Source organism: Caballeronia sp. ATUFL_F1_KS39 (genome assembly GCF_023630985.1).
Lineage (GTDB): Bacteria > Pseudomonadota > Gammaproteobacteria > Burkholderiales > Burkholderiaceae > Caballeronia > Caballeronia zhejiangensis.
The window spans coordinates 1-112,008 of record NZ_JALQDZ010000001.1 but is presented as its reverse complement, the minus strand read 5'-3'; the positions used below and the strand labels follow the sequence as shown (position 1 = coordinate 112,008).

Below are 112,008 nucleotides of genomic sequence, written 5' to 3'. Positions count from 1 at the left end.
TTGTCCGCTTGCAGCGACGCGCGCTGCACGGCGATCGTCTCGGCGAACGCGGAATCGGCCGCGGCGAACGTCAGCCAGAGCGTCAGCGCAGTCCAGATGACGGCCGCGAGCCGAAGCGGAAAAAAGCGTTTGATCGTCACCGTTTCTGAAAGCGCGCGTAGAAGAATCCGTCGTGGTCCGCGAGAGTCTCCGCGTCCCGATGCGGGCTCGCGAGATTTGTACTGTCCGGTGAACCTTGCGCCGCGACCGCGCTTGCGCGCGCCGCTGTCGGCAACAATTGGCCCGGCGCGTCCAATCGTACCGCATCTTCATGTGCGGTTCCAAACCAGCGGGCCTGCTCTTCGCCCTCCTCGGGAAAGATGGAGCACGTCACGTAGAGCAACTCGCCGCCCTTCGCGACGAGCGGCCACAGCGCGCTCACGATGCGCCTTTGCTCGGCGACGAGCGCATCGATATCCGATGCGCGCCGCAGCCAGCGGATATCCGGATGACGCCGCACGATGCCCGACGCCGAGCACGGCACGTCCGCGAGAATGCGGTCGAAGGGCGCGCCGTCGAACCATTGCGCGGGATCGCCCGCGTCGCCGATCTTGATTTGCGCGTCGAGTTTCAGACGCTGCAAGTTTTGTCCGATGCGGCCAGAACGCTCGGCGTCGCTTTCGAGCGCGATCAGATCGACGGTCGCGAGTTCGAGAATGTGGCCCGTCTTGCCGCCCGGCGCGGCGCAGGCATCGAGCACGCGCATGCCGTCCTTCACGCCGAGCAGTTGCGCGGCGAGCTGCGCGCCGGCGTCCTGCACCGACACGACGCCTTCGTCGAACCCGGGAATGCGATCGACGGGCATCGGCGTTCTCAGGCGCACCGCGTGCAGGCCGGCGGCGTCGGCTTCGATACGCGCGTCGCGGAGGCGCGCGAGATAGTCGTCGACGCTCGCGTGCCGCGCGTTCACGCGAAGCGTGAGTGGACCTTGCGCGTTGCCCGCTTCGAGGATGCGCTCCCAGGCATCCGGCTGGCCGCGCTTCACCGCGTCGATCCACCATTGCGGATAGTTCCAGCGCGCGACTTCGCTTGTGCGCGTTTCGTCGATCAGCGTGTCGCGCTCACGCAGAAAATTGCGCAGCACCGCGTTCACCAGGCCCTTCGCAAACGCGAATTCGCGGCGCGCGGCGATCGCGCTCACCGCCTGATCGACCACGGTGAAGGGCGAGTAAGCGGCATGCGCTTCGTCGTCGGTCAGCAGCGCGAACGCGCAGACGAGCACGTTCGCCACATGCGGCGGCGGCACCTTCTTCACGAGCCTGTGCAGCAGCGCATCGGCGAGCGCGAGACGGCGCATGGTCCGATACGCGATGTCCTGCACCGCCCCGCGCGCGCTCGCGTGCTTCGCCGACGCGACGACCGTCTGCAACGCCGCCGGCAGCGCCGAGCCCGCGCGCACCGCGCCGACGGCCTGCGCCGCGCTGTCGAGCGCGAACGCGAGCGAATCGGGCGCGAGACGCAACGCGCTCAGACGGAAATGCGCGGCGGCGGGCCGGCGGGAAGGCTTGTCGGTCATGGCGAAACGGGGACGGTCAACGGCGACGCGCAGAGTTCGCGCGAACGGGGAATTGTAACGTGCGGGAATTGCGCGCCCGGACGGCGGCGGCCGAACAAGAAAAAGGCCGCTCCGGCGTAACCGGAACGGCCTTGCTTTACGACGTTGCAGGTTTTAGAAGCGGCCGGTGCGCGCCATTTCCATCAGGCGGGCGACGCGCTCTTCGGTCGCCGGGTGCGTCGAGAACAGATTCGCGATGCCGCCGCCCGACAGCGGATTCATGATCATCATCTGCGCAGTCGCCGGATGCTGCTCGGCGGTCGGGAACGGCACGCCGGTCGCGTATGCGTGAATCTTCTCGAGCGCACTCGCGAGCGCTTGCGGATCGCCCGAAATTTCCGCGCCGCCGCGATCGGCTTCGAATTCGCGCGCGCGGGAAATCGCCATCTGGATCAGCGCACCCGCGATCGGGGCGAGAATCGCCACCAGAATGCTCGCGATGGGATTCGCCGGACGACCTTCGTCGTCGCGACCGCCGAAGAACATCGCAAAGTTCGCGAGCGCCGAGATCGCGCCGGCCATCGTCGCGGAGATGGTCGAGATGAGGATGTCGCGGTGCTTCACGTGCGCCAGTTCGTGCGCCATCACGCCGCGCATTTCACGCTCGGACAGCACGCGCAAAATGCCCGTGGTCGCCGCGACCGCCGCGTGCTCGGGATTGCGGCCCGTGGCGAACGCGTTCGGCGCGTCTTCGTTGATCAGATAGACGCGCGGCATCGGCAATTGAGCGCGCGTCGCGAGCTCGCGCACCATGCGATAAAACTGCGGCGCGGTGGTTTCGTCGACTTCCTGCGCGTTGTACATGCGCAGGACCATCTTGTCCGAGAACCAGTACGAAAAGAAATTCATGCCGAGCGCGACGATCAGCGCGAGCATCATGCCCTTCGATCCGCCGATCATTCCGCCGATCACGACAAAGAGGGCCGTGATCGCAGCCATCAGCATCGCGGTTTTGACCCAGTTGAACATGTCCGGAGCTCCTCTCCCTGTATGCAGTGCGCGAAGTGCGCGGTTGCCCCGGCCAACATGACCGGGACGACAATTGTAAGCAAAATGTTAGATAGTGGCAGCCGGCAATAATTCAATCCGAGATTGCGCGATTTATCGATGCGTCGTCGCGAGTTTGATACCGAGTCCGACGAACGCGCTGCCGACCCCGCGATCCAGCCACTTCTTCACGCCCGATTTGCCCGCGAAGCGCTCGGTGACGCTGCCCGCGATCCACGCGACGAAGCTGTTCCAGACCGTGCTCATCGCGATGAACACGACCCCGAGCGCGAGAAACGCGAGCGTCTTGTGCTGGCTGTCGGCGGCGACGAACTGCGGAAAGAACGACACGAAGAACAACACGACCTTCGGATTCAGCACGTTCGTGACGAAGCCTTGCGCGAAAAGCTGGCCGAGCGATTTCGGCGTGGCTGTTTCGTTTTGCGTCTCGCGCGCGGTTTCGGTGTCGTCGTGCTTCGCGAAAACGAGGCGCACGCCGAGATAAATCAGATAAATCGCGCCGGCAATCTTGATGACCGTGAACGCCGTCGCCGATGCAGCGAGAATCGCCGTCAACCCGAAGGCGCACGCGAGCGTATGGACGATGCAGCCAGCGGAAATCCCGAGCGCCGAAACGATGCCCGCGCCGCGTCCTTGAGCGACGCTGCGTCCGACGATGTAAGCCGTATCGGGGCCGGGCGTGACGTTGAGAAGAAAGACGGCGACGAGAAAGAAGGTGAAACCGGTAATGCCGAGCATCGAAAAACTCCAGACAGACAGGCGCGCGTTGACAACGATTTATTTTAGCGCTGCGTCTGTCCTGCCGTCCTTCACTGCAGCGTGAAACGCTGGCCCTTCGCGAGCGGCGCGCCCGCGAGAAATTCCCGCGCGGGCAAGCGCTTGCCGCCCGGTTTCTGAAGTTGCGTGAGTTTGAGCGCGCCGCTGCCGCACATAACGACGATACCGTCCGGGGAAACATCGGCGATGGCGCCCGGTTCGCCCGCACCGTCGACCGGTTGCGCCGCCCAGATCTTGATCGGCGCACCGTCGAGCGTGCCGAACGCGCCGGGAAACGGATCGAACGCGCGAATCTGGCGCGCGAGCTCTTCCGCCGGACGACGCCAGTCGAGCGCGGCTTCGTTCTTCGCGATCTTTTCCGCGTAGGTCGTGCCTTCGTCCGGCTGCGGCGTGGACGGCAATGCGCCATCGCGTTCGAGATCGCGCAGCGCGGCGACGATCAAATCCGCGCCCATCTGCGCGAGCCGGTCGTGCAGCGTGGCGGTCGTGTCGTCGGCGAGAATCGGCGTGCGCGCCTCACGGATCATCGCGCCGGTGTCGAGGCCGGCGTCCATCTGCATCAGCGTGATGCCGGTTTCTGCGTCGCCCGCTTCGATCGCGCGATGGATCGGCGCCGCGCCACGCCAGCGCGGCAACAGCGAAGCGTGAATGTTGATCGCGCCGCGCGGCGGAATATCGAGCACCTCCTGCGGCAGGATGAGCCCGTATGCGGCGACGACCATCACGTCGTGCGGCGTGGCCTTCAGCAAATCGATGGCTTCCGCCGCTTCCTGCGGATACTTGCCCGCGCGACGCAGCGACGTTGGCTGCGCGACCTTCAGACCATGCTCGACGGCGAAGCGCTTGACCGCACTGGCGGTCAGCTTCATGCCGCGTCCGGCGGGCCGGTCGGGCTGCGTCAAAACCAGCGGCACGGAAAAACCGGCTGCGTGAATGGCCGCGAGCGCGGCGGCAGCGAATTCCGGCGTACCGGCGAAAACCACGCGCAGCGATTGAGTCATCGGTTACAGCGCCTTTTCCAGCTTTTTCATCTTGCCGCGAATGCGCGTCTGCTTAAGCGTCGACAGATATTCCACGAAAACGTGGCCAGCCAGATGATCCATCTCGTGCTGGATGCACACCGCGAGCAAGCCGTCGCAATCGAGCTCGAAGGTTTCGCCCTTCTCGTTCAGCGCCTTCACGCGCACCTTGTCAGGGCGCTCGACGAAGTCGTAAATGCCCGGCACCGAAAGACAGCCCTCTTCCCATTCCTTCTTCTGCTCGCTCGTCCAGACGAGCTCAGGGTTGATGAAGACCATCAGCTGGTCGTGCGCGTCCGAGACGTCGATCACGATCACGCGCTCGTGCACATCCACCTGCGTCGCGGCGAGGCCGACGCCGGGCGCGGCGTACATCGTCTCGGCCATGTCGGCGACGAGCTTGCGGATGCGGTCGTCGACCACGGCGACAGGTTTCGCCACCTTGTTCAGACGCTTGTCCGGGTAGTTGAGTATCTTGAGCAGAGCCATGATTCGGATTGTCTACGCGCGCCGCGACGCGTGTAAATCGGCCATTCGGCCAGGTTGCGGGTAATGGGGCGGCATGCCGAAGATATGCGGGTGAATCCAGTGGATTCAACGCCGCCGGCAAGCGGCCGATGGGCGTCGCTGCGGGCTTTCAAACGTGCCTGAGCGACCTTTCTTTATCTATTCCGGATCAAAAATCTTAACATGACGACCGCCGACCTGCCGACCGAGGAAGCCGCCTCCACACTCGATGCCGACGAACTGCGCGCCTGGCTGCGGCTCGCGCACGCCAAAGAGCTGCGCCCGCTCGCGCTGCGCACGTTGCTCGGTACTTTCGGCGGTCCGCGCGAGGTTTTGTCGGAGAGTTTTGCGACGCTCGCGGAAACCACCGACGCCCGCACAGCCGAAACCGTGCTCGCGCCACCCGCGGACATCGAAGGCGTTTCGTTCGACCACTATATTGAAGCGGCTTTGGCGTGGGCATCCGAACCGGGCAACCACGTCCTGACGCTCGCCGACGCCGCCTATCCGCAAGCGCTGCTGACGATGCCCGATCCGCCGCCGTTGCTCTATGCGAAGGGCCGGCTCGATCTGCTGCAGGCGCGCGCGGTGGCCATCGTCGGCAGCCGGCATGCGACGCCGCAAGGTCTGGAGGACGCGCGCCGCTTCGCCCGCGTGCTGTCGGATGCGGGACTTGCGGTCGTGTCGGGGCTCGCGCTCGGCATCGATGCGTCCGCGCATCGCGGAGCGCTGGAGGGTGCGACCGGCACGGTGTCGGTCATCGGCACGGGCGCCGATCTCGTGTATCCCGCCGCGCATCACACGCTCGCGCACGAAATCGCCCGCGACGGCGCGATGCTCTCCGAATGGCCGATCGGCACGCCCGCGCGCTCCGCCAACTTCCCACAGCGCAACCGGCTGATCGCGGGATTGTCGGGCGGCGTGCTGATCGTCGAAGCCGCGATGCGCTCCGGCTCGCTCATCACCGCGCGGCTCGCCAACGAAATGGGGCGCGATGTTTTTGCGATGCCTGGCTCCGTCCACGCGCCGCTTTCGCAGGGTTGTCATCGGCTGATAAAGGAGGGCGCGAAGCTCGTCGAAACGCCGGAAGAAGTGCTCGAAGAGTTCGGTTTCTCGTCGGCGCAGGCAAGCGCGGCGGGGTGGCGGCAAAGCGCGGGAGGCTGCGGCCGGTGAGCGCATCGTGGGCATCGGCGGCGTTGCACGACACGCCGATGAACGCCGATGCCGCGCGCGTGCTCGGCGCGCTCGGCCATGCGCCCGCGACGCTTGAAATCCTCGCGACGCGCACCGATCTGGACGGGGCGGCGTTGCAAGGCGCGCTGCTGCAGCTCGAATTGTCGGGCCAGGTGGCCGCGCTCGCGGGCGGTCGCTACGCGGCGGTGCAGCGCTCGTGATTCCTCGTCGTGCTACATTCGCGGAAAAATGAGCCGTCCCCGCAGCCGATACCAATAAGGATCTCGCACCCGTCATGTCCGCGCTGAATCTCGATACCGACGCCGATCTCATCGCGGAACGCATCGCCGTGCCCGGCACGCTGTTCGTCGCCTGCCTGTGCGCGGAATGGTGCGGAACGTGCCGCGAGTATCGCGAAGGGTTCGACAAGCTGGCGGACGCGCATCCGGACGTCTGCTTCGCGTGGATCGACATCGAGAATCACGCCGACCGTTTCGACGATCTCGACGTGGAAAATTTTCCTACCATCCTGATCGAGGACTCGGTCACGACGCGATTCTTCGGCACGGTTCTGCCGCAGGCTTCCATCGTCGACCGGATGCTCACCGATCTGACCGCGCTGCCGGGCATGGTCGGTGCGCCGAAACTGCGCCCGGCGCTTGCTACGGCCTGATTGCGACGCCCGCGAAACGCACCTTTCGCGTCTCTCGCAACGCGCTTCGCGGGCCGGATATCGAAACGCCCGGATTCGCGGTTCGGCGCCCGCCGCGCAAAGCGTGTGCTATAAAGCGGTCGTTAAAGCAGTCCAAACCGGGCCGCTGCCAGTTACCAACCCTTTTGAGTCATGTCCAAAGCCCTGATCATCGCTGAGAAGCCTTCCGTCGCGAACGACATCGCGCGTGCGCTGGGCGGCTTCACCAAGCATGACGAGTACTACGAGAGCGACGACTACGTGCTCTCGTCCGCGGTCGGCCATCTGCTCGAGATCGCGGCGCCCGAGGAGTACGACGTCAAGCGCGGCAAATGGAGCTTCGCCAATCTGCCGGTCATTCCGCCGCATTTCGACCTGAATCCCATCGCGAAAAGCGAGTCGCGCCTCAAGGTGCTGACGAAGCTGATGAAGCGAAAAGATATCGACCGCCTCATCAACGCATGCGACGCGGGGCGCGAGGGCGAGCTGATTTTCCGTCTGATCGCGCAGCATGCGAAGGCGAAGCAGCCGGTCCAGCGCCTGTGGCTGCAGTCGATGACGCCCGCCGCGATCCGCGAAGGCTTCGCGAACCTGCGCAGCGACGCCGACATGCAGCCGCTCGCCGACGCCGCACGGTGCCGCTCGGAAGCGGACTGGCTCGTCGGCATCAACGGCACGCGCGCGATGACCGCGTTCAACAGCAAGGGCGGCGGTTTCTTCCTGACGACCGTCGGCCGCGTTCAGACGCCAACGTTGTCGATCGTCGTCGAACGCGAAGAGAAGATTCGGCGATTCGTGCCGCGCGATTACTGGGAAGTGCGCGCCGAGTTCATCGCCGCGAAGGGCCTGTACGAAGGCCGCTGGTTCGATCCGAAGTTCAAGCGCGTCGAAAACGATCCGGAGCAGCGCGATTCGCGCCTGTGGAGCCTGCCGGCGGCGGAATCCATCGTCGCGGCCTGCCGCGGCAAGACCGGCACCGTGACCGAGGAATCGAAGCCGTCGACGCAAATGTCGCCGCTGCTGTTCGATCTGACCAGCTTGCAGCGCGAAGCCAACAGCCGCTTCGGCTTTTCGGCGAAGAACACGCTCGGCCTCGCGCAAGCGCTGTACGAAAAGCACAAGGTTCTCACCTATCCGCGTACCGACGCGCGCGCGCTGCCCGAGGACTACCTGAACACGGTCAAAGACACGATGACCATGCTCAAGGAGAGCAACAACTATCTGCCGTTCGCGAAGCAGGTGCTCGACAAGGGCTGGGTGAAGCCGAACAAGCGCATCTTCGACAATTCGAAGATCAGCGACCACTTCGCCATCATCCCGACGCTGCAGGCGCCCAAAGCGCTGTCCGAGCCCGAGCAGAAGCTGTATGACCTCGTCGTCAAGCGCTTCCTGTCGGTGTTTTTCCCGGCGGCCGAATATCTCGTGACGACGCGCATCACCGAAGTTTCCGGGCATCACTTCAAGACGGAAGGCAAGGTGCTGGTCGAACCCGGCTGGCTGCAGGTCTACGGCCGCGAAGCCGCGGGCGAGGAAGGCAATCTCGTGCCGGTGCAGAAGGACGAAAAGGTCGATGTCGAAAAGGTCGAGGCGCACGGTCTCGTGACCAAGCCGCCCGCGCGCTACAACGAGGCGTCGCTGCTTTCGGCAATGGAAGGCGCGGGCAAGCTCGTCGAAGACGAGGAACTGCGCGACGCGATGGCCGCGAAAGGTCTCGGCACGCCGGCGACGCGCGCGGCGATCATCGAAGGTCTGCTCGGCGAGAAGTACATGGTGCGCGAAGGCCGCGAGCTGATCCCGACGGCCAAGGCATTCCAGTTGATGACCTTGCTGCGCGGTCTCGGCGTCGAGGAGCTCACCGCGCCCGAATTGACGGGCCAGTGGGAGCACAAGCTTTCGCAGATGGAGCGCGGCAACCTGCATCGCGATGCGTTCATGCAGGAAATCGCGCGCATGACGCAAACCATCGTCAAACGCGCGAAAGAGTACGACTCCGACACGATCCCCGGCGATTACGCGACGCTCGAAACGCCCTGCCCGAATTGCGGCGCGCAGGTGAAGGAGAACTATCGCCGGTTCGCCTGCACGAAGTGCGAGTTTTCGATTTCGAAGATTCCGGGCGGACGTCAGTTCGAGATTCCTGAAGTCGAGGAATTGCTGCGCGAGAAGACCATCGGGCCGCTGTCGGGCTTTCGCAGCAAGATGGGCCGTCCGTTCTCGGCGATCCTCAAGCTCGCGTTGGACGACGAAATCAAGAACTACAAGCTCGAATTCGACTTCGGTCAGGATTCCGGCGGCGAGGACGGCGAACCGCCCGATTTCTCCGAGCAGACGCCGGTCGGCGCATGTCCGAAATGCCAGTCGCGCGTGTTCGAACACGGCATGAGCTATGTGTGCGAAAACTCGGTGTCGAATCCGAAGACTTGCGACTTCCGCTCCGGCAAGGTGATCCTTCAGCAGGAAATCACCCGCGAACAGATGGAAAAGCTGCTGGGCGCGGGCCGCACCGATCTGCTGACGAACTTCAAGTCGTCGCGCACCGGACGCAACTTCAAGGCATTCCTCGTGAAGCAGCCGGATGGCAAGATCGGCTTCGAATTCGAGAAGAAAGAGGCCAAACCGGGCGCGAAGACGGCGGCGAAGCGCGGCGCGACAGCGGAAGCTCAAGCCGACAGCGGCGACGACAACGGCGACAGCGATGTCGCAGTCGCCGCCAAGACCACGTCCGCGAAGACTGCAGCCAAGAAAGCGCCCGCGAAGAAGGCGGCAGCGAAGAAAGCTCCGGCGAAGAAGACGAGCTGATCGTTCTCGGAGTCCGTCAGAAAGAAAAACCCCCGCGAGAAACGTCGCGGGGGTTTTTTATTTGCGCCTGGCGCGAGCCTTTCAGAAAGGCGATGCCGCCGGCACACGCCCTCGCGTACGCGACGGTTTCGATAGCTTCGGCGCGAGTTCGCCGTCGATCGGGCGCGCGCGCGGCGCGGGCGTCGCCGGTTCGTCGGCGTGCTCGTAGTGCGAATGCGCCACCGGCCTGCCGCGGCCATCGCGAATCCACTGCTCGCCGAGTTGATGATTCGGCGTCTGGCTGAAATGCTCGACGAGGTGATCGATGAACGTCCGCACCTTCGCCGGCAAATGACGGCGGCTCGGATACGCGACGTTGATCTCGACCTGCGGCAATTGATAGTCGCCGAGCAGACGCACGAGCTGGCCGCGCGTCGTGTCGTTGCCGATCAAATAGCTCGGCAAAATCGCGATGCCCATGCCGAGCAGCGCGAACTGCCGCAGCATCTCCGTGTTGTTCGCGATGATCACGTTCTGCGGCCGCACACGCACTTCGCCTTCCGGACCGGTGAACACGCGCTCGTCGCCCCAGTATTCCGACGGCAAGCTCAGGCACGGATGCTCGAGCAGATGCTCGGGGCGCGTCGGCGTGCCGTGCGTTTCGAGATACGCGGGTGTCGCGCAGACAGTCATGCAGCCCGTCGTCAGACGCCGCGTGACGACGCTTGCGCTTTTCACCTGCCGCGCGATCACGATGCCGACATCGAAGCCTTCCTCGACCAAATCGACCTGACGATCCACCAGCGTCACGTCCGGCACGACTTTCGGATAACGCTGCGCATACGTCTGTAACACGGGCGCGAGATTATGCAGACCGAACACGACGGGCGCGACGATCCTGAGCGAACCGAGCGGTTCGTGATTGCGCGCCACCACCATTTGTTCGACGTCTTCCAGTTCGTCGAGAATTTGCCGCGCCCGCTCCAGATAAACCTGGCCGGACTCGGTGAGCGAGAGGCTGCGCGTCGTGCGGTTGAGCAAGCGCGTGCCGAGGCGTCCTTCCAGGTCCGCGACGTGCCGCGTAGCCACCGCATTGGAGATGTCCATCGCGCTTGCGGCACGGGCGAAACTCCCGTGATCCGCGACGCGGACGAATACTCTCATCGACTGCAAATGATCCATAAGACAACTCCTGCCGCTAGACGGCTCGAATTCTGCTGCAAAGCAATTCAGGATTATCCTAGGACCGGCGTTTTTGTGCAGAAGTTGCCCGGAAGCACAAAAAAATCGAAAAAAATCTGGATGTTAGGCGCGTTACGCGGATGAAAGATCACCGATTGTTGCGATTTGCACAACACCAAGATCAGTGCAATCCGATTGATGGAATTTTGAAAGCACTTGCCGCGTCAATTTCGGCGGTGTACGCGAGGAGCAAATCGGGCCCGTCGCTGCGGGCCCGATAAAAAGGGATTGATTCAGTTTTCGATATAAATCCGGCGCGCGAGCGCGCCGGATGCGGCGCTTATGCGGCGAGGCGCTTCTCCATACCGGCCTTGGCGTCCGGCAGAGCTTCCGGCAAACCGTGCTTGAGCTTCGAAAAAAGCTCGTCGTGGAGCGCGAGTTCGTCGCGCCAGGCGGCATCGCTGACGGAGATGACCTGCTCGAACTGCTCGCGCGAGAAGCCGAGCGCGCCCCAGTCGATGTCCTCGTAGCGCGGCGAAATGCCGAACGCGTGCTCCTCGCCCTTCGCGGTGCCTTCGATACGGCCGATCATCCAGTTCAGCACGCGCATGTTTTCGCCGAAGCCCGGCCAAACGAACTTGCCGTCGTCGCCCTTGCGGAACCAGTTGACGCAGAAGAACTTCGGCGCTTTCGCGTTCGTCGCTTCGAGGCGCTCGCCCATTTTCAGCCAGTGGCCGAAATAATCGGCCATGTTGTAGCCGCAGAACGGCAGCATCGCGAACGGATCTCGGCGCACGACGCCTTGTTGCCCCGCGGCGGCGGCGGTGGTTTCGGAGCCCATCGTCGCGGCCATGTAGACGCCTTCCTTCCAGTCGCGCGCTTCAGTGACGAGCGGCACGGTGTTGGAGCGGCGTCCGCCGAAGATGAACGCATCGATCGGCACGCCAGCCGGATTTTCCCAATCGGCATCGATCGACGGACATTGCGACGCCGGCGCGGTGAAGCGCGCGTTCGGATGCGCGGCTTTCGCGCCGGTTTCCTTCGCGATTGCCGGCGTCCAGTCGCGGCCCTGCCAGTCGATCAGATGCGCGGGCGGCGTGTCGGTCATGCCTTCCCACCAGACATCGCCGTCGTCGGTCAGCGCGACGTTCGTGAAGATCACGTTTTCCTTCAACGTGGCCATCGCGTTGAAGTTGGTCTTTTCGCTCGTGCCGGGCGCGACGCCGAAATAGCCCGCTTCCGGATTGATCGCGTAGAGACGCCCGTCGCGGCCCGGCTTGATCCACGCGATGTCGTCGCCGATGGTCGTGACCTTCCAGCCGTTCAGGTCGCTCGGCGGAATCAGCATCGCGAAGTTGGTCTTGCCGCACGCCGACGGAAACGCCGCCGCGACGTGATACTTGCGCCCCTGCGGCGAGGTCACGCCGAGAATCAGCATGTGCTCGGCGAGCCAGCCTTCGTCGCGGCCCATCGTCGAGGCGATGCGCAGCGCGAAGCATTTCTTGCCGAGCAGCGCGTTGCCGCCGTATCCCGAGCCGAAACTCCAGATTTCGCGCTTTTCGGGAAAATGGACGATGTACTTCGTGTCGTTGCACGGCCAAGGCACGTCCTTGCGCCCATCGACGAGCGGCGCACCGACGGAATGCACGCACGGCACGAACTCGCCGTTCTCGCCCAACACGTCGTACACGGCGCGTCCCATGCGCGTCATGATGCGCATGTTCGTCACGACATACGGGCTGTCCGACAATTCCACGCCGATATGCGCGATCGGCGAGCCGAGCGGGCCCATCGAGAACGGCACGACATACATCGTGCGGCCGCGCATGGACCCGTCGAACAGGCCGTCGAGCGTGACGCGCATTTCCTGCGGATCGATCCAATTATTCGTGGGGCCGGCGTCTTCGCGCCGCTGCGAGCAGATGAACGTGCGATCTTCGACGCGCGCCACGTCCGAGGGATCCGAGCAAGCGAGGAAGGAATTCGGGCGCTTCTCGGGATTGAGCTTCTTCATCGTGCCGGCTTCGACCATCTGCTGGCAGAGCCGATCGTATTCTTCCTGCGACCCGTCGCACCATTCGATGCGATCCGGCTTGGTCAGGGCCGCGATTTGCTGGACCCATTCGATGAGTCTTCGGTGCCGGACATAGGCCGGCGCTTCGATTTCGACGGCGTTTTTATGGTTGTCTTCGACTACTGCGGGCTGGTTCATCGAGCTGTCTCCGTTCTTCTGCAATGAAAACCAATGGCCCCACTGACGCTGCATGCGAGAGGCGTGTGCGACTCGAACCGCCGGGCGCTTTCATGAATTTTGCAGCGCTGCTTTACGCGCTTTCATCGCATGAAATGCGGTTCGCGAGCCAATGCGGCGTCACGGGCATGAATCCTTACGCAGCAAACCGTACCTTTTCGCGGCTTGCGTCGCAAAGGAACAAACTGTTAAAAAGAGATACTAAGTGGCCTGTCTCCTCGCGGATCATCGTGTTTTCCGCTACTTGTGCCGAATTTCTTTATTTTGGCGCGGCCTGACGAGGCTCCTGAAAAATGGGAGTCAAGCATAACACTGCATTGCATGAACTCGTTGATGCAGCGCAATAACGACGAATAGAGCGCAATTTATCGGTATTTACCCGAACTTAGCGCTACATTCTCGCCTTCGATTAAAAAGCAGCACGTTTGATGCCTAACAAAAGCCACCCAATGCCCATGAAAATCGCCATTCTCGACGACTACCAGGATGCCGTCCGGAAGCTCGATTGCTTCCATCTGCTCGATGACCATGAGGTGAAGGTCTTCAATAACACGGTGCGTGGTCTCGGACAGTTGGCCAGCAGACTCTCGGAAGTGGACGCGCTCGTGCTGATTCGCGAACGCACGCGCATCAGCTCGCAACTGCTCGACAAATGTCCGAAACTGCGCATGATCAGCCAGACGGGACGCGCGGGCGGCGGGCATATCGATATCGATGCGTGCACGGAACGCGGCATCGCAGTGCTGGAAGGCACAGGTTCGCCGATCGCACCCGCCGAACTGACGTGGGCGCTCATCATGTCGGCGCAGCGGCGCATTCCGCAGTACGTCGCAAACCTGAAGCAAGGCGCGTGGCAGCAGTCGGGGTTGAAGACATCGGCGCTGCCGCCGAATTTCGGCTTGGGCCAAGTGTTGCGCGGACAGACGCTCGGCATCTGGGGCTACGGCAAGATCGGCAAGCTCGTCGCGGGCTACGGCAAAGCGTTCGGCATGAACGTGCTCGTCTACGGACGGGAGCATTCGGCAAGCGCCGCGCGCGAAGATGGATTCGCGGTCGCCGAAAGCCGCGAGGCGCTTTTCGAACAGAGCGACGTGCTCACGCTGCATCTGCGTCTGACGGACGAGACGACTGGCATCGTCAAGCAGGACGATCTGATGCGTATGAAGCCGACCGCGCTGTTCGTCAACACGAGCCGCGCCGAACTGCTCGAAGAGAACGCGCTGCTCAACTCGCTGCACCACAACCGGCCGGGCATGGTCGCCGTCGATGTGTTCGAAAGCGAGCCGATTCTGCAAGGCTACGGCCTGCTGCGTCTGGAGAACGTGATCTGCACGCCGCACATCGGCTATGTGGAGCGCGAGAGTTACGAGCTGTATTTCGGCGCGGCGTTCAGGAACATCCTCGCGTTCGATGCGGGCGATACCTCGAGCGTTTTCAACAAGGAAGCGCTTCACCACGCGCGCCGCCGTTGAGTTTCGTCGCGGCGAAGATCAGAGCGTCGAGATTTCGATCGACGGCTCGCAGCGCACCGGAAAATTCACCGAGTTCGCGATGAAGCAAAAGCGGTGCGCCTCTTCGTGCAGGCGCGCCGCGAGACCGGCGTCGCTGCCCGCGCCGATCGTCACCTTCGGACGCAGCAGCACATCGACGAAACGTCCGTCGCCCTTCGATTCCTCCTGCATCGTGCCGATGGCTTCATCGACATAACCGGTCACCGCGATCTTGTTCGTCGCGCACAAGTGCAGATACCAGAGCATGTGGCACGACGAGAGCGACGCCACGAACAACTCTTCGGGATTGTGACGCGCGGGATCGCCGCGAAACGCCGGATCGCTCGACGCCTCGATCGCCGTCTTCGTGCCGACGCGCACGAGGTGATCGCGCGAATACGCGTCGTAAGCCGATGTGCCGGAACCGAGATTGCCGGTCCAGTCGACGGTCAGTTCGTACGTGTGTTTCTTCGCCACGGTCTGCTCCTCAAGCGAGATGCGAAGCGGTTTCCATCAGGCGCGGAAGACGTTCCAGGAAGTCTTCGCCGTCCGCGCGGCCCAGATCATAAGCATGTTGCATTTGCGCCGGACTCGTATAGTCCCAGCTCGAAATCGGCACTTTGCGCGACGGCTGGATGTAAAGGCGCTTCTGCTCGCCGTGCGGCACGACGAACATGCGCTCGCGCGGATAGAGGCGCGTGACCATCACGAGGACGAGTCCCGGCGATGGATCGAGCGCGGAGACGGGCACGTTGTCGACCATGCCGCCATCGAGAACCGGGCGGCCGTTGCGCCGGAGGATCGGCGTGAACGGCGGCGTGCTCGACGATTGCAGGATGAGATCGGCGAGATCTTCGATCGTCGCGCATTCCTGCGCCTTCACGAATTCCGGATGAAAGCCGAGCGCCTGGCCGAGCGTCGGATGCAGCGTCTTGCGCACGTATTTTTCGATGTTGTACGCGATGAGGCCCGCCGCGACCGCGCTGCGCGCGCCGAGCCAGCGCGGCAGATGCGACACGCCGATGCGGATCTCGGGCGCCGACGCGAGTTCGTGGAAGCGGTTCGCGAAGATGTCGAGCAGCGCCTGGCGATAGATGCGGTAGTGCGGAAACACCGATCGGCCGCGCAGCAGGTTGCCCCAGTAGGCGTTGCGCGTGTTGTCGCGCAGGGCGTGGGCGTAGTAGTCCATCACCCAGCGCGACTGGTTCGTGTAGAGCATGCACGCCGTGGCCGCGCCCGCCGATATGCCCGCGATGATGCGCGGCCTGAGATCCAGTTCCGGCTGGATGACGTCCCAGAAGCCGGCTTGCCACCAGCAGCGGTTTCCGCCGCCGGCGAATACGACTTGGTCGAACATTTATTTGTCGTTCACTTGTTGATGAGCGCGTAGGTAGTCGTGGCGTGCGCGGCGAGTTCGCCTTGTTCGTCGTGCATCTCGATTTCGCCGAAGACGAGATTGCGGCCGCGGCGCTGGATGTGCGCGGTGATCAGCACGTCGCCGGTTTTGACCGGGCGCATGAATGTGGTGTTGAGGGAGACGGTGGTCATCGGCTGGAACCCGCCGAGAATGTGCGAGACGGCGATGACCATCGCGGTGTCGGCGGCGGCCATGAAAACTTGCCCACAGATGACGCCGCCCGCGTGACGCAGATGATCCGAATACGGCAAGCGCAGCGTGACGGCGTTTTCGGCGATGAATTCGGGCGCGAGGCGCAGTTCCTTGACCCACGGCGCGAGGATGTCGTCGAGCAAGGCGCGGATGGCGGTTTCGTCCATGGTTCTTCTTTCGCGATGCGGTGGCTGAAGATGCGTCATGATACCGGGGCGTCGCGCGCTCGCAGACGCCCTTCAGGGACGGTTTCGTCAGAAAGTTAAGAATTTTCGCTGCGAGGGCTTGCGCTTCTGCAAAAGCTCCCGCTATAATTTCGCTTCTGTTGGGGCGTTAGCTCAGTTGGTAGAGCAGCGGACTCTTAATCCGTAGGTCGAGTGTTCGAGTCACTCACGCCCCACCAAAGAATTCCGAAGCCCGGTTAGCGAAAGCTGACCGGGCTTTTTGCTTTTTGCTTTTCGTGCGCGTCGGATCAGCACGGCGCCCTTCTCATGCAACGACCGTCGCGCGCGCAGTGCATCGCAAACCCGGCCGAACGTAGCGACCTCCAACCGGGTTGATTTTGTTTGTCAGTTGTCGCATACACCTCGCCGACAACCTACGCGTCGACAATTCTCAAAGCACTTCGAACCAGGCCTTGATCTTGAGGGCCATCAACTTTCGACGCTCCTCCAGAAAGACGTCATATTCGTCGACATTTCCATACAGCATGGAGACCGGAACGCAGTTGGCTTCAAGATTTGCGATGAGATCCTCTCGCTTGTCGATGCACTACTAACTACTTGCCCCATCGCGACATCCGTTCCGGTTGAATTCAGACATCCGAATCAGATTGCCGACGCGCCCGCCCAGCCGCGGGCGCTCACTTGAAGCCGAATTATAGACTCCGGCTTTGGAGTTATCGGACTCTCAAACCACCTCCGCCCCGCGCGCCTGCAACAACTCCCGCAACACCGAGCGATGACACCGCGCCTCATCCTCGCAATAACACCCGACCGAAAAGTTCGCGGTATGCGACAACGCCGCCAGCAAATCGAGCGTCTTGCTCGCATCCGACTCAGCCATCTCCGCTTTGAACTTCTTCACGAACGCGCGCCAATCCTTGTCGTTCTCGGCATGAAGCGCCTGCGTCACCAGTTCCGGCGTCGGCGCTAGCACCGGATACCACACGTCATAAAAATCGCGCTTCGCGAACTCGGCCTTCGGCACGCCGCGCGGCGGCCGCCGCACCGTGCCGATCCGCAATCCCTCGTTCTCCGCGCGCGGCGTTCCCAGTCTCACGATCCGTATCGTCATCATCGGTCTCCTTCGATGAACCAAAGCCGTAAAAGCATAACCGCTGACATCGCTTTGAAAGCTCCCGGGCACCCATCCAGCGAAACCGCGAATCTTCCCGTATCGTTTCGGATTATTCTCCGTCCGCTTACATCCGGAATGCCCGTCGTGCCCACCGAAGAACGCCCGCAAGACCTGCCTCACGACCCCGACGCCCCGATGACCCCGCTCGAGCGCCGCGGCATGGCCGCGATCCTGCTCTCGGTCGCGCTGGCGACGCTTGACACCGCCATCGCCAATACCGCGCTGCCCGCGATCGCCGCCGATCTGCACACGACGCCCGCGGCCTCCGTCTGGATCATCAACGCCTATCAGCTCGCGATGGTCGCGACGCTGCTCCCGTTCGCCGCGCTCGGCGGCATTCTCGGGCATCGGCGCGTCTATCTCGGCGGGCTGATCGTGTTTCTGATCGCGTCGGCGGTATGCGCGTTTTCGTGGTCGCTGCCGACGCTCGTCGCCGCGCGCCTGCTGCAAGGCCTCGGCGCGAGCGCGATCATGAGCGTCAACGCGGCGCTCATCAGCGCGATTTTTCCGCCGCACCGGCTCGGACGCGGCGTCGGGCTGAATGCGCTCGTCGTCGGGATCGCGTTCGCGATCGGGCCGACGGTCGCGTCGATCGTCCTCTCGCTCGGCACCTGGCCGTGGCTCTTCGCGGTCAACTTGCCGGTCGGCGTGTTCGCGTTGATGATCGCGTGGCCGTCGCTGCCGCAGACGAAGCGCGCAGCGCACGGCTTCGATCGTTTCGCGGCGCTGCTCAACGTCGTCACGTTCGCGTCGCTGATTTTCGCGCTCGGCGAAGCGGCCCAGCGCGCGCCGGCGCACACCGTGCTCGCGTCCTTCGGCGTCGCGCTCGTCGCGGGCTTCCTGCTGCTGCGACGCGAACGCGGCCATCCCGCGCCGATGCTGCCCGTCGATCTCTTCCGCCGCCCGATGTTCGCCCTTTCGACGATGACCGCCATCTGCTCGTTCGCCGCGCAAGGGCTCGCGTTCGTGTCGCTGCCGTTCTTCTTCGAAAGCGTGCTCGGTCGCAGTCAGGTCGAAACAGGATTTCTGATGACGCCGTGGTCCGCGCTCGTCGCGCTCATGGCGCCGATCGCCGGACGTCTTTCCGATCGTCACGCGCCCGGTCTGCTCGGCGGCGTCGGGCTGGCGATTCTATGCGTGGGAATGGTTTCGCTCGCGATGCTGCCCGCAGAGCCGCATGTGCTGGAGATCTGCATTCGCATGGCGATTTGCGGCGCGGGCTTCGGTTTCTTTCAGTCGCCGAATCTGAAGGCGTTCATGTCGAGCGCGCCGCGCGAACGCAGCGGCGGCGCGAGCGGCATGATCGCGACGTCGCGTCTGATCGGACAGGCGACGGGCGCGGCGCTCGTCGCGTTGTGTTTCAGCATCGCCGGAAAGCATGGCCCGGCGCTCGCGTTGTCGCTGGGCGCGGCGTTCGCGGGCGCGGGAAGCATCGCGAGCGGATTGCGGCTCGTCACGCGCAAACAGTCGTCCGAGCGCATCGTGGGAGACGCGTCGCGCGAGGCGTGAGCGCGCTCACATCCGGCGCACTTTCACTTTGCGGCCTTTGAGCTTGCCCGCGCTCAGCTTGCGCACGGCGTCGTCCGCGACCTTTCGCTCGACGGCCACGTAGGTGACCATGTCCATCACGTTGATCTTGCCGATCTGCTTGCCGTCGAAACCCGCTTCGCCGGTGAGCGCGCCGAGCACGTCGCCGGGGCGAATCTTGTCCTTGCGGCCGCCGAGAATTTGCAGCGTCGCCATCGGCGGCTTCAGATGACCCGGTTCCGCCGACGTCAGTTCGTCGAGCGGATGCCATTCCACTTCCGCGCGCTGCGCCTCTTCGATCGCGCCGACGCGCCCCATTTCGTCCATGCTCGCGAGCGACAGCGCCCAGCCTTCCTCATCGCCGCGACCGGTGCGGCCAATGCGATGCACATGCACTTCCGGGTCCGGCGTCACATCGACGTTGATCACCGCTTCCAGTTGCGCGATGTCGAGCCCGCGCGCGGCGACATCGGTGGCGACGAGCACCGAGCAACTGCGATTCGCGAACTGCACGAGCACCTGGTCGCGCTCGCGCTGCTCCAGTTCGCCGTGCAAGGTCAGCGCTTCGAAGCCTTGCGCGGACAGAACGTCGAGCAGATCGCGGCATTGCTGCTTCGTGTTGCAGAACGCGATCGTACTGACCGGGCGATAGTGATCGAGCAGCAAGCCGACGGCATGCAGGCGCTCGTGATCCTCGACCTGATAGAAGCGCTGCTTGATCTTCGCGTTGCTGTGCTGTTCCTTGAGCTTGATTTCGCGCGGATTGCGCAGGAACTGCTGGCTCAGTTTCGCGATGCCTTCCGGATACGTCGCCGAAAAGAGCAGCGTCTGACGATCTTTCGGGCATTGGCGCGCGACCGACGCGATATCGTCGAAGAAACCCATGTCGAGCATGCGATCCGCTTCGTCGAGGACGAGCGTGCGGACCGCATCGAGCGAAAGCGTCTCGCGCTGCAGGTGATCCATGATGCGTCCCGGCGTGCCGACGATGATATGCGCGCCGTGCTCGAGACTCGCGATCTGCGGGCGCATCGGCGTGCCGCCGCACAGCGTCAGCACTTTCACGTTCTCTTCCGCGCGCGCCAGGCGGCGGATTTCCTGCGTGACCTGATCGGCGAGTTCGCGCGTCGGACAGAGAACGAGCGCTTGCACCGCGAAGCGGGTCGCATCGAGTTTGGCGAGCAGCGGCAGCGTGAAAGCAGCGGTCTTGCCGCTGCCCGTTTTCGCCTGCGCGATGAGATCGTGGCCCGCGAGCGCCGGCGGCAGGCTCGCGGCCTGGATCGGCGTCATCGACAGATAGCCGAGCTGCTGCAGATTCGACTGCATCGCCGGCGAGAGCGGCAGGCTGCTGAAAGAGGTGTCGGTGGTCATGTCGGTTATCGCTTGCCGTGCGGCGTGATGTCCTGGACTTGCTCGTAGGTCACGTCGCCGTCGTTGGTCTCGTGGCGCGTGACGTAGTTGCGCGCGCCGCACATCGGGCAGCGGAACAGCAGGCCTTGGCCCTCGTTGTGAATATCGACGTCCGACAGCGCCCAATCGGCGCCGCAGGACTGGTTTCGGCAGGTGAACATGTTCGTATTTCTCGGTTCGTGGCGCGTTCGTGCGCTCAAAGGCGAAAGTGTACGCGTGTCTCGTGGCGGCGCGGTCGGCGCAAGTCCGCAAGAAATGCTAAAGCGGGTCGTGCTACGTTTCCTGACATCGGGTTTTCTTTCCTTTCGGAGCTGGCGATGAGCGAAAAGTCTTATGAGACGCGGCTCGCGCGCGTGGTCGCGTATATCCACGATCATCTCGACGACGCGCTCGATCTCAATCGGCTCGCCGAGGTGGCGTGTTTGTCGCCGTATCACTGGCATCGGGTTTATCACGCGTTTTATGGAGAGACGGCGGCGGCGACCGTCCGACGCTTGCGGCTGCATCGCGCGTCGAACGAGCTTTTGCAGGGCGCCCTGCCGATCGATTCGATCGCCGAACACGCGGGTTACAGCAGCGTGCAGGCGTTTTCGCGGGCGTTTCAGGCGAGTTATCGAATTCCGCCGGCGCAGTTTCGCAGTGAGGGCGGCGCTTCGAGATTCGTTCCTTTGGATGAAGTTCGATCAGGAGATACGGCGATGCATCAGGTCGATATTCGTAGTCAGCGTGGATTTACGGTCGCGGCGATGGAGCATCGCGGGTCGTACATGAATATCGGGCGGGGGTTCGAGATGCTGTTTCACTGGCTCGCGGTGCGCGGGCTGGTCGATCCGCGGGCGCGCTCGCTCGGGATTTATTTCGATGATCCTTCCGCCGTTGCCGAAGACGATTTGCGCTCGATGGCTTGTTGTGAGCTCTTCTCCCCCGACGATGTGAAGTTCGAACCGCCGGTTTCGCGCGTGGAAGTCGCGGGTGGGGAGTTTGCGGTGCTCACGCATATCGGGCCGTATGCGCAGCTTTGTTTTGCGTATCAGTGGTTGTATGGGGAATGGTTGCCGCGCTCCGGGCGTGAAACCGGAGAGGCGCCGGTTTTCGAGGTTTATGTGAATGATCCGAGGGAGACCGCGCCGGGGGATCTGGTGACGGAGATTTGGTTGCCGTTGCGGCAAAGCGCGTGATGCGCGAAAAGAAAAACCCGTGCCGCTTGCGCGGACACGGGTTTGGATGATGCAGAGACAATCAGCAATCAAACATCAATATTCCCCGCCCGCAGCGCGTTATTCTCGATAAACGCCCGACGCGGCTCGACATCATCACCCATCAGCGTCGTAAAGATGCCATCCGCCGCGATCGCGTCCTCGATCTGCACGCGCAGCAAACGCCGCACGTTCGGATCCATCGTCGTTTCCCACAGCTGCTCGGGATTCATCTCGCCCAAGCCCTTATAGCGCTGCTTCGAAACGTTGCGCTCGGCATCCGCGATCAGCCACTTCATCGCGCTCTTGAAATCCGTCACCGCCATCGAGCGCTCGCCGCGCTTGATCAACGCGCCTTCGCCGATCAAGCCCTTGAAGGTATCCGCCGTCGAAACAAGCTGCTTGTAATCCGCGGTCAGCTGCAGGTCTTCGTCGAACACCGTGACCTTCACGTTGCCATGATGACGCCGCTTGACATGCAGCGAGCGCAGCTCACGCACCTGATCGTAAGCCGGTTCGACGCTCACTTCCGGCTTCAGCGGGTCGGCACGCAGACGCGCTTCCAGACGCTTCGCCGATGCCTCCGCCGCTTCTTGCGACGACAGATCGATCACCACGCCGTCCATCACGGCCTCCAGCGAAGCCGCGTCGTAAATGCGGCTGAGACGATCGACGACGGCCTGCGCCAGCAAATAAGCACGCGCGAGCTCGCCCAACGCATCGCCGGAAATCGGATCGGCGCCTTCGCTCGGGATGAGTTCGGACCCTTGCAACGCCAGCTTCAACATATGCTGATTGAGCTCGTGCGCGTCCTTCATATAGCGCTCGTCCTTGCCCGCCTTGATCTTGTAAAGCGGCGGCTGCGCGATATAGATGTACCCGCGCTCGACGATCTCCGGCATCTGCCGATAGAAGAACGTGAGCAGCAGCGTGCGGATGTGCGCGCCGTCGACGTCCGCATCGGTCATGATGATGATGCGGTGATAGCGCAGCTTGTCGAGGTTGTAGTCGTCCTTGCCGATGCCGCAGCCGAGCGCCGTCACCAGCGTCACGATCTGCTCGGAAGACAGCAGTTTGTCGAAGCGCGCCTTCTCGACGTTCAGCACCTTGCCGCGCAGCGGCAGGATCGCCTGGAACTTGCGGTCGCGTCCCTGCTTCGCCGATCCACCCGCCGAGTCGCCCTCGACGATATAAATCTCGGACTTCGCCGGATCCTTCTCCTGACAATCCGCGAGCTTGCCCGGCAAACCGATGCCGTCGAGCACGCCCTTGCGACGCGTCATCTCACGCGCCTTGCGCGCGGCATCGCGAGCACGCGCGGCATCAACGATCTTGCCCGTGATGATCTTCGCGTCGTTCGGCGTTTCCTGCAGATAATCTTCCAGCGCCTTCGCGACGATTTCCTCGACCGGCGCGCGCACTTCCGACGACACGAGCTTGTCCTTCGTCTGCGAGCTGAACTTCGGCTCCGGCACCTTCACCGACAGCACGCACGACAAACCTTCGCGCATGTCGTCGCCGGTGGTCTCGACCTTCGCCTTCTTCGCGATGTCGTTATCGGTGATGTACTTGTTGATGACGCGCGTCATCGCCGCGCGCAGGCCCGTCAAGTGCGTGCCGCCGTCGCGCTGCGGAATGTTGTTAGTGAAGCACAGCACGCTTTCGTTGAAGCTGTCGTTCCACTGCATCGCCACTTCGACGGTCACGTTCTCGCGCTCGCCGACCGCGTGGAATACGGTCGGATGCAGCACCTGCTTCGCCTTGTTGATGTACTCGACGAAACCCTTCACGCCGCCCGCGAACGCGAAATCGTCTTCCTTGCCGGTGCGCTGATCCGTCAAGCGAATCCGCACGCCGTTGTTCAGGAACGAAAGCTCGCGCATGCGCTTGGCGAGAATGTCGTAGTGGAATTCGACATTGCCGAAGATAGTCGCGTCCGCCAGAAAGTGCACTTCGGTGCCGCGATTTTCCGTTTCGCCGACGACCGGCATCGGCGAATACTGCACGCCGTCTTCCTCGACGAGCTCGCGGTTCTGCACGACGCCGCGCGCGAACTCCATGAAGTGCTTCTTGCCGTCGCGGCGCACGGTCAAGCGCAGCCATTCCGACAGCGCGTTCACGCACGACACGCCCACGCCGTGCAGGCCGCCCGACACCTTGTAGCTGTTCTGGTCGAACTTGCCGCCCGCGTGCAACTCGGTCATCACGATTTCGGCGGCGCTACGCTTCGGATCGTGCTTGTCGTCGCGCTTCAGACCCGTGGGCACGCCGCGGCCGTTGTCGGTGACGGAAATCGAGTTGTCCGCGTGAATGACGACGTGAATGTCGTCGCAATATCCGGCGAGCGCTTCGTCGATGGAGTTGTCCAGCACTTCGAAAACGAGGTGATGCAGACCGGTGCCATCCGACGTATCGCCGATATACATGCCCGGCCGCTTGCGCACGGCCTCCAGACCCTCGAGGATCTGGATCGACGATGCGCCGTAGCTGTTGTCAGGCTTGTTGTCGGGTTGCGAATTTGTGTTTTCAGTCATGGATTTTTTCCGGTTCTGCGTCACTGCTTCGACACTGCTTCGATAACGCTGCGATTACTGCTCGAACTTTTCAAAACACCTTAAAAACGCCAAAGGGGCGCGCCGCCCCTTGGAGTGTTCTCGGTATTGCGTGCGTCAGATACGCATCGGCATCACCACATACTTGAATTCCTCGTTCTCGGGAATCGTGATGAGCGCGCTGGAATTGGCGTCGCCAAGGCTCACCTTGAGCGTGTCGACCTTCAGATTCGCGAGCACGTCGAGCAGATACGTGACGTTGAATCCGATATCGACGGAATCGCCCTGATAAGCGATTTCCAGTTCTTCCTGCGCCTCTTCCTGGTCCGCGTTCGTGGACATGATCTTGAGCTGGCCCGGCTCGACGAGGCAGCGCACGCCCTTGAACTTGTCGGACGTGAGAATCGCCGCGCGCTGCAGCGAGCGCTGCAACTCTTCGCGGCCGATCTCGAACGTGTTCTTGTGCGACTTCGGAATCACGCGCTGGAAGTCGGGGAACTTGCCCTCGACGAGCTTCGACACCAGTTCCACCTGACCGAAGCTGAACTTCACCTGCGTCGCGGCGATGTCGATCTTCAACGAGTCGTCGATGTCTTCGAGCAGGCGCTGCAACTCGAGAATCGTCTTGCGCGGAATGATGACTTCCTGACGCGGGAACGAACCTTCGATCTTCATCGACGAGAACGCGAGACGGTGGCCGTCGGTCGCGACCGCCATCAGCTGGTCGCCATCCACCACGAGCAGCATGCCGTTCAGGTAGTAGCGGATGTCCTGCTGGGCCATCGCGAAATAAACCATGCCGAGCAACTGGCGGAACGTCTTCTGCGGAACCGAAAGGCTCGCGCCGAAGTCAGTAGCCTGGTTGACCGTGGGAAATTCGTCGGCGGCGAGCGTCTGGAGCGCGAAGCGGCTCTTGCCGGAACGCACCGTGAGACGCTTGTCGGAGAGGTCGAGCACGACTTCGCCCGAAGGCATCGCGCGCAGAATGTCGAGCAGCTTGCGCGCTGCGACCGTCGTGGCGACCTGATCGCTGCCGACGCCGAAATCGGCGCGCGTCGTGATCTGGAGTTCGAGGTCGGTCGAGAGGAACGACACATCGGCGCCGTTCTTGGTGATGAGCAAATTCGCGAGGATCGGCAACGTATGGCGGCGTTCTACGATGCCGCTCACGGTTTGCAGCGGCCTTAGAAGATTATCTCGTTCGGTCTTGACCAGTTGCATAGAGTTCCTTCGTTGATGTGACGGCCTGTCCGCCGGTTTCGCCACCAGATTTGCCCGACGGACAACCTCGTAACACGCGTTGCCGGCCCCCCGCCGGTCACTCGCGAAAACTGCGCTCGAATGCCGCCCAGGCCACGGACGGCTAAACCTATATTGTGCCTCAAAACGGAACCGCTCCCTAAAAATGGGGACGTTTTCGTTAAAAAACAGGCCGCCGGGCGCAATAAATGACGCGTGCGTTCCTGGCAAAGCGTCGATCGGTCGCTTAGCCCTTCAGCGTCTGTTCGAGCACGTGCAGTTCGTGGTTCAACTGCGCATCGGTGCCGCGCTCGGCCGCGATCTTGCGCACCGCGTGGAGCACGGTCGTGTGATCGCGTCCGCCGAACAGTTCGCCGATCTCGGGCAGGCTCTTCTGCGTCAGTTCCTTCGCCAGATACATCGCGATCTGGCGCGGGCGCGCAATGTTAGCCGGCCTCTTTTTCGAATACATGTCGGCGACCTTGATGTTGTAGAAATCGGCCACCGTCTTCTGGATGTTCTCCACCGAGATCTGCCGGTTCTGCACCGTCAGCAGGTCTTTGAGCGCTTCCTTGGTCAGTTCGATCGTGATGTCGCGGCCATGGAACTTCGAATACGCGAGGATCTTGCGCAGCGCGCCTTCGAGCTCGCGCACGTTCGAGCGCAGATGCTTCGCGACGAAGAACGCGACGTCCTCCGACAGGCTCACGCCTTCCGACAGCGCCTTCCTCATCAGAATCGCGACGCGCATTTCCAGTTCGGGCGGCTCGATCGCGACCGTGAGACCGGAGTCGAAGCGCGAGATCAGGCGATCGTCGATGCCGGAGATTTCCTTCGGATACGTGTCGCTCGTGATGATGACCTGCGCCTTGTTCGCGACGAGCGCCTCGAACGCGTAGAAGAACTCTTCCTGCGTGCGCGACTTGCCGGAGAAGAACTGAATATCGTCGATGAGCAGCAGATCGAGCGAGTGGTAATAGCGCTTGAAGTCGTCGAACGCCTTGCGCTGGTACGCCTTCACGACATCGGACACGTATTGTTCAGCGTGGATGTAGCGGATGCGCGCGCCCGCCTTGTCCATCAGCAACTGATTGCCGATGGCGTGAATCAGGTGCGTCTTGCCGAGACCCACGCCGCCATACAGAAAGAGCGGGTTGTACGAAATGCCGGGGTTGTCCGCGACCTGAATGGCCGCCGCGCGCGCGAGCTGGTTCGCCTTACCGGTGACGAAGTTGTCGAACGTCAGCACCGGATTCAGCTTCGAGCGCTCGTAGGCGGAATCGTTTTCACCCGCGGCCGAAGGCGCGCCGCCCGGACGCCACGTGCGTCGGCCGGCAGCGGCTTCGTTGGCGTCGAGGCTCGGCAGGTCGAGATCGGCCTGATCTTCCTGCGTGGCTTGCGCCTGCTGTGCCGCTTCTGCGGCGAGCGCGTTGATGTGCGCGGTGGCGTTCGCATGCGCAACGACCGTCGGCGCCTGAGGCGCGGCCGCAGCCGGCGCCGGGGCGCGCGGCGCGACGGGCGCGCTCGCGGTCGGACGTGGCGCGGCATTCGGTCCGCCGCCGATGGCGTTGCGCGCGGTCGCTTTCGGATCGAGGACGAATTGCACGTCGATGGGCGCGCTGAAGAAGTCGCGCGCCACATCGGCGATGCGGCCCGAGAACTGGCTCTTCACCCAGTCGAGCTTGAAGCGATTGGGAGCGGCGATGCGCAAGGTGTTCGCGCCGGCATCGAAGTCGACCGGGGTCAGCGGCTTGATCCACGTGACGTACTGCTGCGGCGTGAGTTCGCGCGCAAGCAGTGCGGAACAGTGTTCCCAGAAATCGTTCATCGAATGCGGTCGTTATGGTTTGCTCCGCACCTGCGGGCCGTGCTTGCCGAACGTTCGGACAAGTCCCGGCACGGCCGAGCAGGGATGCTCCGGAGGCTTACGCCGCAAGGGTTTGCGGGCGGACGGCGGGCCGAAGCAGCGGGCGGATATTTGGGAGTAAGGCGAGATTCTAACGCCAAACGAGGGTGGCGCGCGAGTTATCCACAGGGTCAAATCAGCACGTCGGACGCGGTGGAAATGAGCAGGAATACGTGTTCGGTGGCGCTAAACTATTGACGGTCAATAGGAAAACGGTTTAAATAGCGGGTTCCGCGAAAACAGAATTCCTGAACCTCCGGCCATCGCGCTTGCAGTGACCACACTGGAGCCTTAGCCCGCGCGGTCAATCAACTCAAGTGAGAGCACCATGAAACGTACTTACCAACCTTCCGTTACCCGTCGCAAGCGCACCCACGGCTTTCGCGTTCGCATGAAGACCGCTGGCGGCCGCAAGGTCATCAACGCTCGCCGCGCGAAGGGCCGCAAGCGCCTGGCCATCTAAGTCTGCCGAGTGTTCGCTCGCGGTTGGATGTCGCACTCGACGGCGAGCCGCTCACGCGCCGCATAGAAGTCTTGAGACAGGACATCGTTCAGTTGCCGGCGCAGGCCGCGTTCCCCAAGGCCGCAAGGCTGCTGAAAACGGATGAGTTCTCATCCGTTTTTCGTTTGCGCCCCTGGCGCCGTTCGCCGCATTTCGTTCTGTACGGCAAGCCGTCCGGAAAGGAAGCGCGGCTCGGGCTGGTGATCGGCAAGAAGCAGGCGCCGCGCGCCGTCACGCGCAATCTGATCAAACGGCTTGCGCGCGATGCGTTCCGGCTGCGTCGCACGCAGTTGGACGGATTCGACATTCTCGTGCGGCTGCACGCGAAGATCGACCGCAAGGCAATGCCGAGCGCGAGCTCCCCGCCGCTTCGGGCGCTCGTCGGCAGCGAGCTGGAAACTTTGTTCGACCGTGCCGTGCGCGAAGCCGCGCGCCGCAGGGCCGAAACCGTGGCGGCGCCGCCCGAGGCGCCCGCCGTCGACGAATCATCCGGCCCGTCAGGGTCATGAAGCGCGGATTGCGCAGACTCGCCTCCACGGCAAGTCCGGCGCGCGGCGCGAAGCTTATGCAAACGGCACTCATCGCGTTGTTGCGCTTCTACAAGGTTGCTGTGAGCCCTCTGCTCGGCAACCGGTGCCGCTTTTATCCTTCCTGTTCCGACTACGCGCGCGAGGCAATCCAGTATCATGGCGCCGCGCATGGCACGTATCTCGCCGTGAAGCGGCTTTGCCGCTGCCATCCTCTTTCGGCGGGCGGCGTCGATCTCGTGCCGCCTCCCAACGCACAAGAATCTGGCGCGGACGCCGCAAGCCCCGGGCAAGACAAGCTTTCAACACCAAACGGCGCTAAAGCGCTTTCCGATCGACACTGAGACAACGCATGGATATCAAACGCACCGTCCTATGGGTCATCTTCTTCGTGTCAGTTGTCCTGCTGTTCGACAACTGGCAACGCGACCATGGGCGCCCGTCGATGTTCTTCCCGAGCGCGACGCAACCGGCGAAGACCGCCAGCAACCCGGCACCGGGCTCGGCCGCATCCGGCGCGCAGCCGTCCGAACTGCCGAACGCGCCCGCGGGCACGGCCGCTCCCGGATCGACGACGCCGCCCGCCACGGCGCAATCGCAGCTCGTCAAGTTCACGACGGACGTGTATTCCGGTGAAATCGACACGCGCGGCGGCACACTCTCGAAGCTTTCGCTGGTCAAGGAAGGCGACGGCAAGCAGCCGGACCTTTACATCACGCTGTTCGATCACACCGCGAACCACACGTATCTCGCGCGCACGGGCCTGCTCGGCGGCGATTTCCCGAATCACAACGACATCTTCACGCCCGTTCCCGGCCAGACTTCGCTGACGGGCGACGAAAAGACGCTGAAGATCGCGTTCGAATCGCCCGCGAAGGGTGGCGTGAAGGTCATCAAGACCTACACGTTCACGCGCGGCAGCTATGTGATCAACGTCGATACGAAAATCGAGAACGTGGGCACCGCGCCGGTCACGCCGAAGCTCTACATGGAGCTCGTGCGCGACAACACGCCGGTCGAGACGCCGCGCTTCTCGCATACGTTCATCGGGCCGGCGGTCTACACGGATCAGAAGCACTTCCAGAAGATCGACTTCTCCGACATCGACAAGAACAAGGCAACGTTCGAGACCTCGTCGGATAACGGCTGGATCGCGATGGTGCAGCACTATTTCGCGTCCGCGTGGATTCCGCAGCAAGGCGTGAAGCGCGACATCTACGTGCAGAAGATCGACCCGGACCTGTACCGCGTCGGCGTGACGATGCCCGCGCAGACCATCGCGCCGGGACAGACCGTGAACGTCGATGCGCGTCTCTTCGCCGGTCCGGAAGAAGAGCGCATGCTCGAAGGCATCGCGCCGGGTCTGGAGCTGGTGAAGGATTACGGCATGGTGACGATCATCGCCAAACCGCTCTTCTGGCTGCTCGAGAAAATTCACAGCTACGTCGGCAACTGGGGCTGGGCGATCGTGCTGCTCACGCTGCTCATCAAGGCCGTGTTCTTCCCGCTGTCGGCGGCGAGCTACAAGTCGATGGCGCGCATGAAGGAAATCACGCCGCGCATGCAGCAGATCCGCGAGCGCTTCAAGAGCGATCCGCAGAAGATGAACGCCGAACTGATGTCGCTGTACAAGACCGAGAAGGTCAATCCGTTCGGCGGCTGTCTGCCGGTCGTCGTGCAGATTCCGGTGTTCATCTCGCTGTACTGGGTGCTGCTGTCGTCGGTGGAAATGCGCGGCGCGCCGTGGATCGGCTGGATTCACGATCTGTCGCAGCAAGACCCGTATTTCATCCTGCCGGTGCTGATGGCCGTCTCGATGTTCCTGCAGACGAAGCTGAACCCCACGCCGCCGGACCCCGTTCAGGCCAAGATGATGATGTTCATGCCGATCGCGTTCTCGGTCATGTTCTTCTTCTTCCCGGCCGGTCTCGTGCTGTACTACGTGGTGAACAACGTGCTGTCGATCGCGCAGCAGTACTACATCACGCGCATGATGGGAAAGAGTAAGAAGGCGGCGTAAGCGCTGCGTCTGCTTCTGATGCGAAAACGCCCGGCTCTGGCCGGGCGTTTTGTTTTGGTGGAGTGGGAATTTACCGCTTCATCGATCCGTAGAACTGCTCGACGAGCTCCTCGAGCAAGTATCGATGATGCGGCGACAGCGCTTCGATCTTCGTCGCCAGTTCGAGCGTCTCCTCGGACGCGGGATATTGCTCGTCGCGCGCAAGCGGCTTCGGCGTGACCTGCGGATTGCCGCTCGGCGGCGGCCCGTAGTGCAGCCAGTGCTGGTCGACCTTGAACCAGTCGGCGAGCGTCTTCAGCTTGTCGGCGGTCGGGATCGAACGCGCGGTGAGCCACTTGTGCGCCGTCTGCGGCGAAACGGGCTCGCCTTGATAGCGCAGGTTGAAGTGCAATGCGAGATCAGTCGCTCCGCGCATCTTTTCGGGTGCGCGGGTCATCGAGAATTTGAGCCGCTCGGAGAAATCGGCCTTTTCTTGTGGTGTAGGCATGGGCTGGATTGTGCGAGGCAATCGCTGCTTACCAGTCAACCAATTGCGCTACTTTTGGCGCGAGGCTGCGCCTCTTTATCTTGATTAAGTGTTGTTGTTGATTGCCGTTTGGCAGCGAGCTTGCATCATATCGCCAATCGCTGCGCGGCTTGCGTTCTTCAATGCATGAAGTTTCGCTTTCCGTTTCGTTGGGATCCTCTATCTCAAAAAAGATAATTCATACGGGACGCTTTCGACAGCGCTGGACAAAGGGAATCAGACGCCGCGATACAATGCCCGCACTTTGAAACCATCACATTGCGCATCGACATGCTGAGCAACGACACCGATCCAATCGTCGCAATCGCCACCGCACCGGGGCGTGGCGGGATCGGCGTCGTGCGGCTGTCGTTCGGTCGCGCAGGCGAGGCCGCCGCGCAAAAGGCGATGCACGCGTTGTGCGGCCAGGCGCTCGCGCCGCGTCATGCGAGCTACGTGCCGTTTAGCGACGGCAACGGCGAAGCGCTCGACCGCGGCATCGCGCTCTATTTCCCCGCGCCCAACTCCTACACCGGCGAGCATGTGCTGGAGTTGCAAGGACACGGCGGCCCGATCGTGCTGCAACTCGTCCTGCAACGGGCGATCGAAGCCGGCCGCGATTTCGGCCTGCGGCTCGCCGAGCCGGGTGAATTCACGCGACGCGCGTTTCTCAACGACAAGCTCGATCTGGCGCAGGCGGAGGCCGTCGCCGATCTGATCGAAGCGAGCACCGAAGCCGCCGCGCGCTCGGCCGGGCGTTCGCTGGAAGGCGCGTTCTCGCGCGAGATCCATGCGCTGGTCGAAGACGTGATCACGCTGCGCATGCTCGTCGAAGCGACGCTGGATTTTCCCGAGGAAGAGATCGACTTTCTCGAAGCCGCGGACGCGCGCGGGAAGCTCGCGCGCATCCGCGAGCGGCTCGACACGGTTCTCGCCGACGCGCGTCAGGGCGCGCTTTTGCGCGAGGGTTTGTCGGTCGTGCTCGCGGGCCAGCCGAACGTGGGCAAGTCGTCGCTGCTGAATGCGCTCGCGGGCGCGGAACTGGCGATCGTCACGCCGATTGCCGGAACGACGCGCGACAAGGTCGCGCAGACGATTCAGGTCGAAGGCATTCCGCTGCACATCATCGACACGGCGGGGCTGCGCGAGACGCAGGACGAGGTGGAGCGCATTGGCATCGAGCGCACGTGGGGCGAAATCGAGCGCGCTGATGTCGTGCTGCATCTGCTCGATGCGCGCGAAGGCGTGACGCCGGAAGATCAGGCCATCGCGGCGCGCTTTCCGGCTGGCGTGCCCGTCGTGCGAGTGATGAACAAGACAGACCTCGCGGGCGCGCCGTCATCTGTGCGCGATGCGGAAGGTCACGCGCGCGAAGTCAATCTGTCGGCGAAAACCGGCGATGGCATTTCGCTGCTGCGCGACGAGCTGCTGAAGATCGCGGGCTGGCAAGCGGGCGCAGAGAGCGTGTATCTCGCCCGCGAGCGTCATCTGATCGCGCTGCGCGAGGCGCGGGAACATCTCGCGCTCGCCGCCGGACATGCCGATCAACAGTCGCAAGTGCTCGATCTTTTCGCGGAAGAACTGCGGCTCGCGCAAGACGATCTCAACGCGATCACGGGCGAATTCACTTCCGATGACTTGCTCGGCGTGATTTTCAGCCGCTTCTGCATCGGAAAGTAGACGTCCAAATAACTACGCGCCCGCCGGTTTGCCGAGCTCGCGCAATTCCACGCTGAGCTTTTCGCTTTCTTCCGGCCGTCCGTGAAACGCGGCAGGCGTGTTCTGGAACATCTCGATCCGGTACACGCCATCGCAAAGCGACAGCACCATCGTCTGAACCGCGCTCAGACTCGGCTCGAGCGCCGTCGCGCCGCGCGGCCACATGCCCGCGACGGCACGCAGCAGCAACGTCTGCCCGTTCGCCATGCGCCTCACCTCGCGCACCTTCGCGACGAAACGCGGCGTCGGATGCTGGGCGAAAATCGGCTGAAGATGCGCCTCGATGCAGGCGCGCCCGTCGATGGCGCTGCCGTCGAAACCGACAAGACTGCCGCGCTCCGTGAAGCGCGCCGCCATCGCGGCCGCGTCCTGCCTGTTCCAGTCGTCGAGCAGGCCGAAATACACGCGCCGCGCGCTTGCGGTCCAATCGTCCGGCTGACTCATGCTGCTTTTTTCCATGCCGCGGCGAAAATGCCCGCGCCCATCAGGAGCGCGCCGCCGGTGCGGTTCACCGCGCGCTGCACGGAAGCCTTGCGGATCGCCTTGCGCGCGCCGGACGCGAGCAGCGCGTAGGCGAACGCGTTGGCGGCCGCCAGTCCGACGAAGGTTGCTTCGAGAATCGCGATCTGCGACACGCTCGCCGCGTGGGGATCGACGAATTGCGGCACGAACGCGACAAAGAAAATGATGCTCTTCGGGTTCAACGTCGTGACGGCGTACGCGTGGGCCATGATTCGGCTCGTGCGCAGTTCGCCGGTAGGCTGGACCGCGTCCGTATCGACCACCGGCGCGCGCCAAAGCTTGATGCCGAGGTACACGAGATACGCCGCGCCGATCCACTTCACGACCATGAACAATTCAGCCGATGCCGCCAGCACCACGCCGAGGCCGAGCATCGATGCGGTCATCGCGGTAAGGTCGCCGAGCGCGACGCCGATGGTCGTCGCGAATGCGTACTTGCGGCCGTGGCCGAGCGCGTAGGACACGACGAGCAGCACGGTCGGGCCGGGAATCGCGACGAGGATCGCCGACGCGATCGCGAACGGCAGCCATTGGGCAAGGGTCATGCTTGATCTCCAGAGTTCGATGCGTCGATTTATCCATGAACGCCGAACGCTTGCAATAGGCCGATTGGCCATCTTGACGCGCGCAGAGCGCATCGGTCGTTATGTGTTGGATTAGTCTCACGGGCGTCTAATGCAACGCACCACGCGCGCGCGGGAGGCAAATTGTCGCAGTCCTTCCGGCATACGAGCGAGCTTTCATTTCCTTTCGCGCTTCGTTTCGCGATTTTTATCTGGATTTCAATCACCGCTTCACATGAAAAGCGCCTGCGACATTCTGACGTGTTGCGGTCGCACATAACATATGCTTGCAAGTTTGCCTCGCTCAACTAGCATGAGTTTTGCGGTCAGCCGCTTTTAAATACATAGCTAATTTCGAAACGGTTTCGTTTGGGGGCTATACATGAAAAGACGCGTCGGTATTCTCTTCGCGATGATGGGTTTGTTTGCAACCGTTTCCGCAGCGCAAGCCCAGGACGGCGTTATTCAGCCTCAGCAGACGTTCACTTTCAGGCCAAACTCGTATGGCTGCTTATCCAAGGACAAGTTCGATTCGGCCGATCAACACGCGAAAGCCGGCGAGCATCAGAAGATGCAGCAGTTCTTCGAGGGTTTCGAATGCATTTCGACTCCGGTCGATTCGCATTTTCGCGTGATTCGCGTGGTGGGCCATGACATCGAATTCGTCAACGCCTCAAATAGCGACACGCAAGGTATGTGGACCGCGGATCGTTTCATCGATCAATAAGCGGTTCCTCGCAGAATATCCAGCCGACGATCCGGCGCGATTATTGAATTGCGCCGGAAGCGGGATTTATCCGTGAATTAATCGTCGGCAACAGGCCATCGATCCATTCCGCCGCGATCGAAGCACGATCGTGCGCGTCGGCGTCTTCCAAATTTGCTTCGATTCCCCGCACAATGTCGGTTTGGCGCGCAAACGCTCGCGCCATCTCGACAATTCGTTTCCGCTGGCCGAAAGACCGGCGTCCGATGCTAAATGGCTCTCAAATCCACGATCTACAAGGCAGACCTGCAAATTGCCGACATGGATCGCCACTACTACGGCGATCATTCCCTGACCATTGCGCGCCATCCCTCGGAGACGGACGAACGGATGATGGTGCGCGTCGCCGCGTTCGGCATGCTCGCCGACGAGCGTCTCGAATTCTGCAGAGGCTTGTCCGACACGGATGAGCCCGATCTATGGCAAAAGGATCTCACCGGACAGATCCAGACGTGGATCGAAGTCGGCCAGCCGGACGAACGGCGCATCGCGAAGGCGAGTGGCCGCTCGGAGCGCGTGATCGTGATCGCGTATGCGGGAAAGACCGCGGATATCTGGTGGAACGGCGTGAAGGGCAAGGTCGAACGGTTGCAGAACGTGACGGTCTGGTCGCTCGCGGATGGCATCGCAGAAGCGCTCGGCAAGCTGGCCGAACGGACGATGCGTTTGCAGATGATGGTGCAGGACGGCGACGTCACGCTAGGCAGCGAGACTGCCGACGCCGTCGCGATCCGCTGGAACGTTTTGAAGGACGGCGCGGCCTGAACATCAGACGTCGGGCCGACCTTTGAACTCGATCATGTTGCCTTCCGGATCGAAGAAATAGAGCGACGGGCCGAAGCCTTCGGCGCCGTATCGTCGCGCCTCTTCACCGATGCGCGCGCCATGCTTTTCGAGATGCGCGCGTAACGTGTCGGCATCGAACCGTTCGACGCGCACGCACAGATGATCCATATTGCGACCCGCGCCGGGCTGACCGCTCTCCGGCCGATCGATTTTCGCGCCGACGGCCAGCAGATCGATCAGCGAACGGCCCGCGCGCATCTGCACGAGGCCGATATCGCGCTGCTCCTTCTCGACCGGACAACCTAATACGACGCGATAGAAGTCCACCATGCGGTCGAGATCGGCGCAGCGGATGACGACGTGGTCGATTTCGCGGATTTCGAAGTGCATGCGGGCCTCGCATGTTTTGTATGGCGATCAGTTTAGCCGGTTGAGGAAGTGCAGATGGGTGCAGAAATGGGAAAGGGCCTGGGGTTTGAGACAGGCCCTTTGGATTCGTGGTGGAGAGGAGGAGGATCGAACTCCCGACCTTCGCATTGCGAACGCGACGCTCTCCCAGCTGAGCTACCCCCCCAACGAATCAAAATTGTACCACAGCAAAATCGCCGTCAGGCAAGCCTTCAGACGACTTCAATCAACACTCACTTCTGCGGCGCCCCCGCCAGAATCCAAGACACGACCGTCTTGATATCCGCGTCGTTCATCTTCGGGTGCGAAGGCATCGGAATCGAGCCCCACACCCCCGCGCCGCCGTTCTTCACCTTCTTTTCAAGCATCGTGCTCGCCTGCGGATCGCCCTTGTACTTCTCGGCGACCTGTTGAAACGACGGCCCCACAAGCTTGCGATCGATCGCATGACAACCCATGCACGCGTTGCTGCGCGCGATCGCCATCGCATTCGCGGATGAACCCGTCTGCTCCGCAGCAGACACACCAAAAGACGCGGCAACGATCACCGCGCCGACAATCGAACGCATCATGTTCATTTCACCGTCGAAGCCGGATTGGCATTCCCCGGACGCACATCCGAGTTCTTCACGGGCGCGGGCGATTGCGTATCGAGCGGACGCGACGTCACGCCCGAATCAGGCACCGTGCCAACCGTCGCCTCAGCCGGCGCGCTTGCCGCCGGCGCCACGCTCGTCCCCGACGCGGCCGCCGCTTCCAGCGCTTGCGCCTCTTCAGGCTTGATGTACTGGAACACCTTCACGACCTGCTCGACGCCCGGCACGCGCGCGGCGACATCCGCGCCATGCGCGCCTTCGTCCGGCGTGACGAGCCCCATCAGATAAACGACACTGCGCTCGCACACCACCTTGTAGTCGTTCGCGTGCAAGTCCTTCTCGCCGACCATCGCAGTCTTCACGCGTCCTTCAAGGTAGGAATCGTTCGCGCGCGATGAGTACGAACTCGCGCCCTGCACCGACAGCTCGTTGACGATGCTGCCGACGTTATTGATGTCGCGCACCACCGCCTCGGCCTTCGCCTTCGATGCGTCGTCCGGCACTTCGCCCGTCAGCAACACGCGCCGGTTGAACACGGTCACGTTGACATGCGACGTATCGGGCACGTTCTCGTTGATCCGCGAAAGCGCCTTCACCTGAATCTCGCGATCTTCGGTCTGCGCGCCGAGCGTGCGGCGATCCGTGGCGATCAACGTGCCGCCGGCCGCCGCGCCGACGACCGCGAGCGCGCAGCCCTGCAACGTCAATGCAACTCCCGACAACATGCCCACCATCAGCGTGGCCTGGGCCAGCGTCGCCTTGACGCGTGTCTTGTTCATCAACTCCGTTCCCCCTTTCAGTTTCAGTCGTCGCCGAGCAGCATCGCATCGATGCCGTCGCACAGACAATGAATGGTCAGCAGATGGACTTCCTGGATGCGCGCCGTTCGTTCGGCCGGCACGCAGATATGAATATCGGTTTCGGCGAGCACGTCGGACATCGCGCCGCCGCCCTTGCCCGACAACGCGATCACGATCATCTCGCGCTCGTGCGCTTCCTGAATCGCAGCGAGCACGTTCACCGAGTTGCCCGACGTGCTGATCGCAAGCAACACGTCGCCCGACTGGCCGAGCGCGCGGACCTGGTTCGAGAAGATCTGCTCGAACGCATAGTCGTTGCCGATGGCCGTGAGTATCGACGTGTCCGTGGTCAGCGCAATCGCCGGCAAGCCCGGACGCTCGCGTTCGAAGCGGCCGATGAGTTGCGCGGCGAAGCGCTGCGCATCGGCAGCCGAGCCGCCGTTGCCGCAAACGAGAATCTTGTTGCCGTTCGCGAGCGCGCCAAAAAGCGTATCGACGGCGGCCGCGATCGGAACCGCCAGCGCGTCGAGTGCTTCGAGTTGAAGTGCCGCGCTGTCGCGGAATTGCTGTTGAATGCGTTCGACTGACATCGACTCTCGATCATCGGCCGCGACATGCGCGGTGTGTGGCTTGAACGCTCAAGGCGTCGGTTGTTGCGCAGTTTACCGCATGCATCATGCGATGAACCGCAGTCACGCCTCGTCGGCGCGAAACGCATCGGGCAGCCAATGGATGCGGCCCGCATCGAACGCGACGACGTCGAAACGGCACGCAGGCAACGCGCCGCGCCATGTCGTCAGGAAATGCTGCGCGGCATGTACGAGGCGCGCGCGCTTCTTCGCATCGACGCTTGCGACGGCATTCGCGTAACGCCTGCTTCTTCTCGCGCGGACTTCGACGAACACGAGCGCGCCGCGTTCATCGAGCATCACGAGATCGATCTCGCCGCCGCGACACGTCACGTTGCGCGCGACAAGACGCATGCGCTGCCGCTGCAGGAACGCGAGCGCGTGCGACTCGAAAGCGTCGCCGAGCGTTTTGGACACGGCTCCTCCGTAAAAGTTGTCGGCGGGCCACCGAATCGCGCATGGCAAAATGACGACCTTTCCTTCGACGCCCGCGCTCATGCTTCAGATCTCCGAACTCGCCGCTGGGCAGCACTATCCGACAGGCGCGCTGTATATCGTCGCAACGCCGATCGGCAACGCGGCGGACATCACCGTGCGCGCGCTCCACGTGCTCGGACTCGCAGATCGCATCGCCGCCGAAGACACGCGCAACACCGCGCAACTGCTCGCGCGCTATGGCATTTCGAAGCCGTCGATCGCCGTGCACGAGCACAACGAGCGCAGCGCCGCCGAACGCGTGATCGAGCATCTCAGGAACGGCGAGCGCATCGCGTGCGTATCCGACGCGGGCACGCCCGGTATCTCCGATCCCGGCGCGCGTCTCGTCGATGCCGTGCGCGAGGCCGGCCTGCCGGTCATCCCGCTGCCGGGCGCGAGCGCGCTCACGACCGCGTTGAGCGCGGCGGGCGCGTTCGTCGGCGGCTTCTCGTTCATCGGCTTTCTGCCGACGAAGGCGAAGCAACGTGCGTCGGAGCTGAAGAAACTCGCAAGTCTTCCGATGGCGCTGGTGTTCTACGAGGCGCCGCATCGCATCGTCGAAACCGTGCGCGCGCTCGGCGACGCGTTCGGCGGCGAACGGCAACTGCTGATCGCCCGTGAGCTGACGAAGTTACATGAGAGCCTGCATCGCTGCACCCTGGCCGAAGGGCCAACGTGGCTCGAAGCCGATGCGAATCGTCAACGCGGGGAATTCGTCCTGGTCGTCGAAGGCGCGCCCGAAGCGCACGACGCCGACGACGCCCACGACGCGCTGCTGTCGACGCTGCTGGAAGAGTTGTCGGTGAAAAGCGCGGCGCGCATCGCGGCGACATTGACGGGCGCGTCGCGCAATGCGCTGTATGAACGCGCGCTGAAGCTCGCCAAACGCGACGAGAAATAAAAACGGGCCGTTGCGATAACGGCCCGTCGGGTTCTGCGAAGCTGTCGGCGAGATCAGTTCACGCTGTCGTCGGCCAGCGCCTGAGCCTGCTCTTCGCGCGCCGCACGCGCTTCCTGCTGCGTGAGACCTTCGATCTTCACCTTCTGCGTGCCGGCGCCGCGCATGCCGAGCACCGCCGCCGCTGCATACGACAGATCGATCACGCGTCCGTGCACATAAGGGCCGCGATCGTTGATCTTCACGACGACGGTCTTGTGATTCGCTTCGTTCGTCACGCGCACCCACGACGCGAGCGGCAGCGTGCGATGCGCTGCGGTCATCGCGTTCATGTTGAACTTCTCGCCGCTCGCGGTCTTGCGACCGTGGAACATGCGTCCGTACCACGACGCCTTGCCCTTCTGCTCGAAGTTGCTGGCGTCGGGACCGGTCGTGATCGGCTCGGCGTCGGAAAGCGACTGCGCCGGTTGCGCCGGCCTCTCGGCGGGCAGCGCGGAAAGGTGCGAATCGAAGGCGAGCGGCGCCGTCGAGCGGGCACTGCTCGTGCTGAAGGAGTTTGTGTTCTGAGGATTGGATGCGACATCGCCCGAACCCGGCGCGGCGCAACCCGCCAGCACGCCAACTGCTAGCAGGCTCCCGACATGTCGAATAAATCGAGCATTCATAGACGTGTTTTCAACGATAAAGGAGCGGCCGCGCTGCGCTGGTCGGCGCGCGCAAGGCTGCTCGAGGCTTTGCCGTGCAAAGCAGAACGCCGCTCGCTGAAGCGAACGGTGGACTGTGCTCGGATGCGGCGCACTCGTGCCGCAAACGCCCGGTTATTGTTCACGTCTGGCGCAACCTGTCCCCGGCAGCCTGACCAGACCCCACAAGCCGCCATCGAACGTGGCATCACGTTCGTGCGCTGGTGAAGCCAAGTGAGCGCAGGAACGGCGGCGTAGGCCCCATCCGGCGTGACGGCGGCAAAGGCCATCTGACAGACGCGCGGCGTCTGGCCGGACAAGACGTGTGCACCTACTGGAGGTGCGTGAGTTGCAATTGCGAGGCTTTTGGCCCCCAACAGCGTACTGACAGCGATTGTAAAAACGCACTAGCGTTTTGGCATTCGCCCAATGACGGCATGGTTTGATCCATGCACAAGTAGTGCCATTATACAAAAAAACCGTGGTCCGGCTCATCGGACCCATCGAATTGTCATTGATTTTCGCTATGAGCGTAAGAATTGCCGCTTTTTTGAGCAACGCCGTCGCGGCGCGCGCTGCCGTCGGACCCGGGGTCGCACCGGTACAATGAACGTTTTTACAGGCCCGCGCGCATCGACGTCAGTCATATGAAAGTCATTCTCGTTCCCGTAACGCCCTTTCAGCAGAACTGTTCGATCGTGATCTGCGAAGCGACCCAGCGCGCCGCCATCGTCGATCCGGGTGGCGACATCGAACGCATCATCGCGGAAGTCGAACGCCAGGGCGTGACCGTCGACAAGATTCTTCTCACGCACGGCCATCTCGATCATTGCGGCGGCGCCAAGGCGCTCGCGGACCATTACGGTATACAAATAGAGGGACCGCATCGCGAAGATGCGTTCTGGATCGATCAGTTGCCCGCGCAGACTCAGCGCTTCGGTTTTTCGAACGCCGAAGCCTTCACGCCGGAACGCTGGCTCGACGACGGCGACGCCGTGCAGTTCGGCAACGAGTCGATGGAAGTCTATTTCTGCCCGGGCCACACGCCGGGTCACGTCGTATTTTTCAGTCGGGAGCACAATCTGGCGTTCGTCGGCGACGTCCTGTTCGCCGGTTCGATCGGCCGGACCGATTTCCCGCGCGGCAATCACGCGGAACTCATCCGCTCGATCCGCGAAAAGCTCTGGCCGCTCGGCGACGATGTCACCTTCGTTCCCGGACACGGCCCGGCATCGACGTTCGGCGAGGAACGGCGCAGCAATCCTTTCGTGCGCGACGGCGCGGCAACGGGTGCGACAGCGTGAACGCAATTCCCGAAATCTACGTCAGCACCGATGTCGAGGCCGATGGCCCGATTCCCGGACCGCATTCGATGCTGAGCTTCGCGTCCGCGGCCTACACCGCGGACAAGCAGCTCATCGGCACCTTCTCCGCGAATCTCGAAACGCTCGAGGGCGCGACGCCGCATCCGGTTCAGGCGGCTTGGTGGAAGACGCAGCCCGACGCGTGGGCCGCATGCCGCAAGGATCTGCAGAAGCCGGAAATAGCCTTGCCGGCCTATGTCGAATGGGTGGAAGCGCTGCCCGGCAAGCCCGTGTTCGTCGCGTATCCGGCGGGCTTCGACTTCACGCATATGTTCTGGTACATGATGCGCTTTGCCGAGCGCTGCCCGTTTTCGTGGTCGGCGCTCGACATCAAGACGCTCGCCTTTGCGATGACCGGCCTGCCGTATCGCAAGGCCATCAAGCCGCGTCTGCCGAAACACTGGTTCGACGAGCTGCCGCATACGCACGTCGCGCTGGACGATGCTATCGAGCAAGGCGCACTCTTTTGCAACATGCTGGCCGACCTGCGGATCTCGCAGGAGAAGCTGGCCAGGCTTGCGAAGGAATCCGGCGACGACACTGAAGGTAAAACCGCGCCCTGAGGCGGGGGAGTTAGGGAAACTCCCTCAGTGCGGGCGCGTTTGCATTGCGTTTCTTTTTCGACGCCTCTACTATGAGAGTCAAATCGCGACCGAACGGAGGCGCAGTTGACTCTCGATACATTCTCACAAAAAATCTTGCGTCTCCTGCAGCTGGACGCACGCCGCTCCGTTCAGGAAATCTCCGACCAGGTCGGCTTGTCGAGCACGCCGTGCTGGCGTCGCATCAAGGACATGGAGCAATCGGGCGTCATTCAGCGCTATACCGCGCTGCTCGATCGCGAAAAGCTCGGTCTGCATGTCTGCGCGCTCGCGCATATTCATTTGACACGGCATACGGAAGGCGGCGTCGAGCAATTCGAACGCGAAATCGCCACTTGCCCGGAAGTCACCGAGTGCTATAGCACGACCGGCGAATCCGATTACATCCTCAAGATCGTCGCGCCCGATATCAAGGCTTACGACGCCTTTCTCCACGATCGCATCTTCAAGATTCCTGCCGTCGCTCAGGTGCGAACGAGCGTTGTGCTCCGAGAGATCAAGTTCGACACGCAATTGCCGCTCTGACGGATTGCGTTTAGCGCCGCGTTTCTAATGCGCGCTTGGACCGTTGGTTCCAGCGCGCGGAATCGGTGCGTCCGTTGGAAGAGCCTTGTAATGCAATGGGCGACCGCGCATCCAATTCCCTTTCAGCCAGTCGATAAAAATCAAACTACCCAGCACGCCCGGCCTGATACGGGCGAAATATCCTGATGGTTGGCGATCCAGGTTCGCTCGCGAGCCAGCATTGCGGCGCGAACCGTGAACAGCAATCCGCCGAGGAAATTAATGCCGAAATTCAACGGCAGAACACGATGATCCGCGTTGCCGCAAGTCTGCTATCTGGCGCAATATTCCTTCAGGAGACGTCCCGGTTTTTCGGCCTGCGCGCTGTTGACGCAAGCGCGATGTAATGTGTCTCCGGTCTTCGAACTTCGGCAAATGACGAAACACCGTTCATCTGATCGCACAAATGAAAAAGCCGCGTCACGTAACGCGGCTCTTCGAATGCATCGATTGATGCTTTGCAATTACTTGCCGATCAGAAAATTATCCCGATCCTGCCCAGCGATCCACTTCGGCGGCTTGCCGCGACCCGACCACGTGCTGCCACTTTCGGGATCGCGATATTTCGGCGCCACGCCCGAGCGGCTGCGCGCGGCCTTCGCGCCTTTTGCGCCACGGCCGCCAGCCAGTTCCTGAAGCGTGATGCCATAATCCGACATTTTCTGCTTGATCTCATTAAGCACTTCCGCGTATTCGCGCGACTTCGCTTCTTCAATCTGACGTTCGAGAGACTCGCGTTGTGCGAGGAGTTCCTTGTATGAAGGCATGGCAATTCCCTAAGTGGTTTGCTGACTTGCGAATCGGCGCGCTCGCTTTCAGTTATCAGTATAGCCTCGGACTGGCACGCAGATTAACACAGTTCCCAATAACGCGGCATGTGCGAATCGCCACTTATTAAAAGTTTAGCAATTTTCTTCGTAACAATTGCCGAAAGCTCAGAAGGTTCGCTTGTTCGCTCTTCGGACTTAAAAAGCTCTGCCAGTCGCGACGACGACTCGACGATGGCATCGGATGAAAACAAAGACAAACGAGTCAGTCGCAAAGTTTCATGAGATGGCAACTTGCCACGAAAAAGCCGCTCTGCAGCGCGTTCCATGCGGTTGAAATCGGGTCGCAACGTCTCGGATTTATCTCGTTCAAATATTACGTTGACGCTCAAAACAATCGATAACCGCGGCCTTCAAATCCTCGTTCGTCAGTTTCGGGTAATCGAATGTAAAACGATTGCGGATGTCGGCGAGCAGCAAATCGCAGCCGTACCGGTCTATCCCCAATAATCGGAGATTCTCCGGACGGCCGCTGTAAGCATCGAAATATTTGCATAACGACGATTCGTCGTCCGCCGAAAGCGGCGGCAGCGAATCCAGTTCTTCTCCGCCGAGCCATCCCATCGCGCCGAATCCGCCTATACAACGCATGCGCTCGAGCGACATCACCCAGAAGGAAAAATCGCCGAGTTCCAGATAGCGTGCCGCATCCGGGTGATACCGCAGATAGCGCCGCGCGAGCTCTTCGCAATCTTCGGGCGCGGCGGGCGCGAAACTGCCGAGCATCGTCAGGCGCTGGCCTTCCAGCACGCCGCCATCCGCCGCGTGGGAAACCAGAAACCCCGCGCGCGCATCGGCCTGAAGATTGCGCGTGTGCTCGGCGAGATGGCTGATGAGCACCATCGGCACATGGCGCTCGGTCGGCGCGAACGGCAGCGCCGTCGGATAGGGAAAGCCGCGCGGCTCGCGGGTAAGCGTGGCGAGCGTGCCTTCGGAGACGCGATGCAGCAGATTCAGCGGCGCTTGCGACGGGATGTTCATCCGGGCCTCGTGCGTGGGTGAATGGTCGGACGATGGTAATGCAGCAGGTCCGAGCGTGTCGCCTGGCCGTTCGATAGAATCGAAAGCCTTCGCGTTCGATGGCAACATGTCCGGTTGTCATCGCATCCCGCGCAACTTCAAAGAACGATTTCATTCGTGTCCGATTCGACCACTGCCTCCGCCGCCTGCGAATCCAATCCGACGCTCGCGCTACATCGCACTCTTCCGCATGCCACACGCGTACGCGCGCGCTACGCGACGATGGCCGTCTTCTTCATCGCGGGCATGATGTACGCCTCCTGGGGCGTGCACGTTCCCACCGTGCGCGACAAGTTCGCACTCAGTCCCGGCATGCTCTCGTTCGCGTTGCTGGCGGTCGCGGGCGGCTCGATCTTCGCGATGCTCACCGCCGGATCGTGGATCGCGCGCGCCGGCACGCGCACCGCGTGCATGGCGGGCGGCATCACGATGATGATCTGCGGCTCGCTGATCCTCGTGACGCCTTCTTACTGGATGCTGCTCGTCGTGCTCGCGATTTTCGGCTTCGGCATGGCGACGCTCGATGTCGCGATGAACGCCGAGGCCAGCGCGGTCGAGCAGGCTCTGGCGCAGCCGATCATGTCGTCGCTGCATGGCATGTTCAGCATCGGCGGGATGGCGGGCGCGGCCGCGGGCGGCGCACTGCTCGCGCACGGACTCGCGCCGGCGGCGCATCTCGCGCTCGCTTCCGGTGTGAGCCTGCTCGTACTGCTCGTATCGATGCCCGCCGTGCTGCCGCACGTTCCGCATCACGACGAGCACGCGAAGGCGTCGTCATCGAATCGCTGGCGCTCGGGCGCGCTGTGGGCGCTCGGCGGCCTCGCGCTCGTCGCGCTGATCGCGGAAGGCGCGATGTACGACTGGGCCACTGTATATATGCGCGATGTCGTCGAAGCCACGCCGTCGGTGTCGAGCGCCGCTTACGCCGCGTTCTCGGGCGGCATGGCGGCAGGCCGCTTCGGCGGCGACGCGGTGCGCGCGCGTTTCGGCGCGCCGCAACTGATCTTCGGCAGCGCGGGGCTTGCGTTCATCGGCATGGTGATGGCGCTCTTGCTGCCGAACACCATCGTCACGATGACCGGCTTCACGCTGATGGGCTTGGGCCTCGCGAACATGATGCCGGTGCTGTTCGCAGCAGCGGCGCGCGTCGAGGGGGTGACGCCCGCGGAAGGGCTCGCGCAGGTCGCGGGCCTCGCGTATTTCGGGCTGCTGCTCGGGCCGGTGTTGATCGGCGGCGTTGCACAGATCAGCAATCTGCCGATCGGGCTGTGCGTCGTCGCGGCGTGCTGCTTCGTCATCACGCTCATCGGACCGCGCATTCTCAGGCGCTGGAAGATATGAAAAAGCGCGCGGTCCTTTCGGAACCGCGCGCTTCTCTTGACTTCGAGAAGTCCGAAGGAAATTACATCTTCACGACGTCGAGCAGCGTCTTCTTGCCGCCCTTGTAGTTGTACAGCGAGATCACGCCGTGCTTCAGATCGCCCTTCGAATCGAAGGTCGTCTCGCCGATCACGCCCTTGTAGTCCGTGTTCGGCATCGCGGCGACGATCTTCGCCGGATCGGTCGAGTTGGCGCGCTTCATCGCGTCGACGATGATGTACACCGCGTCATACGTGAACGGCGCGTAGATCTGGATCGGCTGGCCGAAGCGCTTCTGGAACTTCTCCGCGAACTGCTTGCCGCCGTCCATCTTCTCGAGCGCCATGCCCGCTTCCGAGCACACGACGTTGTCGGTCGCATCGCCTGCGAGATCCGACAGCTTCTCCGTACAGACGCCGTCGCCCGCGAGAACCTTGGCGCGCAGGCCGAGCTGCTTGGCTTGCTTGGCGAACGGGCCGCCGGTTGCGTCCATGCCGCCGTACATCACGGCGTCGGGGTTCTCACCCTTGATCTTCGTCAGAATCGCGCGGAAGTCGACGGCCTTGTCGTTGGTCGCGTCGTGCGAGATCACCTTCAGGCCGAGCGACTTGGCGGTCTTTTCGAACTCGTTCGCGAGACCCTGGCCGTATGCCGTCGAGTCGTCCACCACGGCGACGCTCTTCACCTTCAGGTTCTTCGCGGCGTAGTTGGCGAGCGCCGGACCTTGCTGCGCATCGGTCGCGACGACGCGGTACGTCGTCTTGAAGCCTTGCTGCGTGTAGGTCGGGTTCGTCGCCGACGGGGAAATCTGCACGATGCCCGCGTCGCTATAAATCTTCGACGCCGGGATCGACGTGCCGGAGTTCAGGTGACCGACGACGCCCACGACCTTGTCGTCGACCAGCTTCTGCGCGACTTGCGTCGCCGTGCGCGGGTCGGCCGCGTCGTCTTGCGCGTCGAGTTCGAGCGTGACCTTCTGGCCGTTGATCGTCAGGCCCTTGGCGTTGATCTCTTCGACTGCGAGCCGCGCGCCGTTTTCGTTATCCTTGCCCAGGTGAGCAATGCCGCCGGTCAGCGGAGCGACGTGACCGATCTTGACGACCTGGTCGGCTGCTGCGGACGTTGCCAACGTCGCGAAGAGCACGGCTGCGGCGCTGATCGGCAACAGTTTGTGAAGCTTGGTGTTCATGTAAGTCTCCAGTTTCGGTCCCAAAAACAACGTAATCGCCCTGTGCCCCGTCTTTCATCACGATCGCTCAGTCCCGTGGACGACCACGCCGGATGCATCGTCATGCACTTGGCAAGTCCTTCCGGCAGGCCGTTCGTGGCAGCCGCCATCCGCACTGCGCGCAAGTGTAGGGTTGTCAAATTAATTTAGGGAAGTTTTTTAAGATAGTGGTGTCACTACCAATTAACGGCCAGTTGTGATGCGCCGCCGTTTGTGGTGGCGTTCGCGTGAAGAAGCCCTGTGCATGCGGGTTTGCGCGACATCGGCGCGCAAAGGTTTGGCCGTCATTCGAGTCCGGCAGACGCGCGCCGATAATCCCTGCCCATCGGCACCATTAACCTGTTTTTTAATGACTGTTTTTAGCTGGCGTTTAGATCGGCGCCTCTAAAAACCGGCTGCGCGTCAAAGCGCGTGCCAGAGGGCCCGCGGGCGTTCAGGGCGACTGAAAGGGAAAGCTGGCAAACTCACACGCCTGCATTCCCACACACAAGGAGTTTGACGTGACCGTTTCCACGACTTCACGCTGGATCGACATTCCGGCCGATGGCGGCAGCTTCCAAGGCTATCTCGCGCTGCCGAAGACGGGCACCGGACCCGCCGTGATCATCCTGCAGGAGATCTTCGGCGTGAACGGCCACATTCGCAGCGTCGCGGATCAATACGCCGCCGATGGCTACGTCGCCCTCGCACCCGATGTTTTCTGGCGCACGCAGCCGCGCGTCGAGCTGGGTTACGAAGGCGCGGATCGCGAAAAGGCGATGGAACTGCTGCAAAAGACCAAGCTCGATGCCGCTGTCGCGGACGTCGGCGCGGCTGCGAAAGCGCTGCGCGCGCTGCCCGAAGTGACGGGCAAGATCGCGGCGATCGGCTATTGCTTCGGCGGCCGGCTCGCGTATCTCGCGGCGGCCGAGGGTTCGGTGGATACGGCGGTGGCCTATTACGGCGGCGGCATTCAGAACGCGCTCGACAAGGCCGATCAGGTCAAGGTGCCGATGCAGTTCCATTACGGCGAACTCGACGCGCACATTCCCGCCGATGCCGTCGATGCCGTCCGTCAGAAGTTCGCGGGCCGCGAGGATTCGGAACTGTATGTCTACGCGCAAGCCGACCACGGCTTCAACTGCGGCGATCGCGCGTCGTATAACGGGAAGGCGTCGGCGCTCGCGCACGGACGCACGCTGACCTTCCTCGGCGCTCATCTGTAATAGAAGCACCTTTCGCAAGCGCGCCCTGAACGGCGCGCTTGCTATATCAGCGCGGGCAATCCTTCGACGAGCAGAAAGGCGGCGAGCACACCGAGCAATGCGCCGAACACGCGCAGTACGTTGTTTCTCAGATGCGTCGCGCAGGGAATGGCCCCGAGGAACAGCGCGCCAGCGAGCGCCATCGGGATGATCAGAATGAAGTCGCCGATCGTGAAATACGTCGTCATGGTGCGTCTCCCATCGTCCTGCTTCTGGCTTTATCGTCGCGTGTGAAAAGGTGCATCGACGATTCGAGTATAGGCCGCGCCAACGAAGGCGTTAGCCCAACTTCGTGCGATGGCAAACCACGAAAACGTACGAAAGCCTTGCGCGACAAGGACTTGCAGGCACCTATTTTTAAGCGGACGCGGAAAAACCCTTAGCTTCGGCTTATTTCAATCGGCTTTCGATTGTTCAGACGACAGCGTGCTCGCGCCGGTTCAGATGCACCGCGCCCGCAATCCCGACGAGCAGCAGCGCGCCGATCAACCCGGCGACGCCCTTCCATCCGAACGCGGTCCAGAAGTGTCCGCCGTACGATCCGATCAGACTCGACCCTATGTAATACGCGAGCAGATAGAGCGCGGCCGCCTGGCCTTTCGCTTGCATCGCGAGCCGTCCGACCCAGCCGCTCGCGACCGAGTGCCCTGCGAAGAAGCCGAACGTCAGGCACGCGATACCCGCAATGATCACCGGCAGCGCGTTCGACAAGGTCAACGCGATGCCGAGCATCATCAGCACCAGGCTTGCGATCAGCACGCGGCCGCGCCCGAAGACATCGGCCATCTTGCCGGACCACGGCGACGCGACCACGCCCGTCAAATACACGGTGAAGATCGCGCCGATCTGCGTCTGATTCAGTTCGAACGGCGCGCCCAGCAACCGATATCCGACGTAGTTGTAGAGCGTGACGAAACTGCCCATCAGCGCGAAGCCGATGAGAAACAGAAACGGCAAACCGCGATGCCGCAGATGCCCGCCGAGCGAGCGCCGATGATGCGCGAACCCGACGCCGCGCCGCGGCTTGAAGCGTCGCGACGGCGGCAGCAGCGAGCGGAACGCGAGCGTGGCGAGCAGACCCAGCAGCCCGATTCCGCCGATAGCGACGCGCCAGCCGAAAAGATCCGCGAGGATGCCGCTGATCACGCGCCCGGCCATGCCGCCGATGGCCGTCCCGCCGACGTAGAGTCCCATCGCGAGACCGAGGCCTTCGGGATGCACTTCCTCCGCGAGATACGCCATCGCGACCGCGGGCACGCCGCCGAGCGCGAAGCCTTCGAGCGCGCGCACGACGAGCAGCGCGTGCCAGTCCGGCAGCACGGCGGCGATCACCGTCAGCACCGACGACGCGAGCAGCGAAAGCGTCATCAGCCGATGACGGCTCCAGCTTTCCGAGACGAATCCCGCGATGAAGATGGCGATCGCCAACGCCGCCGTGCTCACCGACACCGCGAGCGCGCTGACCGCCGGACTGACGCCGAACGCCTTCGTGAACTCGGGAAGCAACGGCTGCACGCAGTAGAGCAGCGAAAAAGTCGCATAACCGGCGAACAGCAACGCGAGCGAAGCACGCCAATAGGCGCGCGAGCCGCGTTCGAGATACGGAGCGGCATCGGCGGCCCGGTTTGCGTTAGCATCCACGAATGAAGTCTCTGCTGAAAAAACTCTCGACGATACGCCGATCCTCAGGGTTTTGCCTGATAAGCAAGCCGCGATCCGGCCACGTAGCCCATTAATTGCTGCTATTCGTCTGCGATCGGCAACATAACGAAGCGAATGGCGTCGCGCCGACGCGCCGCCATGCGCTAAAGTTAGAGCACAATCGTTCATGAAAGCCGCGCGTGTCGCGCTTCCCGCAACAGCGACGCGGCGATTGTCTGGTGCACGAGCCGTGAAAAGCCTGTGCTTGGTGAAAACATATGACCGGCGCTTCAATCCCAGCCGGCGTTGAAACGGGGATTCATCATGCAAATCGGTTCGATTGTCCGCTCCGTGCATATTGCCGTGCCTCAGGGCGCGCGCGGCATCGTGATGCGCATTCTCGGCGACATGGCCATGGTCGCTTGGTACGCGGGCGAGCCTGGCGTAACCAAACTGCTCAATACCGAGCCGTTCTTTCTCGAAGACCTGATCGATACGGGCGATGTCGTGCGCCCGTCGAACACGGTCGTGCACTGAGAAGCGACGCGCCGCATTGCGGCACAATGCCGGGATGAACTCGATCCATCCCGACTCCCAGGGCGCGCCCGCCGACGACGCGCCGCCCTTCTCCGGCCTCACGCCCGATTGCGTACTCGATGCAGTCGACCGCGTGCTGATGCCCGCAGGCGCGCGTACCGATGGCCGCCTGCTGCCGCTCAACAGCTACGAAAACCGCGTCTATCAGGTGGGCGTCGAGGACGGCGCACCGATCGTCGCGAAGTTCTATCGGCCGAAACGATGGTCGAATGCGGCGATTCTCGAAGAGCACGCGTTCGTCGCGAGTCTCGTCGCGCGTGAGATTCCGGCCGTGCCCGCGCGCGCGCTCGATGGCACGACGCTGCACGAATTCGACGGCTTTCGCTTCTCCATCTTCGAGCGGCGCGGCGGACGCGCGCCCGACCTCGATCGCAGCGACACGCTCGAATGGCTCGGGCGCTTCATCGGGCGGATTCACGCGGTGGGCGCGGTCGAGCCGTATCGCGAGCGGCCGACGCTCGATATCGACACTTTCGGCTATGAACCGCGCGAGTTCCTGCTGACGCACGGCTTCGTTCCCGCCGATGTGCGCGAAGCGTGGGAAGCCGTCGTGTCGATGGCGCTCGAAGGCGTCGCGCAATGTTTCGAGCGCGCGGGCGATGTGCGGCACGTGCGTCTGCACGGCGACTGTCATCCGAGCAACGTGCTGTGGACCGACGCGGGCCCGCATTTCGTCGATTTCGACGACAGCCGCATGGGCCCGGCCATTCAGGACTTGTGGCTGCTCTTGCCCGCCGGACGCGCGGATGCATCGCGCGCGCTCACCGATCTGCTCGCCGGTTACGAAGATTTTTGCGAGTTCGATCCGCGCGAACTGCATCTGATCGAAGCGCTGCGCACGCTGCGGCTGATTCATTATTCGGCGTGGCTCGCGCGCCGCTGGAACGATCCGGCGTTCCCCGCCGCCTTCCCGTGGTTCAACACGCAACGTTACTGGGAAGACCGAATCCTCGAATTGCGCGAGCAAGTCGGCGCGATGCAGGAAGGCCCGCTTTGGCCCGTTTGAAATTTTTTGTGACATTCGCGGACTGTCAGGCGATCGCAAAGCGTTGAAAAGCGCTTTTCGGCATGTAATGATAACAATTCTCATTTGCCCGCCTGACATCGATCGCCGCGCGCGCGTGCGCGTTTAGCGATCGGGGCGCGGCTTTGCCTGCCAACGCCCGAATTCTGGAGAGACGCGTGAACGCGCCTGAAACCCTCAATACGCCGCCGTCCGCGACGGGCGGCTCGACGCATTACCGTCCGCATGGGCGTCTCATCGACGATGCCGAGCAGATCGTCCGCAAGAATCGCTCGCGCCGCTCGACCTTCCTGAAGTGGCTGCGCAAGGTGCATGGCTGGGTCGGTTTGTGGGGCGCGCTGCTGGGCCTGCTGTTCGGCGCGACGGGTTTTCTGCTGAATCACCGCGCGCCGCCGCTGCGCATTTCGACCGGCGAGCCGCAGGTTTCGCAGATGCAGATGCCGCTGCCCGCCGAAGGCTTCAAGTCGCCGCGCGACATGGGCGCGTGGCTGAAGAAGGAACTGAAGATCGACGGCAATCTCGGACGCGCGCGCAAGGAACCGGCGCATCCGGTCGGCTGGGGCGACAAGAGCACGATGCAGCCGGAACAATGGTCGGTGATGGTGGCATCGCCGGGCGGCAGCGTGATGGCGGAGTACTGGGTCGGCAACAATTTCGTGTCGGTGAAGCGCACCGAAAACACCTTCCTCGCGATGATGACCAACCTGCACAAGGGCGTTGGCCTAAGCGTGGGCTGGGTGCTGCTCATCGATACGTTCGCGGGCAGCATCATCCTGCTGTCGCTTACCGGCGTGCTGCTGTGGACCGAGCTGAACAAGAAGCGCACGGCGGGCGTGGTGATCGTGGCGGCGTCGCTGATTGCGGCGATTGTTTGCGGGTTGATTTGAGGGATTCGGGACGTCGATCACGCGGCCGACGTCCCCTTCCCCTTCCGCGGGTTATGCCGCGTCAGCCACAAATAAAGCCCGCTCCCGAGCACGACGATCGTCAGCACATCGAACGCGGCCCAGAAAATCTTCAGCGGCATGCCGCCGAAATCGCCGAAATGCAGCGGCTGCGAGCCGAGCAGCACCTTCAGATACCACGGCAACTCGCGTGAATCGGTGAGCGCGCCCGTCGATGCATCGACGAGCACAGGTCGCATGATCCGCGTCGTCAGAATGCCGTCGCCGCGCATCCACACGGCATAGTGATGCGGGCTCGCGAAGCGCGTCCCCGGAAACGCGACGAACGACGGAATCATCTCGGGCGCGACGCGTTGCGCTGTCTTCACGGCATCGTCGATGGAAGCGCGCACGACGACCGGCGGCTTGTCACGATACGGCGCGACCATCTGCGCGAGCTGATCGTTGCGCCATGCTTCGAGCATGAGATCGGCGAGCGTGTTGATCGAACCCGTCGCGCCGACGAGCAACGCCCACGCGAGCGTCAACATGCCGATGGCGTTATGCCAGTCGAGCCACACGATCGGCCGCTTCTTCTTCAGGCGCACGCGCCCGAGCCCGACCTTTCGCCAGAACGGGAGATACACGACGATACCCGACACGATCGCCGCGAGAAACACGACGCCCATCGCGCCGAGAAAGAGCTTGCCGAAGAGCCCGGCGAACATGTCGACGTGCAACTTCAGCAGCACGAACTTGAGCGAGCCTTTGCCGGGCGGCATGCCGAGGGGCCGGCCGGTGCGCGCATCGACGGTCGTACTGAGCGTATCGTCGGGCGGCGTGTCGGCTTTCGGCGCGGTGACGACGACCGGCAAAAGCGGATCGTCCGGCTCCCAGATCATGTATTGCGGCACATGGCCCGGATGCTCGCTCAGCGCCGCGCGCAACACCGCGTCGTAGCTCGCGCGCGCATTCGCCTGCGATGCAGGCAGCGCTGGCGCTTCGATCGCATCGCCGGTGAGGATGTCGAGTTCGTGGCCGAACACGAGCGGCAAGCCGGTCAGACACAGCAGCAACATGAACGCCGTGCAGACGAGACTCGTCCACCGATGCACGATCGACCATACGCGCAGCGCGCGCTGGCTGATGTGGCGCTTGTTCGCGGACGAGCGCGAGTCGGGCGATGCATCGGCGCGGGCGGCTGCGCGCTGGTCATCGCCGGCCAAAAACTTGCCGGGCATTCGATTGAATCGTTGAACTGAAGGGAAACGGCGGCGCGTCAGCCGAAGCTGGCCACGCAAATGAGAATGATTATTATATAGCCGTCGCGCCCGTCCGGGCCGCGTTTCGTCAGGATTTTGTAATAATCAGACGCCGCAGACTTCGCCTTTTCCGGCAACCTCGCGCGCCGCTTTCGCGCCTTCCACCTGCAACAGTTCGGGCAACGACACGCCGTTCTTCGCCGCCGTGACTTCCGCGAGAATCGACACCGCGATTTCCGGCGGCGTCCGGCTGCCGATATAAATGCCGACCGGCCCATGCAACCGCGCCAGTTCAGCCTCGCTGAGATCGAACTCCTTCAGACGCTCGCGCCGCGCCGCGTTGTTGCGCCGCGAACCGAGCGCGCCGACGTAGAACGCGGGCGTCTTCAGCGCTTCCATCAGCGCGAGATCGTCGAGCTTCGGATCGTGCGTGAGGGCGATGACCGCGCAGCGTTCGTCGAGCTTCATCTCCATGACCGTGTCGTCGGGCATGGTTCGCACGATCGTCGTGCCGGGCACATTCCACTCTTCCGTGTATTCCTCACGCGGATCGCACACGGTCACCTGATAATCCAGCCCGACCGCGATACTGCACAGATAGCGCGACAACTGCCCCGCGCCGATCACGAGCATCCGGTAACGCGGGCCGTGAATCGTCAGCAGATGCGCGTCGTCGAAGAGCACGCCGTCGGTGGCCTGCGCCGGTTCGAGGCGCGCCGCGCCCGTGGCCATGTCGAGCGTGCGCGCGACGAGCCTGCCGCTTTCCACCGCCGCGCACAATTCCGAGATGCCGCTTTCCATCGTCAGCGGCTCCAGCACGAGCTGGATCGTGCCGCCGCACGGCAAGCCGAAGCGATGCGCCTCTTCCGCGCTGATGCCGTACTTCACCGCCTCCGGCTTCGTCTGCTCGATGCCCCGCTGCCGCACGCGATCGATGAGATCGTCCTCGATGCATCCTCCCGACACCGAACCGACGACGTGGCCATCGTCACGCACGGCGAGCATCGCGCCTTCGGGTCTCGGCGACGAGCCCCATGTCTTCACGACCGTCACGAGCAGCACGCGATGTCCCTCTTCGAGCCATCGCGCGCTGTTCTTCAGGACTTCGAGATCCACGCTGTCCATGATTTCTTTCCCTTTTCCTTCTCTTCTGCGCCGCTTTCGTCTTGGTCGGCGGCTGCATCTTGCGATTCCTGGCCGCCTTGCAGCTGCGCGCTGAATCGCTTGAAGAATTCTCCCGCGATCTTGCGCGCCGCGCCGTCGACGAGCCGCGAGCCGATCTGCGCAAGCTTGCCGCCGACCTGCGCGTTTGCACTGTAACTGAGCTTCGTCGTGTCGGCTTCGTCGCCGGGTTCGAGGTTCACGGTCGCGCTGCCCTTGCTGAAGCCGGCCGCGCCGCCCTGCCCTTCGAAGACGATCGTGTAAGTATGCGGGGCGTCGATATTCGTCAGCTCCATTCTTCCCTTGAAGCGCGCTTTCACCGGACCGACCGCCGCCGTCATCGCGACGTTGTAGGCGTTCTCGCCATCGGCGTCGATGCTGTCGCAGCCCGGAATGCAGACCTTCAGGATCGACGTGTCGTTCAGCGCTTCCCACGCGCGCGCCTGCGGCACCGGCAACGTGTGTGTTTCGGTCAGTTCCATCTCGTGTCTCCAGTGTGCCGTGACAGCGCGGCCAGTTCGGCTCCGACCGCGCCGAGGCTGTCGAGGTTATGTGCCGCGAGCATTGCATCGACGTGTGGCAGGATCGCGCGCACGCCTCGCGCGCGCGGCGTGAAATCGGCGAAACGCAGCAGCGGATTGAGCCACACCAGCCGATGCGCGAAACGCCTGAGTCTTTGCATCTCGGCATCGAGCACGTCGATGGCTTCGTGATCGAGGCCATCGGTGACGAGCAGCACCGTCGCCCGACCGGCCAGCACACGCCGCGCCCAGCGCCGATTGAACTCCGCGAGCGTCGCGCCGATGCGCGTGCCGCCGGACCAGTCCGCGACGTTCTGTCCGAGCGCGGCAATGGCGACATCGGGATCGCGTTCGCGCAAGGCGCGCGTCGCGTTCGTGAGCCGCGTGCCGAACAGGAACACTTGCAGACGCTCGCGCGATTGCAATAGCGCGTGACAGAAGTAGAGCACGGCGCGCGAATACGCGCTCATCGAGCCGGAAATGTCGAGCAGCAACACGAGCGGCGGTCTGCGCTCGACCGCCGCGCGATATTTCCACACGGTCCAGTCGCCGCCCGAGCGCACGGCGTGTCGCGCGCTCGCTTTGAGATCGGCATGCGTGCCGCGCGAGCCCGCCTTCAGCCTGCGCGTCGGCTCCGTCGCGAGCGGCATCCGATGCGCGCGAATCTGATGCCGCAGCGTGCGCCATTCGTCGGCGCTGAGCGTGTCGAAATCGCGATGGCTCAAGCGTTCCTGCGCGCTGAACGTGATGCGCGCGTGCGCCTCTTCCGGCTTCGATTCCGGCGGCGGCGTTGTCGACGATGCCGCCGCGCGCGTCGCCAACGCATCGGCGAGACGGTTGTTGCGCTTCGGCGGCGGCATGCCGCTCTTCACCTTCGGCAGCAACAGCGCGCGCAGCTTGCCTTCCCAGTCGGGATCGCGCCAGAAAAGATCGAACGCCGCATCGAAGATGTCGCGTTCGTCGCTCGCGTGGACGAGCAAACACGCGAGCGTCGCGCGCACATCGTCGCGGCGATTCAGATCGACGAAGCGCAACGCGTCGAGCGCATCGACCGCGTGCGCCGGCGACATGCCGAGCCCCGCGCCGCGCAGAAGCCTCACGAAATGCACGACATTGCGCGCGAACGGTTCCATCGTGGTCGTCATGGCGTGGCCGCGAGGCATTGCGCGAGCGTATCGGCGTCCATGCGCGCGAGATCGTCCTGATACTTCAGCAGCACGCCGAGCGTGTTCTGCACCGATTGCGGATCCAGTTCCGTCACCGACAACGCCGCGAGCGCGCGGCACCAGTCGATCGTTTCCGCGACGCCCGGCGCCTTGAAGAGATCCAGCGTGCGCAGCTCGTGCACGAACGCGACGGCGCGCTGCTGCAACGCCTGCCCCGCTTCGGGCGCGCGCGCCGCGACGATCGCCAGTTCGACATCGCGCTGCGGATAGCCGATCCACTGATAGAGGCATCGCCGCTTCAACGCATCGTGGACTTCGCGCGTGCGGTTCGACGTCATCACGACGAGCGGCGGTTGCGCCGCGCGCACCGTGCCGTACTCCGGAATCGACACCTGAAAGTCCGACAGCAATTCGAGCAGAAACGCTTCGAACGGCTCGTCGGCGCGGTCGATTTCATCGATGAGCAGAACGCGGCGCGCGTCGGGATTCGACGCATCGGGCAGCAAGGCCTGAAGCAGCGGACGCTTCAGCAGAAACTCGCTGCGATACAGCGAATCGTTCGACGGCGTTTCGCCCGACGCCTCCGCGAGCCGCAGCGCCATGATCTGCCGCGGATAGTCCCACTCGTATAGCGCGCTCGCGGTATCGAGCCCTTCGTAGCATTGCAGGCGCAGCAGCGTCGTGCCGCACAAGCCCGCCGCCGCCTTCGCGAGTTCGGTCTTGCCGACGCCCGGCTCGCCTTCGAGAAAGAGCGGCCGCTGCATCTTCAGCGCGAGAAAAAGCGCCGTCGCGAGCTCGCGGTTCGCGAAGTAGCGATGCTCGCGCAAGCGCGCGAGCGTCTCGTCGATGGATTGCGGCGCCTGTTCCGTCATCGCGGACTAGAACGACATCGCGCGCTCGATCGCGCGGCCCGCGAGCACCGGAATCAGATGCGCGCGATATTCGGCGCTCGCGTGCATGTCCGCGTTCAGCTCGTTGGGCGAGATCGTCACGCCGCGCGCCGATGCCACCGAAAAGTCCTTCGACAACGCCGCTTCCAGCTCCGCCGGACGAAACACCGAAGACGCCGCGCCCGTCACGCCGACGCGCACGCCGTCCTTGAACTTCGCGACGAACACGCCGACGAGCGCGAAGTGCGACGCGGGATTGCGAAACTTCTCGTAGCCCGCGCGCTCGGCCAGCGGAAACTCGACGGCCGTGATGAGCTCGTCGGGTTCGAGCGCGGTCGTGTACATGTCGATGAAGAAATCGTCCGCGGCGATGCGCCTTCTGTCGGTCACGACCGTCGCGTTCAGCGCGAGCACGGCTGACGGATAGCACGCCGCCGGATCGTCGTTGGCGAGCGAGCCGCCGATCGTGCCGCGCTCGCGGACCTGTCGATCGCCGATGCGTCCCGCGAGATCCGCGAGCCCCGGCAGCGCGCGCTGCACGTCCGCGTTCGATGCGACCGCCGCATGAGACACCGCGCCGCCGATCGTGAGCTTGTCGCCGTCGAGCGTGACGTTTTTCATCGACGCGATGCGCGTCACGTCGACGAGCGCCGAGGGCTGTGCGAGCCGCAGGCGCATCGTCGGCAAGAGGCTTTGGCCGCCCGCGAGGAACTTGGCGTCGCCGTTGGCGGAAAGCACCGCGACCGCCGCCTTCGCTTCGTCCGCTTTCTGATAGTCGAATGAGTACATTTGCCGGTCTCCTCAGGCGCGTTGAGCGTTATGCATCGCGGTCCACACGCGATGCGGCGTCGCGGGCATCTGCAAGTCCTTCACGCCGAGCGGCGCGAGCGCATCGAGAATCGCGTTGATGACCGCCGGCGGCGAACCGATTGCGCCCGCTTCGCCGCAGCCCTTCACGCCGAGCGGATTGTGCGTGCACGGCGTGCCCTTCGCGGTCTCGACGGTGAAGTCCGGCAGATCGCTAGCGTGCGGCATCGCGTAATCCATGAACGAGCCGGAGAGCAACTGGCCGGTGCTGTCATCGTAGACGCAGCGTTCGAGCATCGCCTGGCCGATGCCCTGCCCCAGCCCGCCATGCACTTGCCCTTCGACGATCATCGGATTGATGACGTTGCCGAAGTCATCGACGGCCGTGAACTTTTCGATGCGCGTTTCGCCGGTGTCCTGATCGACCTCGACTTCGCACACATACGCGCCCGACGGATACGTGAAGTTGGTCGGATCGTAGAACGCGTTTTCGTTGAGGCCCGGCTCCATGGTTTCGAGCGGGAAGTTGTGCGGCACGTACGCGGCGAGCGAGACGTCGACGAACGATTTCGTGCGATCGGTGCCCTTCACGCGGAACACGCCGTTGGTGAACTCGATATCTTCCGCCGACGCTTCCAGCAGATGCGCCGCGATCTTCTTCGCCTTCGCTTCGACCTTATCGAGCGCTTTCATGATCGCGGAGCCGCCGACCGAAATCGAACGCGAGCCGTACGTGCCCATGCCGAACGGGATGCGCCCCGTATCGCCGTGAATGATCTCGACGTTCTCGATCGCGATGCCGAGCCGGTCCGCGACCACTTGCGCGAACGTCGTTTCGTGGCCCTGTCCGTGACTGTGCGAACCGGTGAAGACGGTGACGGAGCCGGTCGGATGCACGCGCACTTCGCCCGCTTCGAAGAGACCCGCACGCGCACCGAGCGCGCCCGCCACGTTCGACGGCGCGAGCCCGCACGCTTCGATGTAGCACGAATAGCCGATGCCGCGCAGCTTGCCCTTCTGCTTCGATTCGTCGCGCCGTTTTGCGAAACCCGCGACATCCGCGAGTTCCAGCGCGCGATTCAGGCACGCGTCGTAATCGCCGATGTCGTACGTGAGACCGACCGGCGTCGCGTACGGAAACTCGCGGATGAAATTGCGCCGCCTCAATTCGACGGGATCGATATTCAGCTCGCGCGCCGCCGTCTCGACGAGCCGCTCGACGACATACGTCGCTTCCGGCCGGCCCGCGCCGCGATAGGCATCGACGGGCACCGTGTTCGTGAAGACCGCTTTCACTTCGGCGTAGATCGCGGGCGTCGTGTACTGGCCCGCGAGCAGCGTCGCGTAAAGCACGGTCGGAATCGACGATGCGAACGTCGACAGATACGCGCCCATGTTCGCCGTCGTATGCACGCGCATGCCGATGAACTTGTTGTCCTTGTCGAGCGCGAGTTCGGCCTTGGTCACATGATCGCGGCCGTGCGCGTCGGAGAGGAAGGCTTCGGAGCGCTCGGCCACCCACTTGATCGGACGCCCGACTTTCTTCGATGCCCACGTCAGCGCGACATCTTCCGGATACAGGAAAATCTTCGAGCCGAAGCCGCCGCCGACATCCGGCGCGATCACGCGCAGCTTCGATTCCGGCAGCGACAGCACGAACGCCGCCATCAGCAAGCGCTCGACGTGCGGGTTCTGATTCGCGACGTAGACCGTGTAGCTGTCGTCGTGCTTCGAATAGCTCGCGTTGACCGCGCGCGGCTCGATCGCGTTCGGCACGAGCCGCTGATTCACGATATCGAGCGTCGTGACGTGCGCGGCTTTCGCGAACGCGGCGTCGGTCGCGGCCTTGTCGCCGTGGCCCCAGTTGTAGCAGACGTTGTTCGGCACGCTGTCGTGCACGAGCGGCTGGCCCGCGTCCGATGCGCTCGCCGTATCGACCGTCGCGGGCAGTTCGTCGTAATCGACCTCGATGAGTTCGAGCGCGTCCTTCGCCTCCTTCACCGATTCGGCGACGACGAGCGCGACCTGATCGCCGACGTGCAACACCTTGTCGTGCGCGATGACGGGATGCGGCGGCTCGTGCATCGGCGAGCCGTCGGTGCTGTGGATGAGCCAGCCGCACGGCAGTCCGCCGACGTTCTCGCCCGCCATGTCCTTGCCGGTGAAGATGCCGATCACGCCCGGCGACTTCAGCGCCGCTTCCATATCGATGCGCGCGATCTTCGCGTGCGCGTGCGGCGAACGCAGGAACACGCCGTAGCTTTGCTGCGGCATGACGACGTCGTCGGTGTACTGGCCCGCGCCCGTCAGGAATCGATAGTCTTCCTTGCGCTTCACGCCAGCGCCGATCAGTTTCTGTTGCTCAGGGGCATTCATCGCGATCTCCTTGGTCAAAGGCGCGATACATCGTGTGGAATGTGGATTGACGCGGAATCAGGCGCCCGCTTTCATGTTTTGCGCGCCCTGCAAGACCGCCTTGACGATGTTGTGATAGCCCGTGCAGCGACACAGATTGCCGTCGAGCTGCTCGCGCACTTCTTCTTCGGAGAGATTCGGCGATTGCGCAGCCAGCGCGCTCGCGCTCATCACCATGCCCGGCGTGCAGAAGCCGCACTGAAGGCCGTGACATTCCCTGAACGCCGCCTGCATCGGATGAAGCTGGCCGTCTTTCGCCATGCCTTCGATGGTCGTGACTTCCATGCCGTCCGCCTGCGCGGCGAGGATGTTGCACGACTTGATCGCGCGGCCATCGAGATGGACGGTGCACGCGCCGCACTGCGCCGTGTCGCAGCCGATATGCGTGCCGGTAAGCCTGAGTTGATCGCGGAGAAACTGGACGAGCAGAACGTGCGGTTCGACGGTGGCGGTCACCGGTTTCCCATTGACCGTCAGGCTGATGCTGAGCGCCATTTTCACTGTCTCCTAAGTGAGGACGATCCAGCTTCACGCCACGCACCTGCCATCTGCCGCCGTGAGCGTTCAGCCGGAATTGGTGTTATGTGTTTGTGACAATGAGTAAAACACAAATCGGCGGGCGTCGCTATCGGCGCGAACGTCCGTCCCAAACTCAAGGTTTTGCAGCTGCAAATGCAAAGCGCCGCCTCGAGGGCGGCGCTCTTGTGTCGAGCAAGGACGCTCAGTGCGTCACGGTCTCTCGCTGCTCGTGCGTTCGACGTCCGAGCACCGAATGGCGTCGCGAGTACAGGAAATAGATCGCGAGGCCGATCACGAGCCACAGCACGAACGCGATCCACGTCATCGCCTGAAGATTGACCATCAGGAACAGACACGACGCCACCGCCAGAATCGGCACGACCGGCACGCCGGGGCAGCGGAACGCGCGCGGCAAGTCAGGATGCGTGCGGCGCAGGATCAGCACGGCGATGGAGACCATCGAGAACGCGGCGAGCGTGCCGATGTTGATGAGCTCGGCGAGCACGTTGAGCGGCACGAGCGCGCCGATCAGACCGAAGAAAATGCCGACGATCCACGTCGTGAGGAACGGCGTCGCGTAGCGCGGATGCACCTTCGAAAGCCGCGCGGGCAATAGGCCGTCGCGCGACATCGCGTAGATGATGCGCGTCTGGCCGTAGCTCATCACGAGAATCACGGTGAGCATGCCGAGCACCGCGCCGAGATCGATGAAGCCCGCGACCCAGTTCTGACCCGCGACTTGCAGCGCGAACGACACCGGATGCGGATTGTTCGCGAACTGCGGCGCGGGCACGATGCCGGTCACGACGGCCGCGACCGCCACGTACAGCACGGCGCACACCGCGAGCGACGAGATGATGCCGATCGGCAGATCGCGCTTCGGATTCTTCACTTCCTCGGCCGCCGACGACACCGAATCGAAGCCGATGAACGCGAAGAACATGACGGCCGCCGCGCCGAACACGCCGGACCAGCCGTTCGGCATGAACGGCTGCCAGTTTGCCGGCTTCACATGGAACACGCCGACCGCGATCACGAGCAGCACGATGGTCACTTTGATCGCGACCATGATGTTGTTCAGGCGCGTCGATTCCTTCACGCCGACCGAAAGCAGCCAGGTGATCGCCATCATCACGAGGAACGCGGGCAGGTTGAAGAACGTGACCTCGCCGGGCAACGCGCCGGGCGCGGCGGTGAGGGCGGTCGGCAGCGAGATGCCGAAGCCGGCGAGCAGCGACTGCAAGTAGCCCGACCAGCCGACCGAAACGGCGGACGTCGCGAGCCCGTATTCGAGCATCAGATCCCAGCCGATGATCCACGCGGCGAGTTCGCCGAGCGTCGCATACGAATACGTGTAGATGGAACCGGCGACCGGAATCGTCGACGAAAATTCCGCGTAGGCGAGGGCGGCGAAGCAGCACGCGATCGCCGCGATGATGAACGAAATCATGAGCGCCGGGCCGGCCTGGACGGCGCCGGTGCCGGTCAGCACGAAAATGCCCGTGCCGATGATCGCGCCGATTCCGAGGAACGTCAGATCCAGGGCGCCGAGCGTCTTTTTGAGCGATGTGCTGTGCGCGCCGGCCAGCATGTGCTCGATGTTTTTCTTGCGGAACAACGACATTGCGATGAGTCTCCTTCTGGCGCGCGCGAGCGGCCGTTACCTCGGGAAAACCCGATATTTTATCGGAGACTCAGAGATTGCCTATCCATTGAGCATGCAACGCAGAATTGCGGCAATTTGTTACGATCCACCCGTTTTATCTAGCACGAGATAAAACCTACCCGGCGATGGCGGGATTCATGTCGACGAGACGGTTGCTCATCACATAGAACGTAAGCTCTGCGTTGTTGGCGAGCTTCATTTTCTCCAGCAACCGCGCGCGATAAACACTTACGGTCTTAACCGAAAGCGATAAGGCGTTCGCGATATCAGTGAGCCGTTTTCCCGAAGCAAGCATGCACAGCGTCTGATATTCGCGGTCCGATAGCTTCTCGTGCGGCAACCGGTCCGTATCGAGCGAAACGTAGGTTGCGAGCGCTTCGGCCATTTCAGGGCTTACGTATTTTCGGCCTGCGGCGACTTGCTGAATCGCGCCGATCATCAGCGCGGGGTCCGCCGTCTTCGACAGATAGCCCGCCGCGCCCGCCTTCAACGCGCGCACCGCATATTGATCTTCGCGATACATCGAAAACATCAGCACCGGCAGACGCGGGCTTTCGCGCTTGAGACGCTTCAACACGTCGATGCCGTTGATGTCCGGCAGCGAGATGTCGAGCATCGCGACATCGAGCGGGCGACGCGCGGCGAGCGCGAGCGCCTGCATGCCGGTCTCGGCCTCCAGCACTTCGGATGCGACGCCGCGTTCCAGCAGCAATTGCGCGACGCCGCGGCGCACGATGCCGTGATCGTCGGCGAGCAGGATTCTGAGCATCGCGGCGGCCTCAGGCGTTGACCACGCTGAGCGTGAACAGGCCCGGACCCGCCGCAGCCCACGGGAAACGCGCGCGCACGCAGGTGCCGGCGGGCTTCGCCGCCGCGACGCGCAGATTGCCGCCGAGCGCCTCGCAGCGCGCGCGCATCCCGGAAAGGCCGAAGCGTCCGCTCTTGCGACGCGCCGCCGCGCTGATGCCGACGCCATCGTCTTCGACGAGCAGGATCACGCCTTGTCCGTCGAGCGCGACGGACACGCGCGCATGCCCGGCGTGCGCGTGACGCGCGACGTTGCCGAGCGCTTCCTGCATCACGCGAAAGAGCGCGAGCGACATGTCGTGCGACATGCGATCGAGGCGCGCATCGTCGGGGCAGGAGAAATCGACGGCGATCGCCGTGCGCGCGCCGAAATCCGCGATCCAGCCGGCCAGCGTGGCGGCGAAGTTGGCATCGAAAGTCGGCGTCTGCAATCCCTCGACGATGCGATGACTCGTCTCGCAGACATCCGCGAGCGCCGCGCGCGCCTGATGCAGCGCGTCGTCGAGCGCGGCGGGCGCATCGGCGGGCAGCCAGTGCTCGGCGCGAGCGAGCGCGATATTCGCGACGGTGAGCGCGGCGCCGCTCGCGTCGTGCAGGTCTTGCGCGAGCGCCTGACGCGCGCGCTCTTCCGTGGCGGCGAGCAGCGCGGCGAGTTCCTGGACGCGGGCGGTGAGACGCTGAATCTGACGGTCGCCCTTGAGCTTGGCGTCGATCAGCGCGGAATAGGGTGAGGCAAACGACGCGCCGGAGCATTCCGGCGACGGTGACGGAACCGCGCGCAGCGGAGCGCGGCGAATCGGGTTCTCATCGAGCGTGATCGTGGCCGACGGGTTCATTCACTATCCTCGCTTCGAGCGCAACTGGAGCTACGTCCTCGGGTAACTCACGAGCGGCGTAACCGAATTTACACTCAGTAACATCGTTGACGGACTACGGGATGGCCTGCGCCGTCAAAAAGTAAACGCATCATATCTCAAAAAAATGATAAATCCATGTCGCGCAAGGCTCCGGCGGTCGAACTTCATGCCGTTTGCCAAGTCCGCTGCGCATAATGCGTAGGAAAAAGACCTACCGACCGTGGTCAATTTGTAACAGCGACGCGCGTATGGTGATTTCGTCGAGGCGAAAAAAAACCGGAGCGCGAGGCTCCGGTTTGTGCAATCGCGACGTCGAGACAGCTTATCCGACGAACGCCTTTTCCACGACGTAGTGGCCAGGATGGTTGTTGCTGCCTTCCTGGAAGCCCATCGCGTCGAGCAGTTCGCGCGTGTCGCGCAGCATGTGCGGGCTGCCGCAGAGCATCACGCGGTCGTTTTCGACCGAGAACGGCTCGACCGAGAGATCGGCGAACAGCTTCTTGGTCTCGATCAGATCGGTGATGCGACCACGGTTCGCGAACTCCTCGCGCGTGACCGTCGGGTAATAGACGAGCTTTTCGGACACGATTTCGCCGATATGCTCATGCGCCGGCAAGTGCTCGGTGATGAAATCCTTGTACGCGAGTTCGTCGACGAAACGGCACGTGTGCGTCAGCACGATCTTCTCGTAGCGGTCGTAGACGTCCGGGTCCTTGATGATCGACATGAACGGCGCGAGGCCCGTGCCGGTCGACAGCAGCCACAGCGTTTTGCCGGGCAGCAGATTGTCGGCGACGAGCGTGCCCGTCGGCTTCTTGCCGATCAGCACGGAATCGCCCACTTTCAGATGTTGCAGGCGCGAGGTCAGGGGGCCGTCCGGAACCTTGATGCTCAGAAATTCGAGATGCTCTTCGTAGTTCGCGCTCGCGAGGCTGTACGCGCGCAGAAGCGGCTTGCCGTCGACTTCGAGACCCACCATCGTGAACTGGCCGTTCTCGAAGCGGAACGAGCTGTCGCGGGTGCAGGTGAAACTGAAAAGCGTGTCGGTCCAGTGATGGACGCTCAGAACGGTTTGAGAATTAAGGTTGCTCATGGCTTCTTGAACTGTGCTCTAACTGTGCGAAAGCGGTGACGCTCTGACGCTCGCGCCTGGCTGGCGGCGGATGCCACGCCGGGCCGATGTCGAAAACAAAGCGCGCTACGAGGGCGCAACGAGGGGCGCTGCGCTGTCCGAACGGGACGATCGAATGGTGAAGGTCGCCGATTGATCCGAAACCCGCGATGCGAGGACAGCGATTCACGCCGCGCCACGCGTGAACTTCGCGCAAAAAAACTGACAGCCCGGCGCAATCGGCTATTTTAACCCGATAGTCGTTTCGCGGTCCGAACGTCGATACGGCGGCGGTGGCGCGCACGCGCGCCTCGTGGGCGAACGTACGTGCAGAAGAAATGCACTTTCGGCTGACTGCGCGGCCGGTGGCCGGCCTCGGCGGCAACTCTTATCGCTGCGCAAAAGCCGCCGAGTCCGCATGATAGCAACGGATGCCGCGCGTATCTCGAAATACCCTTCTGGCGAAAGGCCGCACGCGTGTCAGATGCGCTGATCCGTCGACGGTTTTTCCCACAGGTTGATGCCGCCTTCCTTCGCGTGCTGATCGATTTCCGCGAGTTCTTCCTTCGAGAAATCGAGATTCTTCAGTGCGCCGACGTTCTCGACGACTTGCTCCGCGCGGCTCGCGCCGATCAGCACCGAGGTCACGCGCCCGCCTCGCAGCGCCCACGCGAGCGCCATCTGCGCGAGGCTCTGGCCGCGCTTCTGCGCGAGATCGTTGAGCTTGCGGACGTGCGCGAGGTTCGCATCGCTCAGATGTTCCTGCTTGAGCGAGCCGCCGCCCGGTTTGTTGACGCGCGCGTCCTGCGGCACGCCATTCAGATACTTGCTGGTCAGCAGACCTTGCGCGAGCGGCGTAAACGCGATGCTTCCCGCGCCGATGTCGTCGAGCGTGTCGAGCAGGTCTTCTTCGATCCAGCGGTTCAGCATGTTGTACGACGGCTGATGGATCAGCAGCGGCACCTTGTGCTCGGCAAGCAGCTTGGCCATCTCGCGTGTTTTGGACGCCGAGTACGACGAGATGCCAACGTAAAGCGCCTTGCCCGAATGCACGGCCGTCGCCAGCGCGCCAGCGGTTTCTTCGAGCGGCGTATCGGCGTCGAAACGGTGCGAATAGAAGATGTCGACGTAATCGAGGCCCATGCGCTTCAGGCTCTGGTCGAGGCTCGCCAGCACGTATTTGCGCGAGCCGCCGCCTTGGCCGTACGGACCGGGCCACATGTCCCAGCCGGCTTTCGAGGAGATCAACAGTTCGTCACGATAAGGGCGGAAGTCGTCCTTGAAGATGCGCCCGAAGTTCGTTTCGGCGCTGCCGTACGGCGGGCCGTAATTGTTCGCGAGATCGAAATGCGTGACGCCGAGATCGAACGCCGTGCGCAGAATTTCACGTTGCGTGGAGATCGGCGTCGTATCGCCGAAGTTGTGCCACAAACCGAGCGACAACGCAGGAAGTTTCAACCCGCTCCTGCCACAAGTGCGGTATTGCATCTGCGTGTAACGCTCGGAGGCTGCTTCGTAGGCCATGACGGATTTCCTCTGCGGATGGCGAATTGAACGGACTGGAACGGACAACGTGCATTTCACGCGGCACGCGCGGACACGCACGCTGTCGAGGGCGTCAATGGTAAGCCAATCGGGGCTGGGCGCGCACGGCACGCGATGCCGTCCCGCTATTCGGTATAGGCCGGATGGCCAGCAAGGGGAACGATCCAACGCGATCGCGGACAAAAGCAGATTCGTTTTGAAGGACCGCTACCCATGGATTCGATCGACAGACTTCGCCCCGCTTACGATTCGTTTAGTGCAATTGCCGTGACTTACGGCATCGATATTCTGCTGGCGCTGCTGATTCTCGCGGTCGGCTGGTGGATTTCGAACGCCGTCGCGAACACCCTGCGCCGCACGCTCGCTCGCACCAATGTCGATGCCACGCTCACGCCGGTGCTCGCCAGCCTCGCGTTGTGGGCGATCCGCGTCGTCGCGATCGTCGCCGCGCTCGGCAAGCTCGGCATTGCCGCCGCCAGCATCCTGACCGTGCTCGGCGCCGCCGGCCTCGCCATCGGCCTCGCGCTGCAGGGCACGCTGCAAAACATCGCGGCCGGCCTGATGCTCCTGCTGCTGCGCCCGTTTCGCGTCGGCGATTTCATCGAAGGCGTCGGGACGACGGCGGGCACGGTCAACGAGATCGGACTTTTCACGACGCGCCTCACGAAAGCCGACGGCATCATCATGTTCGTGCCGAACAGCCTCATTTGGGCGAACGCCATCACGAACTACAGCGCGAACGATCGGCGTCGCGTCGTCATCAACTTTCAGGCACAGCATGGGCTGAAGGTCGAGCGTGTGCTCGAGGAACTGCGCAAGCTGATGAGCGACGATCCGCGCATCGTGCAGGACGGGCCGTCGGCGCCGTGGGTCGCCGTGACCGATTACACGGACACCGGCGTCAAATACAACCTCGGCGCGTGGACGAGCAGAAGCGATCATCAGTACGTGATGGCCGACCTCCTGCGCAAGATTCAGCCGTACACGCGCGAGCAGGCGCAGGCGGCGTGAGTGGACGCGCGAGCGCCGACCCGCTAACCTGACGCGCTTTTCCAGCCAAGAGACCACGCCATGACCCGAGCGATTTCCGTTGCGCTGCTAGTCGGCGGCGTCGTGCTGCTGTATTTCGGCGGCCAGTCGTTTCATTCGCTCTCCAGCGACGTCGCGCGCTTCTTCACCGGCTCGCCCACGAACAAGACCATCTGGCTGATCGCGGGCGGCATCGTCGCGTCGCTCGCCGGGCTGATCGGCCTCACGATTCCGTCGAAACGCTGAAACGCTCAAACGCTCAGACGTCAGACGAGCGGCACTTCCGGCTTCGACGCCGAGCGCGTGCCGGGCAGCGCCGCGTTGCTCGCGCCGCGATACGTGAACACGAGCGAGAACTTCACCTGATCGGTGAGGTTCTTGCCCGCCGAATGCAGCGTGTTGCAGTGGAAGAACACGACGTCGCCCGGTTCCAGCGCGGGCGACACCGCCGTGCGGATCAGCGCGGCATTCTCGGGCAAGTCGGAGCGGAAGAATTTCGCGTCGTCGAAGCGATCCGATGTGAACGGCAGCTTGTGCGACATCGGCACGAACCACAGCGCGCCGTTTTCCACCGTTTCGTTGCCGAGCGCGACCCACGCGGAAACGAGATCGTCGCGCTCGAACGCCCAGTAGCGCACGTCGCGATGCCAGCCGGTCAGGCTGCCGTACGCCGGGTGCTTCGTCATCATGCAGTTGTGATGCGCGCGCGACAAATACGGCGTCTCGCCGAAATACAACTCCATCCATCCGCGCACTTCCGGCGATGTCGCGAACTCCGCGTAAAGCGGATGCCGCGCGTAGGCGTCGAGCAGGCGGCGCACGGTGTGTCCGCCGGGCGCGTCCTTCGAATCCGGCGCGCCGGGATATTTCAGATCGGCCTCGAACTCGACCGGCGCGGCGGCCTCGGCGAGTTGCCGGCGCGCGACTTCGCGCATCGCGTCGCGGCGTTCCTGCGAAACCAGCCCTTTCACGATCACGTAGCCGTTTCGACGCAGCTCGTGCACCTGTTCCTTCTTCGATTTCAGCAGGTTTTGATCAGACATTTCAGTTCTTGGCTCCGGCGGCTTTCGAATTTCTTCATGCCGTCGACGCTATATCCGGAATTGGGGCGAATACGGGGATTGTAAATCCGGCAGCGCAGGAAGGCCCATGCGAGAACGCTTCCGCCGATTTTTATAAGCAGCCGCTTCATGAAACGGCAGGGAAAACGCGGACTTACCCGGGTAATACGGGTCCTGTACATTGATCCGCATCAATTCGGTGCAACTTCGCAAATGCTGTTGAATCGAAGCGTTGAACTTCATTTTTGAGACGACTATCGTCGAGTCTGCTTCCACGCAAACCGACCTTTCCCGCCGACATGAACCACCGAATCGCTATCGGACTTACTCGCGTCGCATCGCGAGCCGCGCGTCCTGCGCGCCGCGGCATGATCCGCGCGCTGCGCCATCACTCCACCCGCACGCAATTGCTCGCCGAGCAACTGAAGAACGTGCATCCGGTCGACGGCATCCGGTCGTGGTTCCGCGGTTTCTTCTTCAATTTGCGCGTGCGCGCGGCCTCGCGCCGGGTGTCGTTGCGCGCGCTGTTGCGCCGTCCGGTGCAGTTGCGCGCGCCCGCGCCGAAGCCGAAAGCGGCTGCGCTGACGAGCCGTCGTCCGCGTCGCGTGTCGGCGACGAGCGCCGGCTGGTACGCGTTCGCGGCGCGCTGAATCGCGCAATCCCTCACTTGCGCTCGGCCTCGTCGAGCGTCGGATAGTCCGTGTAGCCTTTCTCTCCGCCGCCGTAGAACGTCGCCTCGTCGGGCGCGTTGAGCGGCGCGTTCATCCTGAAGCGCTCGACCAAATCCGGATTCGCGAGAAACGCGCGACCGAAAGCCACGGCGTCGGCTTCGCCTCGTTCGATGCGCGTATTGGCTTCTTCCGCGGTGTATTCGCCGCAGACGATGATCGCGCCGTCGTAAGCCTCGCGCAGCGCGTCTCGATAGCCGTCCGAAAGCGGCGCGCCGCCGGCCCAATCGCCTTCCGCCAGATGCAGATACGCGATGCCGATGCGCTTCAGCTCGCGCGCCAGATACAGCGATGACGCTTCGCCTTCATCGTCGTGCAGATCGAATCCCGTGAAGTTCGGCGATATCCGGATGCCGACGCGATTCGCGCCCATCACGCCCGCGACCGCCTCCAGCACATCGACGACCAGCCGCACGCGATTTTCGATGCCGCCGCCGTACTCGTCGGTGCGATGGTTGGTGCCCGTCGCCATGAACTGATGCAGCAGATAGCCGTTGGCCGCGTGGACTTCGATCATGTCGAAATCGGCGCGCTTGGCGCGATGCGCGGCATCGACGAACTGCAGCACGATGCCCGGCAACTCGCCGATCTCAAGCGCGCGCGGTTCGTCGGCGTCGGTCATGCCGTAGGTGCCGTCATCGTGTCTCACGAACACTTGCGTGTCGCGCGCGCGGATCGCGGACGGCGCGACGGGCGGCGCATCGCCCTCCTGCAGCGATCGATGCGACACGCGCCCCACATGCCACAGCTGCGACGCGATGCGCCCGTGCCGCGCGTGAACCGCGCCCACGACGGCTCTCCATCCGGCTTCCTGCGCGTCGGAATAGATGCCGGGCGTCGCGACATAACCCTGACCTTGCCGCGAAACCTGCGTCGCCTCGGTCACGATGAGTCCCGCGCCCGCGCGCTGCGCGTAATAGTGCGCGTTCATTTCGCTGGGCACGTCGCCGGGCTGCGACGCGCGATTGCGCGTGAGCGGCGCCATCACCACGCGATTCGGCAGTTCGAGATTGCCGATTGTGACGGGAGAAAGAAGCGTTTCGAACGGCATGACGGCTCCGTGGATGATCGGTTTTGCCGTCCGGTTCGGTCGCAAGAAACGCGCCGCGCAGGCGAAAAAAAAACGGCAAGCGCGATGCTTGCCGGTTCTTGTCCCGCGCGTTCGGCGAATGGCGTTACGCCACGCTTGCGACCGGCTCCGTGCCCGCCGCTTCGGCCAGCATGAGCGCCTTGTCGGTGGCTTCCCACGAGAATTCAGGCTCTTCGCGGCCGAAGTGACCGTATGCCGCCGTCTTTTCGTAGATCGGGCGCAGCAGATCGAGCATCTGGATGATGCCCTTCGGACGCAGATCGAAATGCTCCAGAACGAGCTTCGTGATTTCGGCATCCGACACGCGGCCCGTGCCGAACGTGTTCACCATCACCGAAGTCGGACGTGCCACGCCGATTGCGTACGAAACCTGGATCAGCGCGCGCGATGCGAGACCGGCCGCGACGATGTTCTTCGCGACATAACGTCCCGCGTACGCCGCCGAGCGGTCGACCTTCGACGGATCCTTGCCCGAGAACGCGCCGCCGCCGTGCGGAGCCGCGCCGCCGTACGTGTCGACGATGATCTTGCGGCCCGTCAGACCGCAGTCGCCCTGCGGACCGCCGATGACGAAGCGGCCCGTCGGGTTCACCAGAAACTTGATGTCGCCCTTGATGAGTTCCTTCGGCAGCGTCGGCTTGATGACTTCTTCAATCACCGCTTCGCGCAGTTGCGGCAGGTCGATGTCCGGCGAATGTTGCGTCGACAGCACGACCGTATCGATGGAATGCGCGCGGCCATCGACATAACGCACGGTGACTTGCGACTTCGCGTCCGGACGCAGCCAGGGCAAACGGCCATCGCGACGAAGGTTTGCCTGACGCTCGACGAGGCGATGCGAAAGGTGGATCGGCAGCGGCATCAGTTCGGGCGTTTCGTCGCAGGCGTAGCCGAACATGAGGCCCTGGTCGCCCGCGCCCTGATCGAGATTGTCGTCGTGCGCCTTGTTCACGCCTTGCGCGATATCCGGCGATTGCTTGTCATACGCGACGAGAACCGCGCAGCCGCGATAGTCGATGCCGAAGTCGGTGTTGTCGTAACCGATGCGCTTGATGGTGTCGCGCGCGACCTGGATGTAATCGACGTTGGCGGTGGTCGTGATTTCGCCCGCGAGGACGACGAGACCGGTGTTGCACAGCGTTTCCGCGGCGACGCGCGAATATTTGTCCTGCGACAGAATGGCGTCGAGGATGGCGTCGGAGACTTGGTCGGCAACCTTGTCCGGGTGGCCTTCGGAAACGGATTCGGAAGTAAAGAGGTAGTCGTTCGACACGCTTCAGACTCCAATAAAAGTACGGTTGATATTCACGTAGCCGTCTTCTTTTGGAGTCTGAAGCGGCGACGCTTTAGCGGATGTGCTTCCAGGCCGGCGCTTCTCGAAAGTAAGAAGACTCCGACCCGCTTCGCCCCGCAAGTTGTCCATTAACTCGGCGAAGGTTTTATTATACCGGTTTCCTTAGTTTTCACAGAATTGACCCTTTTGACTTCCTCGGTCCCGCTCCACTCGTCCGCCCGCCGGAGCGAGTCATGCTAGGTCGTATCGGCGTGGCGCTCGCCATCGGTTTTCTCAAATTCCTCGCGGTGATTCCATACGGCATCACCGCGCGTTTCGGCGACGGCCTCGGCTGGCTGCTCTATCAGATTCCGAGCCGTCGCAAGCGCATCGTCCATACGAATCTGAAGCTGTGCTTCCCCGAGTGGTCCGACGAAAAACGCGAGGACATCGCGCAGAAGCACTTTCGGCACGCGATCCGCAGTTACGTCGAGCGCAGCGTGCAATGGTTCGGCTCCGCGAAGAAGCTCGAAAAGCTGATCGAAGTCGATAGCGCCATCGATCTCACCGATCCCGATCTTCCGCCCACGCTCTTTCTCGGACTGCATTTCGTCGGCATCGAGGCGGGCTCGATCTTTCTCAACTACTCGCTGCATCGGCGCTGCGGTTCGCTGTATCAGCCGTTTTCGAATCCGCAGATCGAGGAACTGGCGAAGAGACAGCGCGCCCGTTTCGGCGCCGACATGGCGAGCCGCGCCGACAGCGCGCGCATCGTGCTGCGCTGGCTGCGCGATCGCAAGCCCGTGATGCTCGGCGCGGACATGGACTACGGCATGCGCAACTCCACGTTCGTGCCGTTCTTCGGCATCCCGACGTGCACGCTGACCGCCGTCGGCCGGCTCGCGAAGACGGGCAAGGCGCAGGTCGTGCCCTTCATCGGAGAAGTTTTGCCGAACTACAAGGGTTATCGGCTGAAAGTCTTCAAACCTTGGGAAAATTATCCGAGCGGCGACGACGAGGCCGACGCGCGCCGCATGAACGCGTTTCTGGAAGAGCAGATTCCGCGCATGCCCGAGCAATATTATTGGGTGCACAAGCGCTTCAAGACGCGCCCGCCGGGCGACCCGAGCTTTTATTGACGCCTGAATCGCGCGAAACGCGGCATCGCGGCTCACATACAATAGCGGCCATGAAACTGAAATTCACAAAAATGCAGGGCGCGGGCAATGACTTCGTCGTGCTCGACGGCTACACGCAGGCGCTCGATCTGTCCGCCGAACAGGTGCGCGCGCTCGCGAACCGTCATTTCGGCGTCGGCGCGGATCAGTTGCTGCTCGTGGAAAAGCCGACGATCGAAGGCGTCGACTTCAAGTACCGCATCTTCAATTGCGATGGCGGTGAAGTCGAGCATTGCGGCAACGGCGCGCGCTGCTTCGTGAAGTTCGTCCGCGACCGGCGTCTGACGGATGCATCGACGGTGCGCGTGCAGGTGCAAAACGGCGTCATCACGCTGACGATGCAGGAGAACGGCGAAGTCGTCGTCGATATGAGCACGCCGGTGTTCGATCCGCCGAAAGTGCCGTTCGACGCGCAAGGTCTCGAAGGCCGGAAGGAAGGCAACGACACGCTCTGGCCACTCGACGTGAACGGCTCGATCAACGACCGGCGCTGGATTTCCGTCGTGTCGATGGGCAATCCGCACGCGGTCCAGATCGTCGATGACGTCGAGGCGTATCCCGTTCTGACCGAAGGTCCGCTCGTCGAACGTCACGCGCGCTTTCCAAAGCGCGTCAATGCGGGCTTCATGGAGATCGTCGATCGGCATTCGGTGAAGCTGCGCGTCTACGAGCGCGGCGCGGGCGAAACGCTCGCGTGCGGCACGGGCGCGTGCGCGGCGGTGGCGTCCGGCATTCGCCGCGGCCGGCTCGATTCGCCCGTTCGCGTCGAGACGCACGGCGGCACGCTCACGATCAGCTGGGACGGCGCGAAGAACGAAACCGCCGCGCTCTTCATGGCCGGGCCCGCCGCAACGGTCTTCGAAGGCGAGATCGAGCTCGATCGCATCGTTTAACGCATACACGTCACCATGAATCCACGCGAAGTCGCCGACTATCTGCTCGACAACCCTGATTTCTTCGTCGAGCACGCGGAACTGCTCGGCACCATCCGGCTTTCGAATCCGCACGGCAAAGCGGCCGTGTCGCTGCAGGAACGCCAGATGGAAATGCTGCGCGACAAGAACAAGCAGCTCGAACGGCGTCTCGCCGAATTGCTGCGCTACGGCCACGAAAACGACAGCATCTCGACCAAGTTCAATCGCTGGACCGTGCGCGTAATCTCGCAGCGCGATCCGTACGCGCTGCCCGCGACCATCAGCAAGGGGCTGTGCGAAATCTTCGACGTGCCGCACGCCGCGCTGCGCGTGTGGGATATCGACGAAGCTTATCGCCAAGCCGATTTCGCCCGTCAGGTCGGCGAGGAAGTACGCCTTTTCACGACCGGTCTCGCCGCGCCGTACTGCGGCGTGAATACCGGCTTCGCCGCCGCGCAGTGGCTGGGCGCGGCGAACTCGGCATCGGCGACGGTCGCGCCGAGCGACGGCCCGTCCGACATCGACCGCAAGATCGAATCCGTGTCGCTCATCGCGCTGCGCGATCCGCAAGCCGGCCCGGATGCGCCGAGCTTCGGCCTGCTCGTCATGGGCTCGCCCGATCCGCGCCGCTTCCACGACGGCATGGCGACGGATTTCCTCACGCAGATCGGCGCGCTCGCGAGCGCCGCGCTGTCCCGCCTGCTGCCGCATTGACGATGAACGCCGCCGCCGACGTGATCGCCGACTATCTCGCGATGCTCGAGCATCAGCGGCATCTTTCCGAGCACACGCTGCGCGGCTATACGCACGAGTTGAGCGAGCTGCGCGCGCTCGCCAAGGATCGTCCACTGGAATCGCTCACATCCGCCGATATTCGCGGCGCGGTCGTGCGCGCGCACGCGAGCGGATTATCGTCGCGTTCGATCGCGCATCGGCTGTCTGCATGGCGCGCGTTCTATCGATGGCTCGCCGAGCGCGTCGAGATGCCCGCGAATCCGGTCGCGACGGTGCGCGCGCCCAAGCGCGAAAAGACGCTGCCGAAGGCGCTTTCCGTCGATGACGCCGCGAGGCTGATGGACGCGCCGCAAGCCGATACGACCGAAGCGCTGCGCGATCACGCGATACTCGAACTGTTCTACTCGTCGGGTCTGCGGCTCGCGGAACTGGTCGGGCTGGACGTTCGCCACGTCGACACTGCCGAACACCGGTCCGAAGGCTGGATCGATCTGGAAGGCGCCGAAGTCACGGTGCTCGGCAAAGGTAAGCGGATGCGCAAAGTGCCGGTCGGCAGCAAGGCGGTCGAAGCGCTGCGCGCATGGCTCGCCGTGCGCGACGAGTTCGTCAAGCTCGAACCGCACGCGCTCTTTCTCTCGGTGCGCGGCAACCGCATGTCGCCCGGCGTGGTGCGCGAACGCGTGAAGCGGCTCGCGCTGCTCGCGGGCATTCCGTCGAATGTGCATCCGCACGTGCTGCGGCATTCGTTCGCCACGCACGTCCTGCAATCGAGCGGCGACCTGCGCGCGGTGCAGGAACTGCTCGGGCATGCAAGCATCACGGCCACGCAGATTTATACATCGCTCGATTTTCAGCACCTCGCCCGCGTCTACGATGCGGCGCACCCGCGCGCGAAGAAGCGCGATTAACTCCGCGAGCGCCCTGCGCGCCGCCTCGGCTTGCAATGGACACCATCACGCTCAAACCGGCGAAGGACAAGTCGCTCGTCCGCCGCCATCCGTGGATTTATGCGAACGCCATCGCGCGCATCGACGGCAATCCCGCGCCGGGCGCGACGGTCGTCATTCGCGCAGCCGACGGACGCTTTCTCGCGCGCGCGTCGTACAGCCCGCAATCGCAGATTCGCGCGCGCGTCTGGACGTTCGATGAAAGCGAGCCCATCGATCACGCGTTCTTCAAGCGCCGCGTGCAGCGCGCGGTCGCGCATCGGCGCACGATGGTCAAGGACACCGGCGCGACGCGCCTCATATTCGGCGAAGCGGACGGCTTGCCGGGCCTGATCGTCGATTACTACGTCGCGGATACCGGCGATCACGCACAGCTCGTCTGCCAGTTCATGGCGACGGGCGTCGAGTCATGGAAAGCCGCGATCGTGCAGGCGCTCGTCGATGCGACCGGTTGCGCGAACGTCTACGAGCGCTCGGACGTGTCGATCCGCCAGAAGGAAGGTCTCGAACAGACGACCGGCGTGCTCGCGGGCGACGCGCCTCCGGCGACGCTCATCGCGAACGAATGCGGCGTGCGCTATCACGTCGACGTGCGCAACGGCCACAAGACGGGCTTTTACGTCGATCAGCGCGACAACCGCGTGCTCGTTGCGCAGAACGCGCAAGGCCGCGAAGTGCTCAACTGCTTCTGCTACACGGGCGGATTCTCGCTGGCCGCGCTGAAAGGCGGGGCGACGCGCGTGGTCTCCGTCGATTCATCGGGCGAAGCGCTCGCGCTCGCGCGGGAGAACGTGAAGGCCAACGGCTTCGACGCGGAGAAAGCCGAATGGCTAGACGCCGATGCGTTCAAGACGCTGCGCCGTCTCTACGACGAAGGCCGGCGCTTCGACCTGATCGTGCTCGATCCGCCGAAGTTCGCGCCGTCGAAGGAAACCGTCGATCGCGCCGCGCGCGCGTACAAGGACATCAATCTGAGCGGCTTCAAGTTGCTGCGTCCAGGCGGCCTGCTTTTCACGTACTCATGTTCCGGCGCGATCGATGCCGACTTGTTCCAGAAGATCGTCGCGAGCGCGGCGGCCGACGCGCGCGTCGATGCGCGCATCCTCAAGCGGCTCGGCGCGGGCGTGGATCATCCGTTGCTGACGGCGTTTCCGGAAGGCGAGTATCTGAAAGGGCTGCTGTTGCAAATCGCTTGATCGGCCTCAGTTAAGGGCGATTCGCGAGCGAAGGGCGCACGAAGCGTCGGCTCCGCAAATATGTTCCAATATTCGATTCCGCGCGTTCCCCGAACTTAAAAGGCGACACCATGATTCCCGTAACCATCCTGACCGGCTTTTTGGGCAGCGGCAAAACCACGCTGCTCAAGCGCATCCTGAACGAGAAGCACGGCATGAAGATCGCCGTGATCGAGAACGAGTTCGGCGAAGAGAACATCGACAACGAGATCCTCGTGCAGGAGACGAACGAGCAGATCATCCAGATGAGCAACGGCTGCATCTGCTGCACGATCCGCGGCGACCTCGCGCGCGCGCTCGAAGACCTCGCGAACCGCAAGAAGGCGGGCACGCTCGATTTCGACCGCGTCGTGATCGAAACCACCGGCCTCGCGAATCCGGGTCCGGTCGCGCAGACGTTCTTCATGGACAACACCGTCGCCGACGAATTCCTGCTCGACGCGATCATCACGCTCGTCGACGCGAAGCACGCGAATGCGCAGCTCGACCAGCACGAAGTGGTGCAGCGTCAGGTCGGCTTCGCGGATCGCCTGTTCATCACGAAATCCGATCTCGTTTCCGCCGACGAACTCGAAGCGCTGAAGCATCGCCTGCTGCACATGAACCCGCGCGCGGCGATCAAGGTCGTGAATTTCGGCGACGCAGACATCAAGGAAATTTTCGATCTGCGCGGCTTCAATCTGAACTCGAAGCTCGAGATCGATCCGGATTTCCTCGCGGAAGACGATCACGATCATGACCACGCGCATGACCATGATCACGATCACGATCACGATCATTCGACCTGCGGTCACGACCACAGCCACGATCACGAGCACGGGCATCACCATCATCATCACGCGCATCACGACGACAAGATCAAGTCGTTCGTGTATCGCAGCGACAAGCCGTTCGATCCGAACCGCCTCGAAGACTTCCTCGGCGGCATTCTGCAGATTTATGGCGAGCGCCTGTTGCGCTACAAGGGCGTGCTCTATATGAAGGGCGTCGATCGCAAGGTCGTGTTCCAGGGCGTGCATCAGATGATGGGCAGCGATCTCGCCGGCAAGTGGATGCCGATCGAGAAGAAGAACAGCAAGATGGTGTTCATCGGCATCGAACTGCCGAAGGATCTGATCACCGACGGCCTCGACGCCTGCCTGGTGAAGTAATCCGGCATGCATCTCGCTTGGATTGCCGCGAATCACGCGGGGCGACAAAACGGGCACTGACACAGAACGCCGCCGCGAAGGGCTCGCGCGCGGCGTTTTTCATGTCCGACTTTCGGTGCGCGTATGTAGTCGCGCCCACCAAGCGTCATCGCTTTTTGCGCGTTCAGGCGTTATATTTTTGAAATTCCGGCGCAAATCGACAGGGTTTTCCGTAGGTTTAGTTGGAATTTGCGGTTCAGTTACAATACAGCCCCACTGGAGAAGGGCAGTTCCGCTGAATGCGCGTCTTCGAGGCGCTCGGCCAGCGGATCTTGGGAGAAGGGATGTCCCGTCGGGACGATGCCTCGATTTGCCGGGGGAAGGCAAATCAAGTCAAAGCACCGGGGCCGGAAATCCGGGGCCATGCGAATGCGCCCGGTCTTCCGGAGCATCATCCAATATCGGTTTCCAGAGGAGTTCGGCCCCGCATCGACGTGTCGCGTAGCCCCTAGCGTACGGATGCGCTGAATGCGGGTAACGCAAGTGCGGGCGTTGCGAAGACATCGCCCTACATTGAAGAAGCAAGCTGATGACAACGAAACTCTTGACCGAAGCCGAAATCCTGAAGATGAGCGAGAAGGACTACATGAACGAGGATCAACTCGCCTTCTTCAAGAACCGGCTCGAACAGTTGCAAGCGGACATTCTGAAGAATGCCGGCCAGACGACCGAGAACCTGCGGGAAACGGTGATCGTGCCGGACCCGGCGGACCGCGCGACCATCGAGGAAGAACACGCACTGGAACTGCGCACGCGCGATCGCGAACGCAAGCTTCTGAAGAAGGTGCAGCAGTCGCTCGCGCGCATCGAGTCCGGCGATTACGGCTGGTGCGAAGAGACCGGCGAGCCGATCGGCATTCCGCGCCTGCTCGCGCGTCCGACCGCCACGCTGTCGCTCGAAGCGCAGGAACGCCGCGAACTGCGTCAGAAGCTGTTCGGCGACTGAAATCGCTGTCGGCAGGCGAGCGTCGCGGGACCGCCCGCAACGGGGAAGACGCCGCCGCAAAAAAGTTGTGCAGAAGCAGTCGCATCGGCAAAAAGGCATCCAACGAAGGGATGCCTTTTTTGCTTTGTGCCCGGTAAAAACGGCGAGCGCCGATACCGTACGCCTTGATAAATCCGGCGTCGCCCTAAAATGAATCCGACGCGCGCCGCAAAAGCTTCATCGCGGCAAGCGCGAGCGCGGCGCCGTCCGCCTCGGGCCTCACGCCCGACGGAACCCCGCGCCGTGCACTCCATCGAATTCTCGACTGCGCGGCGGACTTTCATCGCCACGCATCGTCTGTTTATCCAAGGAACGCACATGGAACAATTTCACGGCACGACCATCGTCTCCGTGCGCCGCGACGGCAAGGTCGCGCTGGGCGGCGATGGTCAGGTGACGCTCGGCAATATCGTCATGAAAGGGGGCGCGAAGAAAGTGCGCCGCATCTATGGCGGCAAGGTGCTGGTCGGCTTCGCCGGCGGCACGGCCGACGCGTTCTCGCTGCTCGACCGCTTCGAAGCCAAACTCGAGAAGCATCAGGGCAATCTGACGCGCGCCGCCGTCGAACTGGCGAAAGACTGGCGCACCGATCGCATGCTGCGACGCCTCGAAGCCATGCTCATCACCGCCGACAAGGACAACACGCTCGTCATCACCGGCAACGGCGACGTGCTCGATCCGGAGCACGGCATCGCGGCGATCGGCTCGGGCGGCGCCTATGCGCAGGCTGCGGCGCAGGCGCTCATTGAGAACACCGATCTCTCGCCGCGCGACATCGTCGAGAAGGCGCTGACCATCGCCGGCGACATGTGCATCTACACCAACCACAATCGCGTCATCGAGACGATCGAATAAAGGACTTTTGCGATGACCACCATGACTCCCTCCGAAATCGTCTCCGAACTCGACAAGCACATCATCGGCCAGGGGCGCGCGAAGAAGGCGGTTGCCGTCGCGCTGCGCAACCGCTGGCGCCGTCAGCAGGTCGCCGAGCCGCTGCGTCAGGAGATCACGCCGAAGAACATTCTGATGATCGGGCCGACGGGCGTCGGCAAAACCGAAATCGCGCGGCGTCTCGCCAAGCTCGCGGACGCGCCGTTCATCAAGATCGAAGCGACCAAGTTCACCGAAGTGGGCTACGTGGGCCGCGACGTGGACAGCATCGTGCGCGATCTGATCGAGATTTCCGTGAAGCAGACGCGCGAATCCGAGATGAAGAAAGTCCGCACGAAGGCCGAAGATCGCGCGGAAGACCGCATCCTCGACATTCTTCTGCCGACGGCGCGGCCGGTCGGATTCGGCGCCACGAACGCGATCGAGTCGTCGGGCAGCGAAGGCGGCGACAACGCCACGCGTCAGACCTTCCGCAAGCGCCTGCGCGAAGGCGCGCTCGACGACAAGGAAATCGAGCTCGATGTGGAAATGCCGCAAGTCGGCATGGACATCATGGGGCCGCCGGGCATGGAAGACATGACCGAACAGATTCGCTCGATGTTCGCGAACATCGGCGGCGGCAAGAAGACGCGCCGCAAGGTGAAGGTCAAGGAAGCGCTCAAGCTGCTGACCGACGAAGAAGCCAGCAAGATGCTCAACGACGAAGAGGTCAAGAGCAAGGCGGTGCAGAACGTCGAGCAGAACGGCATCGTGTTTCTCGATGAGATCGACAAGATCGCGTCGCGCAGCGAGACGGGCGGCGCCGAAGTCTCGCGCGCGGGCGTGCAGCGCGACCTGCTGCCGCTCGTCGAAGGCACGACCATCAACACGAAGTACGGGATGATCAAGACCGATCACATCCTGTTCATCGCGAGCGGCGCGTTTCATCTCGCCAAACCGAGCGATCTGATTCCCGAACTGCAGGGGCGCTTTCCGATTCGCGTCGAGCTGGATTCGCTGTCCGTCGGCGATTTCGAATCGATCCTGAATTCGACCGATGCGAGTCTCGTCAAGCAGTACAAGGCGCTGCTGGCGACCGAAGGCGTCGAGCTCGACTTTGCGGAAGACGGCATCCGGCGTCTCGCGGAAATCGCGTTTTCGGTGAATGAGAAGACCGAGAATATCGGCGCGCGGCGGCTTTATACGGTGATCGAGAAGCTGCTCGAAGAAGTGTCGTTCGCGGCGGGCAATCATGCCGGCAAGCCTGTGCGAATCGACGCGCCGTATGTGGAACGCGCGCTCGGCGATGTGGCGCAAGACGAGGATTTGTCGCGCTACGTGCTGTAACGGCGGCGGAATCGTCTACTAGAAACCGGGCCACGCGCCCGGTTTTTTTCGCGCTGACGTTTCGAACACGCAAAAACCACGGACGAAAAAAAGCCCGCCTTAGTGGGCGGGCTGAATCCATATCAGGAGGAGACATGGAGGAGACAGTTCCAATCATACACAGCCACTTGATGCGACGCAATAGAAATTTCGGTAAAAACCCCTATGGCGTCCCTTTGTGGTATCTGAGCGTCACTTTTCGGATTTCGCGGACCGATGACAGAGCAAGAATCGGCGCGTAACCTCAGTTGGGCGGCTCTACAGTGGTCACGTACCCAAGAGCCATCGAGGTCGTCATGAAAACCGTCACGAACCCTGTTTTTTCCTCCGATGAAAGCCGCTGGCAAGCCGTCGTCGATCGCGACGAGCGCGCCGACGGTGCCTTCTTCTTCGCCGTTCGCACGACCGGCGTGTTTTGCCGACCGTCGTGCGCGTCGCGTGCGCCGCGTCGCGAGAACGTCGAATTCTTTCCGACGACCGACTCCGCCGAACAAGCCGGATACCGCGCGTGCAAGCGCTGCCAGCCGACGAGCCTGCCGCGCGAACTCGCGATCGTCGAGCGCGCATGCAAGGTGCTCGACGCCGATCCGCAGCAACGCATGACGCTCGCGCAATTGAGCGACGCCGTGCATGTCAGCCCGTTTCACCTGCAGCGCCTGTTTTCGCGAATCGTCGGCATTTCGCCGCGTCAGTATCAGGCGGCGCAGCGTGCCGGCGTGCTGCGCGATGCGTTGCAGCGCGGCCGCGACGTCACACGCGCGACGCACGACGCCGGTTTCGGCTCGCCGTCGCGCATGTACGAGGCCGTGCCCGCGGAACTCGGCATGACGCCGTCCGCGTATAAGCGTCAGGGCGCTGGGCTGACCGTGCGTTACGCGACCGCCGCGACGCCGCTGGGTGCCGTGCTCATCGCCGCGACCGACAAGGGCGTCTGCAAGATCGCATTCGGCGACGACGCGCCCACGCTCGTCGATCAGCTCGCCGCCGATTTCGCGCAGGCCGAACGCGTCGAGGATGCCGCGAAACTGGAGCCGTTCATCGCGCAGATTCGCGCGTATCTGCAAGGCACGCGCGAGCGCTTCGATTTGCCGCTCGACATCGGCGCGACCGCATTTCAACGGCGCGTATGGGACGCGTTGCGGCGCATCCCGTATGGGCAGACGCGCAGTTACACCGAGATCGCCGAATCGCTCGGCGCGCCGCGCGCGGTGCGGGCGGTGGCGAATGCGTGCGCGTCGAATCCGGTGGCGCTCGCGATTCCGTGTCATCGCGTCATCGGCAAGGATGGCGCGATCGCCGGCTATCGCTGGGGCACGCCGCGCAAGGAAACGCTGCTCGAAACCGAACGCGCGCGCAACGAAACCAACAAGGTTGCATGAAGCAGGCGCGCTCGCCGTCGACATGACGCGCGAGCGCTTCGATGTCCTCGCGAGCCGCTCCAAGCGGCTCCAAAGCGCACCGCCGCGTATTCCGCGGATCTCCCGCGAATCTCCCGCGAATCTCCCGCGAATCTCCCGAAAAACCCGCAATCCCTTGCCTGATATGGGCCCAAGCACGCCTTACACCGAGATGTTAAAGTGCCCGCTACCCTAAAAATACGACCGCGCGCACACGCGCTCGCGCTCCTCGCAGAACGCTTCAATGGCAAACAAGAATCCCGCTCACACCAAGGCCGGCGCTTTCGAGCGCAGGCTTGCCGCGCTCGCGTCCGGTCCGCATGCCGACGCGTTGCGCCAAGGCTTGCGCGGCATCGAAAAAGAAAGCTTGCGCGTGACGCCGCAGGGCAAGCTGGCGATGACGCCGCATCCGCGCTCGTTCGGCTCCGCGCTGACGCATCCGCTCATCACGACCGATTACTCCGAGGCGCTCGTCGAGCTCATCACGCCCGCCGAATCGGATGTGGCGATCACGCTCGATCGCCTCGACGCGCTGCATCGCTTCGCGTACGCGCACATGGGCGACGAGTTGCTGTGGAACAATTCGATGCCCAACTCGCTGCCGCCCGAGGACGAGATTCCGTTCGGCTATTACGGCACGTCGAACATCGGCATGTTGAAGACGGTGTACCGGCGCGGCCTCGCGCTGCGCTACGGCCGCACGATGCAATGCATCGCGGGCATCCACTACAACTATTCGCTCGATGAAAACGTATGGCGCGCCTGGCAGGCGCTCGATGCGACGAGCACGCTGTCCGCGAAAGACTTTCAGTCCGAGCGCTACTTCGCGCTGATCCGCAATTTCCGCCGCACGAGCTGGCTCCTGATGTATCTGTTCGGCGCGTCGCCGGCGCTGAACAAGCGCTTCGTCGCCGGCAAGAAGCATCATCTGGAAACGTTCGATGCCGCCACGTTCTATCTGCCGCACGCGACCAGCCTGCGCATGAGCGATCTCGGATACACCAACAATCCCGCGCAGGCCGATCTGCTGCCGAGCTACGACAATCTCGACGCGTATCTCGACGTGCTCGCCAAAGCCGTGAGCCAGCCGTATGCGCCGTATGAAGCCATCGGCACGCAGCGCGACGGCGAATGGGTGCAGATCAACACGAACGTGCTGCAGATCGAAAACGAGTTCTACTCGACGATCCGCCCGAAGCGCGTCACGCATTCGGGCGAACGTCCGCTGCATGCGCTGGCCGAGCGCGGCGTGCAGTACATCGAAGTGCGCTGCCTCGACATCGATCCGTTCGTGCCGACGGGCGTCTCGCTCGAAACCGCGCGCTTTCTCGATGCGTATCTGCTCTATTGCGCACTGGAAGACAGCCCGCTGTTGCCGCCCGGCGCGAGCATCGAAGCCAACGCGAATTTCATGACGGTGTCGAAGGAAGGGCGCAAGCCGGGTCTCGCGCTGCAACGCGACGGCGCAAGCGTGCCGATGCAGCAATGGGCCGAAGAACTCTTCGATGCAATCGAACCGGTCGCGAAGACGCTCGACACGCTAAACGGCAACGGCGATCACACGCGCGCGCTGGAAGCGCTGCGGCCGCGCATCGCCGATGCGTCGCTCACGCCGTCCGCGCGCGTGCTGCAAACGATGCGCGACAAGCAGCAAACCTTCGACGAGTTCGCGCTCGATCTCAGCGCGCGTCACGCGGAAGATTTTCGTGCGCGTCCGCTTTCCGTCGCAGAAGAGCGCGTGATGAACGAGCTTGCGGCAAAATCGCTTGTGGAACAGGCGGTCGTCGAAAGCAGCGACACCGAAACGTTCGACGCCTTCGTTGCGGCGTATCAGGTCTACAAGCTGAACCCCGCGAACGCGTGAGGCGATTTTTCCGCTGCGGTGTCAGCACGCGGCGGCAATTGTTTCCGGCTTATGCAACAGAGGGAAACGCGTCATCACATCATCCGATTTGAGGGGTCAAAATATGGCCGACTTTTCGACGATCGGGGGAGTAATGAAGAAGAAGTACTTCGCCGCCGCCGCGCTTGGGGCTGCATGGCTCGCCCTTTTTAGCGGCTGCGCCGTGCAGGACCAGGTCAGCAGCACGACGATGGAGCAAGCCACGCAACCGCTCACCTGCATGAGCAAGCCGGAATGCGACGCGTGGTGGGCGCGCGCCCAGGTCTGGGTGACGAACCATTCCGAATACAAGCTGCAGACCGTCACCGATTCGATCATCCAGACGGCGGGGCCGTCGAGCGGCAAGCGCGCGCTCGCGTATCAGATCACCAAGACGCCGACCAACGAAGGCACCGCGACGATCGGTTTCGCCGCGCATTGCGATAATCCGCTCGGCTGCCAGCCGAATCCGTGGCAGGCGGGCGCGGATTTCAAGCAGTTCATCAAGAATGGCCCCGGACTGCGCAAGACCGAAACGCCGCAAGCCACGCAGACCCCGCCTGCACCCGCGCCGAGCGGCGTGCAGGTCAGCCCGCTGGATCAGCCGGTCCCGCTCAATCTGGAGAACCAGCCGGGGCAGTCGGTCACGCCGCTCACGCCTCAGTAGTTCAGTGTCCCATCGAGGCTGACGCGCCCTTCTTCGGCCGCGTCAGCCAGACCATCGCGGCCAGCACGAGAAACGCATAGAACGAAATGCGGAAGAAGTCGTTGGTCGACATCATGTACGCCTGCGCCGACACCACGCGATCCAGTTGCGCGGTCAGCGCCTGTCCCGACAAGCCGAGTCCCGACAGCAGGTCCGAATACGCGTTCGTGCCCGCCGAATAAGGCGTGACCGATTCGGTCAGACGCGCGTGATGGCGGATCATGTCGTTTTCCCAGAACGTCGTGCTGACCGCCGTGCCGATCGCGCCCGACAGCGTGCGCAGGAAGTTCGACAGGCCCGCGGCGCCCGCGAGCCGTTCGTCGGAGACGCTGGAGAGCGTGATCGTCGTCATCGGCACGAAGAAGCACGCGACGCCGATGCCCTGAATCAAGCGCGGATAGATGATCTGGTCGAACGGCGTATCGAGCGTGAAGGTCGAGTTCCAGTGCGACACGAACGCGAACGTGAGGAACGCAAAGCTCGCGACCACGCGCAAATTCAGCCGATGCATGTTCTGCCCGATGATCGGCGACAGCACCAGCGCGAGAATCCCGACCGGCGCGGTGGCGAGACCCGCGAGCCACGGCGTGTAGCCGAGCACGGTCTGCAACCACAACGGCAACACGACGACCGAGCCGAAGAACGCGAGAAAGCCGAGCGACGTGATGAGCACGCCCATCGCAAAGTTGCGGTCGCGAAAGAGCGAAAGGTCGATCACCGGTTCCTTCTCGGTCAACTCCCACGCGAACATGAACGCGAGCGAGACCGCCGACACGATCGCCAGCGTCACGATGAAGTTCGAGTTGAACCAGTCGTGATCCTTGCCGAGGTCGAGCATCATCTGCAGGCTCGCGACGCCGATCACGAGCAGCGCCAATCCGACACCGTCGATGCGCTGCTGCGTCGTCTTCGTCTCGTGGCCGCGCAGCAGGAAGTACGCGATCGCCGCCGAGAACACGCCGATCGGCACGTTGATATAGAAGATCCACGGCCAGGTGTAGTTGTCGGTGATATAGCCGCCCATCACCGGGCCGAAGATCGGCGCGACGATCACGGTCATCGCCCAGAGACCGAGCGCGAGGCCGCGCTTTTCGGGCGGATAGCTGCGCATGAGGATGGTTTGCGACAGCGGGACCATCGGGCCGGAGACGAGGCCTTGCAGCAGCCGGAACGCGATCAGCGATTCGAAGTTGTGAGCCAGCCCGCACAGCGCCGACGCGATCGAAAACAGCAGCACGGAAATCGTGAAGAGCTTCACCTCGCCGACGCGCCGCGCGAGCCAGCCGGTCAACGGCACCGCAATCGCCGAAGCGACCGAGTACGACGAAATGACCCACGTGCCTTCGCTCGTCGCGACGCCGAGGCTGCCCGAAATGGTCGGCACGGCGACGTTCGCAATCGACGTGTCGAGCACTTCCATGAAGGTGCCGAGCGCGAGGCCCATCGTCAAAAGGGCGAGGATGCCGCCCGTGAGCGGCGCGGGCGGCGTGGCGGGCGTGCCCGCAGTGGATGTGGACATCGAAGGTTTCTCCGGCGCGCGGCGCTCGAAATGCGCATCGCACGCAAACTTTTTCTTGTCGCGGCATTCTCTGCTCAGACAGTGAAATCGGCGCAGAAATGCAGATTAATTCCGATGAATCAGGGCAAGTCGTCGTCGAGCATGCATGGCGCGCAGTCGCCCATCGGCGTATTGCCGACGATGCGCGCGAGCATCGCGATCAGCAGATCCAGCTCGGCGCGGGTAAAGCCGTGCAACTGCTCGTTGAGCACGGCCGCGCCTATCACCGGCAAACGCGCCGCCGCGTCACGTCCGCGCTCCGTCAGACTGAGTTCGACGATTCGCCGGTCCACTTCGCTACGCGCGCGGCTGACGAAACCCTTCTTCTCGAGCCGGTCGAGCATGCGCGTCATCGAGCCGCTGTCGTACGACAGCTCGCGCGACAGTTCCAGCGGCGTGCGCGCCCGCCCCGACGCGAGCAGCAGAATCACGCCGATCTGCGGCGACGTGAGTTCGAGCGGCTTCAACGCCTGATCCGTTCGCATGACGAGCACGTTGCGCGCCTTCGCGAGGTAGTAGCCGAGGCTCGTTTCGAGCTGGATCGTCGCGGGATCGTAAAGCGGTTCGCCGTTCATGCGACATCGGTCAAACCGCGGGTGCAAAGGTGTGACACTGCGCCGCGTCTCCTAAAGGCAACAATTGCGAAAAGCAATCAGCAGTATCTTGAAAATTAGTTGCACAGTCAATATTATTCTATGCAACGAGTTACGCGCTTCATGCGCCGCCCGAGACCATGTTCTGACCGCCCGCCGTCGCTCGCCGACGCCCGAAGGACCTTTCGATGACCCGCTTTGTCCGTACCGCCCGCCGACGCTTCGGCCCCATCAGCAGCAAGATCGCCGACGCCTCCCGTCACTTCGTCCCGCCGAAGCTGAGTTCGTGGAAACTCGCGTTGTATCTGATCGTGTTCCTGCTGCCGGGCGGATCGTTCGTCGTCTTGGGCATGGGATGGTTCGAGAACCGGCAGCGTCGCAAGGCGGCGGCCGCGCCCGCGAAAGCGCCGGCGCGACCGTTGCTCTCGGCGCCCTGCTCGCCGTGTCCCGGTAGTGGACGATAATCGTCACCGTAACGCGTCGTAACCGATTCCACCCGCTGCGTAACACCCGCCTTACGGCGAACCCGTTACGCTAACGTCTGCCTGACGCGCGCGCCGCACGAGCGCCCGTCGCGTTCCGTTACCATTTCGGCTTGCCGCGTCCGTCATATCGAACGGCGCGGCGCCGACAGGAATTCCGACAAGCAGATGCCGTATCGCCCCGCCTTTCCCGCTTCCGCCGCCGCGCGCCTGACCACGACGGCGCTCGCCGCCATGCTCGCGATGTTCATCGCCGGCTGTGCTGTCGGGCCCGATTATCAGCGCCCGACGACGGCGGTCCCGGCCAGCTACAAGGAAGCGCCCGAGGGCTGGAAAGTCGCCCAGCCCGCCGACCAGGCCGATCGCGGCGCATGGTGGAGCATCTATCGCGACGAGCGCCTCGACGATCTCGAAGCGCGCCTGAATCAATCGAACCAGACCATCGCGCAATACGCGGCCGCGTATCGTCAGGCACGCGCGCTCGTCGGCGAGGCGCGCGCGGCGTATTTCCCGACGATCGGCGCATCGGCTTCGGCGGCGCGTTCGGGAACGGGCGCGGGCAACCGGTCGACCAGCAGCTCCAGCCTCGGGCAGACGGGTGCCGTCACCAACCAGTTCAGCCTTGCGCTCGACGCATCGTGGGAACCGGATCTGTGGGGCAGCGTGTCGCGCACGGTCTCCGCGCAAAAGGCCGGCCAGGAAGGCGCCGCCGCCGATCTCGCCAACGCGCGGCTGTCCGCGCAGGCCACGCTCGCGCAAACCTATTTCCAGTTGCGCTCGCTCGACGCGCAGCAAAGGCTCCTCGACGACACCGTCGCGGCCTACGAGCAATCGCTCAAGCTCACGCAGAATCAGTACGCGCAGGGCATCGTCGCGCGTTCGGACGTGATTCAGGCGCAGACGCAGTTGCAGTCGGCGCAGGCATCGGCCATCGATAACGGCGTCGCGCGCGCGCAGTACGAACATGCGATCGCGGTGCTCGTCGGCGAGGCCGCTTCCACGTTTTCGATTCCGCCGATTCCGCTCGACGCCACGCCGCCGACCGTTCCCGTGCAGATGCCATCCGCGATTCTCGAGCGCCGGCCCGACATCGCGTCGGCGGAACGCAAGGCCGCGGCGGCGAACGAGCAGATCGGCATCGAAATGGCCGCGTACTTCCCGACGCTCACGCTCTCCGCGCAAGGCGGCTTCGAAAGCTCGGTGCTGTCGCAATTGCTGCGCGCGCCGTCGCGCTTCTGGACGCTCGGGCCGGACATCGCCGCGACCATTTTCGACGGCGGCCTGCGCTCCGCACGCACCGAAGCCGCGCGCGCGACTTACGACCAGAACGTCGCGACGTATCGGCAGACGGTGCTGACCGCGTTCCAGGACGTCGAAGACAATCTCGCGTCGCTGCGCATTCTGGAGAAGGAAATCGTCGTGCAGCAGCAGGCCGTGGAATCGGCGCAGCAGGCGCTCGCGATCATCAACAATCAGTACAAGGCGGGAACGGTCGCGTTCATCAGCGTGCTGACCGCGCAGACGACCGCATTCACCGCGCAGCAGAAGCTCGCGAACATCGCGGGACAGCGGATGGTGTCGTCGGTCGGACTGGTGAAGGCGCTCGGCGGCGGCTGGGATGTCGGGCAGATGGATCGCGAAACGGGCGCGGTTCAAGCGCCCGCGCCCGCGTCGAGTCCGGCGCAAACCGCCAGCCGCTGATTAACGCATGAAGGTCAGGGCGACCGTGTCCGGATCGGTGTGACGGCCGAGCAGGTTGAGCAGACCCGCGAGGTTTTCCCGCTGATCCGGCGCGGCCGTCGCCGTGCCTTGGAACGACGTCGATTCCGGTGAGATCGCGCCGTTGCCGGTGAGCATCAGCGGACCTTTGCTCGTCGAAAGATCGATGGTCGCGGACGCGCCCTGCGCCTGCAACGCGACGCGATACGAACCGAGCGGCTTCACGCGCGAGACGCGCGAAGCCATGTCATCGAGCGTGACGACCACTTGCCCGTACGCATTGCGGTTCAGCAGGCGGAACTCCGTCCACGAGAGCCGCACGCTGCCGTCGAAATCGAGCGTATTGAACGGCGCGCCGAGGCCCGAGAGCAACGTCGCGGGCACGGCGATCTGGCCGGCGGTGATGACCGCGCCGCGCGTGGTGGCGTCGACGATCACGGCATCGGGCATCGCTTCGGTCTGACGCATGGTCATGTGAACGCGGCCGGTGAAGAGCGGCAGAAACGCCGTCGTCCATTCGATGCGCCCCGGCAAGAGCGTCGCGCCCGCGCCGTCGCTGCCCGCGGCGAGCATCAGCGTGGCCGAGCCGCTCCACAGCGAGCCCGCCGGATCGACCAGATTCACATGGCCGCCCGTTGCCTTCGAGAACTGCGGCACGATCCACGCGGCGGGCATCATCGCGAGCAGCGTGCCGGCGACCGAAATCACGATCACGAAAAGCGCCGGCAACGCGAGCCGGATTCGTCGCGTCCAGTAACTCATTTCGTGCCGGCCGGTTGCAGCGATGCCGTCAGATCGACCTGGCCATCCGGCTTCAGCGCCGTGACGTGCGCCTCCGAGACCTGCACCTTGAACTGCTTGCGGGCGTCGTCGAGCCACGCCGTCCAGTTCGGAAACGACGCGTTCTTCAACTGAATCTGCACCGCCGCGCCGATCACCTGAACCTGCGTCGGCTGCATGCCGTTGTCGGCGAGCGACTTCGCGAGCGCATCGCGCAACGCGGCGCCGGTCGGCATCACGCCTTCGGCGGCGGGCGCGAGCGAGCGCGCGTCGTTGGCCTGCGCGGTCATCGTCGCGAGCTGGCGCTGCATCGTCGGCAGCGATTCGCGCAGCCGCGCGCGGCCTTCATAGGCGGGCGCCCACAGCACGAGATAGACGAGCGCGAGCCCGACCGCGATGCCGCCCCACATGAGAATGGTCTTCTCGCGCGGCGTGCGCGCTTCCCAGAATTCCGACAGGGAACGTCCGATTTCCGCTTTCATTGGCCGCTCCTGATCGTCCATTTGCCTGTGTTCGTATCGATCGATCCGTTCAGGCCGTTCGCGGCGAGGCGCTTCGAAAGATCGGGATCGACCTTCGTCTCCGGCTTGAAGGTCACTTCCAGCCGACGCTCGCGATAATCGAGCCCCGCGACGCCGTTCACCGGCACGGGACCGAGCGAGCGCGCGAGGCCGTCGGCGAGCGACAGGAAATCCGACGGCGACAGCTCGCCCGATGCCACGCGCAGACGATCGAGATTGCGCGTCATCTGGTCGGGCGCATCGAGCACGGTCGTCGTCTTCGGGAAGGCGTTGAGCAGGAGCTCGGTTTCCTGCGCGCTGATCGCGTCGCGCTGACGCGCAAGCTGCAGCCATTGCACGTTGATGCCGATGATCGACACGACCACCGACGCCGCCACGAGCGCGATCGGCACGCGCAGACGCCGCATCGTCGCGCGGTCGAGCCGCCACGGTTGCGCGGCGAATTCGAACTGGCACAGGTCGAAGCGGCACGCGAGCGCGTTGCGCGCGAGCGCCTCGAACGTGATCGGATGCGCGCCGGCGATGGCCGCCGCAGCATTGCGCGAACCGGACAAGCGCGGTTCGTCGCCGGGCAGATCGGCGAGCGAATAAAGCGTCACGGGTTGATCGCCGGCGAGCGCGGCGAGCGTTGCCTCGATCGAATCGGCGGGCAGCGCGAGTCCTTCGCCGAGCGCCGCGCGTTCGCCGCGCGCAATCGCCACCTCGATGCGCGGCGCGCCGAGCGCGGCGGGCGAGGGCGCGGCCATTTCGCCGATCAGCGCGGGCGCGGTCGACACGACATGACCGAGCAGCCCCGCGATAAACGGCTGCGGCGGCGCTTCGATCTCTTCGGCTTCGCCGGTTTCATCGAATGGCACGGCGGCCGGAACCGGCAGGCAGCGCATCGCGGGCACGGCCTTCAGATTGCGATGCCCCGCGCCCGAAAACGCACCGACCACGAAGCGGAACCAGCCGCGATCGATCACGCCGACGACGCGCTTGCCATCGGCGAGGGCGACCGGATCGACGGCGATGTGGCACGTCTGCGGATCCTGGATCAGCTGATCCTCGACGACGTTCGGCAGCGCCTGCCGCAAGCGCGGCCCCTTGAGTGGCGGCACGGCAGCGGCGAGCAGAAGCGTGTCGCGCGCAGCGACGATCAGCACGGTCGCACTCGCGCGCGGCAACAGCCCGATCGCCGCGCGGCCGATGCGTTGCGGCTCGCCGCGCTTGTCGAGCAGCAGAAACGGCAGATCCGGCAGATGCCACTCTTCCGAGCGCACCGCGGGATCGCGCGGCGGTAACAAAACGATCAGTGTGCTCAAAGGCCACTTCCTCTCATCAATAACAGCGCATCGGTTCTACAGCGAATCACGCGTGTAGACGATGCGCGTCGTATGCGTCGTCGGATCGCGATACACGAGCGTCGTGCGCTCCAGTTGCGCGCGCTCGTGTTCGACGCGCCCGTGGATCACGAAATACTTCGTCGTGACGTCCATCTCGTTCGAATCGATCGAGACCGTCTTGACGCCCGCGCCGGTCAGCGCGAGTTGCACGTTGCCGATGTCGTGAAAGAACACCGTCTCGCGGCGCGCGACGAACGCTTGTCCCTGCGACAGATTCATGCCCGGGATCAGCGCGGCGATCACTTCGGCGGGCGCGGTGTTCATGTTCACTGCGGTCGTCGTCGGCAGCACGGTGACGAACGGCCTCAGCTTCGCGACCGCTTCCGCGGAAAAACCCGGCACGTCGAGCAGCGAATCGACGGTGATCATCTGCAAGGGCGCGACCGGCGCGTTGCTGTCCGCGTCCTTCAGGCCGGGATCGTCGGTGAAATTGCCGCCGCCGGCCGCGCCGCCGCCCTGCGCGATCGCCGCGAGCGTCGTCGATTCGTTGTTCTGGCCGCTCGCCGTGGTCGCGCTGTTGCCCGTTTGCGCCTGGAAGCGCGTTGCGGAGCGCGCGAGGCCGGCGCGCATCTGCAGCGCGACCGTCTTCGCGAGCGAACCGTTGATGCCGAGCATCGTCAGCAGCCGCTGAAACGCCTGAATCTGCGCGACGTTGATCGTCAGCACGCCGGGCGTCGGCGTCGACACCAGATTGCGCAGGTTGAATTTCGCCTGCGCGTCCTCGATCGAGCCGGACAGATACGTCGACGCGCCTTGCTGCGCGCGCACTTCGCCGATCTGCCCGAGAAAATCCGACAGCTTCGTCCGCGCGATCGGCACGCCCCACACGCCGCCGAGATACGTGACCGTCGGCGAAGTATCGGCTTCCGAGCGCAGGATGAGACGCGTCCAGTCGAGCGCGCTGCGCGAAATCCATTGCGCCTGCGCGAGCAGCCGCTGATTCTCGATGCGCCGAATCTGCACCTGCTGACGCCACAGCATGCCCGAGACGAGAATCGCCGTGAGCGATACGACGAGGAGCGCGCTGATGATCGCGACGCCGCGCTGCTTCTTCCGGTTCGGAGCGCGCATGTTCATTCTCCGACCAGAAAGACGCGCGTGATCGGCGTCGCCAGCGTGCGCGCGCCGACCGCGACCTGAACGCCCGACACGGCGCGCGCCAGCGGCGCGTTGCCCAGTTGCGGCACCTTCAGGTTGTTGTCGTTCTGGTTGATCTGCGCGAACACGTCGCCCATGCGCGTCGTCCAGCCTTTTTCCGGAATGTAGACGCGCGTCGCGAGCGACGCCACGCCGCCCATCAGCGGAATCGATGTCCAGCCGTCGCCCGAATCGCCCGACTGCAACGCGCGCCGCACTTCGCCGACATTCGACAGCGGCGGCGATGCATAGCGCACGATCCGCCCGTTCGACAGCCTGTAGCGCACCACTTGCAGACGCGGCGCCGTACCGGGCGCGAAGACGCCGCGCACGATCTGCAGCGAGCCATTGCCGATCTGCACGGCGGGCTGGCCGGCTTCGTCGTCGGTTGCGGCCTGGCGCGCGTCGATACGCATCTGGTCGAACAATTGCGCGACGATGCGCTCGTCCTGCATCGCGTTCTCGATGGTCGCACGGCCGCGAATCACCGAATCGAGCCCGCGCCACGACAGCACCGCGAGCACCGCGAGAATCGCGATGGCGATCAGCATTTCCAGCAGCGTGAAACCGCGCTGACTGGTGCGGCGGTCAGAGCGAGCGGTTCGTTTCATTCGCCACCACCGTGACCATTTGCGCCAGATAGCCGGAGCGGCCCGGCGTCGTGACCAGCATCTCGACGCGCCGGAAAATCGGATTGGGCGTCTGGCTCACGCGCTGCGTGCACGAGAGTTTCAGATTGCCCTGCGAGCAGTCGAACGTGCGCGAGCCGATCGCCGGAAACTGATGCGAGAGCCTGAGCTGCGCGAGTTCGTTGTCCGCGCTCCAGCCCGCGAGCAGCCGCCGATGCAGCTCCGCTTCGCCCGTCGCGAGCGAGCCGACCGCGCGCACCGAGGCGGCGAGCGCCACCGCGATGATCGCCAGCGCGACGAGCACTTCGATCATCGTGAAGCCGCGTTGATGACGACGCTGGCGCATCACTGCACCTGATAGCGGCCGTTGCCGCTGCCGACGATCGTCACGCGGCCTACCGCCGAGAACAAGGTGATTTCCATGGGCGAGTCGATGGCCTCCGTGCCGAACACGAGCCGGCCCGCCGTTTTGTCCGAATCGAGGAACTGGATGGATACGCCGGTCACGCCGCCTTCCCAGCGCCGCTGACGCAGGAGTTCGTCGCGCAACGGACGCCAGCCGTCCTCGGTGCGGATGTCGAAGCGATACCCGCCGTCGATGGGCTGCCACGCGATCGGCCGCGCGCGCACCTGCGCTTCGTCGCCCGCCGATTCGAACAGCAGCGCGAGACGCTGCGCTTCTTCCTTCAGATCGGTGCGCGGGTTGCGGGTGAGTTGCAGCGACGCGAGCGACACGAGCAGGCCCGCGATCACCAGCACGACGAGCATTTCGAGCAGCGTGAAGCCTGCCTGACGCCGCGCCGCCGAATGCCCGTTCACGATTCAAGCCGCCGATTTACTGCCAGGAGCCGACGTCGGCATCGTTGCCTTCGCCGCCGGCCTTGTTGTCCGCGCCGTAGCTGAACACGTCGACTTCGCCGTGCACGCCCGGATTCAGATATTGATACTGGCCGCCCCACGGATCGGCCGGCAGGCGCTCGAGATAGCCGCCGTCTTTCCAGTTGTTCGGCACCGGCTCGGTCGTCGGCTTTTCGATCAGCGCGCGCAGGCCTTGCTCTTGCGTCGGATAACGGCCGTTATCGAGGCGATACAGCTTCATCGCCTGCATGATGGTGCCGATGTCCTGCTTCGCGGCGACGCGGCGCGCCTCGTCCGGGCGGCTCATGATCTTCGGCACGATCAGCGCGGCGAGAATGCCGAGAATCGCGATCACGACCATGATTTCGATCAGCGTGAAGCCGCGCTGGCGGCGTCCTTGCGCCTGAGCTTGTTGAATTCGCATGCGGCGTTGGGTCCACAATTGCATGACTGCTACCTCTTGAATTGAAAATATTGTTTCCGGGTCTTGCCCGGTGATTACAAAAATCGCGCGGCTTTCCGCCTTGCCGAAGCCGCCGGTCATTCTATCGATCCGCTTTCGTCGCGTGATTCGGCCGCAAGCGAGGCATCGCGTCGCGTTCAGCGCACCCAGATCGTCGGGCCGGGCGGATTCTGCGGCAGGAAAATCTCCGACTTGACGCCGTTGCGCTCGATGATGATCGAGCGCGCGCGCACTTCCGAAAGCTTCACGCCTTGCGTGAGCGGACCGCCCAGCGACACGGCTTTCGCCGCCTCGCCGCCGTAACTCACGATGGCCGCCGCGCCGCCCTGCAGCGCGAGAATGCCGAACAGATGCACGTCCGAATTGGCCTGACGCTCCAGCCGTCCGCCGAAAATGGTCGCAGCCTGCTCGACCGACGGCTGGCGCGTCGCCGCCGCGGCGGGCAGCGGCGCGGTTTGCCGCGAAGTCAGCGTGACGACCCAATACGTCACCGTCACGCAAAAGAGCGCGAGCGCGGCGAGCGTCAGTAAGCGAGTTTGAAGGGCGTTCATCACTGCACCAGATTATTCAGTTCGATGATCGGCAGCATCACCGCGAGCACGATCACGAGCACGACGCCGCCCATCGCAAGGATAAGCAGCGGTTCGAGCAGGCTCGTGAGGAACATCGTGCGGCGTTCGAGTTCGCGCGCTTCGCCTTCGGAAGCGCGGTCGAGCATCGTGGTGACGTCGCCGGTCGCTTCGCCCGAGCGGATCAGGTGAACCAGCACCGGCGGAAACGTCTTCGTGTTGCCGAGCGCGCGCGACAGCGACGAGCCTTCGCGCACGCGCACGATGGCGTCGTCGACGTTCTCGCGCATCGCCGTGTTGCTGAGCGTTTCGCCCGCGGCCTGCAGCGCGCGCAGGATCGGCACGCCGGCGGCGGTGAGGATCGCGAGCGTGCTGGCGAAGCGCACGGTGTTGTAGCCGCGCACCAGCTTGCCGATGAGCGGCGCGCCCAGCAGCCAGCGGTCGAACGACATGCGCGGCCCGGGCCGCGCGAGAATCGTCTTCACGAGCCACGCGAAAATCACGACGCCGATCAGCACCGCCCACCAGTAACTTCGGACGAAGGCGGAGAGCGCCATCATCATGACGGTCAGGAAGGGCAGCGCCTGCTTCGTGCTCGCGAACACGTTCACGACCTGCGGCACGACGTAACTCAGCAGGAACGTGACGATGCCGAACGCAATGATCGTCACGATGCCCGGATACGTGAACGCCAGAATGATCTTCTGCTTCAGCGCATTACGCTGTTCGATGTAGTCCGCGAGACGCGACAGCACGAGGCCGAGCTTGCCGGTATGCTCGCCCGCCGCGACGAGCGCGCGGTAAATCTCCGGAAAGTCCTTCGGATGCTGCGCGAGCGCGTTGGCGAACGAATGGCCGCCGAGCACTTCGGCGCGGATCGCGGCCATCAGTTCGCGGATGTAATCGCGCTCGGATTGCTCGGTCAGCACCGCGAGCGTCTCGCCGAGCGGCAAGCCCGCGATCAGAAGACTCGCGAGCTGACGCGTGAGAATCGCCTGTTCGCGCTGCGACAGCCGCCGCCCGAGCGACAGGCGCTGCTGGCGCTCGCCGCGCGTGCGCGAGCCCGCCGCCTCGACGACGAGCGGTGTCAGCCCTTGCGTGCGCAACTGGCTGCGCGCGGCGCGGGCGCTGTCGGCGTCGAGCACGCCTTTTTGCGTCTTGCCCGCGTGATCGATCGCCTCGAAACGGAATGCCGGCATCTGCTTATTCTCCGCCCGTCACGCGCAACACTTCTTCCAGCGACGTCACGCCGGCGGCGAGCCAGCGATCGCCGTCCTCGCGCAGCGTGCGCATGCCTTGCTTGCGGCCCGCCTCGAGAATCTCGGCATCGGCCGCATTGCGATGGATGAGCGGGCGGATCGCGTCGTCGATCAGCAGCAGCTCATAGACACCGCGACGGCCGACATAACCCGACTGGCCGCATCGGTCGCAGCCGACCGGATGGTAATGCTTCGTGCCGTCTTCCTCGACGCGCTCTTCCTTGCACACCGGACAGAGCTGGCGCACGAGCCGCTGCGCCAGAACGCCGAGCAGCGACGACGCGAGCAGATACGGCTCCACGCCCATGTCGGTGAGACGCGTGACGGCGGAAGCGGCATCGTTCGTGTGCAAAGTGGCGAGCACGAGGTGGCCGGTGAGCGAAGCCTGCACCGCGATCTGCGCGGTCTCGAGATCGCGGATTTCACCGATCATGATGATGTCCGGATCCTGACGCAGAATCGACCGCAACGCGCGCGCGAACGTCATGCCGATGCGTTCGTTCACCTGCGTCTGGCCGATGCCCGACAGGTCGTATTCGATCGGATCTTCCACCGTCATGATGTTGGTGGTCGTCGTCTCGAGGCGCGACATCGACGCGTACAGCGTGGTCGTCTTGCCGGAGCCGGTCGGGCCGGTCACGAGCACGATGCCGTGCGGGCGGCCGATCAGCTTGTCGAACTGGACGAGCGTGTCGCGCGCCATGCCGAGCGTTTCGAGATTCAGGCGTTGCGCGTCCTTTTCCAGGAGACGCAGCACCGCGCGCTCGCCGTGGCCGGTCGGCAGCGTGGACACGCGCACATCGACCGGACGGCCGCCGACACGCAACGTGATGCGCCCGTCCTGCGGCAAACGTTTTTCGGCGATATCGAGCTGCGCCATGATCTTGATACGCGAGATCAGCGCGCCGTGCAGCGCCTTCTTCGGCCGCACGACGTCGCGCAGCGTGCCGTCGACGCGAAAGCGCACGACCGACGCGTTCTCGAACGGCTCGATGTGAATATCCGATGCCTGTTCGCGCGCCGCCTGCGTGAGCAGCGCGTTGATCATGCGGATGATCGGCGCGTCGTCTTCCGATTCCAGCAAGTCTTCCACTTCCGGAATGTCCTGCATCAGGCGCGACAGATCGACTTCGCCTTCCACTTCGCCGACGACCTGCGCGGCGCTGCCGTCGTTGCGCGCGTAGGCCGAGTTGATTGCCGCGGCGAGCTCGTCGGCGGGCTTGCGGATGATCGACAGCGCGCCGAAATTACGCGCGACTTCCGCGAGCGCCGCGTCGGTCGTGCGCTCGCTTATCCAGACTTCGATGCTGTCCGCGTGCTGATGCGCGAGCAGAATCTGCCCGCTGCGCGCGAAGCCGTAAGGCACGAGCCGGGCCGCCAGCGGCGACGCCGCGGTGCTCGCGCTCTCGACTGCATCGTTGACCGTGCTCACGGATGGACTCCCGTTGCGGCATTGCCCGGCATGGCGTTGGTCGCGCCATTGGCCGGAATCGCGTTCGTCGCGCCGTTCGACGGCGCCGGATACGTGCTTTGCGGCGGCAGCGTCGATTGCGGCGCGGTCTGCGTCGGTTGCGGCGCGGGGCCGGCATCCGGATTCTGTGGCAGCGTCGTGCTCGGGCCGGGACCGCGCGTCGTATCGCTCCAGTCCAGCAGATTTTGGGCCGGCGGTCCACCGCCTTCGGAAGGACCGAGCGGTTTCGGCGGCATGACCGGCACGTTCTGATCCTTGATGATGCGGTTATCCGTCGTCGAGCCGTATTGCTGCTGACGCAGATAGTCGTAACGCGTGTTGGCGATCTGCGTGGCCGTCGCCTGGTCGCGCACGATCACCGGACGCAGGAACACCATCAGGTTGGTCTTCGTGCGCGTCTTGCCTTCGCTGCGGAACAGGCTGCCGATGAACGGAATGTCGCCGAGCAGCGGAATCTTGCTGTTGTTGTTGTTGTACTGATCCTGCATCAAACCGCCGAGCACGACGATTTCGCCGTCGTCCGCGAGAATCGTCGACTGCACCGAGCGCGTGTTGATCGTCACGCCGCCCGGATCGTTCTTCGTCGTGGAATCGACGCTCGAATCTTCCTGATAGATCTGCATCTTGAGCACGCCGCCGTCGGTGATCTGCGGCTTGACGTGCAGGGTCACGCCGACGTCGCGGCGGTCGAACGTGTTGAACGCCGTGACCGACGTGGCGGCGTTGGCGGTCGGCGTCGCGTACGAACCCGTCACGACCGGCACGTTCTGGCCGACGACGATCTTCGCTTCCTCGTTGTCGAGCGTGATGAGGTTAGGCGTCGAGAGGATGTTCGCATCCGCCGATGTCGACAGCGCCTGCAAGAGTCCGCCGAGACCGAAGAGATTGCCGAAGCGGTGCAAAAGGCCGATGTTCAAGCCTTGCGCGAGCAGGCCGGACGTCGACGTGAGGGACGACGGATTCTGCGCGATCGCGTTGCCCTGCAAGGTCAGATCGACGATGTTCGTATTGCCGGCGCCGAAGCTCGAGCTGCCGTAGAGCGCGTTGTTGCCGCTGTTGGAAAGCAGCGCGCCCTGCCACTGAATGCCGAGATTCGAACCGCTCGTCGCGGAAAGTTCGACAATCAGCGCTTCGATGTACACCTGCGCGCGGCGCGCGTCGAGCTGGTCGATCACGGTGCGCAGGTTCCGATAAACCGGATCCGCCGCGGTGATGATCAGCGAATTCGTCGCGGCATCGGCCTGGATCATGCCGCCGCCCTGGTCGTTGCCGGAATCGTTGTCCTTATTCGACGAGAAACTCGAGTCCTTGTTGCCGGTGCCGCCCGACATCGGATTGCTGCCGCTGCCCGAACTGCCGCTGAGTCCGCCCGGCAGCGGCGGCGTGCCGGACGTTCCGGTGGACATCGACGAATTGCCGAGACCGCCGCCGCTCTGACCGAACGTGTTCGAGCTGGTGTTCGACGTGTTGTCCGAGCTGTTGTTGCCCTTGCCGAGCATGCCTCGCAGCGTCTTGGCGAGACGCGTCGCGTCGGCGTTGCGCAGCGCCACGACGTGCATGTTGCCGGGCTGGGTCGTGGGCGCGTCGAGCTTCTGCGCCAGTTGCTTCGCCGCGGCGAGGCGCGAGCTGCTCGATGCGCGGAACATCAGCGAGTTGGTGCGGGCATCGGGCGTGACGGTGACTTTCAGCGTCGCGTCCGTGCTGCCGATCGCGCCGGGATCGAGCAGCTTGTTCATCTGCTCGGCGACGTCGATCGCATTCGCGTTCTTCAGCGTGACGATGTCGACGGAGCGGCCCGCCGCCGTATCGACGCCCGCGATGATGCCCGCGATGCGGCGCACGTTGTCCGCGTAATCGGTGACGACGAGCGTGTTGTTCGCCGGATACGCCGCGATCGTGTTGTTCGGCGAGATCAGCGGACGCAGCACCGGCAGAAGGTTGTTCGCCGATTCGTTGTGCAACTGAAAGACCTGCGTGATCACCTGATCGCCGCGCGCCGCCGGCGCATTGCCGACATACGTGGGCACGCCCTGCAGCTTGGCGTCGGCTTCGGGCACGACCTTCAGGACGCCGTGATCCTGCACGAGCGCGAAGCCCTGCATGCGCAGCGACGACTGGAGCGTCTTCAGCGCTTGGTCCTCGGGAACCGAATTCTCCGAAACCAGATTGAGTTGCCCCTTGACGCGGGGATCGACGATGATCGTTTTGCCGGTAGCGGCGCCGATCGCTTTCGCGACCTGGTCGATATCCGCGTTGACGAAATTCAACGTCACCTGCGCGTGCGCGGCTTGGGCGACGATAAGTCCCGCCGCCAGCATTGCCGTCGCCAGACGACGCAGTGCCATAGGTTGTCTTCTCATGGGTTTGATGTCAGAGCCGGGTCTTCGGAGCCGGCTGAGGCAGCCCCGCTCGTCAGCCGAGAGCGCCGCCAACCGCGGTGTGGAACGGGCGGGCCCGACCCCTCGCGGTTATTTTAAAAAATATGACGATAGCAGCTTTGTGTAACGGAATTGTGCCAATTCGTTCCGGATCACGTTGCCCTAGGCTGCCACGTGCGATACAAAATCCAGCGCTCTCAAGCTTTCGAATAACTTGCCGATAGACCGTATCTGAACGATTCCGAGACTCGGCCGATGTACGCGGGAGCCGAATTGTACAACGTCCAGAAGTCTTATTATTCAGACATTTAGAACAAGTCCGATCAATAGGCCGGTGCGCCTCGCGCGCATGCGGGCTTCGGAGCGCGAAACGGGCGTATGTCTGATAGCCAACTTTTGGGCGGATTCGTCAGCCGGTATGATACGGTCGGTTCCGCATTCCGGGCGGTTACAGAAAGGGTGGGTTTTCCCCATGCACGCCCGGCCGCGGACGTTGATTTGTTGGCGTTGGCGCCAAGGCGCCGCAACGGCGGCATGACGTTCCGCGTGCGCGGATGGAGCAGAAGGAAGATGAAGAGAATATTGCGATCACTGGCGATATGCGGGCCGCTCATGGCGGCCGCGGCCGCGCACGCAGACTGCTTCGACGAAGCGGCGAAGTATCAGAAGGTCAATCCGCTCATCCTGCGCGCGATCGCGTGGCAGGAATCGCACAACAAGCCCGACGCCATCAACAAGAACGCCAATGGTTCGACCGATTACGGGCTGATGCAGATCAACTCGATCCATCTCAACACGCTCGCCCAGTACGGCATCTCGAGCGGCACGCTGATGGAGCCGTGCAAGAGCGTCTATGTGGCCGCGTGGCATCTGCGTCAGAAGATGAACAAGTATGGCAATTCGTGGCAGGCGGTCGGTGCTTACCATTCCGAAACACCTGCGCTGCGCGATAAGTACTCGGCGCAGATCATCGAGATCCTGCGTCGCTGGAAGCTGCTTCAGGCTACGCGCTGACCTTCGCCCGCGCTTTTCCGCATGTGCGCCGCGCACGGCGTGCATTTGATGCAAAATCCCCTATTCGATCGCCCGCGCCGCCCGACCGGCAGCGCGGGTTCGCGCTCGTGCGCTCCGTTCCCTGTCACGCTCCATTGCGATGAATCAGATGCCATTGCCCATTACCGTGCTATCGGGATTCACCGGCGCGGGTAAGACCACGCTCGTCGATGCCTTGCTCGCGAACGCCGCAGGCGTGCGCATCGGCGCAGTGACGTGCAGCAAAGCCGCTTCCGGCGCCGATCGCGAAACCACCGAACTGCCCAACGGCTGCCTGCTTCTGACACTCGGCAGCCGGTCGATGCAAGCGCTCGAAAGCGCGATCAGCTGGATCGCGGAGCAGCAGCGCTTCGATGCGATCGTCGTCGAAACGTCGGGCATCGCCGAACCGATGACCATCGCCGAGCATCTCGCGTTCGGCGACGACGACGATGCGACGCTCGCGGGCCACGCGCATCTCGACACATTCGTCACCGTGATCGATGCCGCGAGTTTCCTGCGCGATTACGCGTCCGCGGATTCGCTCGCCGAGCGCGGTCTGTTGCCGGAAGGCCATGACGACGAAGACGATCGGACGGTCGTCGAGACGCTCATCGAACAGATCGAATTCTGCGATGTCATCGTCATCAACAAGATCGATCTCGCCAGCGCGGATGAAATCGAAAAGGTCGCGCGCATCCTGCATGGTCTCAATCCGCGCGCGCTCCAGGTCCGGGCGCAATCGGGCGACGTTCCCATCGGCGACGTGCTGAACACCGGCCGTTTCGATTTCGATGCGACCGCGAGCGCGCCCGGCTGGCTCGCGATCCTGAACGGCGAACATCCGTCGGCCGACGAACCCGATGCGTTCGGCGTGGGCCATTTCGTGTATCGCGCGCGCCGGCCGTTTCATCCCGAGCGTCTGTGGAATCTGTTGCATCAGGAATGGCCCGACGTGCTGCGCGCGAAGGGCTTCTTCTGGCTCGCGACGCGAAGCGATGTAGGCGGCTCGCTGTCGCAAGCGGGCGGAACGGTCCGGCATGGACCGGCGGGACTATGGTGGGCCGCGCAGGATCGCAGCGAATGGCCGACTGACGATCCCGAGCTCGAAGCCGAAATCGTCGCGGAATGGTATGGCGATCCGGATGACAACAGCATCGGCGATCGCCGGCAGGAGCTGGTAGTGATCGGATTGAATCTCGATCCTGCCGTCTGGCAAGACCGCTTCGACGCATGTCTGCTCACCGACGACGAATGGGCGCGCGGTCCCGACGCCTGGCGAAGCTTCGCCGATCCGTTCCCCGCGTGGGAAGTCGAGGACCACGATCATGAGCACGACCACGACCACGGTCCCGACTGCGATTGCGACGATCATCGGCATTGATGCCGGACGAAAAAAAACCCGCCGAAGGGCGGGTCATGTACATCTGGCTACTTCGAGTAGCCGCACAATCGGCAAGATGCTTACCGCTTGTTCACTGCGTCCTTGAATGCCTTGCCAGCCGTAAACTTGACCGTCTTCGCGGCCGGAATCTTGATGGACTCGCCGGTCTTCGGATTGCGGCCGGTGCGCGCTGCGCGCTTTCCCGAGCCGAAGCTGCCGAAGCCGATCAACTGCACTGCGTCACCTTTCGAGACAGCCTTCTTGATCACTTCGAGCAACGTGTCCAGCGTTTCGCCGGTTTGAGCCTTGCTGGCGCCGGTCTGCGCGGCTACGGCGTCGATCAGTTCCTGTTTGTTCATTAAGGTTCCTTTATCAGTTTAGGTTGACACGAACAGCGCGAACGCGCCGATTATACGTGCGCAAACCGTGCAGTCGAGTAGGGACGGCCTTCTGGCGTGCCTCCCCGACGATTCGGCGTTCTTGCGCGGCATCTCACCGGCATTGCTTCACTTCGTCGCCTTCGCGCCGCCTCTATACGCGGCGCTTGGTATGATAGCGCAGCGCAAACCCAATCAGGATAAGGGTTTCAAAGATTTACCCTTATATTTTTGAGGCTCCCGGCCGCTTTTTTGGGCGTAGAACACCAGGGCGCGAACCATGCTACGCGAGCTGATCATCGAATACGGCCTGCCGTTGGTTTTTGCCAACGTTCTGCTCGAGTGCCTCGGCTTGCCGCTCCCAGCCTTGCCCACATTGGTTTTGACGGGAGCGATCGCGGTCTCCGCGAGCTTCGCTTCGGCGTCGGGTTCGGGGCTTGCAACGAGCTTTCCATCGGCGGTGTGGGAGGCGCTCGCGGCCATCGTGGCCACGGCCAGCATCGCGGCGCTCATCGGCGATGCGCTCTGGTTCTGGCTCGGGCGCCGCTACGGCAGCCGCGTGCTCGCCTTCATGTGCAAGCTTTCGATCTCGCGCGATACCTGCGTGAACCGCAGCCTCGCCTTCTTCGGCCGCTTCGGCGTACGCATTCTCGCGGTCTCGAAGTTCATCCCCGGCTTGTCGACGTTGGCTATTCCCGTCGCGGGCGCGACCGGTATCGGCATCGGCAGCTTCCTTCTCTATGACGCGCTCGGCGCGCTCTTGTGGTCCGGCATCGGCGTCGCGTTCGGCGCGATGTTCGCCGATCTCGTCGATAGCGTGCTCGCCTGGCTCGACCTGTTCGGACGCGGCGTGATCGCGATCGCGGTCATCGCGCTCGCGCTTTATCTCGCCGTGCGCTGGTGGCAGCGCGTGTCGCTGTTGCGCAGGCTGCGCATGGCGCGCATCGATATAGCAATGCTCCGCACGCTGCTAGAAGGCGAGCCGCCGCCGCTCGTCATCGACGTGCGCCGACGCGAACGTCGCGCGATGGATCCGTTCGCGATTCCCGGCGCGCTGCTCTTGCACGACGACGCCGCATCGCAACTCGCCGGCATATCGCGCGATCGCAAGCTCGTGACCTACTGCGATTGCCCGAGCGAAGTATCGGCCGCGCTCGCCGCCAAAGAGCTGACGGCGCACGGCTTCACCGATGTCGCGCCGCTGCTCGGCGGCCTCGAAGCATGGCGCGCGGCGGGCTACGCGCTCGAACCGCTGATGATCGAAGACGCCGCGAACGGCATGGCGCCGGCCATCGCCAAGTCATCTTCGGCTTGATGTTTCCCAATCTTTCGCATGACCGAATCCCTGCTTTTCGCGCCGCACGATCTGCCCGTGCGCTGGCGGCATGAACGCATCTTCACTTTCGTCGATACGACGTTCAGCGCCTTCCTTCCGCTCTGGCAACGCTGGCGCGACGACGAAGCGCGTTGCGAGCGGCTGCATGTCGTCGCTATCGCGCAGCCGAATGCGCTGAACGAACCGCCTTCGGCCGACGATCCATCGCCGCTCGCCGCCGAACTCGCGCGCGCCTGGCCGGTGCGCGTGCCGGGCGTGCATCGCCTCGAGTTCGATGATGGGCGCGTCGTGCTGACGCTCGCCATCGGCGATGACGTCCACGAGATGCTCGCGAAACTCTGGCTGCGCGCCGACGCGTTTCATCTCGATGCGCCGGACGATCCGCGCAAGCTGTGCAAGACGCTCGCGCGCTTTGCCGGCGACGGCGCGACGGTTTGCGCGAACGCCTCTCCGGCGCATCGTCCGACGTTGCGGCGCGCGCTGGCATCGTCGGGTTTCGACTGCTCGCCCGACGCAACGGATGCGCCGCTCGTTGCGCGCTTCGCACCGCGCTGGCGTGTGCGTCGTCATGAACCGCCGCTGCGTTGCGACGCGAGCTCGCGCGAAGCCATCGTCATCGGCGCGGGGCTCGCGGGCTGCGCGGTGAGTTCGCGGCTCGCCGCGCGCGGCTGGCACATCACGCTGATCGATCGTCATGCGGTCTCCGCGCGCGATGCATCGGGCAATCCGGCGGGCGTATTTCATCCGATCGTCTGGCGCGACGACAGCGTCGCCGCACGCCTCACGCGCGCGGCATTTCTCTACGCGTTACGCCGATGGCGCGCGCTGGAAGACGCGAATCACGAGTTGCATCGCAGCGGCGCGGGTCTGCTTCAGATCGCCGATACGGCCGAAGACGCCGATGCGCTCGCCGCCGCCATCGCGCGATTCGCGTATCCATCCGACTACGTGCAGGCTATGACGCGCGCGGATGCATCGCGCATCGCGGGCGTCGATGTCGCGCGCGGCGGCTGGTTCTTTCCACGCGGCGGTGCGATCTCGCCCGCGGCCGTGTGCGCGGCGCAAATCGATGACGCTTCGGCGCGGATCACGGCGCGCATGAATACCGAAGTGACGCGCATCGAACACGATGGCCGCATCTGGCGCGCGTTCGACGCGAGCGGCGGTGAGATCGCGAGCGCGCCGGTCATCGTGCTTGCGAACGCGCACGATGCGGCGCGGCTCGCTGGCCTGTACGGCGAACCGACGCGCAGCGTGCGCGGCCAACTCACCGTGCTCGATAGCTGCGCGCTCGATCCTCTGCGCATGCCGGTGATCGGCGAAGGCTACGCGGTGCCGCTCGGCGCGGGCGGCACGCTCGTCGGCGCGACGTATGACATCGACGATCCCGATCGCGCGATCCGCGAGGCCGGACATCGGGAGAACATCGGGCGCGTGGCGGGCATGTTGCCGGACCTCGCGCTGATGCCGGGCACAGTACGCGCGGGTCGCGTCGCGTTTCGCTGCGTGACGAGCGACCGCATGCCGATGATCGGCCAGCTCGCCGACGAACACGCCGCGCGCCGCAATGCGCGTGAACTGTCGGGCGCGTGGCCGCTCGATCTGCCGCGCATCCCGGGTCTCTATGGCGCGTTTGCGTTCGGCTCGCGCGGACTCGTCTGGGCGACGCTCGCGGCCGAGCTGATCGCTTCGCTCGTCGAAGGTGAACCCTGGCCCATCGAGCGCGAGCTGGCCGAAGCCATCGATCCAGCCCGCTTTTTGCTAAAGGCGTTGAGGCACGGCGAGATATCCCCGGCAAGTTGTGGATAAGCCGTCGAATTGCGTGTGAAAGTCGTGTGAACGCGTTGTGCACGTAAACGGGACAACTGAGGCGTCCGGTTTACGCGGCCAAAAGTTGTTCCGCGTTCACCGCGCGGCGCCAACATGTTTACGGCCCGCTTCTGCTTTCTCCAAATGATTGAATGAAAAGACAAAACCCATGTTATCCACAGAAAAGGCGTTGCTTTGTTAACCACTACTACGTTTATATACAGTAAACCTGTAAACACCTGACGGCGAGTTCATCGGCCGGCCGTAAACGTGGAAGTCCGATCGCCGGGCAAGCCGGTAGCCGGTCAGGTTTGCCATTCGCGTCGAGCCTGGCAGTCGCTTTTACTTCATAAGAATCATGAGCTTGGACTTTCTGCCGGGCGACGCGAGGTATGGCACAATCGCGCTTCTTCCTGCGTTGCGCCCTCTCCAAGATGGCGTCCGCTTCAATGGAACGATGGTTGCGAGCCAAGAATCTGATCAACGAAGCCGCAACCGTCGTTTGCTGCGTTCGGCCCGGCATCCGAGCGGGCGCCGCATGCGCCACTCATGTCACACGGATCGGAGATGTCCGGTGCGACATTGAGGGCATGCAAGGCGTCTCGTGGTCAGCCGGACGCGTCGTCTAATTCGTGCACGGTTCCGCCGTGACGCCGTGTTCGTTCGCATTTCGATTCGCCTGAATGAACCAACGCTCGCGTAGCCGGGCGGATGCGCCTCGTCCGCGAGCGCGCGCCGCCGATGCGAGTCACGCAACGGAACGTGCACGCTCTGCTGCAGCACCGAAGGAGAATCCCATACGATGAATTCGGCATTTTCATTTTTGCCCGCCTGGCCGCTCGAACCCGACGCGATTCTCTGGGCCGGCCTCGCGCTCGTCACGGCGGGCCTCGCCGGCGAGTTGCTGTGGCGCGCGTGGCGCTTGCCGCGCATCACCGGTTTCGCGGTGATCGGGCTGATTGCCGGCAACGCGGGCCTCGGCGTCATCGACGCGAGCGCGGGCGGACTGTCGCGGCCGCTGCTCGATGTCGCGCTCGGGCTCTTGCTCTTCGAACTGGGCGGACGGCTCGACTTGCGCTGGATTCGCCGCAATCCGTATCTGATTCTGTCGAGCATCGCCGAATCGACGCTCACGTTCGGCCTCGTGCTGATCGCGCTGACGCTCCTCAACGTGCCGACGATGCCTTCGGTCGTGATCGCATCCATCGCGATGGCCACGTCGCCCGCGATGGTCATCCAGTTGAAGACCGAATTGCGCGCGGAAGGCCAAGTCACGCAGCGCCTCCTGACGCTGACGGCGCTGAACAGCATGTACGCGGTGGTCGTCGAGAAGCTCGCGGCCGGCGTGCTGCATCAGGAAATCTACGGCAATGCGTTTGCGACGATCCTGCAGCCGCTTTATCTGCTGATCGGTTCGCTCGTGCTCGCGTTCCTGCTCGCGCGCGCGTGCAACATGCTCGTGCGGCGCCTGCCCGCGAACGACGAGCATTCGTTCGTCGCGCTCTTCGGGCTCGTGCTGCTGGCGATCGCGATCGCGCACATCTTCAAGCTGTCGACGATTCTCGCGCTGCTCGCCGCGGGCATCATCGTGAAGAACGCCGATGAACGCCCGCAACTGTGGCCGTCGCATTTCGGTTCCGCCGGATGGCTGCTCACCGTGATCCTGTTCGCGCTGACGCTGACATCGTTTCACTGGCGCGACATCGCGCTCGGCGGCGTTGCGGCGGTCGGGCTGATCGTTGCGCGTTTCGTCGGCAAGCTGGTCGGCGTGCTGATTTTCGCGAAACCGAGCGGCCTCAACTGGAAGCAGGGCGCGGCGCTCGGCGTCGCGCTCACGCCGATGTCCGCGCTCGCGTATCTGCTCGTCGACGACATGTACGTGCTCTATCCGGACTACGACCCGACGTTGCGCGCGATCGTCATGTGCTCGATCGTCGTGTTGCAGATCGTCTCGCCTTTCGTCGTGTACCGTAGCCTGTCGGCGGTGGGCGAGCGGCGCGAGTAAGCGCCCGTACTCTTCAAGCATTGTTCATTCAAGAGGCGCCATGGCACTCGAACCTTTCATCAACTCCGAACCGTTCACGTTCGGCGTCGAGCTGGAGATCCAGGTCGTCAACACGCATGACTACGATCTGACGCGCGCCGCGTCGGACCTCATGCGTCTCATCAAGGACGAAAAGATTCCGGGCAACATCACGCCCGAAATCACCGAAAGCATGATCGAGCTGTCGACCGGCATCTGCACGACGCACGAGCAGGCCGTGACGGATCTGCGCAAGATCCGCGACGTGCTCGTCGCCGCGGCGGACCAGCTGAACGTCGGGCTTGCGGGCGGCGGCACGCATGCGTTCCAGCAATGGAGCGATCGCCAGATCTATGACGCGCCGCGCTTTCAGTACATTTCCGAGCTGTACGGATACCTTGCCAAACAGTTCACGGTGTTCGGGCAGCACGTACATATCGGCTGTCCCGATCCGAACAGCGCGCTCTTCCTGCTGCATGCGATGTCGCGCTACATCCCGCATTTCATCGCGCTTTCGGCATCGTCGCCTTACATTCAGGGCGTCGATACGGGCTTTCACTCGGCGCGTCTGAACTCGGTATTCGCTTTTCCGCTGTCGGGACGCGCGCCCTTCGTGCTGACCTGGGACGGCTTCGAGGAATATTTCTCGAAGATGGTCAACACGGGCGTCGTCAACAGCATGAAGGACTTCTACTGGGACATCCGGCCGAAGCCCGGCTTCGGCACGATCGAAGTGCGCGTGATGGACACGCCGCTGTCCGTCGACCGTGCCGCGGCGATCGCCTGCTACATCCAGACGCTCTCGCGCTATCTGCTGCTGGACAAGCCGCTGACGCCGCGGGAGGACGACTATCTGGTCTACACGTTCAACCGCTTCGAGGCGTGCCGCTTCGGGCTGGAAGGCACCTGCATCCATCCGCAGACGGGCGAGCGGCAGACCATCGGCGAGGACATTCTGGCAACGCTCGACGTGCTCGCGCCGCACGCCGAAGCGCTCGGCTCGCAGGCCGCGCTGGCGGAAGTCGCGGACATCGCGCGCGGCGTGAACGACGCGACGTGGCTGCGCGGCGTGGTCGACAAGGAGAAGTCGCTGCACGAGGCAGTCAGACAGCAATGTCTGCAATGGCGTCGATAACGCAGCGCTTACGCTTACGCTGATGCAATTCAGCGAATCATGACGAAAGGCCGCTTCGAACTATTCCGAAGCGGCCTTTTGTTTTTGAGCCGAATGAAACATGTGCTTGACGAGCAACGGGAATAACGCGCTCACGGCAACGTTTGAAAAAGAACCGATTCGACGTCGCTAAGGTTTACTTCGAAGAATCCGTATACATCCGTAATAGTAGTTAACAAGCCCCGCGCGTCGCTGTGGAAAACGTCAAAAAGAGGTTCAGAGTCAACGTGCTAGCGCGATGATAACCATGTGGATCATGCGCTCGTCGCGATACGAAATTCTGGACAACCGAAGGGCGTGCGACGCGCCGGCAGTGTTATCAAGAATACGTCCACAAACAAAGAAGACGTTTTTCCACGGGTTATCCACAGTTCTGCGTGGATAATTAAGGTGTACGTTTGTTCTAGGTCGCTTAGAATGGCGACTTTGCTGGCGTAGCGTTATAGTCGGCAGGAAAACAGCGCCACGAGCAGGACCATAAGAAGGCGCAAAACGAAGAGGGTTGCAATGTCCCCAATCAGGCACCGCTAATTGGCTTGGCACGCCTGAATTTTGAGACGGCGGGGACCGAGAACGAAGTGCAGTTCGCAAGGGGTTCGGAGTACTCTTCTGCGGACGGCGTTTCGGACGAGGTGTTCGCGGCGGTCGGCGCGAACGTGCCGTCAAACACATAAGCGGAACAACAAGCGAAAGACTATGAGTGAAGGCGTTTACGGAGAGCAGGCGACGGGGCGGGTGACCCACGGCCTGCTGAGGCTGAGCACCGCGATGCGCAGCCAGGCATGGGAATGGGCGGAAGGCGCGGGGCTGACGCCGACCCAGGGTGAAATTCTCGTTCTGCTGATGCAGCGCAAGGGGCCGATGCGCCTCGGCGAGATCGCGCGTGAAACGGCGTTGACCGCCGCCACGACGAGCGATGCGGTGAGCACGCTCGAAGGCAAGGGTCTCGTCGAAAAGCGCCGCGCGCTCGACGATGGCCGCGCGCTCGCGGTTCGTCTGACCGCGCGTGGCCGCACGGCCGCGAAGAAGGCGCTGCAATGGCCGGACTTCCTCGCGAAGGCGGTCGGCACGCTGCGCGAGGACGAGCAGGTTGCGTTCTACCGCACGCTGCTCAAGACCATCCGTCAGCTCGAATCGCAACAGCAGATTCCGGCGCACCGCATGTGTCTGTCCTGCTCGCACTTCGAAGCGAGCAAGAATCCGAAGAAGACGCCGCATCACTGCTCGCTTCTTCAGATCGACATGGCGGACACCGATCTGCGTCTCGACTGTTCGGTATACGAAGAAGCCGACGTCGCCACGCAGAAGAAAAGCTGGAAGGTCTTCGCCCAGGTCGCCTGATCCGGGCGGACGGCGTACAAGCCATTCGGCGTCATCCGGCGCTGTGGGGCCGCGGCGAGTCGGTTAGACTGTGCCCGTCGCGCCTCACCGCGAGGCGCGGCTCGTCACAACTTCGTTCCGGGCCACACGCGCTCGACCTACGGAAAGCCGCCGATGAAACATGAAGTCCTGGCGATTCGCCACGTCTATTTCGAAGATCTGGGCAGCCTCGAACTCGTGCTCGGCGATCGCGGCCTGCCGGTGCGGTATCTGGACGTCGGGCGCGGGGGGGGGGGGGGGGGGGCGCCCCCCCCCCCCCCCCCCCCCCCCCCCCCCCGCCCGCCCCCCCCGGCGGGGGGGGGGGGGGGGGGTGTGTCCCGCGCGCGCACGCG

General features: G+C 63.5%; 108 protein-coding genes, 2 tRNA genes and 2 pseudogenes (1 of these 112 only partly in view). 49 read left to right on the top strand and 63 right to left on the bottom strand.

The annotated features are described in order from the left end of the window. From NCR93_RS00560 to def, 6 genes are all read right to left on the bottom strand, one after another. Positions 1-140, bottom strand: partial view of a DUF4390 domain-containing protein gene (locus NCR93_RS00560; protein WP_008352184.1) — the start only. Its footprint begins 457 nt before the window's first position; 140 of the gene's 597 nt are visible here — the first part of the coding sequence; the start codon lies at positions 138-140; the stop codon falls past the left edge of the window. Continuing rightward, a complete protein-coding gene (gene rsmB, locus NCR93_RS00555; protein ID WP_250532124.1) occupies positions 137-1,555 on the bottom strand; it encodes a 16S rRNA (cytosine(967)-C(5))-methyltransferase RsmB in 1,419 nt (472 codons plus the stop codon). The genes NCR93_RS00560 and rsmB overlap by 4 nt, the downstream gene beginning before the upstream one ends. Positions 1,556-1,708: 153 nt before the next feature. After that, the gene (gene htpX, locus NCR93_RS00550) at positions 1,709-2,563 is read right to left on the bottom strand and encodes a zinc metalloprotease HtpX (RefSeq protein ID WP_008352188.1); all 855 of its coding nucleotides are present in this window, start codon (positions 2,561-2,563) and stop codon (positions 1,709-1,711) included. A 132-nt stretch (positions 2,564-2,695) separates the two neighbouring features. Then, entirely contained in the window at positions 2,696-3,340 is a 645-nt protein-coding gene (locus tag NCR93_RS00545) for a LysE family translocator (RefSeq protein WP_250532123.1), read from the bottom strand. 71 nt (positions 3,341-3,411) lie between these two features. Next, positions 3,412-4,380, bottom strand: a complete 969-nt coding sequence (fmt, locus tag NCR93_RS00540) for a methionyl-tRNA formyltransferase (protein ID WP_250532122.1) — start codon at positions 4,378-4,380, stop codon at positions 3,412-3,414. Between the two features lie 3 nt (positions 4,381-4,383). Then, on the bottom strand, positions 4,384-4,887 hold the full coding sequence (gene def, locus NCR93_RS00535) for a peptide deformylase (RefSeq protein ID WP_008352192.1): 504 nt from the start codon (positions 4,885-4,887) through the stop codon (positions 4,384-4,386). A 201-nt stretch (positions 4,888-5,088) separates the two neighbouring features. Between def and dprA the strand changes: the two are divergent. From dprA to NCR93_RS00520, 3 genes and pseudogenes are all read left to right on the top strand, one after another. Next, positions 5,089-6,299, top strand: a pseudogene (gene dprA, locus NCR93_RS00530) (DNA-processing protein DprA). Positions 6,300-6,373: 74 nt separating this feature from the next. Next, positions 6,374-6,751, top strand: coding sequence for a thioredoxin family protein (locus tag NCR93_RS00525; RefSeq protein ID WP_175979698.1), 378 nt, complete (start codon positions 6,374-6,376; stop codon positions 6,749-6,751). Positions 6,752-6,922: 171 nt separating this feature from the next. Further along, a complete protein-coding gene (locus NCR93_RS00520) occupies positions 6,923-9,568 on the top strand; it encodes a DNA topoisomerase III (protein WP_034470315.1) in 2,646 nt (881 codons plus the stop codon). 81 nt (positions 9,569-9,649) lie between these two features. Here the strand turns inward: NCR93_RS00520 and NCR93_RS00515 are convergent, their stop codons facing one another. Then, a complete protein-coding gene (locus NCR93_RS00515; protein WP_250532121.1) occupies positions 9,650-10,729 on the bottom strand; it encodes a transcriptional regulator GvmR in 1,080 nt (359 codons plus the stop codon). A 340-nt stretch (positions 10,730-11,069) separates the two neighbouring features. Continuing rightward, entirely contained in the window at positions 11,070-12,941 is a 1,872-nt protein-coding gene (locus NCR93_RS00510) for a phosphoenolpyruvate carboxykinase (GTP) (protein WP_250435411.1), read from the bottom strand. Between the two features lie 494 nt (positions 12,942-13,435). On the opposite strand from NCR93_RS00510, the gene NCR93_RS00505 reads away from it, so the two are divergent. Further along, positions 13,436-14,452: a D-2-hydroxyacid dehydrogenase family protein gene (locus NCR93_RS00505; RefSeq protein WP_008352199.1), complete on the top strand. Its 1,017-nt coding sequence runs from the start codon at positions 13,436-13,438 to the stop codon at positions 14,450-14,452. Between the two features lie 18 nt (positions 14,453-14,470). On the opposite strand, the gene NCR93_RS00500 is transcribed toward NCR93_RS00505, so the two are convergent. The 3 genes from NCR93_RS00500 to NCR93_RS00490 are packed head-to-tail and all read right to left on the bottom strand — an operon-like array spanning position 14,471 to position 16,246. Next, positions 14,471-14,947 (bottom strand): OsmC family protein, encoded by a 477-nt coding sequence (locus NCR93_RS00500; protein WP_250497170.1) that lies wholly within the window; start codon positions 14,945-14,947, stop codon positions 14,471-14,473. A gap of 10 nt (positions 14,948-14,957) precedes the next feature. Beyond that, entirely contained in the window at positions 14,958-15,827 is an 870-nt protein-coding gene (locus NCR93_RS00495) for a patatin-like phospholipase family protein (protein WP_034470311.1), read from the bottom strand. Between the two features lie 11 nt (positions 15,828-15,838). Beyond that, entirely contained in the window at positions 15,839-16,246 is a 408-nt protein-coding gene (locus NCR93_RS00490) for a PaaI family thioesterase (protein ID WP_034470308.1), read from the bottom strand. Positions 16,247-16,406: 160 nt separating this feature from the next. Between NCR93_RS00490 and NCR93_RS00485 the strand changes: the two genes are divergently transcribed. Continuing rightward, positions 16,407-16,482, top strand: a tRNA-Lys gene (locus tag NCR93_RS00485). A gap of 506 nt (positions 16,483-16,988) precedes the next feature. Here the strand turns inward: NCR93_RS00485 and NCR93_RS00480 are convergent. Next, positions 16,989-17,375 (bottom strand): DUF488 domain-containing protein, encoded by a 387-nt coding sequence (locus NCR93_RS00480; RefSeq protein ID WP_034470746.1) that lies wholly within the window; start codon positions 17,373-17,375, stop codon positions 16,989-16,991. 198 nt (positions 17,376-17,573) lie between these two features. Here NCR93_RS00480 and NCR93_RS00475 point away from each other — a divergent pair, with 198 nt between their 5' ends. Continuing rightward, entirely contained in the window at positions 17,574-18,947 is a 1,374-nt protein-coding gene (locus NCR93_RS00475) for an MFS transporter (protein WP_250532147.1), read from the top strand. A gap of 6 nt (positions 18,948-18,953) precedes the next feature. Here the strand turns inward: NCR93_RS00475 and dbpA are convergent, their stop codons facing one another. Next, positions 18,954-20,336: an ATP-dependent RNA helicase DbpA gene (dbpA, locus tag NCR93_RS00470; RefSeq protein ID WP_034470302.1), complete on the bottom strand. Its 1,383-nt coding sequence runs from the start codon at positions 20,334-20,336 to the stop codon at positions 18,954-18,956. 5 nt (positions 20,337-20,341) lie between these two features. Beyond that, on the bottom strand, positions 20,342-20,536 hold the full coding sequence (locus NCR93_RS00465; protein ID WP_008352215.1) for a hypothetical protein: 195 nt from the start codon (positions 20,534-20,536) through the stop codon (positions 20,342-20,344). A 156-nt stretch (positions 20,537-20,692) separates the two neighbouring features. Between NCR93_RS00465 and NCR93_RS00460 the strand changes: the two genes are divergently transcribed. Beyond that, complete coding sequence (locus tag NCR93_RS00460; protein WP_250478646.1) at positions 20,693-21,553, top strand: AraC family transcriptional regulator; 861 nt, start codon at positions 20,693-20,695, stop codon at positions 21,551-21,553. 68 nt (positions 21,554-21,621) lie between these two features. On the opposite strand, the gene gyrB is transcribed toward NCR93_RS00460, so the two are convergent. The 3 genes from gyrB to dnaA all read right to left on the bottom strand — a co-directional run bounded on the left by gyrB (position 21,622) and on the right by dnaA (position 27,190). Then, positions 21,622-24,105: a DNA topoisomerase (ATP-hydrolyzing) subunit B gene (gene gyrB, locus NCR93_RS00455; RefSeq protein ID WP_250532120.1), complete on the bottom strand. Its 2,484-nt coding sequence runs from the start codon at positions 24,103-24,105 to the stop codon at positions 21,622-21,624. A gap of 135 nt (positions 24,106-24,240) precedes the next feature. Further along, positions 24,241-25,344: a DNA polymerase III subunit beta gene (gene dnaN, locus NCR93_RS00450; RefSeq protein WP_008352220.1), complete on the bottom strand. Its 1,104-nt coding sequence runs from the start codon at positions 25,342-25,344 to the stop codon at positions 24,241-24,243. Between the two features lie 265 nt (positions 25,345-25,609). Further along, on the bottom strand, positions 25,610-27,190 hold the full coding sequence (dnaA, locus tag NCR93_RS00445; RefSeq protein WP_008352222.1) for a chromosomal replication initiator protein DnaA: 1,581 nt from the start codon (positions 27,188-27,190) through the stop codon (positions 25,610-25,612). A 406-nt stretch (positions 27,191-27,596) separates the two neighbouring features. On the opposite strand from dnaA, the gene rpmH reads away from it, so the two are divergent. The 4 genes from rpmH (at position 27,597) to yidC (ending at position 30,317) form a co-directional block, all read left to right on the top strand. Next, on the top strand, positions 27,597-27,731 hold the full coding sequence (rpmH, locus tag NCR93_RS00440; protein WP_004198824.1) for a 50S ribosomal protein L34: 135 nt from the start codon (positions 27,597-27,599) through the stop codon (positions 27,729-27,731). Positions 27,732-27,814: 83 nt separating this feature from the next. Then, on the top strand, positions 27,815-28,279 hold the full coding sequence (gene rnpA / locus NCR93_RS00435) for a ribonuclease P protein component (RefSeq protein ID WP_308196617.1): 465 nt from the start codon (positions 27,815-27,817) through the stop codon (positions 28,277-28,279). Positions 28,280-28,335: 56 nt separating this feature from the next. Then, a complete protein-coding gene (yidD, locus tag NCR93_RS00430) occupies positions 28,336-28,641 on the top strand; it encodes a membrane protein insertion efficiency factor YidD (protein ID WP_033536595.1) in 306 nt (101 codons plus the stop codon). An 8-nt stretch (positions 28,642-28,649) separates the two neighbouring features. Next, positions 28,650-30,317, top strand: a complete 1,668-nt coding sequence (gene yidC, locus NCR93_RS00425) for a membrane protein insertase YidC (protein WP_008352228.1) — start codon at positions 28,650-28,652, stop codon at positions 30,315-30,317. Positions 30,318-30,387: 70 nt separating this feature from the next. Here the strand turns inward: yidC and NCR93_RS00420 are convergent, their stop codons facing one another. Beyond that, a complete protein-coding gene (locus NCR93_RS00420) occupies positions 30,388-30,804 on the bottom strand; it encodes a transcriptional regulator (RefSeq protein WP_008352229.1) in 417 nt (138 codons plus the stop codon). 309 nt (positions 30,805-31,113) lie between these two features. Here NCR93_RS00420 and mnmE point away from each other — a divergent pair, with 309 nt between their 5' ends. Beyond that, a complete protein-coding gene (mnmE, locus tag NCR93_RS00415) occupies positions 31,114-32,502 on the top strand; it encodes a tRNA uridine-5-carboxymethylaminomethyl(34) synthesis GTPase MnmE (protein ID WP_008352230.1) in 1,389 nt (462 codons plus the stop codon). 12 nt (positions 32,503-32,514) lie between these two features. Here mnmE and NCR93_RS00410 read toward each other — a convergent pair whose 3' ends face one another. Together NCR93_RS00410 and NCR93_RS00405 are read right to left on the bottom strand one after the other, a co-directional pair. Then, positions 32,515-32,985 (bottom strand): SgcJ/EcaC family oxidoreductase, encoded by a 471-nt coding sequence (locus tag NCR93_RS00410; RefSeq protein ID WP_175979695.1) that lies wholly within the window; start codon positions 32,983-32,985, stop codon positions 32,515-32,517. Then, a complete protein-coding gene (locus tag NCR93_RS00405) occupies positions 32,982-33,608 on the bottom strand; it encodes a LysE family translocator (RefSeq protein ID WP_239294320.1) in 627 nt (208 codons plus the stop codon). Before NCR93_RS00405 ends, NCR93_RS00410 begins: the two co-directional genes overlap by 4 nt. 400 nt (positions 33,609-34,008) lie before the next feature. On the opposite strand from NCR93_RS00405, the gene sap1 reads away from it, so the two are divergent. Then, entirely contained in the window at positions 34,009-34,353 is a 345-nt protein-coding gene (gene sap1 / locus NCR93_RS00400) for a surface attachment protein Sap1 (protein WP_008352233.1), read from the top strand. Positions 34,354-34,605: 252 nt separating this feature from the next. Continuing rightward, positions 34,606-35,157: a YaeQ family protein gene (locus NCR93_RS00395; RefSeq protein WP_250532119.1), complete on the top strand. Its 552-nt coding sequence runs from the start codon at positions 34,606-34,608 to the stop codon at positions 35,155-35,157. Positions 35,158-35,160: 3 nt separating this feature from the next. On the opposite strand, the gene NCR93_RS00390 is transcribed toward NCR93_RS00395, so the two are convergent. The 6 genes from NCR93_RS00390 to NCR93_RS00365 form a co-directional block, all read right to left on the bottom strand. Further along, on the bottom strand, positions 35,161-35,568 hold the full coding sequence (locus NCR93_RS00390) for a VOC family protein (protein ID WP_250532118.1): 408 nt from the start codon (positions 35,566-35,568) through the stop codon (positions 35,161-35,163). A gap of 108 nt (positions 35,569-35,676) precedes the next feature. Beyond that, positions 35,677-35,752: transfer RNA gene (locus tag NCR93_RS00385), tRNA-Ala, on the bottom strand. Positions 35,753-35,819: 67 nt separating this feature from the next. Beyond that, positions 35,820-36,164, bottom strand: coding sequence for a c-type cytochrome (locus tag NCR93_RS00380; RefSeq protein ID WP_008352285.1), 345 nt, complete (start codon positions 36,162-36,164; stop codon positions 35,820-35,822). Then, positions 36,161-36,961: a BON domain-containing protein gene (locus NCR93_RS00375; protein WP_008352287.1), complete on the bottom strand. Its 801-nt coding sequence runs from the start codon at positions 36,959-36,961 to the stop codon at positions 36,161-36,163. Before NCR93_RS00375 ends, NCR93_RS00380 begins: the two co-directional genes overlap by 4 nt. Before the next feature lie 23 nt (positions 36,962-36,984). Further along, positions 36,985-37,572 carry a phosphoheptose isomerase gene (locus NCR93_RS00370; protein WP_175979691.1) on the bottom strand — a complete coding sequence of 196 codons (588 nt, stop codon included), beginning with the start codon at positions 37,570-37,572 and terminating at the stop codon, positions 36,985-36,987. 102 nt (positions 37,573-37,674) lie between these two features. Next, positions 37,675-38,109, bottom strand: a complete 435-nt coding sequence (locus tag NCR93_RS00365) for a YraN family protein (RefSeq protein ID WP_250438621.1) — start codon at positions 38,107-38,109, stop codon at positions 37,675-37,677. Between NCR93_RS00365 and rsmI the strand changes: the two genes are divergently transcribed. Further along, the gene (gene rsmI / locus NCR93_RS00360) at positions 38,108-38,989 is read left to right on the top strand and encodes a 16S rRNA (cytidine(1402)-2'-O)-methyltransferase (RefSeq protein WP_175979689.1); all 882 of its coding nucleotides are present in this window, start codon (positions 38,108-38,110) and stop codon (positions 38,987-38,989) included. The two genes, NCR93_RS00365 and rsmI, sit on opposite strands and share 2 nt — an antisense overlap. Positions 38,990-39,042: 53 nt before the next feature. On the opposite strand, the gene NCR93_RS00355 is transcribed toward rsmI, so the two are convergent. Continuing rightward, positions 39,043-39,651, bottom strand: coding sequence for a septal ring lytic transglycosylase RlpA family protein (locus NCR93_RS00355; protein ID WP_250501598.1), 609 nt, complete (start codon positions 39,649-39,651; stop codon positions 39,043-39,045). A 665-nt stretch (positions 39,652-40,316) separates the two neighbouring features. Between NCR93_RS00355 and NCR93_RS00350 the strand changes: the two genes are divergently transcribed. From NCR93_RS00350 to NCR93_RS00335, 4 genes are all read left to right on the top strand, one after another. Next, positions 40,317-40,973, top strand: coding sequence for an MBL fold metallo-hydrolase (locus NCR93_RS00350; RefSeq protein WP_250435385.1), 657 nt, complete (start codon positions 40,317-40,319; stop codon positions 40,971-40,973). After that, the gene (locus NCR93_RS00345) at positions 40,970-41,596 is read left to right on the top strand and encodes a 3'-5' exonuclease family protein (RefSeq protein ID WP_175979687.1); all 627 of its coding nucleotides are present in this window, start codon (positions 40,970-40,972) and stop codon (positions 41,594-41,596) included. Before NCR93_RS00350 ends, NCR93_RS00345 begins: the two co-directional genes overlap by 4 nt. 105 nt (positions 41,597-41,701) lie before the next feature. Continuing rightward, the gene (locus NCR93_RS00340) at positions 41,702-42,160 is read left to right on the top strand and encodes an Lrp/AsnC family transcriptional regulator (RefSeq protein ID WP_008352298.1); all 459 of its coding nucleotides are present in this window, start codon (positions 41,702-41,704) and stop codon (positions 42,158-42,160) included. 185 nt (positions 42,161-42,345) lie between these two features. After that, complete coding sequence (locus NCR93_RS00335) at positions 42,346-42,546, top strand: hypothetical protein (RefSeq protein ID WP_250532117.1); 201 nt, start codon at positions 42,346-42,348, stop codon at positions 42,544-42,546. Positions 42,547-42,663: 117 nt separating this feature from the next. On the opposite strand, the gene NCR93_RS00330 is transcribed toward NCR93_RS00335, so the two are convergent. Further along, positions 42,664-42,966, bottom strand: a complete 303-nt coding sequence (locus NCR93_RS00330) for an H-NS histone family protein (RefSeq protein WP_008352299.1) — start codon at positions 42,964-42,966, stop codon at positions 42,664-42,666. A gap of 369 nt (positions 42,967-43,335) precedes the next feature. Next, positions 43,336-44,007 carry a HugZ family pyridoxamine 5'-phosphate oxidase gene (locus NCR93_RS00325; RefSeq protein ID WP_250532116.1) on the bottom strand — a complete coding sequence of 224 codons (672 nt, stop codon included), beginning with the start codon at positions 44,005-44,007 and terminating at the stop codon, positions 43,336-43,338. 156 nt (positions 44,008-44,163) lie between these two features. On the opposite strand from NCR93_RS00325, the gene NCR93_RS00320 reads away from it, so the two are divergent. Continuing rightward, positions 44,164-45,387, top strand: a complete 1,224-nt coding sequence (locus NCR93_RS00320; protein WP_033536476.1) for an MFS transporter — start codon at positions 44,164-44,166, stop codon at positions 45,385-45,387. A gap of 61 nt (positions 45,388-45,448) precedes the next feature. Here NCR93_RS00320 and NCR93_RS00315 read toward each other — a convergent pair whose 3' ends face one another. Next, positions 45,449-46,594 carry a branched-chain amino acid ABC transporter substrate-binding protein gene (locus NCR93_RS00315; protein ID WP_008352302.1) on the bottom strand — a complete coding sequence of 382 codons (1,146 nt, stop codon included), beginning with the start codon at positions 46,592-46,594 and terminating at the stop codon, positions 45,449-45,451. A 539-nt stretch (positions 46,595-47,133) separates the two neighbouring features. Here NCR93_RS00315 and NCR93_RS00310 point away from each other — a divergent pair. Continuing rightward, the gene (locus NCR93_RS00310; protein ID WP_008352303.1) at positions 47,134-47,838 is read left to right on the top strand and encodes a dienelactone hydrolase family protein; all 705 of its coding nucleotides are present in this window, start codon (positions 47,134-47,136) and stop codon (positions 47,836-47,838) included. A gap of 41 nt (positions 47,839-47,879) precedes the next feature. Here the strand turns inward: NCR93_RS00310 and NCR93_RS00305 are convergent, their stop codons facing one another. Both NCR93_RS00305 and NCR93_RS00300 read right to left on the bottom strand, forming a co-directional pair. Continuing rightward, on the bottom strand, positions 47,880-48,065 hold the full coding sequence (locus NCR93_RS00305) for a hypothetical protein (RefSeq protein WP_008352305.1): 186 nt from the start codon (positions 48,063-48,065) through the stop codon (positions 47,880-47,882). A gap of 226 nt (positions 48,066-48,291) precedes the next feature. Then, positions 48,292-49,518, bottom strand: a complete 1,227-nt coding sequence (locus NCR93_RS00300; protein WP_250532115.1) for an MFS transporter — start codon at positions 49,516-49,518, stop codon at positions 48,292-48,294. A 324-nt stretch (positions 49,519-49,842) separates the two neighbouring features. Between NCR93_RS00300 and NCR93_RS00295 the strand changes: the two genes are divergently transcribed. The 3 genes from NCR93_RS00295 (at position 49,843) to NCR93_RS00285 (ending at position 52,026) form a co-directional block, all read left to right on the top strand. Beyond that, positions 49,843-50,055, top strand: a complete 213-nt coding sequence (locus tag NCR93_RS00295; RefSeq protein WP_008352308.1) for a hypothetical protein — start codon at positions 49,843-49,845, stop codon at positions 50,053-50,055. Positions 50,056-50,089: 34 nt separating this feature from the next. Continuing rightward, positions 50,090-51,121, top strand: coding sequence for a serine/threonine protein kinase (locus NCR93_RS00290; protein ID WP_239294357.1), 1,032 nt, complete (start codon positions 50,090-50,092; stop codon positions 51,119-51,121). A gap of 176 nt (positions 51,122-51,297) precedes the next feature. Beyond that, positions 51,298-52,026 (top strand): PepSY-associated TM helix domain-containing protein, encoded by a 729-nt coding sequence (locus NCR93_RS00285; RefSeq protein ID WP_239294358.1) that lies wholly within the window; start codon positions 51,298-51,300, stop codon positions 52,024-52,026. Between the two features lie 17 nt (positions 52,027-52,043). Here the strand turns inward: NCR93_RS00285 and NCR93_RS00280 are convergent, their stop codons facing one another. The 13 genes from NCR93_RS00280 to mgrA all read right to left on the bottom strand — a co-directional run bounded on the left by NCR93_RS00280 (position 52,044) and on the right by mgrA (position 66,729). Continuing rightward, the gene (locus NCR93_RS00280; protein WP_250532114.1) at positions 52,044-53,264 is read right to left on the bottom strand and encodes a PepSY-associated TM helix domain-containing protein; all 1,221 of its coding nucleotides are present in this window, start codon (positions 53,262-53,264) and stop codon (positions 52,044-52,046) included. A 126-nt stretch (positions 53,265-53,390) separates the two neighbouring features. Beyond that, positions 53,391-54,410 carry an XdhC family protein gene (locus tag NCR93_RS00275; RefSeq protein ID WP_175979682.1) on the bottom strand — a complete coding sequence of 340 codons (1,020 nt, stop codon included), beginning with the start codon at positions 54,408-54,410 and terminating at the stop codon, positions 53,391-53,393. Then, on the bottom strand, positions 54,383-54,928 hold the full coding sequence (locus tag NCR93_RS00270; RefSeq protein ID WP_008352328.1) for an SRPBCC family protein: 546 nt from the start codon (positions 54,926-54,928) through the stop codon (positions 54,383-54,385). Before NCR93_RS00270 ends, NCR93_RS00275 begins: the two co-directional genes overlap by 28 nt. Beyond that, on the bottom strand, positions 54,919-56,112 hold the full coding sequence (locus NCR93_RS00265) for a vWA domain-containing protein (RefSeq protein WP_033536462.1): 1,194 nt from the start codon (positions 56,110-56,112) through the stop codon (positions 54,919-54,921). Before NCR93_RS00265 ends, NCR93_RS00270 begins: the two co-directional genes overlap by 10 nt. After that, a complete protein-coding gene (locus NCR93_RS00260; protein ID WP_008352332.1) occupies positions 56,109-57,005 on the bottom strand; it encodes an AAA family ATPase in 897 nt (298 codons plus the stop codon). The genes NCR93_RS00265 and NCR93_RS00260 overlap by 4 nt, the downstream gene beginning before the upstream one ends. A gap of 6 nt (positions 57,006-57,011) precedes the next feature. Beyond that, positions 57,012-57,812, bottom strand: coding sequence for an FAD binding domain-containing protein (locus NCR93_RS00255; RefSeq protein ID WP_008352333.1), 801 nt, complete (start codon positions 57,810-57,812; stop codon positions 57,012-57,014). A 12-nt stretch (positions 57,813-57,824) separates the two neighbouring features. Continuing rightward, complete coding sequence (locus NCR93_RS00250; RefSeq protein ID WP_250532113.1) at positions 57,825-60,206, bottom strand: xanthine dehydrogenase family protein molybdopterin-binding subunit; 2,382 nt, start codon at positions 60,204-60,206, stop codon at positions 57,825-57,827. A gap of 57 nt (positions 60,207-60,263) precedes the next feature. Then, complete coding sequence (locus NCR93_RS00245; RefSeq protein WP_008352336.1) at positions 60,264-60,740, bottom strand: (2Fe-2S)-binding protein; 477 nt, start codon at positions 60,738-60,740, stop codon at positions 60,264-60,266. A 226-nt stretch (positions 60,741-60,966) separates the two neighbouring features. Continuing rightward, positions 60,967-62,388: a branched-chain amino acid transporter BcaP gene (bcaP, locus tag NCR93_RS00240; RefSeq protein ID WP_008352338.1), complete on the bottom strand. Its 1,422-nt coding sequence runs from the start codon at positions 62,386-62,388 to the stop codon at positions 60,967-60,969. A gap of 157 nt (positions 62,389-62,545) precedes the next feature. Then, on the bottom strand, positions 62,546-63,199 hold the full coding sequence (gene rqpR / locus NCR93_RS00235; RefSeq protein WP_008352341.1) for a response regulator transcription factor RqpR: 654 nt from the start codon (positions 63,197-63,199) through the stop codon (positions 62,546-62,548). A gap of 10 nt (positions 63,200-63,209) precedes the next feature. Further along, entirely contained in the window at positions 63,210-64,073 is an 864-nt protein-coding gene (locus tag NCR93_RS00230; RefSeq protein WP_250435379.1) for a sensor histidine kinase, read from the bottom strand. A 343-nt stretch (positions 64,074-64,416) separates the two neighbouring features. Beyond that, on the bottom strand, positions 64,417-65,187 hold the full coding sequence (locus NCR93_RS00225) for a ferredoxin--NADP reductase (RefSeq protein WP_008352345.1): 771 nt from the start codon (positions 65,185-65,187) through the stop codon (positions 64,417-64,419). A gap of 498 nt (positions 65,188-65,685) precedes the next feature. Next, positions 65,686-66,729: an L-glyceraldehyde 3-phosphate reductase gene (gene mgrA, locus NCR93_RS00220; RefSeq protein WP_008352347.1), complete on the bottom strand. Its 1,044-nt coding sequence runs from the start codon at positions 66,727-66,729 to the stop codon at positions 65,686-65,688. Between the two features lie 234 nt (positions 66,730-66,963). Between mgrA and NCR93_RS00215 the strand changes: the two genes are divergently transcribed. Next, entirely contained in the window at positions 66,964-67,761 is a 798-nt protein-coding gene (locus NCR93_RS00215) for a mechanosensitive ion channel family protein (RefSeq protein WP_250532112.1), read from the top strand. Between the two features lie 60 nt (positions 67,762-67,821). Further along, entirely contained in the window at positions 67,822-68,025 is a 204-nt protein-coding gene (locus tag NCR93_RS00210) for a DUF3185 family protein (RefSeq protein WP_008352349.1), read from the top strand. Positions 68,026-68,045: 20 nt separating this feature from the next. On the opposite strand, the gene NCR93_RS00205 is transcribed toward NCR93_RS00210, so the two are convergent. Further along, positions 68,046-68,822 (bottom strand): phytanoyl-CoA dioxygenase family protein, encoded by a 777-nt coding sequence (locus tag NCR93_RS00205; RefSeq protein ID WP_250497129.1) that lies wholly within the window; start codon positions 68,820-68,822, stop codon positions 68,046-68,048. A gap of 317 nt (positions 68,823-69,139) precedes the next feature. Between NCR93_RS00205 and NCR93_RS00200 the strand changes: the two genes are divergently transcribed. After that, positions 69,140-69,490, top strand: a complete 351-nt coding sequence (locus NCR93_RS00200; RefSeq protein ID WP_174447735.1) for a hypothetical protein — start codon at positions 69,140-69,142, stop codon at positions 69,488-69,490. Between the two features lie 13 nt (positions 69,491-69,503). Here the strand turns inward: NCR93_RS00200 and NCR93_RS00195 are convergent, their stop codons facing one another. Together NCR93_RS00195 and metK are read right to left on the bottom strand one after the other, a co-directional pair. Then, positions 69,504-70,619 (bottom strand): alkene reductase, encoded by a 1,116-nt coding sequence (locus tag NCR93_RS00195; RefSeq protein WP_250435376.1) that lies wholly within the window; start codon positions 70,617-70,619, stop codon positions 69,504-69,506. Between the two features lie 124 nt (positions 70,620-70,743). Further along, positions 70,744-71,931 carry a methionine adenosyltransferase gene (metK, locus tag NCR93_RS00190; RefSeq protein WP_008352353.1) on the bottom strand — a complete coding sequence of 396 codons (1,188 nt, stop codon included), beginning with the start codon at positions 71,929-71,931 and terminating at the stop codon, positions 70,744-70,746. Positions 71,932-72,185: 254 nt separating this feature from the next. Between metK and NCR93_RS00185 the strand changes: the two genes are divergently transcribed. The 12 genes from NCR93_RS00185 (at position 72,186) to NCR93_RS00130 (ending at position 85,320) form a co-directional block, all read left to right on the top strand. Beyond that, positions 72,186-73,070, top strand: a complete 885-nt coding sequence (locus NCR93_RS00185) for a lipid A biosynthesis lauroyl acyltransferase (protein WP_008352354.1) — start codon at positions 72,186-72,188, stop codon at positions 73,068-73,070. A 50-nt stretch (positions 73,071-73,120) separates the two neighbouring features. Beyond that, the gene (gene dapF, locus NCR93_RS00180) at positions 73,121-74,002 is read left to right on the top strand and encodes a diaminopimelate epimerase (protein ID WP_250532111.1); all 882 of its coding nucleotides are present in this window, start codon (positions 73,121-73,123) and stop codon (positions 74,000-74,002) included. A gap of 15 nt (positions 74,003-74,017) precedes the next feature. Next, positions 74,018-74,737, top strand: a complete 720-nt coding sequence (locus NCR93_RS00175) for a DUF484 family protein (RefSeq protein WP_008352358.1) — start codon at positions 74,018-74,020, stop codon at positions 74,735-74,737. A gap of 2 nt (positions 74,738-74,739) precedes the next feature. Next, entirely contained in the window at positions 74,740-75,666 is a 927-nt protein-coding gene (gene xerC, locus NCR93_RS00170; RefSeq protein ID WP_239294365.1) for a tyrosine recombinase XerC, read from the top strand. A gap of 35 nt (positions 75,667-75,701) precedes the next feature. Beyond that, on the top strand, positions 75,702-76,901 hold the full coding sequence (locus NCR93_RS00165) for a class I SAM-dependent rRNA methyltransferase (RefSeq protein ID WP_239294366.1): 1,200 nt from the start codon (positions 75,702-75,704) through the stop codon (positions 76,899-76,901). Positions 76,902-77,011: 110 nt separating this feature from the next. Continuing rightward, entirely contained in the window at positions 77,012-78,091 is a 1,080-nt protein-coding gene (locus NCR93_RS00160) for a CobW family GTP-binding protein (RefSeq protein ID WP_250457075.1), read from the top strand. Positions 78,092-78,659: 568 nt separating this feature from the next. Further along, positions 78,660-79,076: an RNA polymerase-binding protein DksA gene (gene dksA, locus NCR93_RS00155; RefSeq protein ID WP_008352366.1), complete on the top strand. Its 417-nt coding sequence runs from the start codon at positions 78,660-78,662 to the stop codon at positions 79,074-79,076. A gap of 357 nt (positions 79,077-79,433) precedes the next feature. Continuing rightward, positions 79,434-79,970, top strand: a complete 537-nt coding sequence (hslV, locus tag NCR93_RS00150) for an ATP-dependent protease subunit HslV (protein ID WP_008352368.1) — start codon at positions 79,434-79,436, stop codon at positions 79,968-79,970. A 12-nt stretch (positions 79,971-79,982) separates the two neighbouring features. After that, positions 79,983-81,335 carry an ATP-dependent protease ATPase subunit HslU gene (gene hslU / locus NCR93_RS00145; RefSeq protein ID WP_008352370.1) on the top strand — a complete coding sequence of 451 codons (1,353 nt, stop codon included), beginning with the start codon at positions 79,983-79,985 and terminating at the stop codon, positions 81,333-81,335. A 335-nt stretch (positions 81,336-81,670) separates the two neighbouring features. Then, on the top strand, positions 81,671-82,753 hold the full coding sequence (gene ada / locus NCR93_RS00140) for a bifunctional DNA-binding transcriptional regulator/O6-methylguanine-DNA methyltransferase Ada (RefSeq protein WP_008352371.1): 1,083 nt from the start codon (positions 81,671-81,673) through the stop codon (positions 82,751-82,753). 262 nt (positions 82,754-83,015) lie between these two features. Further along, positions 83,016-84,635, top strand: a complete 1,620-nt coding sequence (gene gshA / locus NCR93_RS00135) for a glutamate--cysteine ligase (RefSeq protein ID WP_250532110.1) — start codon at positions 83,016-83,018, stop codon at positions 84,633-84,635. 133 nt (positions 84,636-84,768) lie between these two features. Continuing rightward, the gene (locus NCR93_RS00130; protein WP_008352375.1) at positions 84,769-85,320 is read left to right on the top strand and encodes a hypothetical protein; all 552 of its coding nucleotides are present in this window, start codon (positions 84,769-84,771) and stop codon (positions 85,318-85,320) included. Between the two features lies 1 nt (position 85,321). On the opposite strand, the gene NCR93_RS00125 is transcribed toward NCR93_RS00130, so the two are convergent. Continuing rightward, positions 85,322-86,878: a DHA2 family efflux MFS transporter permease subunit gene (locus NCR93_RS00125; RefSeq protein WP_284507422.1), complete on the bottom strand. Its 1,557-nt coding sequence runs from the start codon at positions 86,876-86,878 to the stop codon at positions 85,322-85,324. Between the two features lie 119 nt (positions 86,879-86,997). Beyond that, a complete protein-coding gene (locus tag NCR93_RS00120; RefSeq protein WP_008352379.1) occupies positions 86,998-87,492 on the bottom strand; it encodes a MarR family winged helix-turn-helix transcriptional regulator in 495 nt (164 codons plus the stop codon). 206 nt (positions 87,493-87,698) lie between these two features. Between NCR93_RS00120 and NCR93_RS00115 the strand changes: the two genes are divergently transcribed. Together NCR93_RS00115 and NCR93_RS00110 are read left to right on the top strand one after the other, a co-directional pair. Continuing rightward, positions 87,699-87,974, top strand: a complete 276-nt coding sequence (locus NCR93_RS00115; protein ID WP_008352380.1) for a hypothetical protein — start codon at positions 87,699-87,701, stop codon at positions 87,972-87,974. A 186-nt stretch (positions 87,975-88,160) separates the two neighbouring features. Then, the gene (locus NCR93_RS00110) at positions 88,161-89,693 is read left to right on the top strand and encodes an efflux transporter outer membrane subunit (RefSeq protein ID WP_034472334.1); all 1,533 of its coding nucleotides are present in this window, start codon (positions 88,161-88,163) and stop codon (positions 89,691-89,693) included. On the opposite strand, the gene NCR93_RS00105 is transcribed toward NCR93_RS00110, so the two are convergent. The 12 genes from NCR93_RS00105 to gspD form a co-directional block, all read right to left on the bottom strand. Beyond that, positions 89,694-90,473 (bottom strand): type II secretion system protein N, encoded by a 780-nt coding sequence (locus NCR93_RS00105; protein WP_008352383.1) that lies wholly within the window; start codon positions 90,471-90,473, stop codon positions 89,694-89,696. Further along, positions 90,470-90,973 carry a type II secretion system protein M gene (locus NCR93_RS00100; RefSeq protein WP_008352384.1) on the bottom strand — a complete coding sequence of 168 codons (504 nt, stop codon included), beginning with the start codon at positions 90,971-90,973 and terminating at the stop codon, positions 90,470-90,472. Before NCR93_RS00100 ends, NCR93_RS00105 begins: the two co-directional genes overlap by 4 nt. Beyond that, a complete protein-coding gene (gspL, locus tag NCR93_RS00095; RefSeq protein WP_008352385.1) occupies positions 90,970-92,316 on the bottom strand; it encodes a type II secretion system protein GspL in 1,347 nt (448 codons plus the stop codon). The genes NCR93_RS00100 and gspL overlap by 4 nt, the downstream gene beginning before the upstream one ends. Before the next feature lie 36 nt (positions 92,317-92,352). Next, positions 92,353-93,474, bottom strand: coding sequence for a type II secretion system minor pseudopilin GspK (gene gspK / locus NCR93_RS00090; protein ID WP_250532109.1), 1,122 nt, complete (start codon positions 93,472-93,474; stop codon positions 92,353-92,355). Continuing rightward, positions 93,471-94,145 (bottom strand): PulJ/GspJ family protein, encoded by a 675-nt coding sequence (locus tag NCR93_RS00085; RefSeq protein WP_239294371.1) that lies wholly within the window; start codon positions 94,143-94,145, stop codon positions 93,471-93,473. The genes gspK and NCR93_RS00085 overlap by 4 nt, the downstream gene beginning before the upstream one ends. Continuing rightward, positions 94,123-94,509 (bottom strand): type II secretion system minor pseudopilin GspI, encoded by a 387-nt coding sequence (gene gspI, locus NCR93_RS00080; RefSeq protein ID WP_008352388.1) that lies wholly within the window; start codon positions 94,507-94,509, stop codon positions 94,123-94,125. Before gspI ends, NCR93_RS00085 begins: the two co-directional genes overlap by 23 nt. Then, positions 94,509-94,982: a GspH/FimT family pseudopilin gene (locus tag NCR93_RS00075; RefSeq protein WP_008352389.1), complete on the bottom strand. Its 474-nt coding sequence runs from the start codon at positions 94,980-94,982 to the stop codon at positions 94,509-94,511. Before NCR93_RS00075 ends, gspI begins: the two co-directional genes overlap by 1 nt. Before the next feature lie 16 nt (positions 94,983-94,998). Next, entirely contained in the window at positions 94,999-95,469 is a 471-nt protein-coding gene (gene gspG / locus NCR93_RS00070) for a type II secretion system major pseudopilin GspG (RefSeq protein ID WP_008352390.1), read from the bottom strand. A gap of 152 nt (positions 95,470-95,621) precedes the next feature. After that, positions 95,622-96,035: a general secretion pathway protein GspC gene (locus NCR93_RS00065; protein ID WP_175979674.1), complete on the bottom strand. Its 414-nt coding sequence runs from the start codon at positions 96,033-96,035 to the stop codon at positions 95,622-95,624. Next, a complete protein-coding gene (gene gspF, locus NCR93_RS00060) occupies positions 96,035-97,252 on the bottom strand; it encodes a type II secretion system inner membrane protein GspF (protein WP_008352392.1) in 1,218 nt (405 codons plus the stop codon). The genes NCR93_RS00065 and gspF overlap by 1 nt, the downstream gene beginning before the upstream one ends. Before the next feature lie 4 nt (positions 97,253-97,256). Then, on the bottom strand, positions 97,257-98,744 hold the full coding sequence (gene gspE / locus NCR93_RS00055; protein ID WP_008352395.1) for a type II secretion system ATPase GspE: 1,488 nt from the start codon (positions 98,742-98,744) through the stop codon (positions 97,257-97,259). After that, positions 98,741-101,128, bottom strand: coding sequence for a type II secretion system secretin GspD (gspD, locus tag NCR93_RS00050; protein ID WP_008352397.1), 2,388 nt, complete (start codon positions 101,126-101,128; stop codon positions 98,741-98,743). Before gspD ends, gspE begins: the two co-directional genes overlap by 4 nt. Before the next feature lie 603 nt (positions 101,129-101,731). On the opposite strand from gspD, the gene NCR93_RS00045 reads away from it, so the two are divergent. Together NCR93_RS00045 and NCR93_RS00040 are read left to right on the top strand one after the other, a co-directional pair. Beyond that, entirely contained in the window at positions 101,732-102,175 is a 444-nt protein-coding gene (locus NCR93_RS00045) for a lytic transglycosylase domain-containing protein (protein WP_033536472.1), read from the top strand. 139 nt (positions 102,176-102,314) lie between these two features. Further along, entirely contained in the window at positions 102,315-103,577 is a 1,263-nt protein-coding gene (locus NCR93_RS00040; protein WP_250532108.1) for a GTP-binding protein, read from the top strand. A gap of 80 nt (positions 103,578-103,657) precedes the next feature. On the opposite strand, the gene NCR93_RS00035 is transcribed toward NCR93_RS00040, so the two are convergent. Then, complete coding sequence (locus tag NCR93_RS00035) at positions 103,658-103,936, bottom strand: HU family DNA-binding protein (RefSeq protein WP_008352404.1); 279 nt, start codon at positions 103,934-103,936, stop codon at positions 103,658-103,660. Positions 103,937-104,234: 298 nt separating this feature from the next. On the opposite strand from NCR93_RS00035, the gene NCR93_RS00030 reads away from it, so the two are divergent. From NCR93_RS00030 to NCR93_RS00005, 6 genes and pseudogenes are all read left to right on the top strand, one after another. Further along, the gene (locus NCR93_RS00030) at positions 104,235-105,269 is read left to right on the top strand and encodes a VTT domain-containing protein (protein ID WP_250532107.1); all 1,035 of its coding nucleotides are present in this window, start codon (positions 104,235-104,237) and stop codon (positions 105,267-105,269) included. Positions 105,270-105,287: 18 nt separating this feature from the next. Then, positions 105,288-107,099, top strand: a complete 1,812-nt coding sequence (gene mnmC / locus NCR93_RS00025; protein ID WP_250532106.1) for a bifunctional tRNA (5-methylaminomethyl-2-thiouridine)(34)-methyltransferase MnmC2/FAD-dependent 5-carboxymethylaminomethyl-2-thiouridine(34) oxidoreductase MnmC1 — start codon at positions 105,288-105,290, stop codon at positions 107,097-107,099. Between the two features lie 802 nt (positions 107,100-107,901). Continuing rightward, positions 107,902-109,104 (top strand): cation:proton antiporter, encoded by a 1,203-nt coding sequence (locus NCR93_RS00020; protein WP_008352411.1) that lies wholly within the window; start codon positions 107,902-107,904, stop codon positions 109,102-109,104. Positions 109,105-109,144: 40 nt separating this feature from the next. After that, a complete protein-coding gene (locus NCR93_RS00015) occupies positions 109,145-110,257 on the top strand; it encodes a YbdK family carboxylate-amine ligase (RefSeq protein WP_008352412.1) in 1,113 nt (370 codons plus the stop codon). A 735-nt stretch (positions 110,258-110,992) separates the two neighbouring features. Beyond that, positions 110,993-111,637, top strand: coding sequence for a MarR family winged helix-turn-helix transcriptional regulator (locus NCR93_RS00010; RefSeq protein ID WP_008352413.1), 645 nt, complete (start codon positions 110,993-110,995; stop codon positions 111,635-111,637). A gap of 153 nt (positions 111,638-111,790) precedes the next feature. Further along, positions 111,791-112,008 (top strand): annotated as a pseudogene (locus NCR93_RS00005) (hypothetical protein); the annotation flags it as partial.

What these genes read in the sequence shown, in the direction of transcription:
- rsmB (WP_250532124.1), bottom strand. Translation starts at nt 1,555, where the DNA reads ATGACCGACAAGCCTTCCCGCCGGCCCGCCGCCGCGCATTTCCGTCTG.
- htpX (WP_008352188.1), bottom strand. Translation starts at nt 2,563, where the DNA reads ATGTTCAACTGGGTCAAAACCGCGATGCTGATGGCTGCGATCACGGCC.
- NCR93_RS00545 (WP_250532123.1), bottom strand. Translation starts at nt 3,340, where the DNA reads ATGCTCGGCATTACCGGTTTCACCTTCTTTCTCGTCGCCGTCTTTCTT.
- fmt (WP_250532122.1), bottom strand. Translation starts at nt 4,380, where the DNA reads ATGACTCAATCGCTGCGCGTGGTTTTCGCCGGTACGCCGGAATTCGCT.
- def (WP_008352192.1), bottom strand. Translation starts at nt 4,887, where the DNA reads ATGGCTCTGCTCAAGATACTCAACTACCCGGACAAGCGTCTGAACAAG.
- NCR93_RS00525 (WP_175979698.1), top strand. Translation starts at nt 6,374, where the DNA reads ATGTCCGCGCTGAATCTCGATACCGACGCCGATCTCATCGCGGAACGC.
- NCR93_RS00520 (WP_034470315.1), top strand. Translation starts at nt 6,923, where the DNA reads ATGTCCAAAGCCCTGATCATCGCTGAGAAGCCTTCCGTCGCGAACGAC.
- NCR93_RS00515 (WP_250532121.1), bottom strand. Translation starts at nt 10,729, where the DNA reads ATGGATCATTTGCAGTCGATGAGAGTATTCGTCCGCGTCGCGGATCAC.
- NCR93_RS00510 (WP_250435411.1), bottom strand. Translation starts at nt 12,941, where the DNA reads ATGAACCAGCCCGCAGTAGTCGAAGACAACCATAAAAACGCCGTCGAA.
- NCR93_RS00505 (WP_008352199.1), top strand. Translation starts at nt 13,436, where the DNA reads ATGAAAATCGCCATTCTCGACGACTACCAGGATGCCGTCCGGAAGCTC.
- NCR93_RS00495 (WP_034470311.1), bottom strand. Translation starts at nt 15,827, where the DNA reads ATGTTCGACCAAGTCGTATTCGCCGGCGGCGGAAACCGCTGCTGGTGG.
- NCR93_RS00490 (WP_034470308.1), bottom strand. Translation starts at nt 16,246, where the DNA reads ATGGACGAAACCGCCATCCGCGCCTTGCTCGACGACATCCTCGCGCCG.
- NCR93_RS00480 (WP_034470746.1), bottom strand. Translation starts at nt 17,375, where the DNA reads ATGACGATACGGATCGTGAGACTGGGAACGCCGCGCGCGGAGAACGAG.
- NCR93_RS00475 (WP_250532147.1), top strand. Translation starts at nt 17,574, where the DNA reads ATGACCCCGCTCGAGCGCCGCGGCATGGCCGCGATCCTGCTCTCGGTC.
- dbpA (WP_034470302.1), bottom strand. Translation starts at nt 20,336, where the DNA reads ATGACCACCGACACCTCTTTCAGCAGCCTGCCGCTCTCGCCGGCGATG.
- NCR93_RS00465 (WP_008352215.1), bottom strand. Translation starts at nt 20,536, where the DNA reads ATGTTCACCTGCCGAAACCAGTCCTGCGGCGCCGATTGGGCGCTGTCG.
- NCR93_RS00460 (WP_250478646.1), top strand. Translation starts at nt 20,693, where the DNA reads ATGAGCGAAAAGTCTTATGAGACGCGGCTCGCGCGCGTGGTCGCGTAT.
- gyrB (WP_250532120.1), bottom strand. Translation starts at nt 24,105, where the DNA reads ATGACTGAAAACACAAATTCGCAACCCGACAACAAGCCTGACAACAGC.
- dnaN (WP_008352220.1), bottom strand. Translation starts at nt 25,344, where the DNA reads ATGCAACTGGTCAAGACCGAACGAGATAATCTTCTAAGGCCGCTGCAA.
- dnaA (WP_008352222.1), bottom strand. Translation starts at nt 27,190, where the DNA reads ATGAACGATTTCTGGGAACACTGTTCCGCACTGCTTGCGCGCGAACTC.
- rpmH (WP_004198824.1), top strand. Translation starts at nt 27,597, where the DNA reads ATGAAACGTACTTACCAACCTTCCGTTACCCGTCGCAAGCGCACCCAC.
- yidD (WP_033536595.1), top strand. Translation starts at nt 28,336, where the DNA reads ATGCAAACGGCACTCATCGCGTTGTTGCGCTTCTACAAGGTTGCTGTG.
- yidC (WP_008352228.1), top strand. Translation starts at nt 28,650, where the DNA reads ATGGATATCAAACGCACCGTCCTATGGGTCATCTTCTTCGTGTCAGTT.
- NCR93_RS00420 (WP_008352229.1), bottom strand. Translation starts at nt 30,804, where the DNA reads ATGCCTACACCACAAGAAAAGGCCGATTTCTCCGAGCGGCTCAAATTC.
- mnmE (WP_008352230.1), top strand. Translation starts at nt 31,114, where the DNA reads ATGCTGAGCAACGACACCGATCCAATCGTCGCAATCGCCACCGCACCG.
- NCR93_RS00410 (WP_175979695.1), bottom strand. Translation starts at nt 32,985, where the DNA reads ATGAGTCAGCCGGACGATTGGACCGCAAGCGCGCGGCGCGTGTATTTC.
- NCR93_RS00405 (WP_239294320.1), bottom strand. Translation starts at nt 33,608, where the DNA reads ATGACCCTTGCCCAATGGCTGCCGTTCGCGATCGCGTCGGCGATCCTC.
- sap1 (WP_008352233.1), top strand. Translation starts at nt 34,009, where the DNA reads ATGAAAAGACGCGTCGGTATTCTCTTCGCGATGATGGGTTTGTTTGCA.
- NCR93_RS00395 (WP_250532119.1), top strand. Translation starts at nt 34,606, where the DNA reads ATGGCTCTCAAATCCACGATCTACAAGGCAGACCTGCAAATTGCCGAC.
- NCR93_RS00390 (WP_250532118.1), bottom strand. Translation starts at nt 35,568, where the DNA reads ATGCACTTCGAAATCCGCGAAATCGACCACGTCGTCATCCGCTGCGCC.
- NCR93_RS00380 (WP_008352285.1), bottom strand. Translation starts at nt 36,164, where the DNA reads ATGAACATGATGCGTTCGATTGTCGGCGCGGTGATCGTTGCCGCGTCT.
- NCR93_RS00375 (WP_008352287.1), bottom strand. Translation starts at nt 36,961, where the DNA reads ATGAACAAGACACGCGTCAAGGCGACGCTGGCCCAGGCCACGCTGATG.
- NCR93_RS00370 (WP_175979691.1), bottom strand. Translation starts at nt 37,572, where the DNA reads ATGTCAGTCGAACGCATTCAACAGCAATTCCGCGACAGCGCGGCACTT.
- rsmI (WP_175979689.1), top strand. Translation starts at nt 38,108, where the DNA reads ATGCTTCAGATCTCCGAACTCGCCGCTGGGCAGCACTATCCGACAGGC.
- NCR93_RS00365 (WP_250438621.1), bottom strand. Translation starts at nt 38,109, where the DNA reads ATGAGCGCGGGCGTCGAAGGAAAGGTCGTCATTTTGCCATGCGCGATT.
- NCR93_RS00355 (WP_250501598.1), bottom strand. Translation starts at nt 39,651, where the DNA reads ATGAATGCTCGATTTATTCGACATGTCGGGAGCCTGCTAGCAGTTGGC.
- NCR93_RS00350 (WP_250435385.1), top strand. Translation starts at nt 40,317, where the DNA reads ATGAAAGTCATTCTCGTTCCCGTAACGCCCTTTCAGCAGAACTGTTCG.
- NCR93_RS00335 (WP_250532117.1), top strand. Translation starts at nt 42,346, where the DNA reads ATGGTTGGCGATCCAGGTTCGCTCGCGAGCCAGCATTGCGGCGCGAAC.
- NCR93_RS00330 (WP_008352299.1), bottom strand. Translation starts at nt 42,966, where the DNA reads ATGCCTTCATACAAGGAACTCCTCGCACAACGCGAGTCTCTCGAACGT.
- NCR93_RS00325 (WP_250532116.1), bottom strand. Translation starts at nt 44,007, where the DNA reads ATGAACATCCCGTCGCAAGCGCCGCTGAATCTGCTGCATCGCGTCTCC.
- NCR93_RS00315 (WP_008352302.1), bottom strand. Translation starts at nt 46,594, where the DNA reads ATGAACACCAAGCTTCACAAACTGTTGCCGATCAGCGCCGCAGCCGTG.
- NCR93_RS00305 (WP_008352305.1), bottom strand. Translation starts at nt 48,065, where the DNA reads ATGACGACGTATTTCACGATCGGCGACTTCATTCTGATCATCCCGATG.
- NCR93_RS00295 (WP_008352308.1), top strand. Translation starts at nt 49,843, where the DNA reads ATGCAAATCGGTTCGATTGTCCGCTCCGTGCATATTGCCGTGCCTCAG.
- NCR93_RS00290 (WP_239294357.1), top strand. Translation starts at nt 50,090, where the DNA reads ATGAACTCGATCCATCCCGACTCCCAGGGCGCGCCCGCCGACGACGCG.
- NCR93_RS00280 (WP_250532114.1), bottom strand. Translation starts at nt 53,264, where the DNA reads ATGCCCGGCAAGTTTTTGGCCGGCGATGACCAGCGCGCAGCCGCCCGC.
- NCR93_RS00275 (WP_175979682.1), bottom strand. Translation starts at nt 54,410, where the DNA reads ATGGACAGCGTGGATCTCGAAGTCCTGAAGAACAGCGCGCGATGGCTC.
- NCR93_RS00270 (WP_008352328.1), bottom strand. Translation starts at nt 54,928, where the DNA reads ATGGAACTGACCGAAACACACACGTTGCCGGTGCCGCAGGCGCGCGCG.
- NCR93_RS00265 (WP_033536462.1), bottom strand. Translation starts at nt 56,112, where the DNA reads ATGACGACCACGATGGAACCGTTCGCGCGCAATGTCGTGCATTTCGTG.
- NCR93_RS00260 (WP_008352332.1), bottom strand. Translation starts at nt 57,005, where the DNA reads ATGACGGAACAGGCGCCGCAATCCATCGACGAGACGCTCGCGCGCTTG.
- NCR93_RS00255 (WP_008352333.1), bottom strand. Translation starts at nt 57,812, where the DNA reads ATGTACTCATTCGACTATCAGAAAGCGGACGAAGCGAAGGCGGCGGTC.
- NCR93_RS00250 (WP_250532113.1), bottom strand. Translation starts at nt 60,206, where the DNA reads ATGAATGCCCCTGAGCAACAGAAACTGATCGGCGCTGGCGTGAAGCGC.
- NCR93_RS00245 (WP_008352336.1), bottom strand. Translation starts at nt 60,740, where the DNA reads ATGGCGCTCAGCATCAGCCTGACGGTCAATGGGAAACCGGTGACCGCC.
- bcaP (WP_008352338.1), bottom strand. Translation starts at nt 62,388, where the DNA reads ATGTCGTTGTTCCGCAAGAAAAACATCGAGCACATGCTGGCCGGCGCG.
- rqpR (WP_008352341.1), bottom strand. Translation starts at nt 63,199, where the DNA reads ATGCTCAGAATCCTGCTCGCCGACGATCACGGCATCGTGCGCCGCGGC.
- NCR93_RS00230 (WP_250435379.1), bottom strand. Translation starts at nt 64,073, where the DNA reads ATGAACCCGTCGGCCACGATCACGCTCGATGAGAACCCGATTCGCCGC.
- NCR93_RS00225 (WP_008352345.1), bottom strand. Translation starts at nt 65,187, where the DNA reads ATGAGCAACCTTAATTCTCAAACCGTTCTGAGCGTCCATCACTGGACC.
- mgrA (WP_008352347.1), bottom strand. Translation starts at nt 66,729, where the DNA reads ATGGCCTACGAAGCAGCCTCCGAGCGTTACACGCAGATGCAATACCGC.
- NCR93_RS00215 (WP_250532112.1), top strand. Translation starts at nt 66,964, where the DNA reads ATGGATTCGATCGACAGACTTCGCCCCGCTTACGATTCGTTTAGTGCA.
- NCR93_RS00210 (WP_008352349.1), top strand. Translation starts at nt 67,822, where the DNA reads ATGACCCGAGCGATTTCCGTTGCGCTGCTAGTCGGCGGCGTCGTGCTG.
- NCR93_RS00205 (WP_250497129.1), bottom strand. Translation starts at nt 68,822, where the DNA reads ATGTCTGATCAAAACCTGCTGAAATCGAAGAAGGAACAGGTGCACGAG.
- NCR93_RS00200 (WP_174447735.1), top strand. Translation starts at nt 69,140, where the DNA reads ATGAACCACCGAATCGCTATCGGACTTACTCGCGTCGCATCGCGAGCC.
- NCR93_RS00195 (WP_250435376.1), bottom strand. Translation starts at nt 70,619, where the DNA reads ATGCCGTTCGAAACGCTTCTTTCTCCCGTCACAATCGGCAATCTCGAA.
- NCR93_RS00185 (WP_008352354.1), top strand. Translation starts at nt 72,186, where the DNA reads ATGCTAGGTCGTATCGGCGTGGCGCTCGCCATCGGTTTTCTCAAATTC.
- dapF (WP_250532111.1), top strand. Translation starts at nt 73,121, where the DNA reads ATGAAACTGAAATTCACAAAAATGCAGGGCGCGGGCAATGACTTCGTC.
- NCR93_RS00175 (WP_008352358.1), top strand. Translation starts at nt 74,018, where the DNA reads ATGAATCCACGCGAAGTCGCCGACTATCTGCTCGACAACCCTGATTTC.
- xerC (WP_239294365.1), top strand. Translation starts at nt 74,740, where the DNA reads ATGAACGCCGCCGCCGACGTGATCGCCGACTATCTCGCGATGCTCGAG.
- NCR93_RS00165 (WP_239294366.1), top strand. Translation starts at nt 75,702, where the DNA reads ATGGACACCATCACGCTCAAACCGGCGAAGGACAAGTCGCTCGTCCGC.
- NCR93_RS00160 (WP_250457075.1), top strand. Translation starts at nt 77,012, where the DNA reads ATGATTCCCGTAACCATCCTGACCGGCTTTTTGGGCAGCGGCAAAACC.
- dksA (WP_008352366.1), top strand. Translation starts at nt 78,660, where the DNA reads ATGACAACGAAACTCTTGACCGAAGCCGAAATCCTGAAGATGAGCGAG.
- hslV (WP_008352368.1), top strand. Translation starts at nt 79,434, where the DNA reads ATGGAACAATTTCACGGCACGACCATCGTCTCCGTGCGCCGCGACGGC.
- hslU (WP_008352370.1), top strand. Translation starts at nt 79,983, where the DNA reads ATGACCACCATGACTCCCTCCGAAATCGTCTCCGAACTCGACAAGCAC.
- ada (WP_008352371.1), top strand. Translation starts at nt 81,671, where the DNA reads ATGAAAACCGTCACGAACCCTGTTTTTTCCTCCGATGAAAGCCGCTGG.
- gshA (WP_250532110.1), top strand. Translation starts at nt 83,016, where the DNA reads ATGGCAAACAAGAATCCCGCTCACACCAAGGCCGGCGCTTTCGAGCGC.
- NCR93_RS00130 (WP_008352375.1), top strand. Translation starts at nt 84,769, where the DNA reads ATGAAGAAGAAGTACTTCGCCGCCGCCGCGCTTGGGGCTGCATGGCTC.
- NCR93_RS00125 (WP_284507422.1), bottom strand. Translation starts at nt 86,878, where the DNA reads ATGTCCACATCCACTGCGGGCACGCCCGCCACGCCGCCCGCGCCGCTC.
- NCR93_RS00120 (WP_008352379.1), bottom strand. Translation starts at nt 87,492, where the DNA reads ATGAACGGCGAACCGCTTTACGATCCCGCGACGATCCAGCTCGAAACG.
- NCR93_RS00115 (WP_008352380.1), top strand. Translation starts at nt 87,699, where the DNA reads ATGACCCGCTTTGTCCGTACCGCCCGCCGACGCTTCGGCCCCATCAGC.
- NCR93_RS00110 (WP_034472334.1), top strand. Translation starts at nt 88,161, where the DNA reads ATGCCGTATCGCCCCGCCTTTCCCGCTTCCGCCGCCGCGCGCCTGACC.
- NCR93_RS00105 (WP_008352383.1), bottom strand. Translation starts at nt 90,473, where the DNA reads ATGAGTTACTGGACGCGACGAATCCGGCTCGCGTTGCCGGCGCTTTTC.
- NCR93_RS00100 (WP_008352384.1), bottom strand. Translation starts at nt 90,973, where the DNA reads ATGAAAGCGGAAATCGGACGTTCCCTGTCGGAATTCTGGGAAGCGCGC.
- gspK (WP_250532109.1), bottom strand. Translation starts at nt 93,474, where the DNA reads ATGAACATGCGCGCTCCGAACCGGAAGAAGCAGCGCGGCGTCGCGATC.
- NCR93_RS00085 (WP_239294371.1), bottom strand. Translation starts at nt 94,145, where the DNA reads ATGAAACGAACCGCTCGCTCTGACCGCCGCACCAGTCAGCGCGGTTTC.
- gspI (WP_008352388.1), bottom strand. Translation starts at nt 94,509, where the DNA reads ATGCGCCAGCGTCGTCATCAACGCGGCTTCACGATGATCGAAGTGCTC.
- gspG (WP_008352390.1), bottom strand. Translation starts at nt 95,469, where the DNA reads ATGCAATTGTGGACCCAACGCCGCATGCGAATTCAACAAGCTCAGGCG.
- NCR93_RS00065 (WP_175979674.1), bottom strand. Translation starts at nt 96,035, where the DNA reads ATGAACGCCCTTCAAACTCGCTTACTGACGCTCGCCGCGCTCGCGCTC.
- gspF (WP_008352392.1), bottom strand. Translation starts at nt 97,252, where the DNA reads ATGCCGGCATTCCGTTTCGAGGCGATCGATCACGCGGGCAAGACGCAA.
- gspD (WP_008352397.1), bottom strand. Translation starts at nt 101,128, where the DNA reads ATGGCACTGCGTCGTCTGGCGACGGCAATGCTGGCGGCGGGACTTATC.
- NCR93_RS00045 (WP_033536472.1), top strand. Translation starts at nt 101,732, where the DNA reads ATGAAGAGAATATTGCGATCACTGGCGATATGCGGGCCGCTCATGGCG.
- NCR93_RS00040 (WP_250532108.1), top strand. Translation starts at nt 102,315, where the DNA reads ATGAATCAGATGCCATTGCCCATTACCGTGCTATCGGGATTCACCGGC.
- NCR93_RS00035 (WP_008352404.1), bottom strand. Translation starts at nt 103,936, where the DNA reads ATGAACAAACAGGAACTGATCGACGCCGTAGCCGCGCAGACCGGCGCC.
- NCR93_RS00030 (WP_250532107.1), top strand. Translation starts at nt 104,235, where the DNA reads ATGCTACGCGAGCTGATCATCGAATACGGCCTGCCGTTGGTTTTTGCC.
- mnmC (WP_250532106.1), top strand. Translation starts at nt 105,288, where the DNA reads ATGACCGAATCCCTGCTTTTCGCGCCGCACGATCTGCCCGTGCGCTGG.
- NCR93_RS00020 (WP_008352411.1), top strand. Translation starts at nt 107,902, where the DNA reads ATGAATTCGGCATTTTCATTTTTGCCCGCCTGGCCGCTCGAACCCGAC.
- NCR93_RS00015 (WP_008352412.1), top strand. Translation starts at nt 109,145, where the DNA reads ATGGCACTCGAACCTTTCATCAACTCCGAACCGTTCACGTTCGGCGTC.
- NCR93_RS00010 (WP_008352413.1), top strand. Translation starts at nt 110,993, where the DNA reads ATGAGTGAAGGCGTTTACGGAGAGCAGGCGACGGGGCGGGTGACCCAC.